The 115,343-nt window shown below is 48.6% G+C and carries 98 protein-coding genes (1 of these 98 cut by a window edge); 66 read left to right on the top strand and 32 right to left on the bottom strand.

Annotated elements, in window-relative coordinates:
* Positions 1-49 precede the first annotated feature (49 nt).
* The 3 genes from gltB (at position 50) to IMY23_RS00975 (ending at position 6,726) form a co-directional block, all read left to right on the top strand.
* Complete coding sequence (gene gltB, locus IMY23_RS00985) at positions 50-4,552, top strand: glutamate synthase large subunit (protein ID WP_192820260.1); 4,503 nt, start codon at positions 50-52, stop codon at positions 4,550-4,552.
* Entirely contained in the window at positions 4,552-6,006 is a 1,455-nt protein-coding gene (locus IMY23_RS00980) for a glutamate synthase subunit beta (protein WP_192820259.1), read from the top strand. The genes gltB and IMY23_RS00980 overlap by 1 nt, the downstream gene beginning before the upstream one ends.
* 522 nt (positions 6,007-6,528) lie before the next feature.
* On the top strand, positions 6,529-6,726 hold the full coding sequence (locus IMY23_RS00975; protein ID WP_192820258.1) for a hypothetical protein: 198 nt from the start codon (positions 6,529-6,531) through the stop codon (positions 6,724-6,726).
* An 85-nt stretch (positions 6,727-6,811) separates the two neighbouring features.
* Here IMY23_RS00975 and IMY23_RS00970 read toward each other — a convergent pair whose 3' ends face one another.
* Positions 6,812-8,092: a DUF6600 domain-containing protein gene (locus tag IMY23_RS00970; RefSeq protein WP_192820257.1), complete on the bottom strand. Its 1,281-nt coding sequence runs from the start codon at positions 8,090-8,092 to the stop codon at positions 6,812-6,814.
* A 933-nt stretch (positions 8,093-9,025) separates the two neighbouring features.
* Here IMY23_RS00970 and IMY23_RS00965 point away from each other — a divergent pair.
* The 6 genes from IMY23_RS00965 (at position 9,026) to IMY23_RS00940 (ending at position 18,165) form a co-directional block, all read left to right on the top strand.
* Complete coding sequence (locus IMY23_RS00965; RefSeq protein ID WP_192820256.1) at positions 9,026-9,493, top strand: MarR family transcriptional regulator; 468 nt, start codon at positions 9,026-9,028, stop codon at positions 9,491-9,493.
* Between the two features lie 73 nt (positions 9,494-9,566).
* Positions 9,567-10,922 carry a TolC family protein gene (locus IMY23_RS00960; RefSeq protein WP_370589771.1) on the top strand — a complete coding sequence of 452 codons (1,356 nt, stop codon included), beginning with the start codon at positions 9,567-9,569 and terminating at the stop codon, positions 10,920-10,922.
* A gap of 25 nt (positions 10,923-10,947) precedes the next feature.
* The gene (locus IMY23_RS00955; RefSeq protein WP_192820255.1) at positions 10,948-12,009 is read left to right on the top strand and encodes an efflux RND transporter periplasmic adaptor subunit; all 1,062 of its coding nucleotides are present in this window, start codon (positions 10,948-10,950) and stop codon (positions 12,007-12,009) included.
* Positions 12,010-12,042: 33 nt separating this feature from the next.
* Positions 12,043-15,228, top strand: a complete 3,186-nt coding sequence (locus IMY23_RS00950) for an efflux RND transporter permease subunit (RefSeq protein ID WP_192820254.1) — start codon at positions 12,043-12,045, stop codon at positions 15,226-15,228.
* 158 nt (positions 15,229-15,386) lie between these two features.
* Positions 15,387-15,641: an acyl carrier protein gene (locus IMY23_RS00945; RefSeq protein ID WP_192820253.1), complete on the top strand. Its 255-nt coding sequence runs from the start codon at positions 15,387-15,389 to the stop codon at positions 15,639-15,641.
* A gap of 208 nt (positions 15,642-15,849) precedes the next feature.
* Positions 15,850-18,165, top strand: coding sequence for a GH92 family glycosyl hydrolase (locus IMY23_RS00940; protein ID WP_192820252.1), 2,316 nt, complete (start codon positions 15,850-15,852; stop codon positions 18,163-18,165).
* 62 nt (positions 18,166-18,227) lie between these two features.
* Here IMY23_RS00940 and IMY23_RS00935 read toward each other — a convergent pair whose 3' ends face one another.
* The 6 genes from IMY23_RS00935 to IMY23_RS00910 form a co-directional block, all read right to left on the bottom strand.
* Positions 18,228-19,037, bottom strand: a complete 810-nt coding sequence (locus IMY23_RS00935; protein ID WP_225986365.1) for an endonuclease/exonuclease/phosphatase family protein — start codon at positions 19,035-19,037, stop codon at positions 18,228-18,230.
* 104 nt (positions 19,038-19,141) lie between these two features.
* Entirely contained in the window at positions 19,142-20,137 is a 996-nt protein-coding gene (gene mgrA / locus IMY23_RS00930; protein ID WP_192820251.1) for an L-glyceraldehyde 3-phosphate reductase, read from the bottom strand.
* Between the two features lie 38 nt (positions 20,138-20,175).
* Positions 20,176-20,706: a hypothetical protein gene (locus tag IMY23_RS00925; protein ID WP_192820250.1), complete on the bottom strand. Its 531-nt coding sequence runs from the start codon at positions 20,704-20,706 to the stop codon at positions 20,176-20,178.
* Positions 20,707-20,750: 44 nt separating this feature from the next.
* Positions 20,751-21,605: a dienelactone hydrolase family protein gene (locus IMY23_RS00920; protein WP_192820249.1), complete on the bottom strand. Its 855-nt coding sequence runs from the start codon at positions 21,603-21,605 to the stop codon at positions 20,751-20,753.
* Between the two features lie 132 nt (positions 21,606-21,737).
* A complete protein-coding gene (locus tag IMY23_RS00915; protein WP_192820248.1) occupies positions 21,738-24,032 on the bottom strand; it encodes a GH92 family glycosyl hydrolase in 2,295 nt (764 codons plus the stop codon).
* 600 nt (positions 24,033-24,632) lie between these two features.
* Positions 24,633-25,571: an NADP-dependent oxidoreductase gene (locus IMY23_RS00910; protein ID WP_225986364.1), complete on the bottom strand. Its 939-nt coding sequence runs from the start codon at positions 25,569-25,571 to the stop codon at positions 24,633-24,635.
* Positions 25,572-25,856: 285 nt separating this feature from the next.
* Between IMY23_RS00910 and IMY23_RS00905 the strand changes: the two genes are divergently transcribed.
* The 3 genes from IMY23_RS00905 to IMY23_RS00895 all read left to right on the top strand — a co-directional run bounded on the left by IMY23_RS00905 (position 25,857) and on the right by IMY23_RS00895 (position 29,230).
* Entirely contained in the window at positions 25,857-27,317 is a 1,461-nt protein-coding gene (locus IMY23_RS00905) for an aminoacyl-histidine dipeptidase (RefSeq protein ID WP_192820246.1), read from the top strand.
* Positions 27,318-27,778: 461 nt separating this feature from the next.
* Positions 27,779-28,855, top strand: coding sequence for a J domain-containing protein (locus IMY23_RS00900; protein ID WP_192820245.1), 1,077 nt, complete (start codon positions 27,779-27,781; stop codon positions 28,853-28,855).
* A 177-nt stretch (positions 28,856-29,032) separates the two neighbouring features.
* Positions 29,033-29,230, top strand: a complete 198-nt coding sequence (locus IMY23_RS00895) for a CsbD family protein (RefSeq protein WP_192820244.1) — start codon at positions 29,033-29,035, stop codon at positions 29,228-29,230.
* A gap of 215 nt (positions 29,231-29,445) precedes the next feature.
* On the opposite strand, the gene IMY23_RS00890 is transcribed toward IMY23_RS00895, so the two are convergent.
* Both IMY23_RS00890 and arsC read right to left on the bottom strand, forming a co-directional pair.
* Positions 29,446-29,766, bottom strand: coding sequence for a hypothetical protein (locus IMY23_RS00890; protein WP_192820243.1), 321 nt, complete (start codon positions 29,764-29,766; stop codon positions 29,446-29,448).
* A 305-nt stretch (positions 29,767-30,071) separates the two neighbouring features.
* Positions 30,072-30,413, bottom strand: a complete 342-nt coding sequence (gene arsC / locus IMY23_RS00885) for an arsenate reductase (glutaredoxin) (RefSeq protein WP_192820242.1) — start codon at positions 30,411-30,413, stop codon at positions 30,072-30,074.
* A gap of 44 nt (positions 30,414-30,457) precedes the next feature.
* Here arsC and IMY23_RS00880 point away from each other — a divergent pair, with 44 nt between their 5' ends.
* The 6 genes from IMY23_RS00880 to IMY23_RS00855 all read left to right on the top strand — a co-directional run bounded on the left by IMY23_RS00880 (position 30,458) and on the right by IMY23_RS00855 (position 34,051).
* Positions 30,458-30,865: a hypothetical protein gene (locus tag IMY23_RS00880; RefSeq protein ID WP_192820241.1), complete on the top strand. Its 408-nt coding sequence runs from the start codon at positions 30,458-30,460 to the stop codon at positions 30,863-30,865.
* Positions 30,866-31,308: 443 nt separating this feature from the next.
* Positions 31,309-31,743, top strand: a complete 435-nt coding sequence (locus IMY23_RS00875; RefSeq protein WP_192820240.1) for a hypothetical protein — start codon at positions 31,309-31,311, stop codon at positions 31,741-31,743.
* A gap of 459 nt (positions 31,744-32,202) precedes the next feature.
* Positions 32,203-32,706: an RNA polymerase sigma factor gene (locus IMY23_RS00870; RefSeq protein WP_225986363.1), complete on the top strand. Its 504-nt coding sequence runs from the start codon at positions 32,203-32,205 to the stop codon at positions 32,704-32,706.
* Positions 32,700-33,284: a hypothetical protein gene (locus IMY23_RS00865; protein WP_192820238.1), complete on the top strand. Its 585-nt coding sequence runs from the start codon at positions 32,700-32,702 to the stop codon at positions 33,282-33,284. Before IMY23_RS00870 ends, IMY23_RS00865 begins: the two co-directional genes overlap by 7 nt.
* Positions 33,285-33,398: 114 nt before the next feature.
* The gene (locus IMY23_RS00860) at positions 33,399-33,650 is read left to right on the top strand and encodes a hypothetical protein (protein WP_192820237.1); all 252 of its coding nucleotides are present in this window, start codon (positions 33,399-33,401) and stop codon (positions 33,648-33,650) included.
* Between the two features lie 158 nt (positions 33,651-33,808).
* On the top strand, positions 33,809-34,051 hold the full coding sequence (locus tag IMY23_RS00855) for a hypothetical protein (protein WP_192820236.1): 243 nt from the start codon (positions 33,809-33,811) through the stop codon (positions 34,049-34,051).
* A 953-nt stretch (positions 34,052-35,004) separates the two neighbouring features.
* Here the strand turns inward: IMY23_RS00855 and IMY23_RS00850 are convergent.
* From IMY23_RS00850 to IMY23_RS00815, 8 genes are all read right to left on the bottom strand, one after another.
* Positions 35,005-36,090, bottom strand: coding sequence for an acyl-CoA desaturase (locus tag IMY23_RS00850; protein ID WP_192820235.1), 1,086 nt, complete (start codon positions 36,088-36,090; stop codon positions 35,005-35,007).
* A gap of 397 nt (positions 36,091-36,487) precedes the next feature.
* Positions 36,488-36,994, bottom strand: coding sequence for a DinB family protein (locus tag IMY23_RS00845; protein WP_192820234.1), 507 nt, complete (start codon positions 36,992-36,994; stop codon positions 36,488-36,490).
* Positions 36,995-37,204: 210 nt separating this feature from the next.
* Positions 37,205-37,624, bottom strand: a complete 420-nt coding sequence (locus IMY23_RS00840; RefSeq protein WP_192820233.1) for a hypothetical protein — start codon at positions 37,622-37,624, stop codon at positions 37,205-37,207.
* 321 nt (positions 37,625-37,945) lie between these two features.
* Entirely contained in the window at positions 37,946-42,925 is a 4,980-nt protein-coding gene (locus IMY23_RS00835; protein WP_192820232.1) for a DNA repair ATPase, read from the bottom strand.
* Between the two features lie 473 nt (positions 42,926-43,398).
* The gene (locus IMY23_RS00830; protein ID WP_192820231.1) at positions 43,399-43,866 is read right to left on the bottom strand and encodes a hypothetical protein; all 468 of its coding nucleotides are present in this window, start codon (positions 43,864-43,866) and stop codon (positions 43,399-43,401) included.
* A 158-nt stretch (positions 43,867-44,024) separates the two neighbouring features.
* A complete protein-coding gene (locus tag IMY23_RS00825; protein ID WP_192820230.1) occupies positions 44,025-44,711 on the bottom strand; it encodes a hypothetical protein in 687 nt (228 codons plus the stop codon).
* Between the two features lie 206 nt (positions 44,712-44,917).
* Complete coding sequence (locus tag IMY23_RS00820; RefSeq protein WP_192820229.1) at positions 44,918-47,089, bottom strand: flotillin family protein; 2,172 nt, start codon at positions 47,087-47,089, stop codon at positions 44,918-44,920.
* Positions 47,090-47,098: 9 nt separating this feature from the next.
* Complete coding sequence (locus IMY23_RS00815) at positions 47,099-47,725, bottom strand: OB-fold-containig protein (RefSeq protein WP_192820228.1); 627 nt, start codon at positions 47,723-47,725, stop codon at positions 47,099-47,101.
* A 335-nt stretch (positions 47,726-48,060) separates the two neighbouring features.
* Here IMY23_RS00815 and IMY23_RS00810 point away from each other — a divergent pair, with 335 nt between their 5' ends.
* Together IMY23_RS00810 and IMY23_RS00805 are read left to right on the top strand one after the other, a co-directional pair.
* Positions 48,061-48,543, top strand: coding sequence for a phospholipase D-like domain-containing protein (locus IMY23_RS00810; RefSeq protein ID WP_192820227.1), 483 nt, complete (start codon positions 48,061-48,063; stop codon positions 48,541-48,543).
* A 207-nt stretch (positions 48,544-48,750) separates the two neighbouring features.
* On the top strand, positions 48,751-49,686 hold the full coding sequence (locus IMY23_RS00805; protein ID WP_192820226.1) for an isoaspartyl peptidase/L-asparaginase family protein: 936 nt from the start codon (positions 48,751-48,753) through the stop codon (positions 49,684-49,686).
* Between the two features lie 658 nt (positions 49,687-50,344).
* Here the strand turns inward: IMY23_RS00805 and IMY23_RS00800 are convergent.
* Both IMY23_RS00800 and IMY23_RS00795 read right to left on the bottom strand, forming a co-directional pair.
* Positions 50,345-50,638, bottom strand: a complete 294-nt coding sequence (locus tag IMY23_RS00800; RefSeq protein WP_192820225.1) for a hypothetical protein — start codon at positions 50,636-50,638, stop codon at positions 50,345-50,347.
* Positions 50,639-50,762: 124 nt separating this feature from the next.
* Entirely contained in the window at positions 50,763-51,800 is a 1,038-nt protein-coding gene (locus IMY23_RS00795) for a chemotaxis protein CheB (protein ID WP_192820224.1), read from the bottom strand.
* A 297-nt stretch (positions 51,801-52,097) separates the two neighbouring features.
* Here IMY23_RS00795 and IMY23_RS00790 point away from each other — a divergent pair, with 297 nt between their 5' ends.
* Positions 52,098-55,091 (top strand): CheR family methyltransferase, encoded by a 2,994-nt coding sequence (locus tag IMY23_RS00790; RefSeq protein WP_192820223.1) that lies wholly within the window; start codon positions 52,098-52,100, stop codon positions 55,089-55,091.
* Positions 55,092-55,312: 221 nt separating this feature from the next.
* Positions 55,313-58,402, top strand: a complete 3,090-nt coding sequence (locus IMY23_RS00785; protein ID WP_192820222.1) for a PAS domain S-box protein — start codon at positions 55,313-55,315, stop codon at positions 58,400-58,402.
* Between the two features lie 465 nt (positions 58,403-58,867).
* Here IMY23_RS00785 and IMY23_RS00780 read toward each other — a convergent pair whose 3' ends face one another.
* Complete coding sequence (locus tag IMY23_RS00780; protein WP_192820221.1) at positions 58,868-59,203, bottom strand: STAS domain-containing protein; 336 nt, start codon at positions 59,201-59,203, stop codon at positions 58,868-58,870.
* Positions 59,204-59,863: 660 nt separating this feature from the next.
* On the opposite strand from IMY23_RS00780, the gene IMY23_RS00775 reads away from it, so the two are divergent.
* Positions 59,864-60,511 (top strand): response regulator transcription factor, encoded by a 648-nt coding sequence (locus IMY23_RS00775; protein WP_192820220.1) that lies wholly within the window; start codon positions 59,864-59,866, stop codon positions 60,509-60,511.
* Between the two features lie 235 nt (positions 60,512-60,746).
* Here IMY23_RS00775 and IMY23_RS00770 read toward each other — a convergent pair whose 3' ends face one another.
* Positions 60,747-60,938, bottom strand: coding sequence for a hypothetical protein (locus IMY23_RS00770; protein ID WP_192820219.1), 192 nt, complete (start codon positions 60,936-60,938; stop codon positions 60,747-60,749).
* Between the two features lie 404 nt (positions 60,939-61,342).
* Between IMY23_RS00770 and IMY23_RS00765 the strand changes: the two genes are divergently transcribed.
* Positions 61,343-62,335: a cation diffusion facilitator family transporter gene (locus IMY23_RS00765; protein ID WP_192820218.1), complete on the top strand. Its 993-nt coding sequence runs from the start codon at positions 61,343-61,345 to the stop codon at positions 62,333-62,335.
* Between the two features lie 184 nt (positions 62,336-62,519).
* Here IMY23_RS00765 and IMY23_RS20250 read toward each other — a convergent pair whose 3' ends face one another.
* Together IMY23_RS20250 and IMY23_RS00755 are read right to left on the bottom strand one after the other, a co-directional pair.
* Entirely contained in the window at positions 62,520-63,647 is a 1,128-nt protein-coding gene (locus IMY23_RS20250) for an endonuclease/exonuclease/phosphatase family protein (RefSeq protein ID WP_192820217.1), read from the bottom strand.
* A 564-nt stretch (positions 63,648-64,211) separates the two neighbouring features.
* On the bottom strand, positions 64,212-65,315 hold the full coding sequence (locus tag IMY23_RS00755) for a PA0069 family radical SAM protein (RefSeq protein ID WP_192820216.1): 1,104 nt from the start codon (positions 65,313-65,315) through the stop codon (positions 64,212-64,214).
* 287 nt (positions 65,316-65,602) lie between these two features.
* Here IMY23_RS00755 and IMY23_RS00750 point away from each other — a divergent pair, with 287 nt between their 5' ends.
* Complete coding sequence (locus IMY23_RS00750) at positions 65,603-66,031, top strand: hypothetical protein (protein ID WP_192820215.1); 429 nt, start codon at positions 65,603-65,605, stop codon at positions 66,029-66,031.
* Positions 66,032-66,353: 322 nt separating this feature from the next.
* Here the strand turns inward: IMY23_RS00750 and IMY23_RS00745 are convergent, their stop codons facing one another.
* The 6 genes from IMY23_RS00745 to IMY23_RS00720 all read right to left on the bottom strand — a co-directional run bounded on the left by IMY23_RS00745 (position 66,354) and on the right by IMY23_RS00720 (position 70,564).
* The gene (locus IMY23_RS00745; RefSeq protein WP_192820214.1) at positions 66,354-66,758 is read right to left on the bottom strand and encodes a cytochrome c; all 405 of its coding nucleotides are present in this window, start codon (positions 66,756-66,758) and stop codon (positions 66,354-66,356) included.
* A gap of 1 nt (position 66,759) precedes the next feature.
* Positions 66,760-67,410, bottom strand: coding sequence for an SCO family protein (locus IMY23_RS00740; RefSeq protein ID WP_192820213.1), 651 nt, complete (start codon positions 67,408-67,410; stop codon positions 66,760-66,762).
* The gene (locus IMY23_RS00735; RefSeq protein WP_192820212.1) at positions 67,407-67,829 is read right to left on the bottom strand and encodes a hypothetical protein; all 423 of its coding nucleotides are present in this window, start codon (positions 67,827-67,829) and stop codon (positions 67,407-67,409) included. Before IMY23_RS00735 ends, IMY23_RS00740 begins: the two co-directional genes overlap by 4 nt.
* Before the next feature lie 546 nt (positions 67,830-68,375).
* Complete coding sequence (locus IMY23_RS00730; RefSeq protein ID WP_192820211.1) at positions 68,376-69,362, bottom strand: hypothetical protein; 987 nt, start codon at positions 69,360-69,362, stop codon at positions 68,376-68,378.
* 107 nt (positions 69,363-69,469) lie between these two features.
* Positions 69,470-69,736 carry a hypothetical protein gene (locus tag IMY23_RS00725; protein ID WP_192820210.1) on the bottom strand — a complete coding sequence of 89 codons (267 nt, stop codon included), beginning with the start codon at positions 69,734-69,736 and terminating at the stop codon, positions 69,470-69,472.
* 195 nt (positions 69,737-69,931) lie between these two features.
* Positions 69,932-70,564, bottom strand: coding sequence for a hypothetical protein (locus IMY23_RS00720; protein ID WP_192820209.1), 633 nt, complete (start codon positions 70,562-70,564; stop codon positions 69,932-69,934).
* A 1,363-nt stretch (positions 70,565-71,927) separates the two neighbouring features.
* Here IMY23_RS00720 and IMY23_RS00715 point away from each other — a divergent pair.
* The 8 genes from IMY23_RS00715 to IMY23_RS00680 all read left to right on the top strand — a co-directional run bounded on the left by IMY23_RS00715 (position 71,928) and on the right by IMY23_RS00680 (position 84,811).
* Complete coding sequence (locus tag IMY23_RS00715) at positions 71,928-78,248, top strand: gliding motility-associated C-terminal domain-containing protein (RefSeq protein WP_192820208.1); 6,321 nt, start codon at positions 71,928-71,930, stop codon at positions 78,246-78,248.
* Between the two features lie 6 nt (positions 78,249-78,254).
* On the top strand, positions 78,255-79,274 hold the full coding sequence (locus IMY23_RS00710; RefSeq protein ID WP_192820207.1) for a type IX secretion system membrane protein PorP/SprF: 1,020 nt from the start codon (positions 78,255-78,257) through the stop codon (positions 79,272-79,274).
* 704 nt (positions 79,275-79,978) lie between these two features.
* Entirely contained in the window at positions 79,979-80,371 is a 393-nt protein-coding gene (locus IMY23_RS00705) for a hypothetical protein (protein WP_192820206.1), read from the top strand.
* 258 nt (positions 80,372-80,629) lie between these two features.
* Positions 80,630-81,016, top strand: a complete 387-nt coding sequence (locus IMY23_RS00700) for a hypothetical protein (RefSeq protein ID WP_192820205.1) — start codon at positions 80,630-80,632, stop codon at positions 81,014-81,016.
* A gap of 104 nt (positions 81,017-81,120) precedes the next feature.
* Positions 81,121-82,416, top strand: coding sequence for an NAD(P)/FAD-dependent oxidoreductase (locus IMY23_RS00695; protein WP_192820204.1), 1,296 nt, complete (start codon positions 81,121-81,123; stop codon positions 82,414-82,416).
* Between the two features lie 21 nt (positions 82,417-82,437).
* Positions 82,438-82,668 (top strand): hypothetical protein, encoded by a 231-nt coding sequence (locus tag IMY23_RS00690; protein ID WP_192820203.1) that lies wholly within the window; start codon positions 82,438-82,440, stop codon positions 82,666-82,668.
* 117 nt (positions 82,669-82,785) lie between these two features.
* Complete coding sequence (locus tag IMY23_RS00685; protein WP_225986362.1) at positions 82,786-84,126, top strand: 4Fe-4S dicluster domain-containing protein; 1,341 nt, start codon at positions 82,786-82,788, stop codon at positions 84,124-84,126.
* Between the two features lie 121 nt (positions 84,127-84,247).
* Positions 84,248-84,811, top strand: a complete 564-nt coding sequence (locus IMY23_RS00680; protein ID WP_192820202.1) for a metal-dependent phosphohydrolase — start codon at positions 84,248-84,250, stop codon at positions 84,809-84,811.
* 734 nt (positions 84,812-85,545) lie between these two features.
* Here the strand turns inward: IMY23_RS00680 and IMY23_RS00675 are convergent.
* Positions 85,546-85,836 carry a YciI family protein gene (locus IMY23_RS00675; protein ID WP_192820201.1) on the bottom strand — a complete coding sequence of 97 codons (291 nt, stop codon included), beginning with the start codon at positions 85,834-85,836 and terminating at the stop codon, positions 85,546-85,548.
* Positions 85,837-86,122: 286 nt separating this feature from the next.
* Between IMY23_RS00675 and IMY23_RS00670 the strand changes: the two genes are divergently transcribed.
* The 7 genes from IMY23_RS00670 (at position 86,123) to IMY23_RS00640 (ending at position 95,114) form a co-directional block, all read left to right on the top strand.
* Positions 86,123-87,979, top strand: a complete 1,857-nt coding sequence (locus tag IMY23_RS00670) for a PQQ-binding-like beta-propeller repeat protein (RefSeq protein ID WP_192820200.1) — start codon at positions 86,123-86,125, stop codon at positions 87,977-87,979.
* A gap of 380 nt (positions 87,980-88,359) precedes the next feature.
* A complete protein-coding gene (locus tag IMY23_RS00665; RefSeq protein ID WP_192820199.1) occupies positions 88,360-90,807 on the top strand; it encodes a TonB-dependent receptor domain-containing protein in 2,448 nt (815 codons plus the stop codon).
* A 108-nt stretch (positions 90,808-90,915) separates the two neighbouring features.
* Positions 90,916-91,212, top strand: coding sequence for a DUF1456 family protein (locus tag IMY23_RS00660; protein WP_192820198.1), 297 nt, complete (start codon positions 90,916-90,918; stop codon positions 91,210-91,212).
* A gap of 455 nt (positions 91,213-91,667) precedes the next feature.
* Complete coding sequence (locus IMY23_RS00655) at positions 91,668-92,411, top strand: murein L,D-transpeptidase family protein (RefSeq protein ID WP_192820197.1); 744 nt, start codon at positions 91,668-91,670, stop codon at positions 92,409-92,411.
* Between the two features lie 22 nt (positions 92,412-92,433).
* Positions 92,434-92,940: a hypothetical protein gene (locus IMY23_RS00650; RefSeq protein WP_192820196.1), complete on the top strand. Its 507-nt coding sequence runs from the start codon at positions 92,434-92,436 to the stop codon at positions 92,938-92,940.
* A gap of 130 nt (positions 92,941-93,070) precedes the next feature.
* Positions 93,071-93,463, top strand: coding sequence for a glyoxalase/bleomycin resistance/extradiol dioxygenase family protein (locus tag IMY23_RS00645; RefSeq protein WP_192820195.1), 393 nt, complete (start codon positions 93,071-93,073; stop codon positions 93,461-93,463).
* A 100-nt stretch (positions 93,464-93,563) separates the two neighbouring features.
* Positions 93,564-95,114, top strand: a complete 1,551-nt coding sequence (locus IMY23_RS00640) for a hypothetical protein (RefSeq protein WP_192820194.1) — start codon at positions 93,564-93,566, stop codon at positions 95,112-95,114.
* Between the two features lie 363 nt (positions 95,115-95,477).
* Here IMY23_RS00640 and IMY23_RS00635 read toward each other — a convergent pair whose 3' ends face one another.
* Together IMY23_RS00635 and IMY23_RS00630 are read right to left on the bottom strand one after the other, a co-directional pair.
* A complete protein-coding gene (locus IMY23_RS00635; RefSeq protein WP_192820193.1) occupies positions 95,478-95,651 on the bottom strand; it encodes a hypothetical protein in 174 nt (57 codons plus the stop codon).
* Positions 95,652-96,070: 419 nt separating this feature from the next.
* Positions 96,071-96,277, bottom strand: coding sequence for a hypothetical protein (locus tag IMY23_RS00630; protein ID WP_192820192.1), 207 nt, complete (start codon positions 96,275-96,277; stop codon positions 96,071-96,073).
* Between the two features lie 709 nt (positions 96,278-96,986).
* Here IMY23_RS00630 and IMY23_RS00625 point away from each other — a divergent pair.
* The 26 genes from IMY23_RS00625 to IMY23_RS00500 form a co-directional block, all read left to right on the top strand.
* A complete protein-coding gene (locus IMY23_RS00625) occupies positions 96,987-98,711 on the top strand; it encodes a hypothetical protein (protein ID WP_192820191.1) in 1,725 nt (574 codons plus the stop codon).
* A 27-nt stretch (positions 98,712-98,738) separates the two neighbouring features.
* A complete protein-coding gene (locus tag IMY23_RS00620) occupies positions 98,739-98,981 on the top strand; it encodes a hypothetical protein (protein ID WP_192820190.1) in 243 nt (80 codons plus the stop codon).
* A gap of 1 nt (position 98,982) precedes the next feature.
* Positions 98,983-99,339, top strand: coding sequence for a hypothetical protein (locus tag IMY23_RS00615; protein WP_192820189.1), 357 nt, complete (start codon positions 98,983-98,985; stop codon positions 99,337-99,339).
* 223 nt (positions 99,340-99,562) lie between these two features.
* Complete coding sequence (locus IMY23_RS00610) at positions 99,563-99,748, top strand: hypothetical protein (RefSeq protein ID WP_192820188.1); 186 nt, start codon at positions 99,563-99,565, stop codon at positions 99,746-99,748.
* 3 nt (positions 99,749-99,751) lie between these two features.
* A complete protein-coding gene (locus IMY23_RS00605; protein ID WP_192820187.1) occupies positions 99,752-100,000 on the top strand; it encodes a hypothetical protein in 249 nt (82 codons plus the stop codon).
* A gap of 156 nt (positions 100,001-100,156) precedes the next feature.
* Positions 100,157-100,570: a hypothetical protein gene (locus tag IMY23_RS00600; protein WP_192820186.1), complete on the top strand. Its 414-nt coding sequence runs from the start codon at positions 100,157-100,159 to the stop codon at positions 100,568-100,570.
* On the top strand, positions 100,570-100,854 hold the full coding sequence (locus IMY23_RS20245; RefSeq protein ID WP_192820185.1) for an HNH endonuclease: 285 nt from the start codon (positions 100,570-100,572) through the stop codon (positions 100,852-100,854). Before IMY23_RS00600 ends, IMY23_RS20245 begins: the two co-directional genes overlap by 1 nt.
* Before the next feature lie 86 nt (positions 100,855-100,940).
* Positions 100,941-101,459, top strand: coding sequence for an NUMOD4 domain-containing protein (locus tag IMY23_RS00590; RefSeq protein ID WP_192820184.1), 519 nt, complete (start codon positions 100,941-100,943; stop codon positions 101,457-101,459).
* A gap of 136 nt (positions 101,460-101,595) precedes the next feature.
* A complete protein-coding gene (locus IMY23_RS00585; RefSeq protein WP_192820183.1) occupies positions 101,596-101,964 on the top strand; it encodes a P27 family phage terminase small subunit in 369 nt (122 codons plus the stop codon).
* An 18-nt stretch (positions 101,965-101,982) separates the two neighbouring features.
* On the top strand, positions 101,983-102,849 hold the full coding sequence (locus IMY23_RS20240; RefSeq protein WP_192820182.1) for a terminase large subunit domain-containing protein: 867 nt from the start codon (positions 101,983-101,985) through the stop codon (positions 102,847-102,849).
* Positions 102,850-103,665, top strand: a complete 816-nt coding sequence (locus IMY23_RS20235) for a terminase TerL endonuclease subunit (RefSeq protein ID WP_192823637.1) — start codon at positions 102,850-102,852, stop codon at positions 103,663-103,665.
* Positions 103,666-103,714: 49 nt separating this feature from the next.
* Complete coding sequence (locus IMY23_RS00570; protein ID WP_192820181.1) at positions 103,715-104,929, top strand: phage portal protein; 1,215 nt, start codon at positions 103,715-103,717, stop codon at positions 104,927-104,929.
* The gene (locus tag IMY23_RS00565; protein WP_192820180.1) at positions 104,904-105,533 is read left to right on the top strand and encodes an HK97 family phage prohead protease; all 630 of its coding nucleotides are present in this window, start codon (positions 104,904-104,906) and stop codon (positions 105,531-105,533) included. The genes IMY23_RS00570 and IMY23_RS00565 overlap by 26 nt, the downstream gene beginning before the upstream one ends.
* A gap of 37 nt (positions 105,534-105,570) precedes the next feature.
* Positions 105,571-106,680, top strand: coding sequence for a phage major capsid protein (locus IMY23_RS00560; RefSeq protein ID WP_192820179.1), 1,110 nt, complete (start codon positions 105,571-105,573; stop codon positions 106,678-106,680).
* A 103-nt stretch (positions 106,681-106,783) separates the two neighbouring features.
* Positions 106,784-107,314 carry a head-tail connector protein gene (locus tag IMY23_RS00555; RefSeq protein ID WP_192820178.1) on the top strand — a complete coding sequence of 177 codons (531 nt, stop codon included), beginning with the start codon at positions 106,784-106,786 and terminating at the stop codon, positions 107,312-107,314.
* A gap of 3 nt (positions 107,315-107,317) precedes the next feature.
* Positions 107,318-107,632, top strand: coding sequence for a head-tail adaptor protein (locus IMY23_RS00550; RefSeq protein WP_192820177.1), 315 nt, complete (start codon positions 107,318-107,320; stop codon positions 107,630-107,632).
* Entirely contained in the window at positions 107,625-108,080 is a 456-nt protein-coding gene (locus IMY23_RS00545; protein WP_192820176.1) for an HK97-gp10 family putative phage morphogenesis protein, read from the top strand. The genes IMY23_RS00550 and IMY23_RS00545 overlap by 8 nt, the downstream gene beginning before the upstream one ends.
* Positions 108,077-108,964, top strand: coding sequence for a hypothetical protein (locus IMY23_RS00540; protein ID WP_192820175.1), 888 nt, complete (start codon positions 108,077-108,079; stop codon positions 108,962-108,964). Before IMY23_RS00545 ends, IMY23_RS00540 begins: the two co-directional genes overlap by 4 nt.
* Positions 108,965-108,968: 4 nt before the next feature.
* Positions 108,969-110,384 carry a LamG-like jellyroll fold domain-containing protein gene (locus IMY23_RS00535; protein ID WP_192820174.1) on the top strand — a complete coding sequence of 472 codons (1,416 nt, stop codon included), beginning with the start codon at positions 108,969-108,971 and terminating at the stop codon, positions 110,382-110,384.
* A gap of 67 nt (positions 110,385-110,451) precedes the next feature.
* Positions 110,452-110,970 carry an NUMOD4 domain-containing protein gene (locus IMY23_RS00530; protein WP_192820173.1) on the top strand — a complete coding sequence of 173 codons (519 nt, stop codon included), beginning with the start codon at positions 110,452-110,454 and terminating at the stop codon, positions 110,968-110,970.
* A gap of 12 nt (positions 110,971-110,982) precedes the next feature.
* Positions 110,983-111,294 (top strand): hypothetical protein, encoded by a 312-nt coding sequence (locus tag IMY23_RS00525; RefSeq protein WP_192820172.1) that lies wholly within the window; start codon positions 110,983-110,985, stop codon positions 111,292-111,294.
* A gap of 45 nt (positions 111,295-111,339) precedes the next feature.
* The gene (locus IMY23_RS00520) at positions 111,340-111,771 is read left to right on the top strand and encodes a phage tail tube protein (protein WP_192820171.1); all 432 of its coding nucleotides are present in this window, start codon (positions 111,340-111,342) and stop codon (positions 111,769-111,771) included.
* Between the two features lie 71 nt (positions 111,772-111,842).
* The gene (locus IMY23_RS00515; RefSeq protein ID WP_192820170.1) at positions 111,843-112,160 is read left to right on the top strand and encodes a hypothetical protein; all 318 of its coding nucleotides are present in this window, start codon (positions 111,843-111,845) and stop codon (positions 112,158-112,160) included.
* 44 nt (positions 112,161-112,204) lie between these two features.
* Entirely contained in the window at positions 112,205-112,558 is a 354-nt protein-coding gene (locus tag IMY23_RS00510) for a hypothetical protein (RefSeq protein ID WP_192820169.1), read from the top strand.
* 52 nt (positions 112,559-112,610) lie between these two features.
* Positions 112,611-114,512 carry a hypothetical protein gene (locus IMY23_RS00505; protein WP_192820168.1) on the top strand — a complete coding sequence of 634 codons (1,902 nt, stop codon included), beginning with the start codon at positions 112,611-112,613 and terminating at the stop codon, positions 114,510-114,512.
* 40 nt (positions 114,513-114,552) lie between these two features.
* Positions 114,553-115,343: the 5' end (the start) of a methyl-accepting chemotaxis protein gene (locus tag IMY23_RS00500; protein ID WP_192820167.1), read on the top strand. Its footprint extends 2,947 nt past the window's final position; only the first 791 of its 3,738 coding nucleotides appear in the window; it begins with the start codon at positions 114,553-114,555; the stop codon falls past the right edge of the window.

Below are 115,343 nucleotides of genomic sequence, written 5' to 3'. Positions count from 1 at the left end.
TATCTTTTAATTACTCTTTCACTCATCCTTTAAAGGGAGAATAGAGTCAATGAAAAGGGTACCCAAAAAGAATCAAGGGCTGTACACGCCTGAGTTAGAGCACGACTCCTGCGGCGTTGGCTGCGTGGTCAATCTTGACGGACAGAAAAACCACGCCACCGTAAAAGACGCCCTCACCATGCTCAAAAACATGGAGCACCGCGGCGCTACCGGCAGCGACCCCGAGACCGGCGACGGCGCCGGCATCTTAGTGCAGTTGCCCCATGAATTTTTCAGAAAAGAATTAGCGGAATTCGCCATCACGCTCCCTCCTTTGGGTTCTTACGGCGTGGGCATGGTCTTTTTTCCGCAGGTTTATGAAGTCCGGGAGAAAGCCCGCAAAGTATTAAATGCCTGCCTCCGCAACCTGGGCCTGAGTTTGATTGGCTACCGCCTGGTACCGGTGAACGGCCAGGTGCCCGGCCACGGTGCTAAAGCCGTGGAGCCTTACATTGAGCAGGTATTTGTGCAGCCCATTGACCCGTCCATCAAAGGCGATGACCTGGAACGCAAGCTGTTTGTGCTCCGCAACCTCATCAGCAACGAAACCAAGAAAAACGTACGCGGCGAGAACGGCTTGTTCTACATCGCCAGTTTCTCCAGCCGCACCATCATCTACAAAGGCCAGCTCAAGACAGATCAGCTGGAGAAATATTACCATGACCTGCGCCACCCCGAGTTTAAATCGGCGATAGCCGTGGTGCACTCGCGTTTCTCCACCAATACCTTCCCTAACTGGCGCCTGGCCCAGCCGTTCCGGTTCATTGCCCACAACGGTGAGATTAACACCATTAGGGGGAACGTGAACAAAATGAAGTCAAAGGAAGCACTCATGTCCTCTCCGCTGTTCACCGCCGAGGAGATGAAGTGGCTCATCCCTATCACCAACCCAGAGGATTCTGACTCGGCTAACCTGGATGCCCTGGTGGAGCTCTTGACGCTTTCTGGCCGCCCCCTGCCCCACGTGATGATGATGCTGGTGCCCGAGGCCTGGCAGGACAATCCCCACATGGACACCTACCGCAAGGCCTTCTACAAATTCCACGCGTCTCTCATGGAGCCATGGGATGGTCCTGCCGCCCTTTTCTTCACCGATGGCACCCAGATTGGCGCCACTTTGGACCGCAACGGCCTGCGCCCCGTGCGCTACTGCGTGACCAAACAAGGACGCCTGATCATGGCTTCAGAGGCCGGTGCGCTGAGCGTGGACCCCAAAGACGTGATCAAACGTGGCCGCCTGCAGCCCGGTAAAATGCTCCTGGCCGATATTTCCCAGAACCGCATTTTTGAGGACGAGGAAATCAAGGAACTGGTCTGCAATGACAAACCGTACTATGACTGGATCCAGAAAAACCGGATAAAGCTCCGCCTTCGGCCAGAACCGAAAGTATTGCTCCAACCCTGCTCACCGGAAGACCTGCGCCAGCGCCAGAAAGCGTTCGGCTATACCCGCGAGGACCTAAAAATGCTGGTGGAGCCCATGACCGCCACCGGCTATGAGCCCGTGGGCAGCATGGGCTCAGACACGCCCTTGGCCGTTTTATCAAGACAGAGCCAGCATGTGGCCAATTACTTCAAACAATTCTTCGCGCAGGTAAGCAATCCGCCCATTGACTCCATCCGGGAACGGTTGGTGATGTCGCTTTTCACCCGCGTGGGCGAATCGCAGAATATCCTGGCGGAAACCGAAGCCCACACGCGGCAAATCCATATTTCACAGCCGGTCCTGGACCCGGTGGAATTCCAGAAGTTGGTGTTCCTTAAGGAAGAAGGCTTTGAGCATGAACTGATTGACGCCACTTTTTCCATTAGGGAAACCGGCAACCTGCAACTGGAGATTGACCGCATCTGCGCCGAGGCGGAAAGAGCGGTACGAGCGGGCAAGAAAATCCTGATCATCTCTAACCGTAAGATTGAAGTCCAGCGGGCCGCCATTCCGTCTTTGTTGGCCGTAGGCGCCGTGCACCATCATCTAATTGAGAAACGCCTACGCACTAAAGCCGGTCTGGTGGTTGAGGCCGGCGATGCCTGGGAAACTCACCATTTCGCTACTATTATTGGTTACGGAGCCAGCGCGGTGTATCCGTTCCTGATCTATGACACCATCAAGAGCCTGCATGATCAGCACAAACTAGACAATGCGCAGCCTTATACCGCGTACTTTGACAATTTCATCAAAGCGGTAGACAACGGTTTGCTCAAAATTCTGTCCAAAATGGGCATCAGCACGCTGCAGTCATACCAAAGCTCCCAGATCTTCGAGATTTTGGGCCTGGGCCAAGAAGTGATTGAGAAATGTTTCAAAGGCACCGTTAATCGGCTGGAAGGCCTAAACTTTGAAGACCTGGAACGTGAAACCCTCACCAAACACCAAAGTGCGTACCCAGACCTGGAGAACTTGCTGGAGTCCGGCGGTTTCTACCAATGGCGGCGTGACGGCGAAGAACATATGCTCTCGCCCAAGGTGATCCATTTGCTTCAAAAATCCACGAGGCTCAATGATTTTCTCCTATATAAAGAGTATTCCAAGGCCATCCGGGAGCACCACCAATCCACCATCACGCTCCGCAATTTGTTTGAGTTCCGGAAACGGCAGTCGGTGCCCTTGGATGAAGTAGAACCGGTATCGGCTATTCTAAAGCGTTTCGCTACGGGAGCCATGTCGTTTGGTTCTATCTCTTATGAAGCGCACAGCACCCTGGCCGTGGCCATGAACCGCATTGGCGGCAAGAGCAACAGCGGCGAGGGCGGCGAAGACGAAGCCCGCTACATCAAACGCCCCAACGGAGATTCTGAGCGCTCACGGGTGAAACAAGTGGCCTCCGGCCGATTTGGCGTGACCAGTCACTATTTGGCCAACGCCGATGAAATCCAGATCAAGATTGCGCAGGGTGCCAAACCCGGCGAGGGCGGACAGTTGCCCGGCCACAAGGTTGACCACTGGATTGCCCGCGTGCGCTGCTCCACGCCCGGTGTGGGCTTGATTTCGCCTCCGCCCCACCATGACATCTACTCCATTGAGGATCTTAAACAATTGATCTTTGACGTAAAGAATGCCAACCCCAAAGCACGCATCAACGTGAAATTGGTGGCCGAGGCGGGCGTAGGTACCATCGCCTCCGGTGTGGCCAAAGCCAAAGCTGATGCCATCATGATTTCCGGCGCCGATGGAGGTACGGGCGCAAGTCCGCTGAGTTCTATCCGGCACACCGGTCTGCCCTGGGAAATTGGCTTAGCCGAGGCGCACCAGACGCTTATCAAAAACAACCTCCGCAGCCGCGTAACTTTGCAAACCGATGGTAAAATACTGACAGGGTATGACCTGGCGGTAGCCACGCTTTTAGGAGCCGAGGAATACGGTGTAGCCACGGCCGCCCTGATTGTGGAAGGCTGCGTGATGATGCGTAAGTGCCATTTAAATACCTGCCCGGTCGGCATCGCTACGCAAAACCCGGAATTACGCGCCCTTTTCACCGGAGACCCGGACCACGTAGTGAACTTGTTCACGTTCCTAGCCATGGAACTGCGGCAGATCATGGCCTCACTAGGTTTCCGGACCATCAACGAGATGGTGGGCCAATCGCAGATTCTAAAGATCAGAACCGACCTGAACCACTGGAAATTGAAAAACCTGGACCTCTCTCCCATCCTGCACCAGGAATACGTGCCGCGCAACGTGGGCACCTACAAGCAGATTGAACAGGACCACGAGATAGCCAAAGTGCTGGACAAAAAACTGATCCGAGACCTGAAGAAAGGCAACACCGATGTGGAATACCGAATCATCAACGTGGACCGGTCGGTGGGAACCATGCTGTCCTATGAGATCTCCAGGACCTTCGGGAAGCACGGTCTACCGGAAGATTCATTTAAGACCACGTTCTATGGGTCGGCGGGGCAAAGCTTTGGGGCGTTTTTGGCCCCGGGCCTTTCTTTCCGGTTGCGCGGCGAGGCCAATGACTACCTGGGCAAAGGCCTTTCCGGGGGCAAACTGATTATCCAGCCTTTTCAGAAAACGCAGTACCTCGCGCATGAGCACATCATCATCGGCAACGTAGCCTTATATGGAGCCACGTCCGGCAAAGTGTATATCAACGGTTTGGCTGGTGAGCGGTTCTGCGTGCGGAACTCCGGGGCCGAGGCCGTAGTAGAAGGTATTGGCGACCACGGCTGCGAGTACATGACCGGCGGCAAAGTGCTGGTGCTGGGCGAAATCGGGAAAAATTTTGCAGCCGGTATGAGCGGCGGCATGGCCTACCTCTACGCCCCAGACCCAGCCCACGTGGACCAGTGCAACCTGGACATGGTAGGCCTGGAAACTCCTGACGCCGGGGATTTTGTCTGGATTGAGCAGAAACTGCAGGAACACGTGGCTTACACGGGCAGCGTGCTGGCACAGGAGTTCTTGGCCAATTGGGACACGCACCGCGCCCATTTTGTAAAAGTAATGCCGCATGACCTGAAAAAGGCCTTGCAAGAAATAGAATTGGAAACAGAAAAAGCATTGGTGTAATGGGAAAAGCAGACGGATTCCTGAAATTTAACCGTGAACTGCCGGGCACCCGCGACCCCAAAGCCCGGGTGAACGACTCTAACGAGATCTACCTTCCCTTTCCAGAAGAGAAAACCAAGATCCAGGCCACGCGCTGCATGGACTGCGGCATTCCCTTTTGCCACAACGGCTGCCCGCTGGGCAACCTGATCCCGGATTTCAACGATGCCGTGTCTGAAGGCGATTGGGAACGGGCCATAAGAGTCTTGTACAGCACCAACAACTTTCCGGAGTTTACGGGCCGTATTTGCCCGGCTCCCTGTGAGAGCAGCTGCGTCTTGTCCATCAACAAACCGGCCGTGGCCATTGAGCACATTGAAAAGGCCATCGCGGAGAAATCCTTTGAGTTGGGCTTGGTGAAACCGAATCCACCGCTACAGCGCACCGGCAAAAAAGTGGCCATTGTAGGTTCCGGTCCGGCTGGTTTGGCGGCGGCCGCTCAGTTGAACCAGGCGGGCCACAAAGTGACAGTGTATGAGAAAGACGAGAAAGCCGGTGGCCTGCTACGCTACGGCATTCCGGATTTCAAGCTGGAGAAATGGACCATTGACCGCCGGCTGGCTATTCTGGAAGAGGAGGGCATCAAATTCAAGTATAACCAGCGTATTGGTGAGGAAACCACCCTCAAGAAACTGTACCGGAAGTATGATGCCGTGCTGCTGGCCATCGGGTCTACCAAGCCGCGGGCCATCGCCATCCCGGGCAACCATTTAAAAGGCATTCACTTCGCGATGGATTACCTGGGTTTGCACAACCGGCGGGTGGACGGCGCTCAGATTGCCCCTGAAAACGACATCAACGCCTTCGGGAAACACGTTCTGGTGATTGGCGGCGGCGATACGGGCTCAGACTGTGTGGGCACGGCCAACCGGCATTTTGCCAAGTCCATCACGCAGTTGCAATACCGCTACATGCCCAGCACCCAACGCCACCCCAACAATCCCTGGCCCGAGGAACCGGTTACGTTTTCAACGTCCTCCTCGCATGAGGAAGGCTGTGAGCGGAGCTATGGCTGGCTCAACAAAGAATTTATTGCCGATGAAAACGGGCACGTAAAGGGCTTGCGCGTAGTTGAATTAGAATGGAAAAACCAGTCTGAATACACGGAGAAACCCAACAGCGAACGTATTTTGCCTTGTGATCTGGCTTTAATTGCCATAGGCTACGAACGCCCGGAGCACGATGCTTTCTCAGCCAACTTCAAATTTGAGTACGACCGCCGCGGCAACTTTAAACTCCAGGACTGGCAAACCAACGTGCCTGGCATTTTCTCCGCCGGAGATGCCTGCCGCGGGCAATCCCTGGTAGTGTGGGCTATCTCAGACGGCCGCGAAGCCGCCCGGGCCATTGACGTATATTTAATGGGCACCTCAGATTTACCCAGTAAGGAGTTGTCTAAGTACCAGTTGCTGTAGAACAAGCCCCCCTTTATTTTATCAAACCGACACCCTCATTTATAGAAAATCCCTGTTCCTCATAATAAAGGGCAGGGATTTTTTTGTGGAATTATAATTAAGAGTCTGCCTGTTTTCGGGCTCATTTAAGGAAATGAGCCCGAAAACAGAAATTAGTTTTTATAAATTCAGTCAACAGGACGGTAAAATTTTAAGAACATTTAGGCATCAAACAGGATTTAATCCTTTAATGAAAACCAATTCATGTTACGATTAGCCTTTTTTAAGTCTTTTTTTAAGAATAAACTCCATCAAAACGCGTTTAATCTAGGCTAACACTCTTAAACAGGCTTAAAAGCGCATGTTACGTTTTAACCTGTTCTTTCCTCTTTTATCATTCAAGGTCCAGATACATTTGTACATACCTATTGACAACTGACAAAAGAAACCGGCCCCCTATCATCTCCCCCAGTGATACTGGTTTCTTTTGTCAATAGGTATTCTTTGTTCAATGTTCGTTTTTAAGAAGTAGGAAATCAACCAATGCCGTATCTGTTAAAACTTCTATATTACCGCAAAGCACAGCACAAAAGCCTGACGGTCAAGAATGTTTGGCGGTCTTTTTTGGCCCTGGTGCTGCCTGCTGACCAAGAAGATTATTCAGCGGCCGAGGTATGGGCGTTCTACCTGCTGGTGCTGCTGGCGGTGGCTTTACTGCTGGTAGTGGTCTTCTTTCTGTAATCACATAGCATCCCCCATTATTTTAGGCACAGAAAAAGCCGCACTCTCTGGAGTGCGGCTTTTTCATTTTCACTGAATTTCAAGGTTAGTTTCTGGTTCTTCTTCCACCGCCAGTGGAGCTGGCCGGGGCTTCTGAGCGCGGGGCCGGGGTAGACCGGGGCGCCGGAGCTACTTCTGACCTTGACCGAGACACAGGTGCTGCCTGGCTAGGCGCTTCCCGGGTTCCTCTGGGCGAATAACTTCCCTCTGGTCTGGGCGCCGGTTCTGTACTTCTGGCGGGCCGGGTGCTGTTCACGTCTGAAGTACGGGTACGGGGTTGCGGAGTATTCTGCTCTGTTGGTTGCGCAGTGCCGGGGGCAGGGTACATTCTTCTGCCAGATTCACGCTCCCTTACCGGGGCAGGGCTGGTTTCCTGGTCACGGGTGGCCGGTACAGATTCTGTTCTGGTGCGGGTGCGGGTTCCCGTTGGCGCGGCGGTGGCCTCAGAGGTTCTAGTGGTAGTTATGTCACTGCCCGCTCCTGAACGGTCTAGGGTGGTGCGGTCTCTGCGGCCGCTGGTGTTGCCGGTATCTGTTAATGTTGAGCGAACAGCGTTCCGGTCACGGGCTTCTACCTGGGCGGGGGCTTCGCGCTCCCGGCGGCTGGTTTCTACCTCTGGCCGGTAAATGCGCACCGAATTGTCTGCCACTGAGGTTCTGCCCGGGCGAGAGTCGTTAGAAACGCGGTGCACGGTTACCTTGCGGTTGGTGGCGCGCTCAATGTCCTGGGTTCTGGGCCCATACACGTATTTGCGGTTGTCGCGCTCATAGTAGTTGTTGATGATGGTGGTGTTGTGGTAGATATTGACCACGCGGGTTCTGGGCACGCAATAAGAGTAGATGCGCGGCCTTGAAATATACATGACCGGTACAAACACCCAGCGGTTGACAGGCACTATGTAGGTCACGCGTGGGCCCATGGGCGCCCAGCCGTAATACCCGTTGCTGTGGCGCCAGTCTACCCAGGCGGGTCCCCACTCATTGCCCGGAATCCAGAGCCAGCCGTCATAGTCGTCATAAACCCAGCGGCCATAATGGAACGGGGCCCAGCCCCAGTCATAGTCTGAGACCCAGGTGTTGCCGTATTCGGTCATGACCCAGTGGCCCCGGGAGGCGTACGGCTGAAAATCGCGCTCCACGCGGGGCGACCACACGTAGCCGTATTCGGCGTCCTGGATCCAGCGGCCGTGCGGGCTCAGCTGATCATAGAACACCTGGAAGGAAACCCGGTCGCCGGGCCGGGCCTGGGCTTGCTGAGAAGTCAGGCCGCTGAACGCTAGAAAGGCCACCAGCCCCAGCGCCCACAGGTTGTGCAGAAGTGTTTTCATGGGTATCTGTTCGTTAAAAGTACGGGATGCGCGAACAGCCGGGCAAGCGCCTTGGCCTGGTTTTTCGCTTGCTTCTAAAAAAGCAAACACCTTGCCTAAAATTACGCTTCCTCTATATAATTCAATAACGCCCTGATTTTCTTTGAATAATAACAACCAACGAGATACCATCCCTGTTTTCGGGCTCATTTTCAGAAATGAGCCCGAAAACAGGGGAACACCCTTTTACCTCACAGAGACGAAGGAAAACAATAGCCAGCAATTTGGGTTCTCCTGCTGTGCTCCACTGATTTTGCCATAGGCCAGCCCCTAAAAGTCCTTCAACAAGTACGGGCGAGGAAACCTGCTTGTGGTATAGTTCTTGCAGTAAAGCATTTAATTGTCTGAAGAGGTTTCTTTCTGAATTTAATTTAGCGATCTTACGCTAAGTTCCCGCAAAATGCGTTAGAACAGAAACTCCAGGGCAATGGCCTTCTCCCGTAGGAGATAGTCCGTTTTTTGTTTGACCCTTTACTTTTACCTGAGACCACCATGTTCCGTTCCGTACATATGTCACTTGCAGAGTTGTTGACAGAATTAGTTTCTAAATTGATGGGCCGTAAACTGCAGCCCGTGCCGGTACCCGTCCGGAACGACTGCTAATATTTCTGTGGTTGTATGTTCCTGCCTGCCAGGAGGACCATCATCTGTGAACAAGAGAGCCATTTCCTGCGGGAGGTGGCTCTTTTCTGTTTTGGGGCTCATTTCTGGAAATGAGCCCTAAAACAGAAAAAAACAGGAAAACTTAAGAAACATAAATTGGTTTTTACCCTACCTTCGCGGCCGGAAAAAGGAACTGAAAAAAAAGATATAAAATTTAGTTCTCAAAATTAAGAACTAAAGAAACTAACTCTTACCTTTGCAGCGTTCTTATTCCAAACCAACTCAAGAACCGTGGCTATTTTAACCTCAGAACAAAAACAGCTTATTGAGAAAATGGGCATTTACCATGAGCAGCAGGGCTTTCCGCCGGTGACTGGCCGGGTAATGGGGCTGTTGTACATCTCAGACCAACCACAGCTCAGCTTTGAGGAAATCATTGAGGCCCTCAACATCAGCAAGAGCGCAGCCAGCAATGCCCTCAACCTGCTGCTGCAAATGCGCCTGATTGAGTACACCACCTTCTCCGGTGACCGCAAACGGTATTTCAGCGCGCTGCTGGAGAACTGGCACCAGGAAGTGGTGAGCAAGATGAATTCCATTCTACGGTTCAGCAAGCTCATGCGCCAGGCCAATGAACTGCGCGGCGACGCCAACCTCGAGATGAACAAGCGAGTGCTGGAGCGCATTGAGTTCATGGAGTTCCTGTCACAGGAAGTGCCCGCGCTGCTGGAGAAGTGGCTCAAAGACCGGAAAGCCTAATTTTTTTACCCGTTTGGTTCTATTATTTCAGAACTAAACAATTAGATACAAACCAAATAATAATTCTAAAACCGTGATAAAGAAGCAATTACTACTGAGTTTCCTGCTGACGCTAGCCCTGAACCTCAGTTTTGCACAGACCCAACCGCAGGGCAAGGTATTGACGCTGCAAGAGGCGCTCACTTTTGCCAGTACCAACAATATTGCCGTGCAGCAAGCCCAGTTAGATGAGCAGGGCGCCGAGTACCGCATCAGTGAGACCAAGGGTTCCGGCCTTCCGCAGATCAATGGTACCGGCCAGTTGAGCGTGTACCCGTCTATTCCGGTGCAGCTTTTGCCTGGTGAGATCATTGGCCAGCCTGGCACCTACGTTCCGGTGAAATTCGGGCAGAAATACAACGCTACCGGCGGCCTGGAACTGTCTCAGTTGATTTTCAGCAAGAGCTATTTTGTAGGCCTGGAAGCGGCCGCCACTACCCGTGACTTGTACCGCCTGCGCACCCAGATGAGCAAAGAAGACGTGCTGTATAACGTGGGCTCAGCGTATTTGCAGGCTTTGCAGACCAAGGAGCAGTTCAACACCATTGAGGCCAACTACAACCGCCTGGTACAGCTGGAGAAAATCCTGACCCTGCAGTATGAGAATGACTTCGCGAAAAAGGTGGACGTAAGCCGCATCACGGTCAACAAAACCAACCTGGAGAACCAGCGCGAAGCTTTGTCGGCGGCCTATGAGCAGCAGAAAAACGCGCTCAAGTTCTTCATGGGCATGCCCATGGACCAGCAGTTTGACCTGGCCGCAGACGCCTCGTTGACTACCACCGTGCTGCCGCTCACCGCCAATGCCCAGGAAGTGCTGGCCAACCGTACTGACTACCAGGCCTTGCAAACCCAGAAGAAACTGTATGGCCTCAACGTGGAAAACATCAAAGGCCGGGCCTTCCCTTCCTTGGCAGGTTTCGGACAGTACACCTACAACGCGCAGCGCCAGGAGTTCAACTTCTTTGACACCAGCCGCCCGTGGTTTAACACGTTTGTGTTAGGTGTTAAACTGAACATTCCCATTTTTGACGGCTTCCAGCGCAGAAATCAGGTGAAACAAGCCGAACTGGAAGTCAGAAAGACCGACCTGAGCATGCAAAACCTGGCACTGAGTACGCAAATGGGCCTTGACAACGCCTTAAAGCAAATCAACTCCAGCCAACTGACAATTCAGAACCAGGAGCGCAACGTGAACCTGGCCCAGGAGGTCTATGACACCACCAACCGGTTATATAAAGAAGGCCTTTCGCCGCTGACAGATTTATTGGAAGCCGAAGCCAGCCTGCGGGTAGCCCAGACAGATTTGAACAATGAACGCTTGAAATTTAAAATCGCGCAGCTGAATTATATCAGGGCCCGCGGCGAAATCAACAACCTAATCCAATAACACTTACCCAGGACACTCTAAAAAAATGAAAAAACTTCTTTATATCCTGATTGCCGTTCTGATCATAGGCGCGGTCGCCTATACCTTGAACAACAATAAAAAGGAAATGACCGAGGCTGCCGCCGTTGCTGAAATCAAGAGCGAAGCCATTCCGGTGACCTTAACCGAGGTTTCCTCTGCCAAGCTGGACAAGTCGTTCACGGCGCAGGGAAATTTCAAGCCCGTGCAGAGTTTGACCCTGGTGTCTGAGATTTCTGGCCAGATTCAGAAAGTGTACAAACGCAAAGGCGACAAAGTGCGCGCCGGTGAACTGCTTTTACAAGTGGAAGATAACACCAGCGCCGCCAACCTGGCCACCGCCAACGCCAACTACCAGAAAGCCCAGAAAGACCTGGAGCGCATGCAGAACCTGATTGCCGGTGACGCCGTGACCAAACGCCAGGTAGAGGAAGCCCAGATCAACGTGAACGCCACACGCGCCCAGTTGGTAGCCGCCCGCCAGAACCAAGGCAACACCCGCGTGACCGCGCCCATCAACGGCGAGATTAACGAGATGTACATTGAGGTAGGATCATACCTGAACGCCAACGCCGGCACCAGAATGTATGACATCGTGAATGTAGACCGCCTCAAGCTGAACGTGAAAGCCTCTGAGTCTGAAGTGCTCTTGATTAGCCGTGGCCAGAAAGTGAAAGTGACCGCCAACGCCGGTGGTGCCCAGGAATACGAAGGCACCGTGACCGCCATTGGTGCGGCCGCAGACGCCAGCCTGAAGTTTGACGTGGAGATTGAAGTGAAAAACACGGCCAACAACAACCTACGCGCCGGCATGTACGGCACTGCTTTCTTCTCGGTAAATGCCCAGCGTGACGCCCTTTTATTACCGCGTGAAGCTATTGTAGGCAGTATTCAAGACCCAAGTGTGTGGGTTGCGAAAGACAACAAAGCCAGTTTGCGCAAAGTGAAAGTAGGTGTTGTAACCCAAGACCAGGTAGAGATCCTGGACGGCATTCAGCCGGGTGAGCAAGTGGTACGCAGTGGCCAGATTAACCTGCGCGAAGGCATCCAAGTGACGCCGCTTAAGTAATTACCTTTTCTTTTTACAGAAGAAGTTTAGAAAATGAACATAACCAAAATATCTATACAGCGGTCAACCCTGGTAGTGGTGGTCTTTACAGTCCTCACGCTCCTGGGCGTTGTCTCCTACAACTCCCTCAACTACGAGTTGTTGCCCAAGTTCAGCCCGCCGGTATTGACCATTACCACGCTGTACCCTGGCGCTTCGCCGAATGAGGTGGAGAACTCGGTGACCAAAGAGATTGAAGACGCATTGTCTGCCCTGGAGAACGTGAAGGAGATGAAAGGAACCTCTTTAGAAAGTTTTTCCATCATCACCATCCAATTAAACCAAGGCACCAACGTGGACTTGAGCTTGCAGGACGCCCAGCGGAAGATCAACGCCATTCTGGCCCGTTTGCCTGAAGACGCTGATCCGCCCACGCTGAACAAGTTTGACTTTGATGACTTGCCTATCATTAAGATGGGGGCCACGGCCAACCTGCCGGCTACCGAATTCTTCGACCTGATTGACAAGAAAATCAAGCCAGAGCTTTCCCGCGTACAAGGCATGGCCCAGATCAAAGTGTTGGGTGGTTCTGAGCGCGAGATAAAAGTGAACATAAAAGCAGATAGACTGGAAGCCTACGGCATCTCCATCCTGCAGGTGCAGCAGCGCATCAAGAACTCCAACCTGGATTTCCCTACCGGTAGAATCAAGAACGAGAACGGCCAAACCCAGCTGCGTTTAGCGGGTAAATACCAGAACCTGGACCAACTGCGCAACCTGGTCATTAAATCTGACCAAAGCGGAACCGTGCGCTTGTCTGACCTGGCCGAGGTGCAAGACACCCAGAAAGACGTGGACGTATTGAGCCGTATTAACTCCAAAGCATCGGTGGGGATTACCATCCAGAAGCAGTCAGATGCCAACGCCGTAGAGGTGAGTGCGCAGACCAAGGCTGCTTTGGCCAACCTGGAGAAAATCTACGAAAAAGAAGGCCTGAAATTCAACATCGCCTCTGACAGTTCTGACTTTACCCTGGAAGCCGCTGACTCCGTGATCCATGACTTGGTGATTGCCGTGATCCTGGTGGCCGTAGTGATGCTCTTGTTCCTGCACTCGCTGCGGAACGCCGTGATTGTAATGGTGTCTATTCCGGCGTCATTGGTGGCTACGTTTATTGTCATGTTCTTACTGGGCTATTCCCTGAACCTGATGTCGCTTTTGGCACTCTCGCTGGTGGTGGGAATTCTGGTGGATGACGCCATTGTGGTGATTGAGAATATTTACCGGCACATGGAAATGGGCAAAACCCCGGCGCAGGCCGCCTATGACGGTATCAAAGAAATCATGGCCACCGTAACCTCCATTACTTTAGTAATTGTGGTAGTGTTTGTGCCGATTGCCTTGTCTACTGGTCTGGTATCAGACATTTTGCGGCAGTTTGCCGTGGTAGTGGCCGTAGCGACCATGATCTCCCTTTTCGTGGCCTTTACCTTGATTCCGTTGCTGGCCAGCCGCTTCTCTAAGCTGGAGCACGTGTCTGACAAAAACATGTTTGGCCGCTTCATCCTGTGGTTTGAGCGCAAACTGGACAACATCATTGACGGCTTCACGGCTACCCTGAAATGGGCGTTCAACCACAAGTTCATCACGCTGGGCGTAACGTTCCTGCTGTTGGTGGCCTCGTTCATGCTGGTGCCGTTCGGGTTTATTGGTAGTGAGTTTATTCCGGCGGGTGACCGCGGTGAGGTAAGCTTGCAGCTGGAATTGCCCAAGAACTCCACCGTGGAGCAGACCAACTTCGCCACCAAGCAAGTAGAGGAATACCTGCGCACCATACCAGAAGTAACCCGTGTGTTTACCACCGTAGGTACCACGGCATCGTCACAGGCAGGTCAGACTTCGGCTTACCAATCTGAACTTTCTGTGGCTCTGGTTGACGTGAAAGAGCGTCTGTTCAGTACGCAGGAATTCAGCCGCCAGGTGAAAGCCGATATTGAAAGCAAGCTGCCTAACGTGGAAGTGACGCCGGTGCCGGTAGGCTTGGTAGGAAACGCCCAGGCACCTATCCAGATCGTACTGTCTGGTTCTAACCTTGACACCCTGATTGCCTTCTCCAAACGCGTAACCAACGTGGTAGAAGGCGTGCAAGGAACCGTTGACGTGGAAGTGTCTGTGGAAGGCGGTAACCCTGAGATTGAGGTGGTGGTGGACCGCGACAAGATGGCCAGCGTAGGCATGACCCTGGAAAGCGTGGGTGCCGGTATGCAAATGGCGTTCTCCGGAAACACAGATGCTACTTTCCGCTCCGGCACTGAGGATTATGACATCAACATTCGTCTGGATGAGTTTGACCGCCGCAACGTAACCGACATTGCCAACCTTTCCTTCATCAACAACCAGGGCAGGGTGGTACGTTTGGGCCAGTTCGCAGATGTGAAACAGTCTACCGGACCTTCACAGCTGGAGCGTACCAACCGTGTGACGTCTTTGAACGTGAACTCGCAGGTAATCGGTCGTCCGTCTGGTTCTGTGGGTGCTGATATTCAGACTAAGATGGCCGAGGTGAAAGTTCCGAACGGCGTAACCGTTGACTACGCTGGTGACCTTAAAAACCAGAGCGAAGGCTTCGGTACGTTGGGGATTGCCTTACTGGCATCTATCATCTTCGTGTACCTGATCATGGTGGCGCTGTATGACTCTTATGTGTACCCGTTGGTGGTGTTGTTCTCTATTCCGTTGGCTATTATTGGGGCCTTGCTGGCCCTGGCTTTGGCCGCGCAGTCACTGAGCATCTTCTCCATTCTGGGGATTATCATGATGATTGGTCTGGTAGCCAAGAACGCCATTATGGTGGTCGATTTCACGAACCAGATGAAGAAGGAAGGCCATGACGTGAAGAGCGCCCTGATTGAAGCGGTGAGAATCCGTTTCCGCCCAATCTTGATGACCACGCTGGCGATGGTGATTGGTATGTTACCGATTGCCTTAGCCGGTGGTTCAGTAGCCGCGACCAAAAACGGTCTGGCCTGGGCCTTGATTGGCGGTCTGAGCTCGTCTATGTTCCTGACCCTGATTGTGGTACCCATTATCTACTATGGATTTGACCGTATTCTGGCCAAGTTTGGCTGGGACAAGCAAACCGAGATTGTTTTGATTGATAAAACCGCCGAAGAACTGGAGCGCGAAACCGCTGAGTTAGAGGCTAAAAAAGAACAGCATGGCCACGCAGCCATTGCCTAAGTACATACCACCTAAGAATGAATGATGATAAAAGGCGGGCGCATTTTGCGCCCGTTTTTATGCTTTCCTTTTCTGGAGCCAACGGGTAGAAATACCTGGCTTTCAGCTGTTATATAATTTTACCCCAACCATATTCTTAACTTTTACTACCCTTTAATATGATTACCGCAGAAAGATCTTCCATTGCCCGGAAGGTCATCACCATCATCAGCAACCTTAAGAAAATACGTCCCGCACGCTTAAAACCCAACGCCAACCTAAGCCAGGATTTCGGGTTTGACACCTTTGATTTGGTCAGCGTGATTTGGGAACTGGAGAAGCGTTTCAAGATTGAGATTCCAGACGAAGTACCTCTGAATACCGTGGGCGACGTGGTGGCTTACGTCTCCAGCCAATTGCAGGGCCGCAGGTAAGAGAATGTCACTCGCTCGCCTCTGGCGCGTGTGGGCTACCAAGAAAAAAGGCAGGCGTTACGTCTGCCTTTTTCCGTTTTCGGGCTCATTTCCAGAAATGAAGCCAAAAACGGAAACCTTCGGCAAAAACAATTCTGGCCACATGACAATGATGCCTGGCAAAACTTCTATTTTGGGGTTCATTTCCAAAACAGAGCCCGAAAACGCAATGAACCTTCTCGCCCGCCTTTGCCTTCTTTTCTGCTGCACTTGTTTGTTTCTGCCTCCACTCCATGCGCAGCAGAAAACCAAACCCACCATAGAATTGGCAGACTTGGTGAACCCGCTGATGGGCACAGACTCCAAGCCCGAACTCTCCAACGGCAACACCTACCCTACCATTGCCGTGCCCTGGGGCATGAACTTCTGGACGCCGCAGACCGGCACCATGGGCAACGGCTGGGCGTACACCTACGCCGCCGACAAAATCAGAGGATTCAAACAAACCCACCAACCCAGCCCCTGGATGAATGACTACGGTCAGTTTGTGATCATGCCCGTGACCAAAAAAATGAAGTTTGACCAGGACGGCCGCGCCAGCTGGTTTTCGCACAAATCAGAAATTGTCAAGCCCTATTATTACAGCGTGTACCTGGCAGACCATGACGTGACGGCTGAAATAACACCCACCGAGCGCGCCGCCCAGTTCCGGTTCACCTACCCGCAGGCCGATAGTTCATTTATAGTGATTGACGCGCTGGACCGAGGTTCTTACATCAAAGTGCTTCCCAAGGAAAACAAAATCATAGGCTACACCACCCGCGCCGCCCGCAGCAACCCCAAGAACTTCAAAAACTACTTTGTGATCTATGTTGACAAGCCCATTGCCATGGCACGCACGTTCAGAGGCAAAGCTTTGGCCGGGAAAGATTCTTTGGAATTGACCTCTAATCACTCCGGTGCCATCATCGGGTTCAAGACCAGTAAAGGAGAGAAAGTGAATCTGCGGGTAGCCTCCTCGTTCATCAGTTTTGAGCAGGCCGAACTGAACTTGAGCCGCGAATTGGCCAAGGATAATTTTGACGCAACTAAAGAGAAAGCCCGCAAAATCTGGAACCAGACTTTGAACCGAATTCAGTTGGAGGGCGGCTCTGACGAACAGCAACGCACCTTTTATTCCTGCCTGTACCGCACGCTGTTCTTCCCGCATAAGATGTACGAGCTGGACGCTGCCGGTAAAGTGGTGCATTACAGTCCGTACACTGGTGAGACCTTGCCGGGCTACCGCTTCGCTGGGACCGGTTTTTGGGACACGTTTAGGGCGCTGTACCCGTTCCTGAATTTAATGTTCCCCGGCATCAACAGAGAAATGCAGGAAGGCCTGATCAATGATTTCAAGGAAGGCGGCTGGCTACCCGAGTGGTCCAGTCCCGGTTACGCCGATATCATGGTGGGCAACAATTCGGCCTCAGTGGTGGCTGATGCTTACATCAAAGGCTTGCGCGGGTATGACATTGAAAAACTGTATGAAGCCTTGGTGCACAGTGCCAACAATGAAGGTCCTATTTCAGCCATTGGCCGGAAGGGCGCAGAGTATTACAAGAAATTGGGCTACGTGCCGTATGACGTGAAAATCAACGAGAACGCCGCCCGAACTTTGGAATATGCCTATGACGATTTCACTATTTACCAATTGGCCAAAGCCTTAAAAAAACCACAAGCCGAGATTGACCTGTACGCCCAACGCAGCCAGAATTACCGCAAACTCTTTGACCCGGCCACCGGCCTCATGCGCGGAAAAAACCAGGACGGCACCTTTCAATCGCCGTTTAACCCGTTCAAATGGGGCGATGCGTTCACCGAGGGCAACAGCTGGCATTACTCCTGGAGCGTGTTTCATGACGTGCAGGGCTTGGTGGATTTGATGGGCGGGAAAGAAAACTTCGTCAAGAAGCTGGACTCCGTTTTCACGCTCCCGCCGGTGTATGACGAAAGTTATTATGGTTCTGTAATCCATGAAATACGCGAGATGCAGATTGCCAACATGGGCCAGTACGCCCACGGCAACCAACCCATTCAGCACATGATTTACCTTTATAACTACGCCGGTGCGCCCTGGAAAACGCAGTATTGGGTACGAGAAACCATGAACCGCATGTACAAACCCACCCCAGACGGCTACTGCGGCGACGAGGACAATGGCCAAACCAGCGCCTGGTACGTGTTCAGCGCCATGGGTTTCTACCCCGTCTGCCCCGGCACCACGCAATATGTATTGGGCGCGCCGCTCTTCCCCAAAATGACGTTAACCCTGGAAAACGGTAAAAAATTAGTCATTGAAGCTCCTAAAAACAATGACGCAAACCGCTACGTGCAAGAACTGAAGTTGAATGGCAAGACACATGACAAGAATTGGGTAGATCATTTTGACTTATTGAAAGGCGGTACCCTGAATTTTGACATGACGGACAAACCGAATACCAAGCGCGGCACAGAACAAAGCACATTTCCGTATTCCTATTCTTCGCCGTTGCAGCAGAAATAAAAATTCCCGTTTTCGGGCTCATTTTCAGAAATGAGCCCGAAAACGGGAATTTTGGATTACGCTTACTTCAGCCCCAACTCTGCCACAATAGGCAAATGGTCAGACGCGTAGGTTTCCTGTATGACCAGATGGCTTTTGACAGTAAATCTGGCCGCTGGCGTGTACGCGATGAAGTCAATGGCCTTGGTAGAGTTGATGACCGGGAACGTGGGCGCGCAGTCCTGGCAGGTTCTGGTGAACAGCGCGTCTAACCGCTGAATGGATTCTGAGCCCGGCGTGGCGTTGAAATCGCCGGCAATCAGGAACGGTTCTTTCAAGGTGGCCTGAACTTTGGCAATGGCGTCTAATTGCGCTAATCGGTTGGCGGGGTTGCCTTTCTCGTCCAGGTGCGTACTGCCTATCCAGATTTTCTGCCCGTTGGGCAACTGCACTGCCGCTAAGGCCAGCGCCCGCAGTTCGGCATTGGTTCCCTCCAGAATCGGCAAGGCTACCACTTGCGCGTCTAGCAGCGGGAATTTTGACAGAATGGCCACGCCATAATCGCCACCGTCATAGTCCAGCGCCTTCCCGAAGAAGTAATACATGCCCAGTTTTTCCGCTATGATTTTGGCCTGGTCCACGCCGCCGGAGCGCTTGGTATGCACGTCCACTTCCTGCAAAGCCACCAAATCTGGGTTCTGTTGCCGAATAACCGCTATGGTGGCGTCTAAATCTATGAATTTCGGTTTGGAGGGTGGATTGCCATGCCTGATGTTGTAAGACATAACCCGTAAAGTCGTCTCTTTCTGGTTGTTGGCACCAGTTGTTGTTTTGCAGGCGCTTACACCCAGCACCACAAAAAAGCACGAAACAAGAAAAGTGAGACGGTTCATCTAGTTCGGGGAGTTAAAAATTTGGCATGTAAAGGCCGGGACAAAAAGCTTTTCCGTTTTCGGCCTCATTTCCTGAATTGAGCCCGAAAACGGAAAATAAGGTTTTACTTCTGCGCCAGCACCTGTTCAATCTGCGTTAATTCATCTGGGCTGAAGGTGGTGTTCTGCATGCACTTGAGCGAATCTGCCAACTGAGCCGGCGAGCTGGCCCCAATCAGTACCGAGGTCACGCGCGGGTCTTTCAGCAGCCAGGCCAAGGCCATCTGCGCCAACGACTGCTCTCGGTTTTGCGCCAGGTCATTCAACTGCCGGATCTGCTGCAGACGGCCTTCGGTGAGGTCTTCTTCTTTCAAAAATCCGTGCGGTTTGGCCACGCGGGAGTTTTCCGGAATTCCTTTCAAATACTTGTTGGTCAATAAACCTTGCGCCAGCGGCGAAAACGGAATGCAGCCCACGCCCTTCTCCTCCAGCAAATCTAGCAGGCTTTCCTCTACCCACCGCACAAACATGGAGTATTTGGGCTGATGAATCAGGCACGGCGTACCCAATTCCTTGAGAAGTTGAATGGCGCGGCGGGCCTCGGGCGTTTCATAATTGGAGATGCCCACGTACAGCGCTTTTCCCTGCCGAACGAGTAAATCCAGGGCGCCCATGGTTTCTTCCAGCGGCGTGTCGGGGTCTGGCCGGTGGTGGTAAAAAATGTCTACGTAATCCAGACCCATGCGCTGTAGGCTGGCGTCCAGGCTGGCGACCAGGTATTTCTTGGAGCCCCAGTCATTGTAAGGCCCTTCCCACATCTTGTAGCCGGCCTTGGTAGAAATGATCACCTCATCGCGATAGTTTCCAAAATCCTCCTTCAGAATTTTTCCGAAGTTTTCCTCGGCGGAGCCAGGTGGCGGACCGTAATTGTTGGCCAGGTCAAAATGGGTCACGCCCGCGTCAAAGGCTTCACGCAGAATCTGGCGGGAATTCTCCAGCACATCTACGTGCCCGAAGTTGTGCCACAAGCCCAGCGAAAGTGCCGGTAATTTAAGACCGCTGTTGCCGCACCGGCGGTAGTCCATGGTGCTGTAACGGGCGGGGGAAGGAGTATAAGGCATGTGTATAGTTCTTGTTTTGAAACTAAAAGTCTGAAGGATTAAAGTTTTATCCAAACCGCTTCATCTTCCTTTAACTCTTTTAAAAAATCAGAATCAAGTTTGGAGACAGGCAAAGATACTTCAGATAAGACGTTTACCTTTTCATTTGTGATCATCCCCGAAAACTGGTGATACATAATTCCGATTTCAGGCAGGGAAGTTTTTAAGCGCGAATCGTTCAAAAAGCTCAGCCACGTTTTAGTTTCTTCCGCATCACTTATGGTTTCTTGAGCTATTCTATCTTCGTACACCTTCTGCTTCTGCGTTATCAGCAACGCAATTCTGTTTTCCGAGAAACGCTTTCGTTCCAATTTACTCCGTTCCTTGTCCCAGTTAAGAACTTCCGGGTTTGCCTTATGCTTTTTTCCTAAAACAGAATCACAGTCGCAGTCTTTGGTCCTTGTCAGATGGAATTTTGCTTCAACTGAAATGTTAGATGCAGTTAAAGTGTATTCAACAAAGTTGAGCCCGTGATCTGCTGCTATCAACTTTACCTGGACAGCGTTGAAAGGCGACTTTGTCACTAACATATTAAACTGACACATGCAATTCTATAAATATCAGGAACAATTTCTTACTTCAGCTTTCTGTTAAACAACTCCAACGTGCGGTCCCAGGCCAATTTGGCGGCTGCTTCATGGTAGCGCGTGGGCGAAGAGGTGTTGTTGAACGCGTGGTTGGCCCCTTCATAGACAAACAATTGGTGCTTAGTACCCGCCGCTTTCAAAGCCGTTTCAAAAGCCGGGATTCCAGCGTTCACACGTTCGTCAAGACCACCGTAGTGCGCCATGAATTCGGCTTTGATTTTGGGCACGTCTGCTGCCTCTGGTTGCCGACCGTAATACGCCACGGCGGCATCTAGGGACGGCGAATGGATGGCCATTTGCGCGGCCAAAGCCCCGCCCCAACAAAAACCTACCACGCCGGTTTTGCCGTTGCCGTTTTTGTGCTTCTCCAGGTACTCCAGGCCTTTCACGAAGTTGGTGATGTTCTGTTTGGCATCTAGTTTCGCGAACAAACCGCGGGCTTCATCTTCATTGGCGGGCGTACCCCCAAACACCGACAACGCATCTGGCGCGATGGCCAGAAATCCTGCCTGGGCCACGCGCATGGCCACGTCTTTGATGTGCGGGTTGAGTCCTCGGTTTTCATGGATGACCATGACAGTGCCCAACTTCTTTCCTTCAGGTTTAACCTGGAACGCTTTCATGGTCACGCCTTCGGCACCGGGGTAGGTGATGTCCTCGGCTTTCAGGTCTTTGTCGGGGACCACGGTGGCGGCGTTGGCGTAATTGTTTTCCAGCAGCGGCAGAACTGTCATGGCCAGCGCCAGGCTACCCGTGAGTTTGGCTAAGCGATTGATGAACTCTTTGCGCGAAAGCGGCGCATGGGTGTATTCGTCATAGAGATTGATAATGCGCTGATCCATGGTAGGTTGTAGTTAGTTGGTAGTGAATAGTTGCTTGCGGTATTTCTGTTTTCGGCCTCATTTCCAGAATTGAACCCGAAAACGCCTTACAAAATCTCCCCTCTCCGTTGGGGAGGGGCTGGGGGTGGGGCCTTACTTCTTCGGTTTGCCAGTCATGTAAAATACCAGCTTTCCGCCTTTGGCAATGTCTGCATGATTCAGGAAGGGTTGCGCCAGCACCTTGCCGTTGAGCTCCACCTTCTTCACAAACACATTTTTGGCGCTTTGGTTTTTGGCTTCAATGGTAAAGGTCTTTCCGTTCTCCAGATTTATGGTGGCTTCCAGCACAGCAGGACTGCCCAGCGCATATTGTTCCGCACCGGGGGCCACAGGATAAAAGCCTAAAGAACTGAACAAATACCACGCGCTCATCTGGCCGCAGTCATCGTTGCCGCCCAGGCCGTCTGGCGTGGCCTGGTACTGTTTTTTGAGAATCATGCGCACGCGTTCCTGGGTTTTCCAGGGCTGGTTTGTCCAGTTGTAGAGGTAGGCGGCGTGGTGCGCGGGCTCATTGCCGTGCACGTAGTTTCCAATGATGCCCTCGCGGGTGATGTCTTCGGTATCGGCGAAGAATTCGTCTGGCAAATGCATGGTAAACAGGGAATCCAGGTGGGGTACGAAGCGCTTGTTCCCGCCCATGGCCTGAATCATGGCGGCGGGGTCATGCGGCACGTAGAGGCTGTAGTTCCAGGCGTTGCCTTCAATGAACCCTTGGTTGTGCGTGCTCAACACATCGAACTCTTTCTTGAAGGTGCCGTCGCTCAGTTTGGGCCGCATGAACCCGATGCTTTTGTCATAAACATTTTTCCAGTTCTGGGCGCGGCGGCTAAATTCCTGGTAAATATCCTGTCGGTCCAGTTTCTGGGCGATTTGGGCGATGCACCAATCGTCATAGGCATACTCCAAAGTTTTGGAGACGGAGGAACTGTTCTTGTCTTCGGGCACGTAGCCCAGTTGCATATAGTACTGCAGGCCGTCATAATACCCTTGTCGCGCGGTGGTCACGCAGGCGTCAAGCGCGCGATTAGCATCACCGGTGTACGTCCCTTTTAAGATGGCATCGGCAATTACACTCACGCTGTGGTAGCCAATCATGCACCAGTTTTCGTTGGCGTGGTGCGACCACACAGGCAGCATGTTGTGCACGCTTTGGTCATAGTGCGCCAGCATACTTTCAACCATGTCACTGTTGCGTTTGGGCTGCACAACATTAAACCACGGGTGCAGCGCGCGGTAGGTGTCCCAGAGTGAAAAGGTGGTGTAGTTGGTGAAGCCGTTGGCCTGGTGGTTGTTCTGGTCCAGGCCGCGGTATTGGCCGGTCACGTCTTGGTAGGTGGTGGGGCCGAGGAACGTGTGGTAGAGCGCGGTGTAGAAATTAATGTAGTCGTCTTTGGTGGTGAGCGCGGCGCGTACTTTGCCTAGTTCTTTATTCCAGAGGGCCTGGCTTTCGTTTTTCACGCGGTCAAAATCCCAATGCGGCACCTCGGCGCGCAGGTTGGCCAGCGCGCCCTGCGTACTCACTGGTGACAGCGCAAACTTGATTTTTATCTTCTCCCCTTCCTCGGTTTTAAAATCGAAATACGCCCTGATTTGCTTGCCCGCCATCTCCGGGAAATTCTTGCTTTGGTCAAACTTTCGCCAGAATCCTTTGTACACCTGCGCCTTGCTGTAGTCTTTGTTGCCGTAGCTGATGAAGGGTTTGGAAAAGGCCATCGCGAAATATACGGTTCGGGTGCGGGCCCAGCCATTGGTTTGGCGGTAACCGGTAATCAGGGTGTCGTTCTCAATTCTGATGAACGTCCAGACGTTCTTGTCTTCGTAGTTGTAGATGCCATGCATCAAATCCAGGATCACGTGCGCTTCGTCAGACTTTGGGAACGTGTACTGGTGCATGCCCACGCGGTTGGTGGCGGTGAGTTCGGCGGTGATGTTGTGGTCGTCCAGTTTTACGCGGTAATAGGCGGGCTCCGCGCGCTCGTTGTCATGGGAGAATTTAGACCGATAACCTGTCTCGGGATTGTTCTCAGTGCCAGGATTTAGTTGCAGTTTGCCGGTAGTGGGCATTAACAGAAAATCGCCTAAATCTGAATGGCCCGTGCCGCTGAAATGCGTATGGCTGAAGCCCACAATGGTAGGGTCACTGTACTGGTAGCCCGCGCAGTATTTGTACACGTCTTTGTTGTATTTGCCGTTCACCTCGTAGGGAATGGTGTCCGTGTCCGGGGATAGCTGCACCATGCCGAACGGTACCGTAGCGCCGGGGTACGTGTGGCCCATTTTGTGCGTGCCAATCAAGGGGTTCACCCAGCGTACCAAGTCAAACAGCGGCTTTTGCGCGAAGGCAGAAAGTTGGCAGAACAAAAAAGCAAGAAGCAGAAGTTTTCTCATGGCGCTTGGCTAAGAAGAAGGTTAGCAAGCTGAAAGATAAGCAACCGTCCTAGAAAACCGATACTGCGCAAACAAAGATTGACTCCCGTTCCGTTTTCGGGCTCATTTCTGAAAATGAGGCCAAAAACGGACACAGAGCACCAGCCTTTTATGACGCTTATTCGCCTTTAAATTTATCCCGATTTGAAAATAATCTGAAAGGGCTATTGCTTCTAGACAGGTGTTGTTTTTATGATTGGGTTTGGCTGATTAATAAACTTTGGCTTTTGGATAGGTTCTGACTTTTGGATAAGCTTTGGCTGTTAATATTGTTTCCGAATGTCGATATTGTTTCGGATGTCTGTATTGATTTGGCTACCGAATCACATTTGATATTTGAATTGGTCCTGCCATATTTTTACCATTTGAACTAGGACTCCCATATCAATAGGCCCAGGCTGTAGCCAGGGTAACGCAAAGAGTCAAAATCGGCTTTAGCCAAAAAACTAGTTTGGCTAAAGCCGATAAATGTTATTTCCATTTTACCCTGGCTAAAGCCAGGGCCTATTGATGCTAAAATCTACTTTTGTTGATTTCAGGATGAATTCCACAAAAATACACCTAAGGCACCACTACAATTTTGCCCTTGGTGTGGTGGCTGGCAATTTGGTCCAGGGCTTTGGCGGCGTGGTCAAGGGAGTAGGTTTCGCTTACGTGCACGGTGAGTTTTCCGGCTTCGGCCAATTCCCGAAGTTCCTCTAATTGTCGCGCGTTGGGTTCCACAAACACGTAATGGAAGTTGATATTTTGGGGCAAGCCCTGGCCTTGGTGCAGAATGGACACCAGCGTACCGCCCGTCTTGAGCGCTTTCAGGCTTTGTTGCAGGGTGTCGCCGCTGGCGGCGTCAAAAATCAAATCCACGCCGTCTGGGAACAGGTTTTTCACGGCCTCGCCCACGTCCTGGCCGTTGTAATCAACTACATGGTCGGCGCCTAGTTTCAGCATAAACGCGTGGTTTTTCTGGCTGGCCACGCCAATAACCGTAGCGCCTTTCTCCTTGGCCAACTGTATGCCCAGCGTCCCAATTCCGCCGGAAGCGCCCAAGATCAACACGTTTTGCCCGGCCTGCAATTGGCCTTTGTCAAACATACTCTGGTACGCCGTGAGGCCCACCAACGGAATGCCCGCCGCTTCCGCAAAACTCAGGTTCTTGGGTTTTTGGGCCAGGTAACTTTCGGGTAAGACAATGTACTCAGCAAACGTTCCGCCCTGCACGGTGGGCCTGCGGGCATAGGCATACACCTCATCGCCCACGTTAAAGCGGCGCGCGCTGAAGCCGCGGTCTTCCACCACCCCGGCCACGTCCCAGCCCGGTATGGCCGGAAACTCCACGGGCAACATGCCTTCCAAATAACCCGCCATCACCACAGCGTCCACGGGGTTTACGCCGGCGGCTTTCACGCGCACCAACACTTCGCCTTCCTTTACCTCTGGAAGGGGTAATTGGCCAACTTTGATGTTCTCTGTTCCGCCGAAGACATCATAATACGCGGCTTTCATTTTTTTATCCATGAGTTCTGTCAGTTTAAAGTTCTGCTGTAGTCTTTTACTTTTTACTAGCTCAGTAGTTTTCCCAGAATGGTTTAATGACGTATTTTCAGGCGAAAACAATTTCCGTTTTTGGCCTCTAAACTGGAAATGAAGCCGAAACCAGACGCCTCAAAACAGGTTTTTGCCCGAACGGAGTCGAATGTGTTTAGTACCTTTACCGTGCAAGTATCCCCTGCTGCCCTTGTTTTTCATCTACTTGAAGCTGCGGGCAGTACATCTTTAAACCAGAAAACCATGAACACAGACATAGCCAACCTGGAACCCCAACCGCTTTGGAAACACTTCGCTGAACTGAATTCGGTGCCCCGCCCCTCCAAAAAAGAAGAACGCGTGATCAAGTTCATGCAGGACTTCGGGAACAGCCAGGGTTTTGAGACCATCACAGACGAAGTGGGCAATGTGATCATCCGGAAACCCGCCAGCCCGGGCATGGAAGACCGCCAGACCGTAATCCTGCAAAGCCACCTGGACATGGTACACCAGAAAAACGCCGATACGGATTTCGATTTTGAAAGCCAGGGCATTGAGATGTACATTGACGGCGATTGGGTAAAGGCCAAAAGCACCACCCTGGGCGCCGACAACGGCATTGGCGTGGCCACCATGATGGCGCTGCTTACCCGCAAAGACATTGCGCACCCGCCGCTGGAACTGCTTTTCACCATTGACGAGGAAACCGGCATGACCGGCGCCCAGGGCCTGAAAGGCGGCCTGCTCAAAGGCTCTATTTTATTGAACCTAGACACCGAAGATGACCGTGAACTCACCATTGGCTGCGCCGGCGGCGTTGATGTGACCGCCACGGGTTCTTACAATGAAGAGAACATTCCGTTTGACTTTGTGGGCTACAAGCTGAACCTCACCGGCCTCACCGGCGGGCATAGCGGCATGGACATTCACCTGGGCCGCGGCAACGCCAACAAATTGATGAACCGCCTGCTTTACCAGGCCACCGACAAGTTCAACGCCCGCGTGTACAGCATTGACGGCGGCAGCCTGCGCAACGCCATCCCCCGTGAGTCGTTTGCCGAAGTGGCCGTGCCCGAGGCCAAAGCTGAACTGTTTGAGGCCTTCCTGGAGAAACAGACCGACATTCTACAAGCCGAGTATTCCCTCACCGACCCTAACCTGCAACTGCAGGCCGAGCCTATTGATTTGCCGTCATCGGGGATTTCCTATGATTTCCAGAACCAATTGCTGCGCGCGCTCTACGCCTGCCCCAACGGCATTTACCGCATGAGTCCGGCCATTGCGGGCTTGGTGCAGACCTCTAACAACCTGGCGCGCGTGCTGGTGAAAGACGGCACCTATTCCATTCAATGCCTCACCCGCAGTTCCGTGGATTCTGAGAAGCTGGACTTGGCGCAAGCCATACAGAGCACCTTTGAACTGGCCGGTGCCAGCGTGACCCAGAAAGGCGCCTACCCCGGCTGGACCCCAGACCCAACCTCCACCATTGTGGCCACCATGACCAATCTGTACAAAGAACTGTTCCAGGAAGAACCCCACGTAAACGCCTGCCACGCCGGTTTGGAATGTGGTATTTTGGGTACCAACTACCCAGAATTGGAGATGATTTCCTTCGGCCCTACAATCACCGGCGCGCATTCCCCAGATGAGAAAGTGCAGATCAGTTCCGTTCAGAAATACTGGAAGTTCTTGCTGGAGACCTTGCAGCGCGTGCCTGTTCGTTAATGGTTGATGGTCCTTTAAGGTAAGGTGCTGTTTTTGGCTTCATTTCCGGAAATGAAGCCAAAAACGGAACTGCAAAATTTCTTGTATTCTGGGAGTTGCTTAAGGAGATTCTTTGGCAGAGACACTCGTAGGAGCTGCGCACGCTACGAGGTCTTCTGAGCAAGCGTTTTTCGGGACCTCCACCGTAGAGACAAGGCAGTGCGTTGTCTCTACAACCAGCAACAGAATTCCAGTTTCGCCTTCATTTCCAGTCCAGAGCCCGAAAACGCCATTTACAAAAAGGCTCCCCTCCTGTTTAGGAGGGGCTGGGGGTGGTCAACTTTTCCAGCCTTTCCATCGAGCGCCTCGTGGCCGTGAGTGCTCGGAGCTAAACTATGGAAAAGGCCGTCTTGTAAAACTCAGGCATAAAGAACCTTTGCAACAAAAGCAGACCAAGCATCCCAATACTTATTACTCGCCCCATGGCTACTTCAGAAAACGCCTCGCAACTACCCACCTTCAACCCCAGCGGCAAAGCCCATTTGTCTGCCTTGCAGGAGCAGTTCAACACGTACGTGACGGCGGTAGATGAACTCAAGTCGCGGTTGGCCGAGCGGCAGCAACAGACCCAGGAAATTCAGACGAGGTTGCAGAAAGAAGTACAGCCGCTGGTTCGGGAAATGGTGGAGCGGCGCGTGGCCTTGGTGCAGTACTTAGACCAATTCTATAGCCAGACGGACTTGCCAAAGTTAGAGCAGGAAAAGCTGGCCGGGTTTATCAAAAACCAGGCATCGTTCTTAGTGCAGCACCATGACGCGCAGGAAATGGAGGAAATTCTACGGCGGTATTCTGAGCCAGTCCCCAATTCTGCTGCAAGACCAGATAAAAATAGCGCCAAAGAAGAAACCCAGCACCTACTCAAGCATGTGCTGGGGCTAGACGTGCAACTGCAGGATTTGCAGGACCTGGAGGCGTTTCAGGCGCGGCTGGACCAGCAGATGCAGGAAGAGCAGGAAAAACGCGAGGCGCAACGCACCCACCGCCAGAAAGAGAAAGCGCAGCAGAGCAAGGAAGTAAAACTCAAGAAAGAACTGGAGAGCATCAGCAAGGCCAGCCGCCGGTTGTACACCACCCTGGCCAAACTCCTGCACCCCGACACCGAACGCGACGAAACCGCCCGCCACTGGAAAGAGGAAGCCATGAAAAAGGTGACCGTGGCCTACCACCAAGATGATTTCTTTGAACTGCTCAGGCTCCAGATGGAATTCATGCATGAACAGGAACAGGTGCTGGCCAAGGTGCCTGAAGACCAACTGGCGTATTACGTGCGCCTCTTGCAGGAGCAACTCCAGGAACTGGAAGAAGAGCAGGGTGAATTCCACTTGGGCACGGCGGGACAGCTGTTGCAGGACTTCGGGGGTACGGCTAAGCAGCGGGAGGCCAAGTTCAGGGCCGCCAAACGCGGGCTCAAAGAAGAGATTCAGCAACTGGAGTTCGCATTGGCAGACTTCCAGGATCCGGCCGCAGTGCGGGCGTTTATCAAAGGATTATCTCTTTAGAAAAATAAAGGCCTGTTCCAGAAAATTTCTTCCAGCACCAACTATCTGTTTTCAAGCGCATTATGAAAACAGAGCCCAAAAACGCAAAAAAAGGGTATAAATACCATGGCTGGTTGTTCAACCCGTGTAGAGGCGTTCGCGTATATCAAAACATCTCTATATCTAACCATTTATATCATGGAAACACACGAAGGAGAATATAGAGCTCGCGGGAACTGGAACGAACTCAAGGGCAAAATGAAGATGGCGTACGGCGATCTCACCGATGATGATCTTGCGTATGACGAGGGTCAGGAAGACAAGTGGTTGGGTAAGCTGCAGCAGAAGCTGGGCAAGACCGAGCACGAAATCAAGAGCTGGCTCAAGTCTCTCTAAGTTTTGCACCCAGTCTATCTCCTGCCGCCTGGCCTGTTCGGTAGGGCCCGGGGAACCAGACGACCGAGTTCTACACCAGCCGCTTGGCAAGTACGTTACACAAAAAGAAACCCGCACCAGAAGTGCGGGTTTCTTTTTGTGCAAAAGGGTGTAGGCTGTCTGGTTTTTGTTGTATGTCTGGGCCTGGCACACTTGGCGCAAGCCTGGTAAAATTCTTATTTGGTGAAAACGGCCATGGAGGCACCCGCACCAGAGGCCAGGTATTGTTTGAACATCTCTTGTTGGGCGGGGCTCAACTCCACAATAATGGCGGCGGAGAACTTCTCGTTTATCTCCTGCACGCTGGTGCGGCCGGCTTTCTCTTCTTCCTGGCGGGCGTTTACCAGGCTTTTCACGCGTAGGTACTGACTTTCATTCAACTGCAACACCACAGACAATTCACGGGCCACAGAAACCGGCGAACTGGTGTTGGTGCCGGCAAAAGAAGTACCTACTACAGAAAGAAAAAGGAAAAAGGCGAAGATGGAAGTTTTCATGTGGGTTTAAATTGTTTGGCAGTGTTTGATGTTTCAAAAGTAGGGCATGGCTACCGCCCATTTTTTACTTTTAGACCAAACGTATCAAGCACTAGTTAAACCCACTTAAAACGAAAGTCGAACTAAAACACCCCACTAAAAAATCGGTTGAATGGCATTATTTGCTCGGTAAACCCATTTTAACCACATCTCAAACTCCACCAGTGACCAACTTTCCCTGGAAAAAATCAGTAAATGCTTTATTGGTATCAAAAGGGAACAACCAAGAATTCATCAACGAATTTCTTAACCAAGTTCTGCCCCAATTACAGAATAGTCAGCACGTTCTGCGGCGGCCGACCAATGACGGCTTTGTCGCCGTGTACTACAATGGGGCGTTCTATGAGCACTGGGTTCTGGGTTAACACCTGTAGCCATTCGTCTGCGGTGAGGTGCTGGGTGGCGTAGACTTCTTTGTAGAGGGCCTCCCCTTTCCTAATAATGTCTTCGGGGCCCAATTGCAGCTTGGCCAGCAGGTCGCGCAGCTCAGCTACGGTGGGCGGCGAGGTCAGGTAATTGATAACATTAACGGGCTGCGTGCTGTTTTCTAACAAAGCCAGCGTTTCACGGCTTTTGCTGCAGCGGTTGTTGTGGTAAATGGTGATCATATTTTCCTATTTTTACGTTCTGACCTAGTTTTTGCTTTACCTGTATGTTGCTCTACAAAGATAGCCTGGTTGAATTACAATATGAGGTAGCCACCGATGTACTTTCCATGGAATGGCCAGATGTAACGGGCTTCTCCAAGTCAGAAATCAGTCACTACCTGCAAAAAGTGATTGACACGCTCAAGCATTATGACGTGCGCCGGTATTTGATTGACAGCCGCCATAACAAGGTTGAAGTAACCGAGACTGAGCAGAAGAACATTGCCTACCAGTTCAGCACAGAGCTGCTCAAGACCCGCGTCAATAAGATGGCCCGCGTGGTGGGCCAAAACACAGAAAAAGAACGTCGCGTAGAGAACATGCGGCAACAACTGGTGGCAGAACTTCCCTTTGAAATGGAGTACCAGGAATTTACTGACATGGCTACCGCCCTAAGCTGGCTGAAAGCCTAATTTTTTATCGTTCTGCCGTAGATTTTTCTTTCTCTGGAAATCCTTCGGTCAGTATACTACAACACGCGCCAAGTTTTCCAGCTTTACAAAAAGTGTTTTCCCGTTTTAGGCCTCATTTCTGAAAATGAGCCCTAAAACACGTGCTCTGTCGTGCCCTCCCTTCTGTAATTCCGCTTCTGGAAATCACTCCGGCAGAAATTCCCTTCTCCTATACTTGTCCATCTTTCTTTGGCCACCCACGCCGTTATGTTAACTACAGAAAATTTTGTTTTTTCCCGCGATAAATATAGCGACACATGCATACTTTTTTACTTGTTTTGAGTATAACAAAAAACACAGACGCAGACATAACAATACCTGGCCTACCTCACGCTTTGGCCGCCTGACATACCCATTTTTTTAAATTATTTAATATTTCATGTACTACAAAACTACCCATCGCCATGAACCGCCACGCCACCACCCTGTTAAAAAGCAATTGCTATGAAATAGTGCTTTTCCCCCAATGGCTAATCTTGCAAATGAACTGGTTGGGGAACCCGTCATCGGTGCAGTACCGGGAGGGCTCGCAGCGTTTCATTGGATTCCTGGAAAAATACCACTGCAAAAAATTACTCTCAGACAGCACTAAACGCGGCACGCCCCTGCCCCAGGACATGCTCTGGATCACGCATTACCTGGTGCCCAATCTTTGCCAGGAAGGCGTGGAGCAACTGGCCCTGGTAGTACCCAACAACCCTAACCACGCCCGCGAACTGGAACTCTGCCTCATGACCGGCGCCGTCTGTTACCAACTCCAATTCTTCCATTCCACCGCTGAGGCCTTTGACTGGCTTAAATCTGACCAAAACCATTTATCTGGCGCCGCCGTGGCGTGAATTATTAAAGTCAACCCCCACGCAACAGAGAGGGCATTTTCTGTCCTATCCGTTTTTTGGCTCAATTCCGGAAATGGGGCTTAAAACGTTCCCGCGCGCCAGAGGCCTGTGCCTTCCGGAAGCTTCTGCCGTAGTAAAAGGTAATTCTGACCCATAAGCCATTTCCGCAGAAACCCTCCAGATGAGACGTATTTTGTGACCCTGATGGTGGTGGGCAGGATAGATGTTTTTACCAGACGGGCATACAAAGATCTTTAGTGGAGAATCTACACTATTGCCAGCAGAGAAAAAAGCCATATCTGTTTGCCTGCGTCATCAAGCCCCAAAATGCAATCCAGAAAAAAGCCACTCTTTGTTGGGGAGGGGTTGGGGTGGGGCTAATTTTTTTTCGCGTCACCTGTCATATTTACGCGGCGGCCTCTACTAACAACGTGAACCCGGCCACCACCGCCCATGCCCATGCCTTTAGAAACGCTTTTCCTGGACCTGCTGGAGACAGACAAGCACCGCATCTTCCGGATTTGCCGAAGCTTCGCGCCAGACCCCGAGGCCGCCCAAGACCTGTTCCAGGAAACCGTGCTCCAACTTTGGAAGTCGTTGCCTACGTTCAGGGGCGAGGCCCACATACGCACCTGGGTGTACCGCGTCACGCTCAACGTCTGCCTGCAGGGTCGCCACCAGTACAAACGCCAGCAGCGCCAGACCGTGCACCTGGACAGCATCCAGTTCGGGAATGTGCCCGAGGTAACGCCAGACCCAGACCAGGAAGCGCGGCTGCAGGCCCTGCACACCTGCATCCAGAAACTGAACGAAACCGACCGCTCCCTGGTGCTGCTCTACCTGGAAGACTTGCCTTACAAAGAAATTGCCACCGTCACCGGCCTCTCAGAAAACCACGTGGCCGTCAAGATGAAGCGCATCAGAGAAAAACTGTTCACCTGTTTACAACCCGCCCTATGCTAGACCAAGAACTGAAAGATTTGTGGCAAAGCCCCCAGGCGTCAACCTCCATCACCCTCCAAAAAGACCGACTCATGCAAGAAGTAACCATCCACGCCGAATTCATTGACGAAAAAATAAGAAAACGTGACCGCCTAGAAATCTGGGCGGCCGCCGCGCTCATTCCCATCTCTTTGGGTTTGGCGTATTGGTTTCCGCAGCCCTTGGTCAAACTGAGTTGGGTGCTCACCGTGTTCTGCTGCCTGCTGCTTATTTACCAACTCAAGAAAGGCGCGCGCCACCGAGTCAAAGATTTCTCCGTGCCCCTGGGCGACTACTTGCACCAGTACCGCTTATATTTACAAGAACAGATTAAGATGCTGCAACGGGTAGTGTTCTGGTACATTTTGCCCTTCAGTTTCTGCCAGTTGCTTTATTTTTACGGCTTGGGCCGGGAAGGCTGGCACATGGGCATAAACCTGATTGTGTTGGGAGTGATCAACTACGTGATTTACCGTAAAAACCAGACGGCCGTGCATGACGATTTAATGCCCCAGTTGGAGAAAGTAGAACAGACCCTGGCCCTGCTGGAGAAAGAATAAATCCTGGCAACAACTAAAATCAAGCCCGAAACCGGTATTTTTGCAGGGCGTTAGACCCCAACGCCGGAAACTTAATGCCAGGGTTCTGTCGTTGGAAAAGTACAGCCCTTGCCTATGCTAGAATACTCCCTGTTTGACAAGAAAGCTCCCAAAGACCAGGCCCAGGCGTTGGCCCAACGCGGCATACAACTGGCGCAGCGCCAACACAAAACCTGGCAAGTGACGCTATACTCTTTAGACAATTATTACGTGGAAACCTGGGCCCGCCACGGCCTTGAAATCATGACCACCTTCCGGAAACCAGAGGCTGCGCTGGAAATCATGGAACCTTATTTAACCGGCCTCACCGCTCCCTCTCTCCCCTAACAAGCTGCCTTCTTCTTCAGGCACATTGCTATTTCAACCCCGTTTTCGGGCTCATTTCCAGAAATGAGCCCGAAAACGGGGTTTTGTTTTCTCGGCCATTCCCCATCTTTTTTCCGCATCGTCCGTTACAGGTTTACTTTCCATCAATATTTCCCCACATGACCCAACGCGAAGTCACCGACCAAGACAACCTCACCTGGACCTGTGTGCAAGCCTACGCCGGACTGGAAGGCAAAGCCGCCGAAAAAGCCACTGAACTTGCCACTTCTGAAACGGGCACCGTCACCGTTGTCTGCACCCCCAGCGGCCAGGCCCAAACCGTGCGCCTGCAATTGCCAGAGACGTGGCTGGAAAGTGTTTCTGATGAAGCATTGGTAAAGGAAATTGCCGCAGCCCGGTAAAGGACTATTTTGACTGAAATTGTAGCCTTGCCGCTCAGTTTAGCCTGTTGTTTTGTTTAGGCTATTACTCTGTTTAACCTGCCTTTGTAGGTATTCAAAACCGAGTTAAAAACTTCCTGCTGTAAATCTTTCAACCATCAGCCCACCAAAGTCATCCTGAGCCTGTCGAAGGATCTAACGAAGATTCATACTTTGCTTATTCATTGCTGCTGTTGTGCAAGCAATTTGCCTTACTTCTTTTGCCGTCTTCGCCGTTGTTGGTCTTATCACCAACAACCTGAACTGCGTTTCCAGCTGCTTTTGTGCACGCAATTTGCCTTCCTTCCAAATAACCGCTGCATCCTAAGTTCTACAAGGCGGCCCTTTCCATAGCTGGGCTCCGAGCGCTCACGGCCGCGAGGCACCGCCTTCCCCTCTCGCACTGCCCGTCTTGGCCATAGCTGTTCTCTTCTTTTAGCCCTGGCCATACAAGGCCAACCCGCGAGGCGCTCGATGGAAAGGCTGGAAAAGGTGCTAGTTGTTAGGCAGTCTGCGTTTTGGGCATCAGCAGTGTCGCCAATTCAAAAGACTTCACAGGTTTCTAAAACCTGTGTGGTCTGCGACAATTGCGTTTCCGGGCTCTGAATTGGAAATGGAGCCTAAACTGGGAAATGCGTGTACTGGTTGTAGAGACCAGGCACTGCCTTGTCTCTACGGTGGAGGAACCGACGAACGCTTGCTCAAAGACCTCGTAGTGTGCGAAGCTCCTACGAGAGTCTCTGCCAATGACCTACGTATTTCAGAAAAACTCCCCTCTCCATTGGGGAGGGGCCGGGGGTGGGGCTTTTCTGTCCTAGGAGGGGTTGGGGGTGGTCACCGGTTTCACCCTCATTTCCAAAACAGAGCCCGAAAACGCAGAAACCCCGCCCCAAAGACTGGAACGGGATTTCAACATACCTATGGAACGTGTTTCTTTACCGCTGCACCAGAACCGGCTGTAGGGCTAACTGGCGTAAATGCGCAATATGCGACATGATGGCGGTTCTGGTCTTCGGGTATTCATTGTAGACCACCCCAAACTCCGCGCAGGCTTCTTTGATAATCTTGCTGATGGCCGGGTAATGCACGTGGGAAATTCTTGGAAACAAATGGTGCTCAATCTGGAAGTTCAGACCGCCGGTCAGCCAGCTTACAATCTTGTTGTTGGTAGCGAAGTTGGCAGTGGTTTTCAACTGGTGCAGCGCCCATTCGTCTTCAATGCGGTTGGTAGCCACGGTAGGCATGGGGAAATGCGTATGCTCCACGGTGTGCGCCAGCTGGAACACAATGCTCAGCACCAGCCCGGTGAACATGCCGTACAGCAAGAAACCAGCTAACCAAGGCAGAAACCCGACGGTGTAAATAGGCACCACCACAAACAGCACAAAGTGCATCACCTTAAATCCCCAGAAGGAAAGGTGGTCAGTTTTGGTCATTTTCTTGATTGGAATATCGCCTACTTTCTGGGTGAAGTACTTAACGTAATCTGTAAAGAAAATCCAGTACAGGTACAGCATGGCGTACGCGCCCCAGAAATAATAATGCTGGTATTTGTGCATTTTAAGGTGTTCCTGGTTATCGCAGAGGCGCAGGAAGGGTTTGGCGTCCAGGTCGTCATCTACGCCGTCAATGTTGGTGTAGGTGTGGTGTATGAGGTTGTGCTTGGTGGTCCACATGTGGATGTTGGCGCCCAACATGTTCAGAGAAAGGCCGGCCAGTTCATTAACCCATTTCTTCTTGCTGAAGCTTCCGTGGCCGCCGTCATGCATCACGTTGAAACCGATGGCCGCTGTCACGCCGCCCAGCAAAAGGCATTCCACCAGGGCCAACCATACGTTGGGTGTGAAGAACACCAGGTGCACGTACAGCAAAACCAGGCTGGTCATGAGAATGGCTGCCTTGAGCCAGAGTTTGTAATTGCCCGTAGGCGACGCCCCAATTTCCTCAAAATAGGCATTGGTGCGGTTCTTAAGTTCTGAGTAAAACGAAGTGGTGGGTGCAATGAATTTGGGTGTTGCCATAAATCTTAATAGTTGCAAAAAAGCTATAGAGCTTTCTCAACGGAAACCGTCAATCAAATCCATAACATCTTGGAAAGGTAACGCTTTCTTAGTCAGTATTAATTCAGTTCTCCCTGAAATGAGCTCTTTTATTTCTATATACGGCCAAGACCACCTACTTGGTTCTAGGGCAATTCACTTCCGGTAAAAATGTTTTATTGCTGCCGAATGGCTGGCCCTCAAGGTCTTGGCCTCCCCTGGAAGGCTTGCTGATCCCTAGTGCTGGCTGCTTAGTTCCTCCCGAAGATGTTATGATGGGCTTGGAATTTACCGCAAAAAAGTCGGCACCGAAGCCGTTTTCGGGCTCATTTCTGAAAATGAGCCCGAAAACGGCTTCGGCTGTTCTGGAAAGGAAAGGCTATCCACTGAACCCTTCATCGGCGGAGGGCCCGTACATGCCTGGCACCGGCACGTCCAGCAAGCGCAGGTACACGCTCAATTGCCCGCGGTGATGGATGACGTGGTTCATGGCCATGGTTCTGATCACCGCCTGCTTGGGAAGCGACATAATCACGTGCTCGCCGTTGCGCATGGTCCAGGTTTTGCCAATTTCCACTATGTTGGTGTGGTCCAGTGCCTTGCTGGCTTTTTTGCAGTTGTCTTCAAAGAACTGCATGAGCTCCTGGTGGGTAGTGCCCGTGAAAGGCGTGTATTTCTGTTTGGTGAAGTCCAGTTCCTCGGCCTGCAGAACGCCGGCAATGAACATGGCGGGCAGTTCGGCCACGTGGGCGGCCAGTTCTTTCAGGGTCATGCTCTTGGCATGCGGCCTCCAGTCAAAGTGCTCCTGTGGCACGCGTTCCAGCATTTTCTTGGTGTTGGCGGCTTCCTGCTCAAACTGCCTGAGGAGTTTGTGGTTCAGTTCCATAGTCTGTAGTTTGTAGGTGGTGTGGTCCCGTAAGATATGTAATTTATACGGACCGATACAACAGGAAACAGGGAAGATTTTATAACCTCAAATGCAAGCTTCTTCCTTGCTACCTAACTTTTTACCAATTACGAAGCACGTTTGTCACTTTACGCCAGTTCTCTCAATCATTCAGGATTTCAGTTGTAAAAATAAAAATCCCGAGGCTTGTCACCTATTTATCTCCTTCTCTAAAAATACCTCATTTCCCTTCGAGAAAGCCTCAATTAAAAGTGCGGCCTGCTCTTTGGATTGGTCATGGACTTCAGTGGTGTAGTCCTCTTTCACTTTCTGCCGAAGACCGAAAAACTGGCTGACCGTTTTTGGCCTTTGGTAAAAAACATAGAAGAAAATTCGGCCATTCTCTTCCACGCCAGACACCATTAATTTCTGCTTGGTCTGCTTGTTCTCAAAATTAAGGGTAGGCGAAAAGTGAATATCCTCTTCTTTGGAGTTATTCATTTTCTGCAGCCAGTCTGCCCAAGGGTAATTCAGGAAATAAGAAACCAATTGCTCTCCTTCCATGGTCTCTAACGCAACAGCTTCTGCCTGAAAAGGGCTGGTGAACGTGCAGTGGAAAATGGGCATCATTATCTGAATTTCCTTTTTTAGTGAATGGCCCCACCGAAGCAGGCTGTACCTTTTCCACCTCTCAATTGCGCAACTTTGATATTCCGGCCATGTACGTAATGTTGGTAAGGATGTGCGTAGAGTTAGCGGCAGCGCTCTACGTACCTACCTAAAAGCCAATCTCCTGATTGGCAAAATTTTACAATGGATCTGTAGACTTGCCAATTGCTTTTGCTGAAGCCGAGCAATAATGAGTACACGCCAATCTGGAGATTGGCGGCCACAGAAATGCGTAGAGCGCTGTCGCTAACTCTACGCACAACATAGGCCACCGTGCCTTCGCTAGTTTTCTCCTATCACCAGCTTATTTTCCATCTTCCGTTGCTCCCCTAACACCTGCTTGATCCCAACCAAACCATCAGAGATGTTCTCCATCTGGGCCAGCACCTGCCCTACCTGGTTGCCGTCGCCGAAGCCTTTGAGTTTGTTGTTCCTGATGAAGGCCGTTTTGATGTCTTCCCAGCGCTGGATTTCTTCTGCGGTGGCTACGCCGATGAGTTGCTTGAATTTGAGCATGTTGGCCTCGGCACCGGTAGTGAGCGTCTGAGATTCTGACTGGTAATGCGACAAAATGAGCGTGTGCAACTCGGCCTCGTTCATAATCGGCATCACTTTCTCGGCCAGCTTGTTCATGTTGCGGTACGAGCCCTGCATTTTGAACGGCGGCTCGGTGCGGTACTCGTCGGCTTGCGCGGCAGACTTGATGTACTCCAGGTTTACCTTCAAAATGACGTCTCTGATGGTGAGGAGTTTTTTGAGCACGCCCACATATTCGCTGATTTCGGCGGCGGTGTGGTTGCCTTCCAGTTCAAGGCCTTCGTTGTTCCCGGTCTCGGCCAGTTTCACCAACGCGTACACGTCTTTCTGGCTTTTGGCGGCCAGCTTGGCCAGCACGGCGTTGGAAGTAAGCGAGTTCTCAATGTAGCTGAGTTTGAACACGTCCTCAGTGTCGCCTAGAATGTCGCCCAGGTTGTAAATGTCAGCGCGGTTGGCCAGCATGTCTGGGATCCGGAACTTGTCGCCGGTCTCGGTATAGGGGTTCCCGGCCATGACCACGCAGACTTTCTTGCCCCGGAAATCATAGGTGCGGCTGCGGCCTTTGTACACGCCCTCAATCTTGCGCTGGGCATCGCAGAGCGAAATGAATTTCTGCAGGAACTCCGGGTTGCAGTGCTGAATATCGTCCAGGTAAATCATCACGTTGTCGCCCATCTCAAAAGACAGGTTCAGTTTCTCCAGTTCTTCGCGGGCGGCGGCGTTGGGGGCCTCGGTGGGGTCCAGCGCCGTGACCTGGTGCCCAATGGCCGGACCGTTGATTTTCATAAAGATAATGCCCAAGCGGTTGGCGATGTACTCCATGAGCGTGGTCTTTCCGTAACCCGGCGGCGACAGCAAGAGCAACATACCCATTAAATCGGTGCGCTTGGTTTCGCCGGCGGTGCCCATCTGCTTGGCCAGGTTGGCACCTATGAGCGGCAAATACACCTGGTCAATCAACTGGTTCCGGACAAAAGAGGCCATCACCTTCGGTTTGAATTCCTGCAGGCGCAGTTCTTCCTCAAAGGCCACGGTGAGTTGGTGCTTGAGCGCATGGAAGGCTTTGTACTGCGGCACCACCCCGGATTCATACTGCGCCAACTTCTGCTGAAACTGATGGAACTGCAATTGGTACTGCTGCTCTTTCAGCAAGACATGGCTGCCTTGCAAACCCGTCAACGTTTCCAGCAGGTTAGCGGTGACCACTTGTGCCGGTTTCAAGTCTTGCAGCAATAACAGTGCAGCCGCCTCGGGCACATAGGCCGTTTCTGCCGTTGGGTTGGTTTGGGAAAGAAACGCCCGGAGCCAATGCTGCAGCAAGGCAAATTGTTCCAGCTTGTTGTGTTCCAGAGCCTGGGCCGAGGTCTCAAATTTTTCCCAGGCTTTTCTCTGGCTCAGAAAATCCCGGAAATCCTGTACCAAAGTCGCGGCCTGCGCGCTGGTAATGAATCCGTCACCGCGGGTGAGTTCAAAAAAGAGGTAATCACCAGCCGAGGTTGGATTGGCTTCCGGCAAGAAATTCGTCTGCTGCTGGAAACCCTGTAACTCCTGCTGCAATTCGGCTTTGAGGGCATCAAACTGGTGGGTTTCCGGGAACACCTGCAGAATGGCGCTCACGCCTTTGAGTTGGTGGTGGAACAGCTGTTTTTGCTCCTGTTTGAGAAACAGAGCCCAAAAACAGCGGGCCAACGCGCGGTCTGCGGCCGGGTACCGGAGCAAATCTGCCGTTTTGAACAGGCGCACCAGAGAGGTCAAAATCACAGCTGCGTCATAGTCATGCACGCCTTTGAGGTAGCCTTCGTTGAACCTTGACGCCATGAACTGTTGCACGTAGGAAATGACATCGGGCGGCGACAGTTTATAGAGTTGCTCCAGGTTCAACAGCTGCAATTTCCCTTCCTGGCCTTCCTCTATCTGGGCAGTGCTGTTGGCGTTTTGCGCGGCTTGCAGAATCTGGAACGCTAAATACTCAGCGCGGTACACTTGGTTATTTTCTGAGATGAGCGCTTGCTCCCACACGGGCCGGTAACTCAGAAACCGTTCATCGGTTATTTTCTCAAAGAAGCTGGTGCCGGTGAGGTGATAGTACATGGCATCATCACGGTGCACAATGCTAAGTTCCAGCGGCTGCGTGTTCACTGTGAAATGGTGCGTCCCGAATTTGAGCACGTTTTGCCCCTCCACAAACAGTTCGCTCTTGTCTTTGAGCTGGCGCACGGCGTCTTCGCGCAGCGTTTTCAGGCGACTTTGGATGGAATCTGCTTTCACGGTGTCACCCATAGCCAGGAGTTCGGCCACGGTAGCGCGCACTTTCTCCAGCATCAAATCTGAGGCGAAGTACCCGTTGATATCAGCCACGGTCTCCAGCTTGCTGATGCGGCTTTGCACGGCTTTGAGAATGCGGTCGGCGGCCTGTTGCAGGGTGGTGGCGCGTTTGTTGCGGGCCTCCTGCAGGGCCACTTTCTTGCTCTCAAAGGCGCTGTAAATCTCCTCGCGTTTGTCGGCAATAATTTCCAGGAAGGCATCAAACTCAGAGAATTTCCCTTCCAGTTCCTCTAGCTGTACCATGAGCTTGGTGAGGAACTCATCGCATTTCTGGGGCGTGTCGCAGACATCCAGAAAGTTGATAACGCTCTGGCTGATGAGTTTGATCTGGGCGTTGAATTCGGCCTGGCCTTCGGCGCTCAGCAGGTCCTGCCGTTTGCGTTTAAGGGTGGCCTTGGTTTTATTGAACGACCCGTAAATGGTGGAAATGGCGTCAACGATGCGGGTGGTTTGGGTGGCGTCTTCAATCTTGAGGTTGCTGACAATCTCAATGAGCATCTCCAATTCAGTGCTCACGCCCGCAATCTCCTTCTCGGTGGCATCAGCATCCACCACTTTGGCGATCTGGTCTATGCCCTCCGTAATTTCCGCCACGCGCTGTTCATAGGGCACCAGGGCATCGGGCTTTAGCAGGAAATCTACCGTTTGGTTGGCTATTTCCTGCCAGAAGTTTTGCAACTGAGTTTCATAGTTCTCAATGCGGGGCACATCTGCGTAGCGCAGTTCTTTTAAAGAAATCACTTCGCCGCGGACCTTTCGCAAATCTGCCAGGGCCTTCACAAAATCATTGATGTGCCCGTTGCTTTGGAGTTTTAGTTGAGCTAACAACGCATCGGCGGAGCCGAGTACCTGGTCAACTTGCACCTGCGTGCTTTTTCTAATGCTGATGACTTTCTCAAACTCTTCTACCGCCGCGGTGGCCGTCTGCCTGATGGCGCCCAGCGGCTGCGCCAGTTCAAAGGTTTCTCCCTTGGTTAGCCAATGGTAGGAATCCAGGACATCTGTGGTGCTTTTGATGAGGTCCAGGTAAAGGTTGTCATAGGAATCTTCCTTGTTAACAAGGGTCAGAATCTCGGTGCATTCGGCCATGGCCCGCACAATTTCCTTGTTGCCAATCTTGTACAGGAAACTCTCTTTGGTGACCGGAATGGTGAAGTTGCTGCCGATGTACGGCGTTTGCCAGATTTGCAGCGCGTGGTGTTTCTTGGGTTCCTCGTCGGCCCGGAAATAACAGAGCTCACCGTTTTCATAGATGGCGTATCCGTGGCAGATGATGGGGCTCTCAATTTTCTGGGTGATGAGGTTGTAGCTCAGCAGCAGATACACGCCGCTCTGCTTGTTGTAAAAGACGTACAGGAAATCTTCGCCGTTGGGCGAGGTGATGCGCTTCTCAAACAGCATTTCCTGCAGGCCGTTGTCAAAACTCTTGAACTCGCCGGTCTGCAGGTAATAGCCGTACGCGTAGATAATACCCTGATCCTCCGGCAGAAACACGCAACAATCTTGTATGGCATCTATGCGGCGCGCTTCTTTGAGTTTGGCGTTGTAGACCACGTATCGGTAAGCGTTCTCGCGGTACGGCCTGATTTTGAGCAAGATAAGATTCCCGATGACAGCATAATACAGTTCTGAGTCATCCAGGGTCTGGTCTTTGTCTTCTACCGGTTCTGAATAAATTCCCTGGCCAGTCTCGGTGTTATCTTCTACTTTAATAGTGAGGTCGCCGCCAATGGTTTCCACAAACACCTTGTCTTCAATAGAAATGTGTGGGTGCTTGCCTTTGCGGTGCGCCTCGCGGGTAACCCGGGTCCAGGCGAAATCATGCTGGTTCGGAAACGTGTACTCGTGGTCAGAGCGGTTGTCCAGGTACGTGAGCGTGCCGGCCTGCAGGGCCCACTTGAACGTTTTGATGTCATTGACGCCCTTGCCAATCCGGAACACCATGAACAGGTGCACGCCCTGCACGGCAAACTTCACAAACTGGGTGTTCTTGTAGTATTTGTAGAGTTTCTGGAATTCGTCTGAAAAGGTGGCGTTCTGGATGAGGTCCAGCGGCTGGTGGTGGAACTGGTGGCCTTCATAGCGGTACACGCTGAACACATCGCTGAGCTCCACCTCGGTTTTCAGGCCCAGGTGCACGTTGTACCCGAAGAGCAGCAGATCGCCCACGGGCACCATGTCATAGGGCACGCAGTTGTGCTCGGTGGTCACGCGCTCGGTGGCCAGCAGCTTGGTCTCAATCGCCCCGAAAACTTCTTTGCGTTCCTGGTTTAGTTGGTCCAGCAGCCCACGCAGCTCATTTCCGCTTTTAGATAGGCGGTTGCGCAGGATTTCATAGGTGCCGCCTTCCAGTTGAACAGAAGAAGTAGACGCGTCAGGAGTGGTGGTGGATGCAGACATGGTGGTTGAATTGGACCTCACCCCCAACCCCTCTCCCACAGAGAGGGGGCTTTTTTTTATTGCTGCGGGTGAAGCGGTACTGTTGTAAAATTTCCGTTTTCGGGCTCGTTTTCAGAAATGAGCCCGAAAACAGGTTTTTTGTTTGATTTAAATTTGGCCTAGATGAAACAGCCAGATCAGGGGGAGTTTAGGTTTGGTGCTTTTTCTTTTCCTCTAAATACTTCAGTGATTTTTTAACTACGCCTACAATTTCACTGTCTAAATATTTTAACCATGCCGGATTAGTCTCGTTTCGATTCAGCATCCAGTATGCTATTAGGAATCCGTAAATCTTATAATGTAAATAGCCACTAGTACCCCCAACTTTCCAACCAGTGTGGCTATTTCCTGACCACGTTTCCATTTTGGATATTGAATTATTGGCTAAGAAGATGATAAACCCGAAAAGGCTGGCAGCTAAATCGGTAAGGGGTTCATCGTTTTGCTCCAGCTTTTCTTCTCCCTAACAGCTTAATGTGGGCAAGTTCATGGGCCACAGTCGCAGTTAATTTTACTGGGTTCTTCAACAATGACTTTTCAAGGCCTATCTGGTATAAGCCGTCAACCACTTTGGAGTATTCTCCATTTACCAGCTCCGTTCCCTCTTCATAGTTGGCATAGACACCTTCATCTGTGAAATCTAGGGGTTGGAATTCCTCAAAAAAATAGACTTCTATGGTACTGGCATCAATACCCATTTTCTCGGCAACAAGGCCAATGGCATTCAGGCCATCCTCTTCCGTTCCCTTAAATTCAAAATCAAAGAATTGCGCAGTGGGTAAAAAGATTTCTGTTTCAGTTAGCTTCTTCCCGAATGCCTGCTCAAACCAGTGGTAGGAAGAAATTATCCAGTCCTCGTCTTCTTCGGTGATGGGGGATTTCGCTTTTCTATTCCAAAACATACAATTCTAGTTACGGGCATAAATGAGAATACCGTTCACTTGGTTCGCATTCCTGATACTCCCCCTTTGAAGGGGGAGTCTCGGGAATGCGAAGGCTTGGAGTAACAGGATTACTTTCGACAAGGTCAGGTAAGGAAAGTGCTCGAGAACTCTACTCCCTACACCGCTGATTTTTTCTGTAGCTCAGCCAACTGTTGCTTAAGTTCCTCTACTTTGTTGGCTTCAGATTGCATCTCGCGCTTGAGTTTTACTTCGCGCTCGCGGGCGGCCTGCTTGTGTTCTTTGAGTTCCTGGTCAATGGTGTCGTAGGCCTGAATTTTCTCCTGGGTCACGGCGTTGCTGCCCTTGTACATGAACGCGAACACGGCCGCCAGCACGCCCAGCCCCAGAATAATGGCCAAACTCAAATACACGTACACCTGCTTGTTCATGTCCAGGCCCAGCACGCTGAGGCTGTCAATGTTGTGCTGGGTCTGCTGAATCTGCTGTTCTTTGCGGGCGTTGTCTTGTTGCAGGGCTTGCACCTGGGCTTTCTGGTCTTCCAGTTCCTGCTGGGTTTTGGCCAGAGCAACTGCGGTTTCTTTGCCTGCGTTCCTGATGCTCTGCTCCCGCGCCCTGAGGGTGTCTTGCACGTTCCGGAAAAAAGCGTCTAAGCTGGCTTGCTTGACCACTTTGTGCTCCTGGTTGTATTTCATTTCAGTGGAGGACCTGAATTTGAGCGAACTGAACTGCTGTTGCAAGGTGTAAGAAGCCCGGTCTTTGGCAGTGGGTGCCGGCTGGGTTTGTGCCAGAACCGGTGCCGCAGCCGCCGCACATAAAAGCAGAGAAAGAGTGAAAGCTTTCATACGAGATGAATTGGGGTCGATTTAAAAAAATGTAAAAGGGTTTTTGTTGGTGTTGTTCTTGCCAGTGAGCGGTAAATCTCTTTCCTGTTTTGGTCCGAAATTAAAGGTTGGGCCTTTTCCGTTTTCGGGCTCATTTCTGAAAATGAGACCGAAAACAGGAAACCCAATAGCCCCTCTCCAATTGGGGAGGGGTTGGGGTGGGGCCCTTAGTTCAAGGTATAGACCGGTTTGTCGCCCAAGCCCAGGGCCGTGGCGGTGGAAGTCAATTCTTTCAGGGTGTTGGCGGTGGCGTCATCCAGGGTTTTCTGCTGCATCATTTTCAGAAGCAGGGCAGAGACGCTCAGGTTGCGCACGTCCTCAGAATCCATCCCGAACTGGGTGATGAACCGCTGCAGATTGGCCTTGAAATCAATGTGCCCGTTGCTGTCTTTCTGGAAGAAGGCCTCTTTCACGGTGCCCAGCACTTCGCTGTTGCTCACCAGCCTATCAACCTGCTTGCCTTTGGTGATGGAGCCCACAATCTGCTCGAAGAACATGCTTTCACCGCCCACAATGTCAATCTTGGCGGCTTTGAGGGCCTCAGACAATACCGTGGCCTGCGCGGCGGCAATCTCCCGCTGAATGTCAATCTGCGCCAGTTCAATGGACTTGTCTTTCTCCAGACGCAGCTTGAATTCTTCGTGCTCTTTGCCCACGCCGTCCAGTTTTTTCATGGCGTCTGCTTTCTCTTCAATGCCTTTGGCCTCCACGGTGAATTTCTCGCCGCTTACTTTGGCTTCGGCTAAGCCGCGTTTCTCTTCGGCGGCAGCCATGTTGGCCACAATAGAAGCATCAGCTAAGCCTTTCTCCTGGGTTACTTTGGCGGCAACCATCCCTAATTTCTCGTCGGCTTCGGCCTGGGCCTCTGCCTGTACGCGGGTGGCTTTGGCGGTGGCCACGGCCTGGCGCTCGGTCACGTTGGCTTCGGCTTCGCCTTCTTTCTGGCGGGCGGCGGCTTTGGCTTCCATAACCTGAGCTTCAGATAAACCTTTGGCGGCGGCTTGGGTGGCTTCGGCTTCGGCCATCATTTTAATGGCGGCGGCGCGGTTCACGCTGGAGGTTTTCTCGGCTTCGGCGTCAATCAACAATTGCTCGGCACGGAACTCAGATGCCTTGCGCGCAGCTTCGGCCCCTTTTATTTCTTTCACCAAGGCTTCCTCGGCTTGCATAGTGGCGGTGGTGATGGCCACAGATTTCAGACGCTCGGCCTCGGCGAAGGCTTTGGTATCTTTGATTTTCTCTTCTTCCTCCACCACGGCTTTCTCTACCGTAATGCGCTCGCGTATAATACCTTGAATATTCTTGCGCTCTTCTTCAATGGCTTTCTCTTTCTCAATCTGGGCCAGGGCTACAATACGCTGCATCTCGTTTTCCTCCAGCATTTTGGCTTGCTCCACGCGCACGGTTTCCACGGCATCGGTGCGTTGCTTGCTGCGCTCGGCTACTAAGATTTGGCGGTCACGGTTCTGTTCAGAGATTTGTACTTCTTCATCTGTGGCAATGCGGGCGCGCTCAGAAATCATGCGCTGCTCCTGGGTTACTTTCTCAATCTCAGCCGACTCTCTGGCTTTGATGCTGGCAATTTCACGGCGTTGTTTTTCCTGGTTTTCAGCGAGTTGCTTCTCTAGTTCCAAAATTGTTTCCTGGGCCTCTACGTTCTGCTTCTTGATGGTTTTCTCGCGCTCGCGCTCAATCAAATTCGACTGTACTTTTTGGCGGGCGGTGAGGTCGATGATCTTTTTGATACCCTCGGCATCCAGGATGTTGTTCTCATTAAGGCTGCTGAGCGGTGTTTGTTCCAGGTAATCAATGGCGCAGTCGTCCAGCACGTAGCCGTTCAGGTCGGTGCCAATGGTTTGGAGAATCTGACGCTTGAAGTCTTCTCGGCTTTGGTAGAGTTCCACGAAGTCAAAGTGCTTGCCCACGGTTTTCAAGGCTTCCGAGAACTTGGCGTCAAAGAGGCTTTCCAAAGCGCCTGGGTCTGAGGCGCGCTTACAGCCAATGCTCTGAGCCACCTGCACCACGTCTTCCTGGGTTTTGTTCACGCGCAGAAAGAAATTCACTTTAATGTCGGCGCGCAGGTTGTCTTTGCAGATCAAGCCTTCAGCCCCGGTGCGGGCAATCACAATGGTTTTGAGGGTGATATCCATGACTTCCAGCTTGTGGATGATGGGCACCACAAAAATGCCGGAGAAAGAGACTTTGGTGTCGCCCATGCCGGTGCGCACCATGGCCTCGCCTTGAATGGCCTTCTTGTACATCTTTATGATGACGATGAAGAGCCCAAACACCACCACTGCTAAGATGAGGGTAGACGCAAGCGTAAGAGATTGAAACATAAAAAAGGGTTAAAGGGAGTGATAGGGTTCTATTAAATACAAGTTGGTTTCTGGTAAATAGTCAATGACCACGGCGGTCTGGCCTTTCTGCACCACGGCGTCTTGCGAGGTGCGCACGTTCAGCAGCACCGGCGAACCTTTGGTTTTCACTGATGCCTGCCCAATCTGGGTGTTGTTGGCGGGCAGCAGAATAGTGCAGGTCTGACCAATGAGTTGCTGGGTAGATTCGCCCTCTTTCTCCATGGCGGCAAACAGTTTCACGAAGGGCCAGGTCAAAAATTTGGACACGAATAAACTCACCAGCGCCAGCGGAATGATCAGCAGATAACCCAGCAGGTTGGAGGCCGAGCCCAAGGTGTGGTTCAACCCCACACTCAAGACCCAATATGGCAGCGCGAAAAACGTGAGAAAGAACATGAGCGGCACTTTGCCCAGGTTCAGGAAGGCCAGCGCGGCGTTGAGCCAAGCCACATCGGCGGCGGCGTCTATGTCTACCTCAGCTTCCAGGTTCAGGTCAAAGGACTGCAGGTCCAGCACGCCCAACAGCACCGAGCCCCAGTAGAGCAGCACAAAAATGAGCAGGCCCGAAGCCAAAAGGTTGGCCCCGGCAAATGAGGCTTGTAAAAGTTCTTCCATACGCTGCGCTATTTCCATCTCAATATACAAAAGACTGTGCAATTTTCTGGCAGAAAATCTTGCCTCGGCTTAAATTTCGTCTGGCAACGGTTGGTTTGAGCGAGTGTAGTGATGGAAGAAAACAAGCGAAAAGTGGTGCCAGCGGAACGCCTTGTCCACTGTAAAAACCTGAATTTCAATGGATTTTACTGAACCGATTCCCGTTTTGGGGCTCAATTCTGGAAATGAGCCCCAAAACGGAAAGTGAGCCAACCCAGCCGTTAAACAAGGACGCGCGGTTTCTTAATTTGGCAGATTCTTTGGTTCTTTACCGCCTGTATCCTTTTCAAATCTCTATGGGCTTTCTCTCTTCCTTCGGCGGGCAGCCGGCGAAAATCAAAAACGGCGTGTATTTCAGCCCCGGCGATGAATGCCTGCAGGCCATACTGCAGTTCATTCGGTCGGCGCAGAACTCGTTGCAGGTCTGCGTGTTCACCATCTCAGATGACCGTATCACGCAGGCGCTGATTGACGCTTTTCGCCAGGGCCTGGAGATCAAGCTACTCACCGACAATGAGAAACTGTTTGACAAAGGCGCAGACATACGCGAGCTGGCCAAAGAAGGCCTGGAGATACGCGTAGACAACACGCCCAACCACATGCACCACAAGTTTGCGGTGGCAGACCACAGCCACGTGCTCACCGGCTCCTACAACTGGACCCGAAGCGCCGCGCTCTACAACCATGAAAACGTGCTGGTCACCAATGACAAGTTCATAGCCGCCGCCTACAGCCGCCACTTTGAAGAACTGTGGGCCGAAATGGTGCCCTTCCGGTAGGTTTTAATCTATCTGGGTTTTCCTTTTCGGTTTTGGTTTGAAGACTCAGGCTGAAGGAAGTACAGCGAGGTTTGAGTCTACGGAAGCTGCCGCGGGCAAGAATCCGTAGAAACTCCGGCCTTGTTCCGTATTTATTGCAGGAACTGTGGGGTTTCTGACGCGTACAACCAACGCTTCACCTTCCAAAGAAAACCACACCACTGCACCATGAAGAAACAATGGGGAATTGCCATCCACGGCGGGGCCGAAAACAAAAGCCGTAACGAACTGAGTGACTCCAAACAAGCCGCTTATGAGCAAGGCCTGGAAAACGCCTTGATGGCGGGCTGGCACATTCTCAACGACGGCGGCAGCGCCGTAGACGCCGTAGAGGCGGCCGTACGCAGCATGGAAAACAACCCGCTCTTCAACGCCGGGCGCGGCGGCAGCCTTTCCAAAGACGGCAGTAATGAGTTTGACGCCTGCATCATGGACGGCAAAACCATGAAAGCCGGGGCCACCGCCGGAGTCATGCGCGTCAAACACCCCATCACGCTGGCCAAAACCATCTTGCAAAAATCTGAGCACGTGCTGCTCACCGGCGACGGCGCCGAACTTTTTGCCCGGGAGAATGGGCTGGAGATGAAACCAGACGAGTATTTCAAGACCGAGCAGAAGGAAAAAGAACTTCAGGAAGCCCAGAAAGAGGAAAGCACCTACGGCAAAGACACCGTGGGCGCCGTGGCCCTTGACCAGAAAGGCAACCTGGCTGCCGCCACTTCCACCGGCGGGCTGGTAAACCAGTACAAAGGCCGCGTAGGCGACACGCCCATCATTGGCTCCGGCACCTACGCCAACAATGAGGTCTGCGCCGTGTCCTGCACCGGTGACGGCGAAGGCATCATGCGCGCCAATACTGCCCATGAAGTGTACGCCCTTATGAAATACAAAGGGTTGGATTTGAAAGAAGCCAGCCAGGAAGCCCTCACCCTCTACAAAGACCGCATTGAAGGCGACCGCAACTTTATTGCCATGGACAAGAACGGCAACGTGGAGTTCACCTTTGAGACCAGCCTTATGTTCAGGGCCTGCAAAACCCAGGATGAGCCCACTTACCTGGGTATCTGGCCAGAAGACACGGCAGACTGGGAGAAAGAAGACTAAGCTATTTGTAAAAACAGCCAGAAGAATAGTCTCCATGAAAGCATAGCTTCTTTCATAGGGGCCAATCCGTTTTAGGGCCCGTTTCTGAAATTGAGCCCGAAAACGGAAATGCGCCCTCCCTAAAAAAAAGTGAAATCAGAATGACAATATACTCTATCCGATCAAACAGCCTCTCCTAACTGCGGATTCTCCCCTTGGGGATTGCTCAAACGAGAGTTTGAGGCAGCGATCGTAGCTCAGTAGAGGGGTGTTTACACTTGCTGATTCACGCGTTGTTGATCATGTAGGGACAGGTCGCGACCTGTCCTCACGCATTGCTGATCACGCATTTCCTGGTGGATGACTACTTCATTGTTCATGGCGAGCAAGTTGCTTCGGCCACCGTTCCGGACAGGTCGCGACCTGTCCCTACAATTGCAATGTATGCACTCTCCTGTTTAAACACCCCTCTGCTGAGCTACGCTCAAGGGGAGAATCTGCGCTTAGTTAGCGTACTTCTTTCTGTTAATAGGCTAGCTATCAACCAACTATTGTTAATGTAATTTCAGAGGTTACGGTAACCTACCAAAGTGACCGTTAAAAAAAGGCACAAAAAAACCGGGCGTTTCAGGAGAATGGTATTTTCCTGAAATGCCCGGTTTCTAGGGTATGAATCTGGTTAGGCTCGCTTTCTGTTGCCAGAAGCCAGCGTGTACAGGTACAAAGACAGGCTGGGTTTGAAAATTTCAGCTATACCCATTTTGGTGATATAATAATAAACCGCCCCGTGCACGCCTCTGCCGCTGGTGAGGTAGCCGTGGTTTTCCAGAATTCGGCAGCAGGCCATTACGTCCTCCAAAGGAATTCCGGCAGTCTGGCTCACCACTTCCGGTGACACCGGCAAATGAACTGGTGAGGCATCGCCCTTTACCAATCCGTAGATTTCTTTAAGTATTTTATCTTCCACTCTCATACCTATCCGCTAGTACTTTAAGCTACATAATTACGGCAAGTACTAGAGACTGGTTGTATTTATACGGTATAGATTTTCCTGTTTTCGGGCTCATTCCCAGAAACGGAGCCAAAAACAGGAAGCCTTAACTGGCTTCTCTGTTTTCTTCCCTTTTGTTTTTGGCGTTAGCGTTGGCCAGGAGCACGTGCCTGATGCGCGCAATGTGTTCTTTGAGTTCATCGGCGCGCTCCTGCTGAGACTCTGACCAATGGTTGTGGCCCTTGCGGCGGTCCTGTTCGGCCATGGTGGCTAGCATGGTGCGGCGTTCCTCCAGCATGCGCAAGGCAATCCAGAGGGTTTCTTCAATAGACTGCACGTTGGCGTCCAGGAAAGCATCTTGCGTGAAGGAGTGGCCCACGTGGCACCGGAAATGGTGGGTGTGGCCTTGGTTTAGTTCCCACATGGCCCCGCCGCAGCTGGGGCAGGAATACGGCGCGCGCGGGCCCATCATCTCGGTGTCTTCAATTTCGCCGGTGTCCAGCATCAAGCGCTCGGCAATGGAGGCTTCATAAGTCACGTCTTCCGGAATTTCGGCGGTGGCCGAAGCGGGAACAAACACCAGTTCCTGCAGCAGTTTCCCCATCTCGTTCACGGGTATGGCGTAATCCACTTCCATCATGTCCAGCACGCTCTGGGGCATGTCGGGGTACTCGGCCTCACGGGGGTGTTGCACAATGGTGATGCCGCCGCTGCGCTTAATCATCTCCATGCCCACGGTGCCGTCTTGCAGCATGCCGGTGAGCACAATGCCAATCACACGGGCCCCGTACGCCGCCGCCGCCGACCGGAACAGCGGGTCAACCGCCGGCCGGAACATGTTCTCCCGGGGGCCTTTGGTCACCAGCATGCGGCCTTTCTGTAGCAGCAGGTGGTAATCTTGAGGCACAAAATACACGTTTCCGTACTCAATGGTCTGCTCGTGTTGGGCCACCTGGCATTTCAGTTTGGCGGTTTTGTTTAGGCGTTCTACCAAAATGTGGGAGTTGGAATTGCGGGCCAGGTGCTGCACAATGAAAAGGGCGGCGGGCAAATCAGCGGGCAACTGGTCCAGCAGCTCACAGAGCACCGCCATGCCGCCAGCCGACGTGCCAATCACGATGATATCATGGTGGGGTAGTTTCATAGTTTGGGTAGAATTGTACAGATACTACGCACACCCTAGCAAAAAAGCTAAATTCTGCCGCGCTTTACTGGTAAGCCGCAATTCTCTCTGAATTTATACGCAGCTATGACCGTATTACTCCCATATCTTTTACCCTGAAAACAGCCAGCGCAGAGAACCTGCCGTAATTGTAGTATCTTGTACTTTGAAGAAAAAGGAAAGCTTGCCTGCCCCAGCGGGCGACTTCTTTCCTGTCCCGCTGATTTGCTGCCTTTCCCCCGTTGCACAGCCCGGCCCTTCTTATTATGAAACCATGACATGGAGAATCCAGAATCAACAGAGCACCCTACACCCGCCCCTTCTGACCGACTACCGGAACCGGTAAAACCAAACCGTAAAACCAATCAGGTAAAGCTGCCCGTGGTGCCTGCCCCGCCAGAATTCCAGATTGTGGGCCTGGGCGGTTCAGCGGGTTCGCTGGAGGGCTTTGAGCTGTTTTTCCAGTACCTGCCCAGCGGCACCGGCATGGCCTTTGTGGTGGTGCCGCACCTGGACCCCAGCCAGAAAGGCATGATGGCCGAAATCATCAGGCGCTACACCTCCTTGCCCGTAGTTGAGATTACCAATGACCTGGAAGTGCAGCCCGAGCAGGTGTACGTGGTGCCTTCCAACAAGGAGACCCGGCTGGAAAGAGGCAAATTCAAGCTGGAGGAGCCGCACCAGCCCAACGGCCAGCGCATGCCCATTGACTTCTTCTTCCAGAGCCTGGCAGAAAATCGTCGGGAGCAAGCCATTGCCGTGGTGCTCTCGGGCATGGGTGCCGACGGTACGCTGGGCGTGAAGATGATTATGGAGAATTTTGGGATGGTGATGGTGCAAGACCCCAACACCGCCCGCTTTGACGCCATGCCCCGCAACGCCATTAAGACTGAGTTTGTGGATTATGTGCTGCCCGTGGAGGAGATGCCCCAGAAACTGATGGACTACGCCAACATGCCGCCCATCAAAGGCAAGAACATGATTGAGGCGCACAAGTCTACGCAAATGCTGAACAAGATTTTTCAGCTGATTAAGAACAAGACCGGGCACGACTTCTCCCAATACAAACGCAACACCATTTTCCGGCGCATAGAACGGCGCATGAACAGCCACCAGATGGTGCAGTTCTCTGAATACGTGCAGTACCTGCAAGACCATTCTTTTGAGGTGGAGCACTTGTTCAAGGAACTCCTGATTGGCGTAACCAAATTCTTCAGAGACCCAGAGGCGTTCGCGCTGCTGCAGGAAACCTACCTGCCCACGCTGCTCAAAAACAAGCAAGACGGTGACTATGTGCGCGTGTGGGTGGCGGGTTGCTCAACCGGCGAAGAGGCCTATTCCATCGCCATCTTGCTGCAGGAATGCATGGAGGCCTTGAACCTGCACGTGAAAATACAGGTGTTCGCGACAGACATTGACCCGGAAGCCATAGACAAAGCCCGGGCCGCCTGCTACCTGGAGAACATTACCGCAGATGTTTCCCCGGAAAGGCTCAGGAGGTATTTTACCAAGCTAGACACCCACTACCACGTAAAGAAAGAGCTGCGCGAAATGGTGGTGTTTGCCGTGCATAACCTCAACCGCGACGCGCCTTTCACCAAGCTGGACTTGCTCACCTGCCGCAACCTGCTGATTTACCTTTCCGCAGACCTGCAGAAAAAGCTGTTTCCGGTGTTCCATTACTCGCTCAACCCTAGCGGTCTTTTGTTTTTGGGTTCGTCTGAGACTATTTCGGGGTACCCAGACATGTTCACCACCTTAGACTCCAAATGGAAAATCTCCCGCCGCAATGACAGCGCTATTCCGTTGGCGCGGCTGGTGGAGTTTCCGTTTACCTTTACCTCTTTTGAAACCGTGAAACCGCATCCAGAACCGCAGACATCCGTGAAACGTGAACCTAATCTAGGAGGCATGGTGCAGCGCGTACTGCTCACGCATTTTGCGCCGCCTACCGTTATCATCAACCCTAAAGGCGATATTTTTTACATACACGGGCGCACCGGCAAGTTTCTGGAGCCCGCCCAGGGCCAGGCCAACCTCAATATCTTTGACATGGCCCGCGAAGGCCTCACCTTTGAGCTGAACAACCTGGTGAGCCGCGCCGCCGTGCTCAACGAGGAAGTGACCGCCCAGAACATAAAGGTAAAAACCGAGAACGGCCTGGTGCATGCCAAAATAACCGTGACCCCGCTCCGGGAGCCAGACCAGTTAAAAGGCATGCTGATGGTGGCCTTAGATGACACCCCGCCGCCCAAAACCACCAAAAAAGGCAAAGACAAACCAGAGGAAAACTTCCTCAAAGACGCCCGGCTGGCCGAACTGGAGAAAGAACTGCTCTACACCAAACAGCGGCTGCAGAACACCATTGAAGAAATGAATTCATCGCTGGAAGAACTTAAATCTACCAATGAGGAACTGCAGAGCGCTAATGAGGAATTGCAGAGCACCAATGAGGAGTCTATGACCAACAAAGAGGAAATGCAGAGCCTTAATGAAGAGTTGATGACCATTAACCTGCAATTCCAGACCAAGACCGAGGAGCTCACCAATTCCAACAATGACATGAAGAACCTGTTGGACAGCACCGAGATTGCCACCATCTTCCTGGACAACAACCTGAACATCAGAAATTTCACGCCGCAGGTCACCCAGATTTTCAATCTGATTCGGGCAGACGTTGGGCGCTCCATCACGCACATTGCCTCTAACCTCAAATACCAGCACATTGCCGAAGATGTGCGCGAAGTGCTGGACCGCCTGCGCAGCAAAGAAGTGCACCTGCAAACCGTAGATGAACAGCAATGGTACTCCATGCGCGTGCTGCCCTACCGCACCGCAGATAATTTTATTGACGGGGCCGTGGTCACGTTCACCAACATCACCACGTTCAAAAACCTGGAAGCCAGCGTGGCCGCCACCAGCCTGTACGCCGCCAACATCATAGACATTATTCAGCAGCCGCTGGTGGTGTTAGACGGGCAGTTGCGGGTGGAGTGCGCCAGCAACGCCTTCGCGGAAACGTTCCAGTTGATACCGGAGCAACTTAAAGGCCAATGGCTCTACCACCTGGGCAACGGGCAATGGGACATACCAGCCTTGCGCCAACTGATGAACAAGGTCTTGCATGAAAACCAGGAGATTCAAAATGAAGTAGTAGAACATGAGTTTCCGGTGCTGGGCTACCGCAGAATGGTCTTGAATACCCGCCGCGTGGAGCAAACCGAAAGCAAACCCTTCAAGATTTTATTGGCCCTGGAAGTATTTGAAAAGTAAGGCCTTTTTAGGCGCATATTTTGCCAGGCAGCGGTGCCGCGTTTTCCTGAAAAGCTGATTCTGGCTAACTGCTTCTTACATGAATTTCCGTTTTTGGCTCCGTTTCCAGAAATGAGCCCGAAAACGGAAACGAGCAGAGGGGAAATTTAGCGTAACAGCGTCTTGGTCAACAGGTTCATAAAAGGCAAAACAGTTTCTTTAGCATTGAAAGGTAAATTGGCATGAGCGAAGAAAGAAAAGCAGCAATTGGCCTGGCCCATGATTTCTCCCTGCTGCGCCAGCAGGCAGAAAAACTGCAGAAGCCGGTGAGCGAGGTAGATGTGCAGAACATGGCGCCCCATGAGGTGCGCCGCCTTATACAGGAGCTGCAGATTCATCAGGTGGAGCTGGAGATGCAGAACCACCAACTGCAACTGGCCACGCAAGACCTGGAAGCCGCCACCGCCAAATACAAAGACCTCTACCACCAATCGCCGTTTGGGTACGTGACCCTAGATGAACACGGCCTGATTGAGGAAGCCAATGCCAAAGGTGTAGAATTGCTGGCCGCCGATGAAAAGCAACTGCTTTCGCGCCGATTCAGCCAGTTCATTCATTCAGACAGCCTTGACGCGTACTACGGGTTCTTCAAAAAGATGCTGCTCTCCAACGGCCCGCAAACGGTAGACCTGCGCATCTTGGCAACTTCAGGCTATGCGTACTACGTGCATTTAGAGGGAATCTTGCTGCGCCATGACAACCACCCAAACCAGGTACGCATTGCGTTTGTAGACATCTCTGAACAGAAAGAGGCGCACCTGGCCCTTTCGTACAAAGAAGCTACTTTATCGGCTGTCATCAACAGTTCCCTCAATGCCATACAGGTGTTCAAGGCGGTGCGCAACCAAGACGGCACGCTGCTTGATTTTGAGTGGGTGCTGCTCAACAAAACCGCCGAGCTTTTCCTGGATTACACCCTAGACCAGTTGCGCAGCCATAAGTTGATGGAACTGTACCCCGCCCTGCTGCCCGACGGCCATTTTTACACGGCGATTCAGGTAGTGGAAAACGGACAGCCCGCCACCTTCACCACCCGTTTCAGCAAGAACGGCAAAGACCACTGGCTTAACTGCGTGGCCGTGAAATTAGACGATGGCTTTGTGCTCACCTTTGAAGACGTGACCCAGCAGCGCATTGCCAATGAGAAACTGCAGGAAAGCCAACTGCTCCTCTCCAAAATGGCCGAGGCCATGCCTGATTTTATTTACGTGGAAGACCTGGTGCATGGCCGCAACCTGTACACCAACCGCAATTTTCTGGCTTTTCTGGGCTACACAGACGCAGACGTGAAAGGCCACCCCCGTGATTTACTGGACTCTCTGTATCACCCCGAAGATGCCCATCTGCTGTTTGAGCGCCGCCAGCGGTTTGCTGAGGTCCAAGACGGTAAATTTCTGGAGTCACTGGTGCGCATCAAAGACAAGGAAGGCACCTGGCGTAACATTTTTTTCCGGGAGACGGTGTTCAAGCGCGGCGCTTCCGGCGTGCCTATTCAATTGGTGGGCACTGCCCAAGATATCACCCAGAAACTCAAAGCCGAGGAAGACCTGCGGCAGAAAGACAATACTATTTCCGCCATTCTCCAGAATCTGCCGGTCATTATCTGGCGCATAGACAAGGAAGGGCGCATTACGCAGGCGGTGGGTTCTGGTTTGCAGAACATTGGCTACCAAGACCATGAACTGGAAGGCCGCTTAATCACCGAGGTGAACCCTAGCATTGTCCCCAACATTGAGACCGTGCTCAAAGGCAACACAGAGGTGTTTGTGGCCCAGGCAGAGGTAAACGGCGAAACCATCTACAAACAGAATTACTTTTTGCATGACCACGCCACCGGCGGCGGCATTGGTTTCTGCCTGGACATTACCGAGCAGAAGAAAGCAGAAGCCGAGGTGCAGTTCCAGACCATGGTTCTTAACCAACTGTTGCAAAACCTGCCCCTGGTGTTGGCCCTTATTGACAAACAAGGAAACTACCAGGATATTAGGGGAAATGGATTACGCAGCGTTGGTATTGCGGACAATGAACTGGTAGGCAAAAGCATTTATAAGGTTTTCCCGTTTCTACGGGACAACATTCAAGACGTGCTCTCGGGGCAAATCAGAAGTTTTACCGCCGCTTTTGACTACCAAGGCAAGCAGGTTTATTTTCAGAACTACGGGTTTCTGGATGTGCAGAACAATTTGGGCATCGCCTTCGGAATTGATATCACAGATTTGCAGGAAGCCCAGGAAAAACTGACCCTGGAGAAGGAATTCTCAGAAAATCTGCTGGAAACCCATTTGCACGGCATCGTCGCCCTGGACAATAACTTGACCGTGACCGCCTGGAACAAAGCCATGGAGCAGTTCACTTCCCAAGAGAGAGCCGGCATGCTGGGCCGCTCCCTTGAGCAAGTTTTGGCAGGTCAGGCCCACGGCCGCCTACTTCAGAAACTTAAGCGCGTTCTGATGGGAAAGCCCCTCACTCTCACCAGCTTCCCGTTCTTGCCAGATGAAAGGTCCTTTGAGATTAGCCTAACACCTTTATTCACCGCTGAGAAAGAAGTTTCTGGCATTCTGGGCATCATACGTGACACCACTAGCCAGAAATTGAAGCAAACCGCCGAAACGAAACATAAATTACAGCAGCAAAAAGCCATTATGGATGCGGTGCTCACCACCCAGAACGAGGAGCGCAAACGCATTGCCGAAGCCCTGCACAACAGCCTGGCCCAGTTGCTCTACGCCGCCAAACTCAACCTGGAGGAAATCAAGGACAAAATACCAGAAAAGGAAGACTTGAAAGACCCCTTTGAAAAGGTTTACAGCTTTCTGGAAGGCGCCATCAAAGAAACCCGAACGCTGGCCCATGAGTTGATTCCCAGGGTTTTGGAGGACTTCGGGCTGCGATCTGCGCTCAAAGACCTGGCCACCCGCTTGTCAACCGGCTCCTTTACGGTGCAGTGCGTGATCACAGGCTTTGACACCCCCACCGACTATGAAATTGAGACGCACCTGTTCCGGTTTGTGCAGGAACTCCTCAACAACGTGATGAAACACGCCGAAGCCACGGAGGCCTTGGTGCAGGTAGTGGACACCGGCACTGCCGTGCGGGTGCGGGTGGCCGACAACGGCAAGGGCATGCCGCCTTCCATGCTGGAGCGCGCCTCCACTTCCAAAGGCATTGGCCTGACCACCATCAGATACAGGGTGAAGCTTTTACAAGGCACCATGCAGGTACACTCAGCCGCTGGCGAAGGCACTACCGTGACCATAGAATTCCCGCATTAAATCAGGCGTGTACTTGTGTGCAGTAAGGCCAGCTCCGTTATGCGTGGGCTCTTAGCAGAACTGCCTTGGCTAAAAAAGCATAGGGTATGACGATGCAAGGTAAAACCCATAAAGAGTTTTGCTGGATCACCTATAAGCCGCTCCAGAAACGTCAGCCAAGAAGTAAAAAGATAAGAATTCCCGTTTTCGGGCTCATTTCTGAAAATGAGCCCGAAAACGGAAATCGGGCAGTGATTTACCTTCGACTCAAATTAAACTTTGCCAGAAATCCAGCAACAAGTGGATAATTCAAAAGACCTGAACAGAAGAGAAATTGCCTTCGCCGGTATTTTATCAGCAGGCGCCAAGGCCAGAGCAAAATAGTTTGTGCCTAACCCTGGTTTATGCCAGCAGGCTGAAGAAAGAAATCAATACAGGAAGCGGGATTGGTAAGAAAAAAAGAGAGGAGTAATGTTATCGCATAGGCTAGCGTAATTGCATGAGGGCGTCTTCTTTAGACGGCACAATGGTCATGAGGTGGTGAAGCCCCAGCAGTTCAAACACGTTCTTGATTTGGCTGCTCATGCCGTACAGCACCAGGCTGATGCTGCGGGCCTCCAAGGTACCCAGGTGGGAAATAAGCACGCCCAGACCCGCCGAAGAAATGTAACGCAACTCCTGGCAGTCTACCCATAAGTGCTCCACAGACTTGGTCATGGCAATCTCAATTTGTTTGTCTACCTCCAGGCAGGTAGAAGCGTCCAATTCCCCCCGTAACCGCAGGATGTAAGCCGTTGGTTCTTCTTCAATGATAATCTCCATAGACATTTTTTTTTGAAATTATAAAATTTATTAGATACAAACAAAAACCTGACAATTTATTATTTGACCCGTTATAAGTGGGTTGAACTGCGGGGTTAGCACTTTTTATAGCCTTCGTGCTAAAGGGTGAGCGCATGCGCAACAATTTTCAATGCCACTTAGCTTCTTCCTCATAACCCCAAGGAAACCAGCCACTTTCATTAAAGAGCCCACACGTCTGAATCTCACATGAACCATACTTTCTCCTGAGACGTGCCCCCCCGCCAGAAGAAGCCGTAATTTGCACAGACCCAGTATGGGTGGACATCATAATCCCCGCCCCCCCACCTGCTGCCTACCGGTTCTGTGCAAATTGCCCGCCTAAAAGCCGCCTTGACCGTATAGAAAAATTATAAAACCAACAGAAAAGACCTCCAACCCCGTAACTGTCTCTACTTAACAAAGATACACGGTGAAACTGGCATTAAGTATGTCATTAATACCCAATTAGCGTACTCGTATTAATACTGAATTCCAATTATTCTGTAACCTAATTGGAAATTGGTGAGTCAAACATATTAAATTCGTATAAGTAATGTATTGGTTTGTGGGCACCACGTTCACCCAAGGTCCATTATAAATTCACCCAGACAAGGGAATGGCTTATTTTTTCAGAAAGGTATGGTAAAGGTAGTATTGGTGGATGACCACACCATCATTAGAGACGGGTTAAAATCACTGTTAAAATCGGAAAGGTCTATTCAGATCATTGGTGAGGCCGCCAACGGCCAGGAACTGTTGGAACTCTTGAAAACCACCGCGCCAGACGTGGTGATGCTGGACTTGAACATGCCCGTGATGGATGGGTTTGAAACGCTCAAGCACCTCCAGGAAAAACACCCAGACGTGAAGGCTCTGGTGCTCACCATGTTAGACCAGGAAAGCTATGTACACAAAGTACGTGCCTCTGGCGCCACCGGCTTTGTGCTCAAAACGGCCGGCCGAGATGAACTGGTGCACGCCATTAAAACGGTGGCCAGCAACAACAGCTTTATCTGCTCTGAAGTAGCGCTTAAATTACTCAACCGCTCCCCCGTGGATGGCGCCACTCCTGAGGGGTTCCAGAAACCGTCGCCGGAGTTGTCAAGAAGGGAGATGGAAGTGCTGCGCCTTATAGCCGAAGGTTACACCAACGCAGAAATTGCGGACAAACTTTTCGCCAGTAAGCGTACCATTGAGAGTCATCGGCAGCACCTCATTGAGAAGACCAAGGCCCGCAACACCGCCACGCTTATCAAGTTCGCCATACAGCAGGGACTTATAGACTAAGCCGAAGAAGTAAAAAACGAAGTCCCGTTTTCGGGCTCATTTCCAGAAATGAGCCCGAAAACGGGACTTTATGCGTTAAGTTGATTTCAGGGCTATGCTTCCCTGGGCCTATTTTGACGTAAGAATCAAGAGAACCTTCCTAAGAAAGATTGTGCCTAGCCCCAGTTCAAACAGAAGCTACTTCTACCAGATCATCTACAAAAATGACTTGGTTAGGCATTTGCGCTATCTGAGCTTACTTTTTGAGACGCGGCAAGACAAACACATTGCTTCCTTTCAGGGGGCTCACCATGTAGGTTTGCCGCAGCGCCTGCAGTTTGGCGAAGCATTGGTTAACGGCTGCATTGTCTACCGGTATTTCATGGCTGTTTTTCAGCAATGTCTCAATGGGCATTCCGGCAACTTTCTTTTTGACCACGGTATTCATAAAAATGGGTACTGGTAAAGGAGTATAGCGTTACGTGATGCAAAATTAATGTAGAAACAGCTAAAGTAGAAATTATGACACAATAACCTACTACCGGGCCGGTGAATATTTCAAAGATGTTGTTGCATCTAAAAGTAAATACTATCTTTACCTAAACCAACTGAATTGCCATGCAACCTATACTGGGCTTCCTGTTTTTCTTTTTGGGCCTGCTGGCGTCTTTGGTAGCCTGGCTGATTGGGCTTATCTTCTAAAGAACCCATTCTCTCCCACGTTCCAAAACGCTTTTTACGGGTATTTTTGGCCTGTTCTCAGCATTCTTTCGCCTTTACGCCTGCCTGGGTTTGAGGCCTATTTCTGTGTGTTGCCTCTGTTAGCAGGAAATTTTCCGCATTCGCCTGTTTATGCCCTCCACCCCGGCTTCTGACCGTATTAGATTAATGGCCTTAATGCTAGTGGTGGCACTGCTGCTGCTGGGGGTTAAGTTCACGGCCTACTTCCTTACCAATTCCAACGCCATTCTCACCGATGCGCTGGAGTCCATCATCAATTTTATAACGGGTGGCTTTGCGCTGTACAGCGTGTACCTGGCGGCCAAACCTAAAGACCAGGACCACCCCTACGGCCATGGCAAAATAGAATTTCTCTCTTCTGGCCTTGAGGGCACCCTCATCACCCTGGCAGGTATTGGCATTATCATCAAGTCTATCTACACGCTGGTGTACCCAGAGCCCATCATGCAGATGGACATTGGTATTTACCTCACGGCGGCGGCCGGGCTGGTCAATTACGTAGCGGGGCGCTACCTGGTGCGCAGAGGCACGCAGTCTTCGTCGCTCACCATTATTGCCAATGGCAAGCACCTGCTTTCAGATGCCTATTCCAGCGCGGGTCTGGTACTGGGGCTGGGCTGCATCTATTTCACCGGTTTGCTGTGGCTGGATTCCGTGGTGGCCATTATTTTCGGGTCATTCATCACATACACAGGATATGGCCTGGTCAGGAACTCCATCTCCGGGGTAATGGACGAGGCCGACCACCAGTTGATTGTCCGCATCATTACGGTGCTCAACTTTCGCCGCCGGCCCAACTGGATTGACCTGCACAACATGCGCGTGATCAAATATGGCAGTCAGCTGCACATTGACTGCCACCTCACCTTGCCCTGGTACTTTAACCTGCAGGAATCACACAAAGAGGTAGACGCGCTGCAGGAGGAGATCACGCAGGAAATGGGCGATGTGGTGGAACTCTTCGTGCACCTGGACCCTTGCCTGCCCCCGGCCAGTTGCCGCCTCTGCACCAAAGCAGATTGCCGGGTGCGGGAGCATGACTTCGTGGGCCGCGTGGAATGGACGCTGAACAACGTGATTGAAAACGAAAAGCACGTGCTGTAATAGCTCTGTCCAACACTTAACCATGTCTAAAAGGCAGGTTAATTCGGTTATTCTCCCTACTAATTCACTGGAATTCCCATCCTATTAAAACCGCCAAATCTGCTTGGAAAAGAAAACCTGTTTTCGGGCTCATTTCCGGAAATGAGCCCAAAAACAGAAACATTATTACGTTAAATAGCCGGTGCTATTTTCGCGGCTTTTTCATCCACAAATCGGTGACAATTGGGTAATGGTCTGAGAGGTTCTGCCTGATAGTTCTGTACCCCGAGCCCACCAACCTTCGGTCATGCAGAATGTAATCTATTCTTAACACAGAAAACAAACCGTTGAAGGTGTTGCCCAATCCCCAGCCACTCTGCAGAAAGGCGTCTTGCAGGCCTTTGCTAATAGTATTATACGTGAACGAGGCCGGCGGGTCATTGAAGTCGCCGCAGACAATGACCGGATACGGCGATTTCTTGATGTGCTCTGCCACCACCTGCACTTGTTGCGCGCGCTTCACAGCCCCAACTTGCAGGCGTTTCAAGATGTTGCGCGAGGCCATGATTTTCTCATCATTGGTGGGCTTGGCGTTGGGGTTACCCAGGAACTCATAGTCTTCGCGCTTGAACCGGTTAGACTGAAAATGCACGTTGTACACCCGCACTGTATCTTGTCCTATTCTAAGGTCTGTAAAAATACAGATGTTGTTGGTGATCTCATTGAACAGAATATTGCCGCGCCCCACAATGGGGTATTTGCTGAACGTGGCAATGCCCCAATGGTCGGTGCCGCGCAGGGTTTCTGTGTAGGCCACGTGTTGGTTCTTGGCGGGCTGCAGCTGCACCAGGGTGTCCAGGTTGTTGCGTCCTTTCTTGGCCGAGGTATAGAACTCCTGGAAGCAGACAATGTCCGGCGCTTCGTCTTGCACCATCTTGAAAATCTTCTCACGGGTGAGGGGGTTGCCGGTCCAGTTGTAGAGGTCAAAGAGGCGGGCGTTGAAACTGAGCACGCGGGTTTTCTGCGCCTGGGCGGGCACCTCGGGCTGGGCCAGGTTGAACTGAATCTGGGTGCGCAAATTATCAAACCCCACCAAAACGGCAAACAACGAAATGAACAGTGCGCGGCTTTTGATTAGGAGCCAGTACAACACAAAGAGCACGTTTACCAGCAGCAGCACGGGGTAGGTCAAGGCCACCAAACTGGCCGACCAGAAAACAGCCGGGTTCACGTAAGACGAAAAATGCGACACCACCAGCAACACAGCCGCCCCTATGTTCAAGGCCACAATGAGTTTAAACAAGAAACTGCGCTTGATATTCTTACCTGCCACTATGCGTTGCTAAAGTCAATTCCCTTTGCATAAAGATACAAACCGCCAGATTGTTTCACTAAGCCTCCTGAAAAAAAGCTGGCCGGCAAAGGATACTGCCATGCCTTCAAAACCTCCCAGAATTCACTTCGTATACTTAGTTCATCCCTGTCTTTAAAAGAACGCCCTTACTTCCCTTTTTCGTACTTAAAGCAAATTTATCGGTAAGATGCTTTAGTCATTTGGTTACTAATTTCTTAAATAACGGTACCAATAACTGCGAATGAACCCGTGGAACATTTTTCAAAGGCCTTGGCACTGTTTTTCAGATAGATCAAATTCCTGAGGAAAGGAAAGAACCTTACCAAACCGCCTACCCGAGAATCCATCGCTCCTGCTTTATTCTTGGCTGACAGTTTTTGAAGGGGCATTCAGGCTTACAGCCCTACTGCCATTCTGACACTAGACAAGTATCAATATTTCACATCCTGTTTCTTATCAGAGGTTTCTGTTCCGCCAGTTAAAGCGCAGCTTTATAAGTTTATATGGCGGTTTGCCCGATAAAACTAGAAAAGTCTGTGTTCCTTAAAACATAGAAAGCTGTATGCCCTTTCTGGGGGTGAAAGCCGTGAAATCATACGGGGGCATAATGCGGTCCTTGAAATGTTTTCTGAGCGAAATCTTAAAGAGCGATTTGATGGTCTCGGCCCATTGCCCCTCCCCTACCATGCGCCGCCCGAACTGGCTATCGTTTAAATTTCCGCCGTGGCAGGCCTTGATCTGGTCTAGAACTTTTGTGGCGCGGTCTGGGAAGGCTTTGTAAATCCAGTCTTCAAAGGTTTCGCCCACCGCCCCGTTCAACCGCACAATGGTGTACGCCGCCGACAAAGCCCCCGCCTGCGCCGAGGCCTCCAGAATGGCGGGCACCTCATGGTCGTTGAGGCCGGGAATAATGGGCGCCACCATCACGTTCACCGGTAACCCGGCCTGGGTCAACGCCTCTACCACGGCCAGCCGTTTGGCGCCGGTAGCGGTGCGGGGCTCCAGCTTTTGCCGAAGCTCCTCTTGCAAGGTGGTAATGGAGATGTTCACATGGAGCAACTGGTGGGCATGCAGTTCCTGTAACAAATCCAGGTCCCGGAGAATAAGCGCGTTTTTGGTGATGACGCTCACCGGGTGGCGGTATTGCAGCAGGACTTCCAGCAGGCCTCTGGTGATTTTCTTCTTGGCCTCTATGGGTTGGTAGCAGTCGGTGTTGCCCGCCAACATGATGGGCCTGACCACCCAATTGGGGTTCTCCAACTGGGCCCGCAGCAGGGCGGGCGCGTTCTCCTTGATGATGATTTTCTGCTCGAAATCAAGGCCCGCCCCGTACCCCCAATAGGCATGGGTGTTGCGGGCGTAGCAATAAACGCAGCCGTGTTCACAGCCTTGGTACGGATTCATGGAATAGGACAAACCCAAGTCAGGGGACTTTACCTCATTCACTATCTTTTTAGGGTGCTCCTGAAAGAATTGTGTGACGCCCGGCTTCTCCCACGGCTCGTCCAACCCTTCTATATGGTCGCTCACATAGGCTTGCTTGAGAAAGGGGTTAACCGGATTGTATTGCGCCCCTCGTCCCTTAATGAAGCCCTCAGATTGAATGGGCACCACCTCCTGCTTGTCTTGCTTGCGCCTGTTTTCCATAGCTAAATATATTAGCTAAAATTTCATTTCGCAACATAAAACTAATTTATTTAGCACATGCGCTTTTTATGTTAAAGGCAAAGATTGGTGCGCAAAAGTTTAATTGGTGAATCTTTTACTCAGGTATTCTTTCTGGTTTTATAGCTATTTGCCTGATGTTATTTATCTGAGAAACCACCGAATTAATACGTATTTTTCATACAAAACTGAGTTTTAACAGCTTTGATTTGGCTTAATATTTTAGAGACTCGTAGGATAAATTGTTTGTTTGTTTAACGCTAAATAAAATGAAAACTATGAAATTCAACGGATTAAACTGGGTGGCTGCAGGCGCCTTGGCAGCAGTATTAGTGCTACCTTCTTGCGGCGGAAACAAGGAAGACCAAGCTAACGGCACCACCACCGATAACACCTCAATAGACGCCAACAGCATGGACACCGGCACCAGCACCACCACTGACATGGAAGGCACTACTACCGGCACCACAGATGCAACCACCACCGGGACAACAGGAACAACCACTGGAACAACTGGCACAACCACTGGTACTACGGGAACAACCGGCACAACCACTGGTACTACCGGTACAACGGGTACTACAGGTACAACTGGAACTACCACGGGTACAACGGGAACTACAACCGGAACCACCACCGGCACTACGACTGGTACCACCGTAACCACGGGAACTACTACCGGCACAACCGGCCGGTAAGATTAGGTTAGGTTTGTTCATGAAAATGCCTGCGAAGAGACATTGGCACCAGCCGTTATCTTCGCAGGCATTTTCATGAACGGGCGTTTGGCTTGGCCTCAAAATGACCTTAGTTTAAAACCCCCAAAAGCCTGGCGCATCAACTGCCAATTGTCAAGCAGAATAGTACTCCTCAATACATAAATCGAAAAGCCGGTAGTTTTGCGTTTTTGGCTTTGTTTCTGAAAATGAGCCCGAAAACGGAAGCACAGCCCAGCCTTTCAAATGCTAAGGAGTAAAATTCAGGTAAGAAAATGTAAGGCCAAGGAAATGGATAAGCCCACTACGGGCAAAGCTTGACTTGCTCCCTTATTTCGCCCAGGGAGACGCGCGTGGCCGGTGATTTGAATTCTTTGTGCAGGTAATTGATGACGTTGGCAATGTCTGCCTCTGAGAGTTGCGTGTTGCCGGGCATGGCCTGGTTATAGGGTTTCCCGTTGACCTCAATGGGGCCTTGCATTCCGTTTTTGATGATGCAGGCCAGCTGGGCCCGGTTTTTCTGGGTGTAGTCTGAGTTCAGGAGCGGCGGAATGACCCCGCGCAGGCCTTCGCCGTTTTCCAAGTGGCAACTGGCGCAGTGGCGGGTGTAGAGGAGCTTGCCTTCATCGGTGCGCTCCGTGAAGCAGCCGTTCAGGCCAAGGCCTATGCCTGCCAGCAGAAACAGGTATCTTTTCCGAAGCCCCCGCATGTTATTGCCCTTTCTTTTCGGCCAGCAACTTGTCCATGTCTTTCAGGAGTTTGTCCACAGATGCAGCGTCTGTACCGTCATAATGGCCGCGCAGGTGGCGGTTTTCATCTACCAGCAGAAACGCGCCGCTGTGCTCAAAGCCGCCGGGCACGGTCTTATCTTCCATGGCGCTGGTGAGGTAATGCTTCTGGGCCAGATTCAGGATGGTGTCTTTGTCGCCGGTCAGGAAATGCCAGGTGCTGCTTTTCACGTTCAGGCGCTGGGCGTAGTCGCGGAGCACGGCCACGGTGTCATGCGTGGGGTCTATGGAATGTGACAGCAGGGCCACGCGCGGGTTGTCTTTGTATTTCTCATACACGCGCAGCATCTGGCTTTTCATCTTGGGGCAGATAGACGGGCACGACGTGAAAAAGAAATCAGCCACGTAAATCTTGCCTTCCACGGTTTTGGGTGTGACCAGGGCGCTGTCCTGGTTCAGGAACGCGAAATCAGGGATGGAATGGTACAGCGTGTCTACCTGTTCCTGGCCGTTCACCAGTTTCACTTGCGGCTCGCGCGGCCCCAGAATGGGAAGCGCCTTTTCGTTTTCGCCCTGCGTACAACCCGCCAAAACTGCCAGCCCGAAGGCCAATCCTAAGAATGTATGTCTCATTTCTGTGGTGTGCTTAACTGGTTTTGGAGCGATTTGGCGCGCGTCAGGCTGTTTTCCATGCGGCGCCAGACCTGCTCCATTTTTGCTTTTTCCTGCTCCAGGTACTTGGTTTTTCCCTCGGCCTCCTGCCGGTCTGGCTTGTAGGCGCGCATCCATTTCCACATGGCCTCATCGGCGGCCGCCAAAGAATCTATGGCCGGGGCTACTTGCTGCGTAATTTCCGGATTTGCCTTTCCCAGGGAATCCTGTAGCTGGGCAAGCATTTCCTTCCGAAGCGAAATTTCCCCCATGCGGGCCATGGCCGAGTCATGCAACGTGATCACTTCAGCCTCTAACTTCTCCTGCTGTTGCGCCGGCGAAGGCTCACAGCCCACCAAACCCAAGGCTAGCATAAAATAAATACTTCTCCGAATGTTCATACTAGGTGTGTGCCGCTACTTGCTGAGGCAAAGGTAAACCCGCCAACAGAGAACGCATAGCCTTTTGTGAGATTATATCATCATGACGAGTTTAGGACCACAGGGGTGATTTTAAAGAAGGTAGCAGCCGCCGTCCTTTCCGTTTTCGGGCTCATTTCTGGAAACGAAGCCAAAAACGGGTTGATCTAAAGTTTTGAGACGACGCCTTAATGGTTGATGGGAAGTCCATGTGCTTGTTGGTAATTACACCAACAAGGGCGGTAGTTTTTAGCTTATAGTTTCCAGATTTAGGAAGGCCTGGTTTTCAGAAATAACACCAATATGCGCGAACAAGGTGAAAGCTTAGAGACACAATTTTCTGTTTTCGGCTTCATTTCTGAAAACGAGGCCGAAAACGGAAAACCAAAATTCCACTCTCACGCTTAAAAACCGCTAGGTATGGGCCACCGCGTAAATTCAAAATCACTTCTTTTAGCTGATTTCCTTTGCCTAAAAACAAAAAAGGCCACCCATGAAAGGTGGCCTTTTCAAAATCTATCTCAAATATTACCAACTGAAATCTTCCCTAGACGGTGGTTGCGAGCCTTGGCCGCGCACGTGCCCAGACATGGGGTCAAAGCGGCGGTGCTGGCCTTCTTCTGACCTGAAATCGCGGTCATTACCCCAGCTGAGGGAACCGGCCATGTTGCCGGAGTTTTCGCGGCGGCCTTCGCCTTCCTGTCTATAACCTTGGTTCCGGCTAGAGTTGTCGTCTTGCTGTTGGCCGTAGGCGTGGTACACTCCCTGGTCATGGCCCACCTGCAAATGGTTGCCCTGGCCTAAGTTCTGGCTGTACTGGCCTTGGTTGTAGTGGGATTGCGCGGTGTCATAGATTTCATACTGGCTGTCATCATTTCTACGCGAAGTATGGCGGGTGCCAATGTCCCGAACGCCGCCGTTGGAGCCGGCGCGGTCAGATGGTTCCCAGCCGCGGGTGTTGTCGGCGCCCTGGGTGCCATAGCGGCCAGAGCCGTCATACTGCTCGCGCTCACCTTCAGCAAAGCTGTTGTGGTCACGGTAGGCGCCGTACACCTGGCGGTTCACTTGTTCTCTGTGGTGGTCATGCCCATGGCCGCTGGCCCACTTGCCGCCCTGGTCATCTGGCCTATGCGACCCGTTTCTGGCAGAGCCCCAGCCTTGCGCCCCGCCGTAGCTGCCCATGTTGCCATAGTTTCGGGCGGCAGCCCGAAGGCCGTTATTGCTTTCCCCCGGAAAAACGTTGGGGTTGTCAAAGCGATCGCCCTGGCGGTTGGGGTCACGGCCAAAGTCTGGTTGCCGGTTGCTGGAACCGCTCTGCCGGTCCTGGTCAGAGCCGTAGTAGTCGCGGCTGCGGTAGTCATACCGGCTGTCATTGTCGTTGAAATTGTTGCGCTGGTTGAGGCGGTCATATTCCCCGTCGCGGCGGTCTGTGTCTTGGCGGTAGGCGCCGCGGTATTGATCTTCGTCCTGGTTTCGGCGGTGGCCGAAACCTTGGTTTTGGTGGTTTCTGTTCATGAGGCTAAGGTTTAAAGTTAAACTCCAACAGTTCTTGTAAACGAAAGCGGGGAAATTCTGTTTTCGGCCTCATTTCTGGAAACGAGCCCGAAAACGCCGCTGGCCCGCTACTTGGTGCGCAGGTTGTTGGCGTTGCTGCCATCCAGTTCCCAGGTGTCTTTCTCCTCGGCGGCGGCCACGTTGCCCGCGGCTTTGGTTCCTTCGGGGGCGGTGTCAAGGTAGTCAGTTTCCTGGGCTTCGGTGCCGCTGCCGCCGCGGTCTGGCTTGGCTATCTCCTCGGCCTCAGACTGATTGCCACTGGTGGGGCTGGGGTTTTGGTCGGGCAGTTTTTGGCTCTCGTCTGAATTGGTGATTTTGTCTTTCTCAATGGGCATAAAGCGGTTGCATAAACGCGCGGCCTGGTTGCCGCACACCTCCTTGTACGAAGCCCCGGCATTTTGTTTATTACCAAATCATGAAGAAACCCCGTTTTGGGGCTCATTTCCGGAAATGAGCCCCAAAACGGGGTTTCTATTTTATGCGCTTACAAGTATAGCCTTCCCCAAAGGAAAAAGGAAAACGCGGGCGGCTTAGTTTTCGCTGAAGGGCTCCAGTTTGATTTTCTCAATCATGAGGTATTTCTTGAAGTCATGCAGCATGCGGGCCATCTCCTTGTCTTTTTCTTCCATGCCGGCTTTCTCGGCATCGGCGGCTTCTATGGCCGTTCTGAGCTGTTCCAGGCTCTGGCTCATGTGGTCGCGGGCGCCCTGGGCACGGGTTTTCAGTTCGTCCTCCATTTCGGCGGAGCCAATGTTGTTGTCCAGTTCCTGCAGGCAGACTTCCAGAAAGGGAATCATGTCCCAGGGGTTGTTGGGGCGGTTCCAGGTGAACTCAATGTTGCAGCGGCGGCATTTGTAGCGGTTGAGTTTCCAGTTGGCCTCATTGGTGACCACGCCCACTTTCTTGAGCAGGTCCATTTTGTTGCAGGTGGGGCACTGGGCGTGGTCCTCAATAATGCCTTTGAGGGTTTCATGCTTCTCCAGCACCTGCTGCCGGAAATCAGCGTGGTTGTAGATTTTCTCGGTGAGGCGTTCGCAGGCGGCGTTCAGGTCCTGGTGTTCCTGGGTCAGGCTTCCCTCCTCGGCTAGCCGCTCGCCGCGCTTCTTAAAGAATTGGATGAGTTTGATGACTTCGCGTTCGTTCTCCGTTAAATGCTGCTTCATAGGTGCGTGGGGTGTCTATAATGGGCAAAGATACGCAAAAGCTGCCATGGAATTGCTGGTATCTGCAAGTTCTGCCCAGGCCTTAAAGCGGTTCCGTTTTCGGCCTTATTTCCAGAAACAAGCCCGAAAACCGAAGTCTTCTACCTCCATCCAAAGTATAGACGCATTCGCTTCATTTACAGAAAGTTACGAAATAAATTCAGGGATAGGCAGTAGCCGAAGGGCAAAAGAAAAGCCTCTCCCGCTTGGTAGCGGAAGAGGCTCTCTGAGAACTGGAGCAGGCGGAACAAATGTCAACGTTTTCTGTAGCATATCCCCCAATAGGCACCAGATCTTTTTGACGCCCCCATTTGCATGGGAGTGACCGCCGCTCCATTATATTTTTCAGCAGACTGTTTCTGCTTTTTTTACTTGTGACAAAGGTACTTGTTTCTGCCAGCAGGGTTTCAGAAATTCGGTGAAAGGGTTATTTCTCCGGTTGAATCTAAGCCCGTACAAGGTAAACTATTTCTTCTGAACAAAACAAGTGTTTTGGGTAAGAAAAAAGTGGGGCAGCCCAAACATTCGCTCAAAACCCTGAAGCATATCCCCCAATATTTTTCAGTTAATTCTCGCTCGCCGGTTTGCACCGGCGTGCTAGCTGCCCACACTTTCAATTTTTTTCAGCAGACGGTTTCTGCTGTGATTCTGATGTAAAATTAGCACGGCGCTTTTTGATTTTTAAACCTATTCGGCAAGTGCTGTATTTTGCCCGTTAAACCGCTGATTTTCTTAGCTGAATCCTGTATTTGGAATGGTTTAAACGGCGGCGGCAAATCCTGTATTCGTCTAAAAATAAAATACTTTTTAACTAAAGATGGAAGGCCCGCCACAAGGCAAATAGAACAATATTTAAGCAAATATAGACGAAAGTAATATACACTTACCTATATCTAATTCTGTATTAAAATATTTATATTGCACAGCAAAAATATAAATCCGAATATTAACGAGTGGTTTGAACTTAAGTTTCAGATATAGTTGTTACCGCCATGAATTTAGCCAATGTAACATCACTTTTCTAACCAGGTCAGGTTTTGCAAGTTGGTTGAATGCTTCTGAATCTTAACAGGTTAGTCCTATTTAAATCTTGTATATGAAACAAAATTATACTCTTTTAGCTTTAGTAGGTTCCTTCACCAAAAAGCCGTTCCCCCTGGCCTTTCTGCTTCCAATTCACCTGATTTCATTCTTGTTTTTATCCAGACGCCCGGCTTTGGCGGTCTGCGCATAACTTCTTCCTTTCCGGTACGCATCCCCCCTTCAGGCTACCGTTTCTATAGTTATATTTTTCGCCCAACATTGAATATTTCTTAATGTCGCTATGTCGCATTTGAAAAGAACTTACCTTATATTACTGTTACTGTTTATTTGTAGCAGCGCCTCTTTTGCCCAGAATTGTGTTGACGCGCCAGATGCCAGACTGGAAGACGCCGATGGAGCTAACTTCATCAATTGCTCTTCTTCAGTGGGCAACAAAGACTATGTTTTAACGGTCAATAATATTTCTTCCACGCAGGCCACCAACCAGTCTTATGTGATTGATTGGGGAGACAACTCTTCCAATACGTATCCGGCTTCTTTCACCACTGCCAGCCACACGTACAAGACGCAGGGGAAATTCACCCTCAAGCTGACGGTTAAAAGTGCATCTGGCTGTTTGGAGACCACATCTTACACCGTTTTCAGCGGTAGTAACCCAGGAATTGGCCTGGCCAGCCCAGGAAACACCTCTGACTGCGCCCCCGCCGTATTTACCTTCAAAATAACCAACACAGAAAACAATTCGCCCACTACTACTTACAAGATCTGGTTTGATGACGGAACGCCCCCGCGCTACTTTACCCAAGCCACCCTGCGCGACACCATCTCCCATGTTTTCGCTATTTCTTCCAAAGGAACCACCAACGGTTTCTCTATGTATGCAGAGGCGTCTAATGAGTGTTTAACCACGCCTGCCAGAATCAGCGGTATCATTGTCTCTACCAAACCAGTTGCGGGCTTTAGCTTTGGCCCTGGCTCCCCACTTTGCGTAAACCAGAAGGTAGATTTTAAGGACACTTCCACCGGCGGCTTTAACGGCAACAACCCTAACAACAGCGGCTCTTACAGACGTAACTGGTCTATCACGCCCAGCACCGGTTGGAGTTATTCCACCGGGAATGCCACCTCTGAGCAGCCGTCCATCATTTTCCACCAGGCCGGCGTGTACGTCATGAAACTGGCGGTGACTCCTTTGGGAAGCAACCCATCCTGCCAAGGAGATGAAATCACCAAAACCATATTGGTGCAGGAACCCACCCAAGCCGCTTTCAACCTATTGCCAGATAAAACCGATGGCTGTGCCCCCAACCTGGTACGGACCGAGAACCTGACCCCGGGCACCTTTGTAAATTACAACTGGACCATTTCACCCGCCGAAGGCGTGACCTTTGCCTCTGGCACCGCCACCTCGGCCAATCCAGAGTTCCTGTTCTCTGCTTCTGGTAAATACACGGTTACCCTGACCGCCACCAACGCCTGCGGAGTCACCACTGCCAACCGTGAGATTGTGATCCGGGACAAACCGGTAGTTTCGCTACCCGCTGCTGCTTCTTACTGTGGCCCTCAGACCATTTCCTTCTCAGCGGCCAACGCAGCCCATGCCCCGGTCTTTGATGCGCAGGGCGGCACCATTATCCGTTACCTGTGGACCTTACCCGCAGGGGCAGACGCCCGGTTTGAGAACCCAGCCATGGCCGACCAAGCCAACCCCACCATTCTGTTCACCCAGCCTGGGGTGTACGAAGTAAAAGCCCAGGTTTGGAATGAATGCGGCGCTTCCAGCACGGCTACCCAAACCATCACCATCAATGCCTTACCATTGGCCCCTACGGTGGCCAGCGCGCTTATCTGCCAAGGTACCACGGCTACCTTAGAAGCCCAAGGCAATGGCTCTACCTACCGGTGGTTTGCCAGCCCTACTGCCACTACTGCTTTGTTTACTGGCCAAACGTTTACCACTCCAGCGCTTTCAGCTACCACTACGTATTATGTAGAAGCGGTTTCAGCCAATGACTGCGTAAGCTCGGCCCGTACCGCAGTGACGGTAACTGTTCAACCGCTTCCGGCTGCCCCAATTGCTGCAGATGTAACAGCCTGCGCGAATACCACCGTGACTTTAAGGGCCACTGTCACCAGCGGTGTGGCAACCTGGTTTGCTGAGCCTACCGGCGGGACCGCCTTGGGCACCGGTGAAACGTTTATAACGCCTGGCTTAACCACCACTACTACGTATTATGTAGCGGCTATCACTCCGGAAGGTTGTGCTTCTCCTTCCCGCACGGCAGTAAAAGTAACGGTACAACCCGCCATTGCCGGCAACACTATTGGTCAAGCCCACACCTTGTGTATGGGAGGCACCGCTACTGCCCTTACCGGCACGCCTTTGACCGGGGGCACCGGCAGCTTCTCTTATCTTTGGGAAAGTAGCTTGGACGGAACCACATTTGCCAACGCAGCCGGCTCACGCACCTCCGCCAATTACAGCCCGGGTAAAATCACCCAAACAACCTGGTACCGCCGCCGCGTGACTTCCGGCACATGCGTGAGTTTCTCCAATGTGGTGAAAGTATCTGTAGTTCCGCCGGTTGCCAACAACACCATCCTTACCCCAGACCTTGTCATCTGCTCCGGAACCGCACCAATGCGCCTGCAAGGTGAAGTACCTTCCGGCGGAAACGGTGGCACTCCTACCTACCTGTGGGAAATGAGCACTACCAGCGCTACTTCGGGCTTTACAACGGCCACTGGCACCAGCACCGGTGTTTCTTATCAGCCTGCTACTTTAACCAAAACCACCTGGTACCGCAGAAAAGTAACCATTGATGGCTGTATGGATGTTTCACAGGCAATAGCAGTCTCCGTGAACCCACTGTCTTTGCCACCCACGGCTGCCAGTGCGACCATTTGCAGCGGCACTACCGCTACGTTAACCGCCACCGCGCCAGGTGGTCCTTATGAATGGTACACCGCGGCCACCGGCGGCACGCTGTTGCACACCGGCGACGCCTTTACAACTCCGGCGCTCACCACCACTACTTCTTATTATGTACAGAGCACGGCTACGGGCGGCTGTACTGTAGCCCGGACGCAAGTAAAAGTCACGGTGCAGGCTCCTATTGCCACCAACACTATTTCACAAACCCAGGAAATCTGCGAAGGCGCCACGCCAACCGCCCTTACCGGTACCAAACCAGTAGGCGGAAACGGCGTGCCGGTCTACCTCTGGGAAATAAGCACCGATGGCCAAACGTATTCTACCGCTCCGGGCATAAGCAATGGTCAGCACTATGCGCCAGCTGCCCTTACGGCTACCACGTGGTTCCGTCGTAAAGTGACAATGGGCGCGTGTACAGCTTATTCCAACGAAATCAAGATTGGAGTGACGCCTAGCATTGCGCCTATTACAATGCCTGCTGACCTTTCTGTATGTGCGGGATCGCCGGTTCCGGCCCTGTCTTTTGGCGATGCTTCCGGCGGCACCGGTACCTTCACTTATAAATGGGAGAAAAGCACCACCAGCGCTACCACCGGTTTCACTGATGCCACAGGTTCGTTCAGAAATGCCACCTATGCCCCAGGCGTGATTTCTACCACCACCTGGTACAGACGCATCACCTATTCCGGCAGCTGCCAACTGACCAGCGGGGCCATGAAAGTGACGGTCTTGCCGTTGCCAACTGTGCCAACTGCTGCCGTAGCTAACACCACCATTTGCCAAGGCACTTCTACTGTAGTAACGGCCACACCGGCTAACTCAGACTACCAAGTGCAGTGGTTTGACGCCGCCACCGGCGGTACGCTCTTGCATGAAGGCAATGCCTATACAACTCCGGCACTTACCACTAATACCGCTTACTATGCTCAGACCGTAGCTTTGAGCGGTTGCCCGTCCGCTACCAGAGTGGCCGTGAAAGTAACTGTGAACCCGGTGATCACTAATAATACCGTACCGACAGGGCACACCATCTGTGCAGGCGCAACTTCCCCGCAATTGGTTGGCAGCGTGCCTTCCGGCGGAACCGGTACTTTTGTGTACGCCTGGGAAATGAGCACCACCAGCGCATCAACGGGTTTTGGGCCTATCACCGGTATCATCAGCACGCAGGTTAATTTCAACCCGGGTACGCTCACCCAGACTACCTGGTACCGTAGAAAAGTAACGTCCGGAGCCTGCTCAGACTATTCTGAGGCTGTGAAAGTAGAAGTGCAGCCAGCCATAGAGCAGAACACCATCTCCGCTGAACAAAGCATTTGCGCAGGCGAAACCCCAGCCACTTTGGTGGGAACCTTACCAGTGGGCGGAACCGGTGACTTTACCTATATCTGGGAAATGAGCACCAACAGCGCCACGTCTGGATTCACGGTTATCCCTAACGCCGACGGCAAGGATTTCGCGCCGGCTGCCCTGACCAAAGACACCTGGTTCCGAAGAAAAGTAACGTCTGGTGCTTGCGCCAATGTGATCAGCAATGTGGTGAAAGTGTCGGTGGCGCAGTTGCCGGCCAACCCTGTGGTACAGGCCGCCACGGTTTGCCATGCAGAAAGAGTGACATTGGTAGTGAAGAGCCCGGTGACCGGAGTGACGTACCAATGGTTTGAGGCTGCCACCGGCGGTTCTGCCCTGGCCGCAGGCACGTCTTTCACCACAGGCAACCTCACCCAAAGCGTTATCTATTATGCGCAGGCCTTGGCAGGAAGTGGTTGCACCAGCGCCCGCATTGCCGTGGCGGTAACTGTGCAGGAGCCTCTGGGCAACAACTCGCTTTCCCAAAACCAACAAGTGTGCGCCGGCACGGCCGCTGTTCTTCTCACCGGCTCTACCCCAACGGGTGGAAGCAGCACCTACACCTACCAATGGGAAAGCAGCCAGGACGGCGTGAATTTCATCATTGCGTCAGGTTCCAGCCAGGGCATCAACTACAACCCTGGCACGCTGTACCAAACCATGTGGTACCGCCGCGTGGTGAAATCCGGGGGTTGTGTGCCGTTGGTAAGTGCGCCAGTGAAGGTATTGGTGAATCCACCTATGTCTAACAACTTCATCACCGCCGACCAGGTGATTTATGGCAACACGCGCCCGGCTCCTTTCTCGGGCACTACCCCTTCTGGCGGCGATGGCGCTTATGTCTATGAATGGCAGTCAAGCACAGATGGCCGCACGTTTACTTCAATTGACACCAACGGCGCTACCAGAACCTACACCTCCAGCCCGTTAACCCAGACTACCTGGTTCAGAAGAATGGTCTTGTCTGGTGGTTGTCAGAACATCAGCAATGTGGTGAAAGTGACGGTGAGCGAACTTGTTTCGCAGAACACCATTACCGCTGATCAGAACATTTGCGCGGGTGCAGCCCCGGAGACGTTGTTAGGTTCTTCACCGCTTGGCGGAGATGGCACCTTCAATTATGGCTGGGAAATTAGTACCACCAGCGCCACGGCCGGTTTCACCACTGCCCCCGGCACCGCAGATGACATGCACTACACGCCTGGCGTGTTAAACCAGACCACGTGGTTTAGAAGAAAAGTAAGTTCGGGCTCCAGCACCTTGGTTTCTAACATTGTGAAGGTAACCGTAGTGAAGGCACTTGCCCAGAACACGGTTTCCGGGGAACAGACGGTCTGCGTGGGCTCTGCGCCGGCCAGGTTGATCGGTTCCTTACCAACGGGTGGTACTGGCACATTTACTTACGTGTGGGAAATGAGTACTACTAATGAAACGGCAGGTTTCATTACGGCCACAGGCACCAACACAGAACAACATTACACGCCGGGTGCGTTGGTGCGAACCACCTGGTTCCGGAGAAAAGTACTTTCAGGAGGTTGCAATGTTTCTGAAAGCAATACCATTCAAGTGACAGCCACGCCGCTACCAGTAGCTCCTTCGGCTATGAACCAGGTTATCTGTGCCGGCAATTCTGCCACCGTGGTAGCCAGCGGCACCACCGCCGGAGCCGTGGTTGAATGGTATGACCAGGCCACAGGCGGCAGGTTGTTACATTCCGGAACTTCTTACACTACACCGGCACTGACCGCCTCCACCATGGTGTACATGCAGGCAGTAGCCCAGAACTGTGCCAGTGAACGCGTGGCGGTGCAGTTAACCGTACCAGGCGCCACCGCCAATGCCGGCGCAGACGCCACCATTGAAACGGGGCAGTCAGTGGAGTTGCGGGCCTCAGGCGGGGTAACTTACCAGTGGTCGCCTACCACCGGCTTGAGCAGCGACAAAATTGCCAACCCAGTGGCCACGCCTACCAAAACCATTACCTATAAAGTGACAGTGACCACCGCCGATGGCTGTACTTCTACCGATGAAGTGGTGGTGAACGTGTTGGATCCAATCAAGGTCCACAATGGCTTCACCCCGAACGGTGATACCTTCAATGACACCTGGGAGATTCCTGAACTGAAAGACTACCCGAGCTGCACCGTGGAGGTGTACAACCGTTGGGGCAACAAGGTGTTTGAGTCTAAAGGCTATACACAGCCTTGGGATGGCCGCACCAACGGACAAGCCCTGCCCGCTGCTACCTATTATTACATCATTAAGCTAGACGGGAAAGAGCGCATTCTGTCAGGCAACGTTACTATTATTAAGTAAGCACCCATGAAAAAGCTTGCATTATTCGCCGCCTTGCTGTTGGGCATGTTCCAGGCCACGGCTCAGCAGAAACCGCAGTACAGCCAGTATCTGTTCAACAATTACCTGCTCAACCCGGCCTTGTCTGGCATTGAGAGCTACACAGATGTGCGCATGGGCACCCGCCGCCAGTGGGTAGGCATTGACGGAGCCCCGGTCACATATTACCTGAGTGCGCACACGTCGCTGGGTACCAGTGACCGGAACGCGCCTACCGGGCAGCAGACAGGCAAAGGCTTCATTCCGAAGATGCCGGTGGCTAACTCCCGCAAAAACAAATACCACAAGTCGCGGCCACACCACGGGTTTGGGGCCATGGCACAGGTAGACAGAACCGGGCCGTTGAGCAACAGCAGCCTGACTGCTACCTACGCCTACCACCACCCTTTGACCAGACGCATTAACATGTCAGTGGGTATAGCCAGTGGTTTGGTGCAGTCCAAGTTGGACGGCAACGCCATCCGGATGGGCCGTGAAAACGACCCCGCCATGCAGCACGGCCAACTGACCAAAACCAAGTTTGACCTGGGCCTGGGGACCTGGATCTATTCAGACAATTTCTATGTGGGTTTTTCTGCGGCCCAATTGCTCACCGACAAAATCAAAAAAGACGAAGGCCTGGATGCTGCCCAGCATGAGTTGCAGCCCCACTTCTTCGGGACGGCCGGGTACCGCCTGCGTATAAGATATGACCTGAGCCTGGAGCCGTCGGTGATGGTGAAGTTGGCCAACCCAAGCCCCGCGGCCGTGGATTTCAACCTGAAAACCACCTATGCCAACCGCATCTGGGCTGGGGTTTCTTACCGGCACCAGGACGCCGTAGCCGTGATGACCGGTATGAACGTGAACCACATCCTGGACATCGGCTATTCTTATGACCTGACCACCTCAGAATTGAGCAACGCCAGCGCCGGAAGCCATGAACTTATTGTAGGCATCAAGCTTCATAACAAAGGCCGGCTTCTCTGCCCGCAGTGGCTCTGGTAGTTTAACTTTTACATTTTACAGAACCCCCTTCCGTTTTCGGGCTCATTTTCAGAAATGAGCCCGAAAACGGAAGGGGGTTCTGCTTTCAGCCTACTCTCCTTTCCAAAGACTACAGCCTAAGGAATCACCTTATCTTTATTTCTTTTCCCGAGGTGAACCCAATTGTCTCTGTGTAATTATCTGCTTGAAAGTACCCTTTCTCTGAAGCCCCAATATCCATTGCTCAATTTCCCAAATTGGACGCTTGAACACTCCCTTTTGGAGGCGCACTCCTGAAAAGGCAAGCTGGGCTCAAGTAAGTTATCTGTAGTGAATCAGGTTTAAGGCTCACCGTAATAAGACTCCCCTCTCCAATTTTCGCGAAGCATCTAGTGCTGAGTTCTCGCAAATGTCAATCAATAGGTCTTCCTACTGACTTGCTGCTCAACTTATACTATATATTCAATATTCTATATTCCTGAAATAAATTTCACCCAAACACTTTTATAACATTTATCAAAGAATAAATCAAGACCAGAATTATAACTTTACCAACAAGTTAATTATATAATAATCATAAAGACGCCTAAAACCAATATTCTACAAAACTCAATTTGAATCAAGGCGTTAAAGACCATATAAGAAATTTAAACATTACCAAGATTACAAAACCAAGCCAACCCCTACCAAGCATCCATATTGTTCAACAACTTATTCTTACCACTATGAAAAACTTTACTCTAACTGTTTTCTTTTTAGTTGCTTTGACTGTTAGCGCAGTTGCCCAGAATGCCCCTTCCAACCCAGCTTTGGACAAAGCCAGCAGCACCATTACCCGCCTGATGGTAGAATCTATGGGCTTAAATGAAAACGAATACATCAAACTCAAGAACCTAAACCAGGAACGGTTGGCCAAGACCACCGAGGCTGACAAAATGTACGCCGATGATGCGGAGATGCGTGACGTTCGTCTGAGAGAAATTGAAGATGATTTTGAAACCAAACTGTTCAAAATGTTGAATGGCCGTCAGGTAGAAGCTTACTCGTCGTTCAAGTCAAAACCAGAGGCTAACTTTCTTTCTTTAGCCAAAGAAGCTTCGGCTTCACCTAAAAAATAAGCGTATCCCCCATACGCCAAAACAGGAAAAGGGCACTCTAACGGGTGCCCTTTTCCTGTTTTGGCGCCATCTATCCTTCTCATGTTCAGTCAATATGTGTTACAAATCCTCAACTTGGTATAACTACGGAATCTTGCTGAAAACCCATTTTAGACTAACCTAGCCTTGGCTGGAATCGTAAAGAACGTACCTTGATTTTCTAGAGGTTTCTCCCTTATGCAGGGCTTCAGAGAAAAGGTTGACAAGTACAGGAAGACAATGGGCAACTCCACACTTTTAGCGATTTTCTTTTCTGTTTTTCTAGGCGCGGCCTCCGCTAACGCGCAAGCAATTTCCCCGGCCCACCGGCTAGCCGACCGCCTTTCGCAGGAAATGGGCGCTAGCCTCAGCCTTCATGAAGATGCGTTTATCAAAGTAAGGCAGTTCAACCGCGACCGTCTGGCCAAACTTCAGGCTCTCAATGGGCAGGCGGGCAAACTCAGCGCCCGGGAAATGGATTTGCGGCTTGACCAGATTGAGCAGGAATACAATGAACGCATGTTTCACCTGCTCAACGCCAGGCAGTACATGAGCTACAAACGCTTTAGGGAAAACCGCCTAGAATTTACCCGTCCGTCCCAGGCGCTTGCCTCTGCCCGGCGGTAAAGGCACAAAATACTTTCCGTTTTCGGGCTCATTTTCAGAAATGAGCCCGAAAACGGAAACGGTCGCCGTACCGCAGATGCGCCACTTTCTGTTACCTTTGCCCTATGGGGCACACGGTAATCATTGGCAACGGCATAACCGGCATCACGGCCGCCATCACGCTTAGAAAGCTGCGCCCCCAGGAACGCATCACCATCATCTCCGGAGAAACACCTTACCCCATTGCCCGCACCGCGTTCATGTATGTGTACATGGGCCAATTGCGGTCGCAGCACTTGCAGACGCATGAACCGTGGTTCTGGAAAGAAAACCAGTTGGACCTATTATTTGCGAGGGTACAAAAACTGCATCCAGCGGAGAAAACCATGGCCTTGGAGAACGGCGAAACGCTGGCCTATGACCAATTGCTGCTGGCCACCGGTTCTGTGTACAGAACGCTGCCTTGCCCCGGAATTGATGCTTCTGGCGTGCACGGCTTATACAGTTTTCAGGATTTAACACAGATTGAAGAAGCCACCAAAGGCATAAAATCAGCCGTGCTGGTGGGCGGCGGCCTTATTGGCGTGGAACTGGCGGAAATGCTCCGGTGCAGAGGCATTTCGGTGACCATGTTCATCCGGGAAAAACATTACTGGGGCAGCAACTTGCCGCCGGAGGAAGCCAACCTGATCACGGCCCATCTCCAACACCAAGGTGTACAACTGCTTTTCCAAACCCAGATTGCCGAGGTGCTTTCTGATGCAGCCGGAAAAGTCAAAGCCGTTAAAACCACCGCCGGGCAAGAGATTCCTTGTGAATTTGTGGGTTTGGCCATTGGCGCGCAGCCTTCCATAGAACTAGCCAAGGAGGCAGGGCTTGAAACCCAGATGGGCATTCTGGTGAACGAATTTCTGGAGACCAGCCAGCCTGGCATCTACGCCGCTGGTGATTGTGCTCAATTCAAGAACCCGAAGACCGGCCACCCAGCCGTGGAGCAACTCTGGTACACAGGCAGAATGCAAGGCGAAACCGTGGCACACACCCTCAGCGGGCATAAAACCGCTTATGAACGCGGCGTGTGGTTTAATTCTGCTAAATTTTTTGAGGTGGAATACCAGAGTTACGGCCAGGTTCCCGCTGTTATTCCGCCAGACACCGAATCTTTGCTATGGCAAGAGCCTAAAAGCAACAGAAGCATCAGAATTTATTTCGAGAAGGAGACCGAAGCGGTAACCGGATTCAACCTGCTGAATGTGCGGTTCCGGCAGGAAGTCTGTGAACGCTGGATCAAGGAAAAATCTACGTTGGAAACGGTTCTTGCCCAACTGAAACAAGCCGCCTTTGACGCCGAATTCCACCGCTTGCCTCTCTCTGCCCTTTTTACCGTATACAACCAATACCGTCGCCAACCAGCGCAGTAACCTAAACCAACGCTTTCGCCTATGGAATGGTCCAAAATCATCAACCCCAAACAGATGAACTCGTTTCAGTTCGTCGCGCTCACCGGCATTCTTATGTCTGGGCTGGCCCATGTTTTTCTGAACCTGTGGGGCAAGGAAGTGGACTCGTTCAATTACCTGTACCTGTGCTGGGGCTTGCTGTTTGTCTTCGGGACGTATAAAAACCTGACCAACAACCCCGAGGACGACCATCACCATCATCACCACCATTAAGAGAAACGCGCCTGGCAGAACCATGAACCAAAACCTTCCGGCACGTTTCAAGTTCTGCTGTTAAACTGGCGTTCAGCCGAAAGTAAAGCACTACGTTTACCCTTTGTTCCCACTCCCTTGAAAGACCATTCCTTTGCCCTAGGCCACTCAGAAAACGCCGCCCTTTCTATGGCCGAGCGTTTCTCCCTGTTTCTTGTGGTGGCGGGCGTGGTATTGGGACTGATGCCTTTGGGGGCGCCGTGGCTGGGAAGTTGGCCGCTGGTGGCCGGAATTTCAATGGTGACGGCGGGCGGGCTCTGGTATTTTTACCTACGGTTCTGGCAGAAGCCGCACCTGGCCAACGTGGGCGTCTGGTCACAAGGCCAAACCTCAAAAGGCTGGAGCGCCTGGGTGGTGGCGCTGCTGTTGACCGGGTTTTACGTGTTGCTGTACTGGTTCCCCTGGGTGCTAGATGGCCTGATTAGAACCACCGACGGCCTCAGCTTCTGGCTCCGAAATAAACCTGCTGACAATTGGTTTCTATACGGCACATTCTACACGTTTGCGGTGCTCTTGATGGGCGTGCGGGCGCTTTTAAAATATCGGCACAGCCGTTACCAACTCATTAGAACGTGCTCAGTGATGTTTTTCCAGTTGGTGTTCGCCTACCTGCTGCCGCATCTTATGGTGATGTTCCAGCAACCCGAGTTCTACTTCAGTTATTTCTGGCCCCTCAAATACGAATATCTTTGGCCCGATTCTGTGGCTAGTTTGGCGCAGCAGCCGGGCGGCGTGGGCGTATTCTTGATTTTCTGGAGCGTGACCTTGTCGTTTCTGGCTACGCCGGTCTTGACTTATTTCTACGGAAAGCGCTGGTACTGCAGCTGGGTCTGCGGCTGCGGCGGCCTGGCTGAAACCGCCGGTGATCCCTACCGTCACCTCGCAGACCGTTCCCGGAAAGCCTGGCGCTGGGAAGTGCGCTTGGTGTATTCCATTCTGGCGGCCATTATTTTAATCACCATTCTGCTCTGGGCCAACAGTTTTCTCAAAGGTGCCATTCTGGGTCATTTATCGGGGTCTTTTGCGCAGTGGTACGGGTTTTTCATTGGGTCTATTTTTGCCGGCGTCATTGGCGTGGGCTTTTATCCCTTGCTGGGTTCCAGAGTTTGGTGTCGGTTTGGGTGCCCCATGGCGGCGTATTTGGGGTTGCTGCAGAAGCACTTCTCACGGTTCAGAATTACCACTAACGGCGGCCAGTGCATTTCCTGCGGAAACTGCTCCACCTTCTGCGAGATGGGGATTGACGTGCGCCACTACGCCCAGAAAGGCGAACCCATCATAAGGGCGGCCTGCGTGGGCTGCGGCATGTGCGCCACCGTCTGCCCGCGGGGCGTCTTGAAACTGGAGAACGGCCCCACCCAAGGAAGATACGACGCTAGCCAACTAATTCACCCAGACAACCTGCGTATTCTGTCTTAACACAGTTTCCGTTTTCGGGCCCGTTTCTAGAAATGAAGCCGAAAACGGCAGAAAATATTTGCGTGCTTCTTGCCGTCTTTCGTGCGCCGCCTTATCTTGGGAAGACATTATCAAACCTGCCATGACCAGAGACGAAGCCGTTCAAATCCTGCACCACTACACCAAAGGCGACAGCCTCCTTCGCCACGCCCGCACCGTGGAACTGGTCATGCGCGCCTACGCCCAAAAGCTCAACCAAGACCTGGAACTCTGGGGCAACACCGGCCTGCTCCATGACGCTGACTACGAAGCCCACCCAGACCGCCACCCGCACTTGATTGTAGACCTGCTCCGCGACAAAGGCGAAGAAGAAATGGCCCACGCCATCTCTGCGCACTACAGCCACTGGGGCGTTTCACATGATTCTATGTTAGACAAAGCCTTGCTGGGCTGTGACGAAATCACTGGTTTCGTAGTCGCCTGCGCCCAGGTGCGGCCGCAACGCCTGGAAGGCCTGGAAGCGAAATCGGTGCTCAAGAAACTGAAACAGGCCAGCTTTGCCGCATCTGTGGACCGCAACGAAGTAAAACTAGGCGTGGAACTGCTGGCTGTAGACCTTGCGGAACATATTGACTTTATCATTCAAGCCCTTCAACCGCATGCCGAAGAATTGCAGCTGCAGTCTGTGGAGGCAAAAACAGAATAGCAAAACGCAGCGACAAATTAGTGCCTTGTGTTTATAGAAATTCAATTGCTAGTTTTAGCTGCATTTTCAATTTATAGGCCCAAAACGATATTTGGCAAAGACACTCGTAGGAGCTTCGCACGCTACGAGGACTTTTGAGCAGGCGGTAATCGGAACCTCAACTGTAGAGACAAGGCAGTGCCTTGTCTCTACATAAGTTACTGCCGCAAGTTTAGGCGCAGCCGTAACTTGTGGCTATACATGTTGTGAGTTTATCAACTCACGTCAGTTGGTAAACTGACCAAGTTGGTTACCACAAGTTACGCTGCCGCTAAACTTGCGGTAGTAAAAGAAAATTGCGTTTCCGCCTCCATTTCTAAAATAGAGCCTAGAAACGTAATAGACCTCACAGGTTTTGGAAACCTGTGAGGTCTTACCTGGCAGACTGCAGTCATGGCCAAGACCGGCAGTGCGAGGGGGAAGGCGGGACCTCGCGGCCGTGAGCGCTCGGAGCCCAGTTATGGAAAAGACTGTCTTGTAGAACTTAGGATGAAACTGTTATTTGGAAGGAAAGCAAACTGCGTACACAAAAGCAGCTAGAAACGCAGTTCAGGTTGTTGGTGATAACACCAACAATGGCGAAAAATGCATGCCCAAGTCAAGTATCAGAAAGAATCTTCGTTAGATCCCTCGGTAGCTACGCTCGTTCCTTTCGGCTCCCGCCTCAGGAATACTCTGGATGACTCACCACTTCTTTACACCTGCGCTACTTTAAATTGCGTCACCGTTACGCTTTCCCAAACTTTCTCCAGAATATAAGGTTCCTGGTCCATCCATTGCTGAAGGGCTTCGTCAGAGGCAAACTGCATGACCAGCGTGGAGCCTATCATATTGCCTTCGTCGTTGAGCATGGCGCCGCCCAGAATGAAATTGCCGGAGTCTTTGTACTTTTTAATCGCCTCAAAGTGGAAGGGTCGAACCGCCATGCGGTGGTCCAAGGCGCCCGGGGTGGTGTAATCGAGGCCGGTAATTAAATATTGCTTCATGGTTCTGATTTCAGATTTAAAACTTTGGACAAGATAAGGGCAAAGCAAGAACTGCCCAAGCTAGCCAGGTTTAATTCTGCTGTGAATCATACGTTCATTCTACGGTACCATTTCCTTTTTTGGCTTCGTTTTCAGAATTGAGCCCGAAAACGGAAAGTAAATCCTGAGAACGATGCTTACTTTTTAAAAATTTATATTAATTATGCTTCTGCATAAGCCGAGGTTCATTCCTTCGCTTCGGTTACTGCTAAATTCTGGTAAAGCACGCATTTCATCACCCCCGCTTATGAAAAAATCCTTCTCGTTTCTATTTGTTCTATTGTTCCTGTTGAGCACCCGCGGGCTTCAGGCGCAGGTGCAGGCGCCGTTTCAGTTCGCGTTTGTGTCAGACACGCACATCGGTTCGCCCAACGGCGGGGCCGAGGAAGATTTGCGCCGCACCGTGGCCGACATCAACAGCCTGCCCAATATTTCCTTCGTGATACTAACTGGCGATATCACCGAGATGGGCACAGACCAGGAACTCAAGCTGGCTAAAGAGATTCTGAGTGCGCTGAAAGTGCCCTACTACATTCTGCCGGGAAACCATGACACGGGCTGGTCAGAATCTGGAGGGGTGAGTTTCATCAGGGAATTTGGCTATGACAAGTTTGCGTTTGAGCACCAGGGCGTCAAGTTCATTGGATGTTCCAGCGGACCGTACGTGCGCATGTCAGACGGGCACATTCCCAGAGATGCCGTGGTTTGGCTGGACAGTGTGCTGGCGGCCACGCCAAAATCGCAACCCATCGTCTTCGCCAACCATTACCCCCTGGACAACGGCCTGGACAATTGGTACGAGGCCATTGACCGGTTGAAAAAACAGAACACCCAGTTCACCATCTGCGGCCATTTACACACCAACAAAAAAGACAACGTTGAAGGAATAGAAGCCACCGTGGGACGTTCCAATTTGCGCGCCAAAGCTGAATTTGGCGGGTACAATCTGGTGCAGATGCGGCAAGATTCGGCGCTGTTTGCAGAGCGCACGCCGGGCTTAGAAACCAAACCAGTTTGGCGCAGAATCGCGCTGGGGGCCAAGACCTATGCAGCGGGCAATCCGTTTCCGAGGCCATCGTATGACATCAACAAAACCTACCCCAGCGTTAAAAAAGCCTGGAGCTACCATTCTGATGCCAACGTGATCTCCACGCCGGTGGTGCACAAAGGCCTGGTGATTTTTGGGAACAGCGTGGGCAAAATTGAAGCGCTTCGTGAAAAAGACGGGAAAGTGGCTTGGACCTATAAAACGGGCGGCGGTATTTTCTCTTCGCCAGCCATGCACAAAGACCTGGTGATTCTGGGTTCCGGAGACGGAAATATCTACGCGCTCCATTCCAAAACCGGCAAACTGGCCTGGAAAACCACAGCTGGGGCCTCGGTCTTAGGCTCGCCGCTGGTGGACAAAGGCGTGGCGTACATTGGTGCCTCAGACGGAAAATTCAGGGCGCTGGATGCGGCCACGGGCAAAGAAATCTGGGCATTCTCAGAGTTGGAAGGTGCGGTGGTGAGCACGCCGCTGCTGTATGAAGGCAAAGTCATCTTCGGGGCCTGGGATAGGCATTTATACGCGTTGAACCAGAAAGACGGCAGCTTGGCCTGGAAATGGAACAATGGCTCGCCCAACCGCATGTTCTCGCCGGCCATGGTTATTCCGGTGGCCCATGACGGCGTTGTCTACATTGTGGCCCCAGACCGGTTCATCACCGCCCTTGACAGCAACACCGGCCAAACACTCTGGCGCAGCAAAGAAGCCACCGTGCGTGAATCTTTAGGAATGTCTGCCGACAAAAAATGGCTCTACGGCAAAACCATGCAAGACGAAATAGTGGCCTACCCCACCAGCAATTCTGAGGCAAAAGTAGCCTGGCGCCTGAAAGCCGGCTTTGGGTACGAGCACGTGCCCTCCATGCTACTGGAACGCGACGGTGCCGTTTTCTTCGGGACCAAGAGCGGTGTGGTCTACAGCATTAATCCAGAGACGCAGCAAGTAAACTGGGCGCACAAAATTGACAATTCCATGATTAATACCGTGAACGTGCTAGGCAAGAAAAAACTGGTAGCCGCCAGCATGGACGGCAAAGTGGAATTGCTGGAGTATTAATGTTTTGGTTTTCCGTTTTTAGCCTCGTTTTTGGAAATGAGCCCCAAAACGGAAAACCAAAATCCCCTCTCCCTCTGGGAGAGGGTTAGGGTGAGGGTGTAATATTAAGCAAATATCTATCTCTTACCGTCATAGACAAGGCGGTGCCTGGTCTCTACAAATCAAACCTCCCGCAAGTTACCCTGGCGCTAAACTTGCGGGGGATAATGGAGCATTCCATCTAAACATTTTCCGTTTTTGGCTCCGTTTTCAGAAATGGGGTCGAAAACGGAATTTTGCGTTCAAAGCCCTATCTTTCTGAAACAATTGACCGTCATGTGATTAAACCTTTGCTGCCAGATTCACTCTAACCCATTCAGACTTTCCTCCCCCAGCGCCGCATGACGTTTTCTTTCCGCTTCGCCCTTTTCTTCCTTCTTTTCCTTATTGCTGGCTGGCAAACCAAAGCGGCCATTAGCGTGAAAAACGTGGCGTTTCAGACTAGCGCGGGCGTGCCCGTGACGGGGCAAGTGATGGAGGCCACCACCAAAATACCGGTCGGGTTTGCCACCGTGGCGTTGTTGGATGCGGCAGGGAAACCAGTGTATGGCACGGCAGCAGATGCAAATGGGCAATTCACGTTTCCGAAAGTTGCGGCGGGCGCGTATCAAGTATCCATCAGTTTTATTGGCTTTGCCACCAAACTGCAACCCGTGACGGTGAGCGCGGCGGGCGCGTTGGCACTGGGCCAGATCTTCCTGGAAACCGACAGCAAGAAACTGGAGGAAGTGGTGATTACCGGTGAGAAAAACCTGATTCAGGAAACCGATGACGGACTGGTCTACAACGCTGAAAACGACATCACCAACCTGGGCGGCACCGCTACGGATGTGCTCAAGAAAGTGCCCATGCTCTCAGTGGACATTGACGGCAATGTGGAAATGCGCGGCAGCAACAAAATAAAAATCCTGATTAACGGAAAGCCGTCCACCATGCTTTCAGACAATCTGGCCGAGGCGCTGGAACAAATTCCGGCAGATTTAATTCAGAGCGTGGAAGTAATCACCAGCCCCAGTGCCAAGTATGAAGCCGAAGGCAGCGCGGGCGTGGTCAACATCATCACTAAGAAAAGCACCTTAGAAGGGTTTACCGGCTCTCTGAACGCCACGGCGGGCAACAGAAGCAACAACCTGAACAGTAATTTCAACTGGCGGCGCAGAGGTTTGGGCCTTAGGGCCAGCGCGGGCGGAAACCTAAATGATAGGTTCGGGAACAGTGAAAGTGACCAGATTTACTTTGAATCACGCCAGATTTCGCAGCGCAGTAATTATGAAAACGACGGGACTTCGCGCTACGGGCAATTGTCAGCGGACTATGAAGTGAACGAAAAGAATACGCTGGGCGGAAGCCTGCGCCTAAACGGCAGCAACTCGCAGAACGCGCGCTCGCTGCAATCCATTGAGACAAACCCCGAAGGCGCCATCACCCGCCAACTGCACCGCGACATCAACACAGACGGCCACAGCAACAACCTGGAAGGCAACCTGTTCTACCGAAGAACCTTCGCGCGTAAAAACCAGGAATTTGAGTTCCTCACCACCTTCAACACCAACACCAACGACAGCGATTATGACTTGCTGGAGGAAAACGGACTGGGCCTTATCACCAACCGGCAGGAAAACCTGAACCACAGCGGCACGCGGGAGATGACATTTAAAGCCGATTACACGCACCCGTTTGAGAAATACGGTCAGGTGGAAGTGGGCGCGCGGTCGGTGCTGCGGAGTTCAGAGACAGATTATCGGTTTTCTTCTGCTCCTGGCTTAGAGGCGCCGCTGGTGCAGGACCCACGGCGGTCTAACCAGTTTGTGTATGACCAGAATGTGCACGCTGCCTATTTTTCGTACACGCTCAGAGTTGATAAAAAGTACATTCTACGGGTGGGCGGGCGCTATGAATACACCACGGTGCACGGCAATTTCAAGACCACCAACACGGTGCTGGACAAGCCTTTCAGCAATTTCATGCCCAACATCATGTTTCGGCGCACGTTCAAAAACGACCACCAGTTGCGCCTGAGCTACAGCACCAGAATCCAGCGTCCGCCCATTGGGCAATTGAACCCGTACATCAATGACAGCAACCCGTTCAGTATCCGGTACGGTAACCCAGATCTGGAAGCCGAACTCACGCACAACACTGAAATCAATTACAGCTGGCTAGTCAAGAGCCTTACCTTCAACGCGTCTGCGTACTGGCGGCAGACCAACAATGACATCGGTTCTTACCAATTTGTGGTGATTGCCGAAGACACCGTGCAGCACAACACGTTCCGGAACATAGGTAAAAACGCCACCTACGGCTCCAACTTGTCTATGACGCTGCGGTTCAAGCAGAAAGGCCAGTGGGGCGTGAACGGCAACGTGTATTACTCAGACCTGAACCCCGGCGAGGGCCGCCCGCGCCGAAGCGGTTTCATGTACAACCTCAACACCAACGTGTCTTACCGCTTCACCAAGGAACTGAGCGTGCAGGCGGCGGCTTCGTACAATTCCGCGCGCATCAGTTTGCAGAGCCGAAGCACAGGCAACCAAAGCTACAGCCTGGGCGTGCGCAAGGAATTCTGGAACCGGAAAGCGGGCATCAGCCTGAACATGGAGAATTTTCTGCAACAAGCCATTGAGGTACGCACCACCGTGCAGAACCCGCTCTGGACCAGCAGCAGCCTCAACAGCAACTACAACCGCGTGGTTCGGCTCACGTTCAACTACCGGTTCGGGAAGATGGAGCTCAAAGGCCAGAAGGAACTTGAGAAACTCACCGGTCCGGAGCGCCCTCGCAACCGCTAGCAGGTTCGGCCTTTGCCAGCGCGTTTGAATTTGCTTTCAGCCGAAGGCCATGCCTGAAATCTGCCGCCGCCTGCGTATCTTTAACGCAGACTTAACCAACCGCCGCCCATGACCAACAATGACATCATGAAGAAACTGCGCGTGGCCCTGCAGCTCCGCGACGACGATATAGTGAACATCCTGAAACTGGTGGACTTCAACGTGACTAAAAGCGAGCTGGGCGCCATCTTCCGGCAAGAAGACCACGCCAACTATAAACCCTGCGGCGACCAGCTTTTAAGAAACTTTTTGAACGGCCTGGTGATTCACCTGCGTGGCCCCCAGGCACCCCGCATCCCTAAACCTGAAGGTGAACCTAAGAAACCAAACAGCGCGCCGCCCCGGTCAGATAAGCCGAGGAGGTAGTGTTTAGTTGTTAGTGATTAGTTTTTGGTGATTGATGATTGCCTAAATTCAACTTCTCCCCTTTTGTCATCCTGAAAGGAACTTGTGGGCTAGCTAGGAAAGCCATAACCCTATCGTGATTCTCCCCTTGAGGGGAGCGCAGAGGGGTGTATAAATCTGGTATTAAATTATCTGATATTAGAGGATTTTAATGTTCACGCTCTTTGCAACGGCAGAACTAATCCCATTCTATAAAATAACGACTAGAAATATTGTTCTCCTGTGTAAACACCCCTCTGCACTCCCCTCAAGGGGAGAATCGCGTTTTGGCAAATTCTGCTACTTAGGACATGTCGTTTTCGGCTCCGTTTTCAGAAACGAGCCCGAAAACGGAAATCCCTGAAACACAATCTACCGCTTTCCCCAAGCGTTGAGTTTCCAAGTCTGATAAGCAAATCTATCTTCCCACTTCGCCCATGAAAAACCTGTTGCTGGTGTTGCTGCTGTTTCCGGTGCTGTTTGGGCAAGACACGTTTAAGCAGGAACAGTTGCGGTTTGAGCGCGTGCGGGCGGCGTATGCGCAGAAGCAGGCAACCGTGGCGAATTTGCTAAAGAAGAAGAACCTGACTGCCAAAAATCTGAACCTGTACCTGCGCGCCTTTAAGCAGGAACGCGTCTTGGAGGTCTGGGCGAAACAGAAAGCAGATTCGGCCTTTCAGTTGCTCACCACGTATCCGTTCTGCGGAAACTCGGGCACGCTGGGCCCCAAACGGCAGGAAGGCGACCGGCAAATCCCTGAAGGCTTTTACTACATTGACCGCTTCAACCCCAACAGCAATTTCCATCTTTCCTTGGGCATCAATTACCCCAACGCCGCCGACAGCCTGCGCAACGCAGGCCGGAAACTGGGCGGTGATATTTTCCTGCACGGCGACTGCGTGACCATTGGCTGCATCGCGCTCACAGATGACAAAATCAAGGAGGTGTACGTGCTGGCATTGGAAGCCTTTAACCAAGGACAGACCCAGATTCCGGTACATATTTTTCCGGTGCGGTTTTCCACGTCGGCTTATGGTCAGCTTAAAATGCAATACGCCAATTCACAAGCCCTTTTGCGTTTCTGGGAAAACCTGCAGCTTGGCTACCAGCACTTTGAACAGAAAAAGACTGTGCCTGAAGTGCTGGTAAACCGCCAGGGATTCTATACATTTAGCCGGTAAGAAAACGCCAATGGTCAATTAAATGGATATTTCAATTAAACCAGACCTTCCTTTCAGAAATGGATTTTTGAAAGTCCTTGGCCGGGCAATAGCTGGTACTCTGCCATTTTTTCTTGTATTTCAGGCCATACGTTTCTATAAAGGTTATGAAGGAACAGAACCACTTTTCATTGGCTTTGTCAGGTATGTTCGAGAAGACTTTTTGTTTTTATCTGGAATAACTCTTTTTGCAGTGCTTTTGGTTGTTTGGGATTCTTATAACAAGATAAAAAAGATAGAGGAAATAGAAACTGAGATTGAATCAGGCAATGTAACTATCACCTATAGAAATCTGCTCAGCCGAAAAACAAAAAGGGAGTCAATTAAAAAACGGCAATTGCGCTTTAACTTGAATAAGAAAAAGTGTAAGGCAGAAATATCCCATAAATTAACAGAACCCTTTCTGTTAAACTCTTCTACTGGATTCAGTTTGGGGAAGCTGCAAGAACTGGAAATGTTGATAGCAAAAGACGATAATAAAGCACCTTGAGCAATCTTTTCCTTATTAGTTGAAACAAGCATAAAGCTACAAACCATACATAAGGAAATTTACTTTTATTCAATAAAACATCACGGCTTAATAGAAACAGAATCTAAAAAAACCAAACATCTTACCGCCCATGGAAAACGCATTCGTGCCGCAAGGCTACCAGACCATAATGCCGTATCTGATTGTGCCCCACGCAGATCGTTTTTTGGATTTTCTCAGAGATGTGTTTGGGGCCGAAGAAAAACTCAGAGCCAACCGCGAAGACGGCCAGATCATGCACGCCGAAGTCTCCATTGGCGGCAGCACCTTGATGATAGCCGAGGCCAACGATGACTGGTCCGCACAGCCGGCCGGTCTGTACATTCACGTCTCAGATGCTGATGCCACCTATAAAAAAGCCCTCGCTGAAGGCGCCACCTCTGTGATGGAACCGCGTGACCAGGATTACGGAAGAAGCGGCGGCGTAAAAGACCCCTTCGGGAACACGTGGTGGATTACGAACGCAGCCAAAAACCCCGTTTAAATTGAATTAAAGCACTTTCTAAAAAAATGTTGTACACGATGTTGTACACTCTTCATATAATTTAGCGTACATTTGACATATCCAAAACGGTCAAAACGCTATGAAAAAACCCACCACCAAGGCAGTATTGAGATTGAATAAGGCAAAGGATAAAGGCTTTATCAATGTGCGCTACACCTATGACAGAGAATACTATCCCTTCCCTACTGGTTACAGTGTGAATGTCTGTGATTTTGATGCCAAGCGTGAGAGGGTAAATTTTAATGTTTCAGGCTCTTCTGAAATCAACGCCAAAATAAAAGAGTTAAAAATAACACTTGAACATCTGGCAAACCAATACATAGAGCAAGGAAAGGCACCTACTATTGGGTTGATGAAAGAAGCCTACCAAGAGACAAAAGATTTTGAAATACAGTATAGAGAAGAAAAAGAAAAACAGGAAGGGGGCGCAAGTATCTTTTTAGGTGGCATTGAAAAAAATGAGCAAAAAATATTAGACCTGCTTGCAGAGATTGAAACAGTCAAACAGGAAAACGAATTTCTGAAGCTAAGAACTGTTGAAACGCTGCCACTTGTTGACCTTAATTATCTATTAGAGAAAGCACCAGAAGCCACAACAGAAACCGCAGCCAAAAAACTCTTTTTAGATACCCTTAACGCCTATGTATTGGAAAAAACGGGTGTTGGTATCAAAGCCACTAAAGAAGAGCTTGCAGAGCACCCTAGGGCTAAAAAAGGCACAAACAAAGTTCTAAGGAGTTGGGGTAAAACTTTGGTTGAATTCATTGATTCAAAATTCGTCAAAAAAGCTGGTTTAGAAATAAGTTTCCAGAACCTCAGTTCACAGTTTTACGACACTTACGCCAAATTCTGCCAGTCCCCAATTGAAGATGGGGGAAAGGATTTTTATAATAACACCTTCGGCACCCATGTAAAACGGCTTAAATCTTGGTTGAATTGGGTTACAGATTCAGAGTTAGGAATACCAGTAGATACACGCTACAAAAAGAAATTTATAATTTTAGAAGAAGATATTGAGGTAATATCAATGCCGTTAGAAGAGATTGAACTTTTCTATAATTGGGAAGCACCAGCCCGCACTGAATGGGACTCTATACGCTACAGACAGTTCCAAGACTTCACACTTTTTAGCGTCCTGACTTCGCTACGAATATCCGATGTCAAAGCATCAAAAGGGCTACGCATAGTTGATGGTTATTTAAATGGCAAGGCACAAAAAACTGGTAATGCTTTTAGAATACCCCTCAATCTTGATTCAAGGATTGAAGAGTTGTTGGAAAAATATGACTATCGCATTGGTGAACTATTCTGTGAGGTAACATACAACAGGGAAATCAAGAAACTACTTCAAAGGTTTTTCGATGAACACCAGATGTACCAAAGACCCATTATCCAGACTAGGCACAAATACATCAACCAAAAACCCATAACCTCAGAACACAAAATGGCTGATTTATGGGCGAGTCACTCCAATCGCAGGTCACACGTGTCACATTTTAGCCAGTTTTATGATGATGGTCTGGTAATGAAGTGGATGGGCACCAAGAGTTTAAAAGAATATCTCAAATACAAGAAAGAAACTACTGAAGAGGTAAGGAACAAAGTTGAGCAAGGGAAGAAAAGTAATTAGTAACACCAAGAGAGCACCCCTAACAAGGTGCTCTTTTTTATTACCTTGAATTTTGCGTTTTAAGGCACCACCAAGCAATTATAATTATCTTCTGGTATCAATACTTGATTTAAAAAGAAAAAGCCACCATGATACATACATGGTAGCCCGTTCTTTAAACTCTCAATAGATATTTATTTTGTGATAGTGTACAAACCCAACTATCAGGTTTTTTCGACAATGTACAAACCCATTGACAGGTTATAACCAATTTTATGTTTTGTTATCGACAAATAAAAAACGATTTTAAAGCCCCTCTAAGCCTTTCCATTTATTAACCCTTACTAACTACCATCCACAATAGTTAATAGCGTGACGGTACCTTTAAAAGCTAATTTTACCCATCCAATCGCTCCAACTAATCCACCCTTTGTCTTTATATACTTCGTCAGGGTTTGAAGGTATATTATCAGGTTTCAATCCAGAATCACAGTATTCTTTCCATATTTTTTTAAGTTCAATTTCTTGCACTTCAAAATTTGTTTTAGTCTCTTCCATTGTCTTTACTTTTAAATAGTGGTAATAAATTATAATCTTTATTTTCTTCTTAATTATTTAGGGTTGCTACTAACTTAATTGCTAGGAATTTTCTTAAACACAATTTCCGCTTTTCACCCTCACTAATTTCCAGATATATTATTGATTTATTTTTAGTGCCCATGACATTCTTTTTAGTGCTAGATATAGCACAAAGGTAAAGGGTTGAATTACCTCTTGTCAATAGCGGAATTAAAGTTCATTGAACATTGATATGAACCAAAATAGCCGTTTTATAAATAGTGGGTTTGCATGGAGAATTGAGGGATTTTTGACTGATGAAATTAATTAATTCTAGGAAGGTTTGAAAAATGCAATTGTCAGGACATAAAAAAGGGGAACCCATGAAAGATTCCCCTTTTCCCTATTTCTAATTGATACTATCCTAGCGGGTGTTGTTTCGGTTTGCGCCCACGCTTCGCACCACCACCAGATGTTTTAGCTGTCATTGATTCTGGTATTGCGTCAAGAGCCTTATTCATTTGCGCAAAGATTCCTATCATGGTTTGCACGTCTTCAATGTTCTTGCATTCCTTGACAACTTCCATTTGCATCTTGTCTAACTTACTTTTCAACTGTTGTTTCATCTTCTTAATTAATTTAGGTGGTTAATAATGGTAAATATAGGAATTGGTTTAATACTACCTATTACCATTAGTTCTTTCTCTCTTCTCTCTCTTTACTATTCTAGGTTAAGTATTACTCATTATAAGGGTTCCTATTAACTAATAAGTATTAAAAAAAAAAGAAAGGTAAATGTTAACAAAATGCACAATTCATTGATACACTGATTGTTAACAAATTGCACAATTGATACACTTGATAACAATTTGCACCAAATCAATCACTGAACAGCACTTAACAAGTCTTTAAAATATTAAGACTCTGCATGTTAACAAAATGCACCACTAGAAATCCAAGTTAACAAAATGCACCTAGGGCAATACTTTTATTATTAACAAAATGCACCAACCTAGAATTAATTAATTCCTTGTTAACAAAATGCACCTAGCAGAAATTTAGAATATTTTTCTCCCCTCTTTTTATTTAAGAATCTCAAAACATAATATTGGTCAAAGCCAAAAGATTGATTTTGTCTTTTTTTATAGTCAAACTGATTTTTGCAAAACTTTTGACTATTTAATTAAAACAGGTAGCTGGTAGGGTTTCTCTTCAAATTCTCAACCCATTAAACTTTCCCTACCAGCCCTGTATAAAAATTAATTAAAAGTTTGTGCCGTGAGAAAGCATTGAAGAGCAAAGAATAATTGAAGAGAATAAAAGATTAAAATTATCATGGGAAGAAAAAGAAAATCATTCGACAAAGAAATCAATTGCATAATACCTCAAAACCTAAAAGGAGTATTAAAGGAATTAATTAATTCAGTATCTAAAAAGAATATCACAGATATACACTTAGGAACCTACCTAAAAATTATTGACATAATCACAACTAAGCAAGATGAAGACGCTAACGGTTTTGTCTCCCTCAATGCCCAAATAATGCAGAAAAATTTTGGTGGCAGGTATAGCACTGCAATCCATGACCTGCAAAGGCTGCAAATCATTGAGACTAGAAAGAATGGCAGGGGCACTGATAGATATTCAAACGATTTACATGAGTCAAAAGAATTTAGGTTAACTGATAGTTTCAGGAATGAAGAGTTGGTGTTAGTAAAGGCTCTTAAAAGGATATCAACCACCAAACCAAAAAAGGACATTGAAGACAGTAAGACAGCCTCAATGTTAGCAAATGTTGGGTTTCCTGAATACTCATTCCTTCTGGCAAACCTACACCTACTTAGTTTCGATTCTGAGGCTGTTGAGAGAGACATGAACCATTGGTTGAGTACTGGTGCCATTATCAAGAGTAGTGCATTCACAGCAATCAGACAAGAGAAGTACAGAAGACAGGTTGAAGACCTCAATGCAGATGAAATCAATTTCTCAATTAAACTAAGTGGCAAGATTTACACACCCCTAACCTACTCAGCTAGAGCAATCAGAAAACACCTAGTTGTAAGGGGCTACACTGGTGAGCTACTGCAATCAGATGTAAGCTCTACGCACGTCCTGTTGACCTTACCAGACATGAGGCAATATAAGGCCACACTTACCAACCCTGAATCAATCAAAGAACTTGAACAGGTAGAAAAGCTGGTTGCCACTGGTGCATTCTATGTCCATCTATCAAACCAAATAAGGGAAGAGGGTGTGACTATCAAAGATGAAAAGGAAAATTTTTTAAAACTGGTGTGCAACTTCCCAACCTACCAGTTAAACCCCTACAAAATAGCATTTGATAAGTTATACCCAGTGTTCTCAGAATTCCTAAAGGTTATTAGAAATGGCAAGCCATTTACTACGGTAATGAACCCAATAGAGGCAGAGTTATTCAATAATAGGATTGCGCATAGGGTGGTGACTGAACTAGGCACAAAGACATTCCTAGCAGGTATTTTTGATGCATTCATCTATAAAGCTGAAGACAGAGAAGCCATTGAGAAAATCATGAATGAAGAGGTATATAAGTACACAGGACTAAAAAACATGGTAAAAACTACCAGCCTCAATGAAGAGTCTGAGAAAAGTATTTCCTACCCTATAGAACCAGAAGTAGGAACACCAGAACCATTAATAAAGGTGAAAGATGTAGAAATAATAAAAGTGGTGGTACCTGATGAAAAACCAATTGAGGCACTATTTAAAATAGAAAAACATGAAACAATGAGTAACAATACACACCAATTCGGAAAATATAAGAGGCACAAAGACGGTCAGATATATGATTATGGTTATGATGAATGGAGCAAAGAAGAGGCAATAGAAAGAGCATTCATAAATTACCCTCAACTAAAAACAGATAATGAATTTTATAATAAGAATTTCAAAAACTTCATTGAGTATGACCGTTTTGCATGGAATTACTCACCAGAATTCAGAGACAGACTAAGAATGAGGTTGATTACCAGAATAGGCATAATGCAGGAATTAGAAGAGCAAAAAAATAAAGCAGCATAAACAACTAATATTAAAATTTATAACAATATGAGAAGAGAAGAAAGAATTAAACAACAGAAGAGAAAAGATATTGTAGTAATGAAAATGATATATAACCACAAATCATTTATTAACAGTATAAAAGAAAGCCTAGAGATGGCAGTACATCTTGAAGAGTACCTTAAAGCAGGAAACTATTTAAAAACTATAAAAATTTATGAAGCCAAATTAAAAATTTTGAAAACTTATAAAAAAGGGGATTTAAAGTTTGAACTAAAAGATTTATTCTAAAATGACAACTCAACAATTAGAACTATTTACAACTGAGAGACAGCCTAGACTTAAAAACCTATTGGTTCCAATAAATAACAAAGCCTCAATTACTGGTGACTATTTAAGATTGAGAAAAGAACAGCCCAAAGAAACTTCAACCAGAGTACTGGTATTTGATGTTTTCATGAGGTTTGGCACTACTTATGGCATTAACCCTTTAAAGACTCTGACAATAAGATATAATGAATCTGGCATCATTGAAAGTAAAATGACAGTCAAGAAGGCTAACAAAGAAGATAGGGCATTTGGCTACACTTATTCCCAAGAGAAGCTAGACTCAATGCATAAACTTTTGACTGAATCATTAATAAATTAAAATAACACTATTTATTAAAAAGAATAAAGACAACGTATTTAATTAAAAGACACCATGACTAACAACAAACCAAAACTAACTGATAAAGAGAAAGCCTTAATTAAGGTTCTATTGAGCCTTTAAAAAATAAAATCAATTATTTTCTTCTATTTCCATCTAAAACACCTTAAAACCCTATCACTTTTTATTTTTCACCTATTTAATAATAGAAAGACTTAAAACAATGGATATAAGAACAATTAGGGAAATCATTAAGACCTCACAACAATTCAAAACAGAAGTTAAACAGGACTTTAAAGAAATGAAAGGATTGATTAAAGAAGCTCAATCACACATCGACACAATTAAAATAAAATTAGCTGAAGCCGAAAGAATATTAGCAGAAGCAATAGAATTAAATAATAAATAAAATATGGGAGAAAAAAAAGGGATTTATATATTAAATGGTTTAAGTGGAACAATTAGCAGAATTACGAATTTATTAAGTATAACAATTAATATAACAGAAATTTTACAATTAGTTGCAGATACAACGTACTCAAATTCAGAAGCAGAAAAAATAGAAAATGAGATTGAAAAAATTCATTATTTATTTGAAGAAAGTGCAGAAACAATAATACAATCAAAAATTAATAAAATAGAATTAAATAATAATGATTAATAAACAAATGATAATTGGGCTAGTGATATTGCTAGCCCTACTCTACCTAATACTAGCATTCACCCTACACAGCATTGCAGTTATATTACTATTGATATTAATAGACAGATTGACAGATGTTAAAAATAACCAAAGAAAGAATTAGCATGAATACAATTGAGAGAAACCAACATAAACAAAAAAGAATTCAATAAGAACTTTACACATTACCTAACATTACCAGAAGATAAAAGAGAAAGATATTTTGGAAAGTTTATATATAACGACTTACTAACCATAATCAATAACGCTGTTAGCCGTTTCCAGTTTAATAATGAAGATGAATATATTAAAGATGACATTACATCTGAATTACTTTTCCACTTCCTGAATAAAAAAGAGCGAATAGATAAATTCAGTGGCAACATATACAACGCACTATTCACACTATTTAGAAATAGGATTCTTGATATGCTAAGAACCCAAAAGGTGCAAAACAAAAGGGATGCATTAGTAACAGCAGATATAATCAGGAAAAATATAGCAAACCAGAATTCAAATATTATAGATGAAGATGAAATATTGATTTAATGGATAATAGTAAATTTTACACCTCAACAGCATGGAGAAAATTACGTGCAAGAAAATTAGCTAATGACCCTCTATGCACACATTGCCAGAAGAAAGGAATAATAACCCTAGGTTCTGACATTGACCACGTTTTGAGTATAGCTAAAAGGCCAGATTTAAAACTTGATTACGATAACCTACAAACACTCTGTAAATCCTGTCATTCAATCAAAACATCTTCAGAGAACAAGAGGCCAACAGAAGTTAATAAGTTGAATGATTGGCTTAAAACACTGTTAAAATAGCAGGACAATAAATACAAGTATAAACCAAGGAATAATTAATTAAATCAATTATAAACCTTAAAAACAAAAAGATATGAATACGAATAATGAATCAAATAGAATTTTGGAAAAATATAAAAGGCTTCAATGGCGAATATCAAGTTAGCAACCTAGGAAGAGTTAAGAGTTTAAAATTCAATAAGGAAAAAGAATTAAGACAAACTGTTGATGGTACTGGATATTTAACAGTTACATTATATCAAGATAAAAAAGGAAAGACATTTAAGGTACACAATCTTGTTTTAAATAATTTTTCAGAACCTATTGAGGGTAAGAGTTTATGTGACCATTTATCAGGTGTCAAGACAGACAATAGATTAGAAAACCTCAGATGGGTTACAGTAAGAGAGAACCAGCAAAATAGAGTAAATAAAAAGAACGGCAACACAACATCTAAATATATTGGTGTTTGTATATGCAGCACCTACAATTATATCAAAGCGTCTATAATGGTTGATAAAAAATCAAAACATTTAGGGACATTTAAAACAGAGGTTGAGGCAGCTAGAGCCTACGACATGGCCTTAATTAATTTAGGATTAGCACCAGTTAACATTCCAAATTAAAAAATAATTTATTTTCGTTAATATATTCACAGGGGGGCGTTAGTAATTTCAAAAAACGCCTCCCTTCAAACCATGCACCCCTCTCGCTCTCACTAAATCGGCCACAAGGGGGGTACCCCCTATAAATAGCTAATAAATGAAAGACAACACCGAAAAAAAAGGCAAACTGATACGCAAACAGATAGAAATATATTTGACTGAAAAGGGGTATAATATTGATGCATTCAGCTATCTAATTGAAATGTTTGTAACTGAGTATAGAATCTATCTACAGGCGGTCACAGCTATCAGTGTTGAAGGTCTTACAGTGGCTGGAAATGGAGATGGTACATTTCGTGTTAAAAATCCCAATGTAACTACCAAGAATGAATCATTAAAGAACATCCAAAGCATTAGCAAACAGATGGGGTTATCAGTACATGACAGCTTAATATTTAAGTTACTGAATGAAGGAAATGAGAATGATGAAGATGGTTTTGATTACCTGAATTACAATAAGAATTGAAGCAATATTTAACCTTAATTGAAAGACGAACAAAGAAAATATATTGATGCCCAACTAGCTAAATTAGAACACTATGTAACAGGTGTTATTGATGGTACTATCCTGACTAACCAAGATATCAAACTTGCTGTTGAACGCTATAAAAGAGACAGGCTCAACCCTATCTATACATTCAGGTTAGACAAGCTAGACAAGTTCTTTTACTTTCTCTCATACATCAAAATCAATCAGGATAACCAGTACACCACCTTTCAACCAGAACCCTTTCAGGTCTTCTACCTTGCCAATATTTACGGCTTCTACTACACTGACACTGAAGATAGACGTTTCACCACGTCCTTTCTTTCAATCGCTAGGAAGGCAGGTAAGAGCACCTTGGCATGTATACAGGCTCTTTATCATTTGGCTGGTGACAATGCGCTAGATGCGCAGGTATACCTAATCAGTGATACTAGAGAACTAGCTAACAACTCTCTCAAGATTACAAAGGACTTAGTTAGCAATTCAGCAGCATTAAAGAAGAGAATCAGGAATCTATTCTATAGTCTAAGATACAAGACTAGCAAAACCAACTCTTTTATTAAATCTTCAACTGGTGACCCTGAAAAGCTTAACTCAATTAGGCCAAATTTCGCACTGTTAGACGAGACACATTTATTCAATGATAGCCAACTGCCAGACATGTTAAAGTCAGGTCAGATAGGCATTAAAAGCCCGTTAATGTCAATGACTTCAACCAGAGGTTTTTTACTTAATGGACATTTTCAGTTTGATTATGAGCAACACTTAAAAAAGGTGTTGAGGCAAGAGAAGGAAGACGAAAATATATTTATAATGATGTTTGGCCTAGATTCAATTGAAGAAATAAATGACCCTTCAACGTAGATAAAGGCAAACCCATCATTATCTAATCCAAAGATTATAAGGCTTAAAGAATTAACTGATTTATACGAGCAAAAGAGATATAGTAAATCAAGTTTAATCAACTTCATTACACTTAATCTCAACATGTTTTTCGCAAATCTTGATGAGGTATTTATTGAGGAAGAAATATTGGATAGAGTATGGGTTAATAGCCATGATGAAGATTCATTATTAGGTGAAGATTGCTATTTAGGGTTTGACCTTTCATCAACCAGAGACATTACTTCTGTTAGTTTGATGTTTCCACCAACTGACACTAACCCTAAATTCAGATTCAAGAATTTTAATATCAAGACAAACAACATTAAAAACAGGGTTAGAAAAAATGGGTTTGATTTGTCACCATTTATTGAGTCTGGTGAACTGGTTGAGGTAGATTCACCGACAATAGACTATGACTATATATTTGATTTAATTTCAGGTTTAGCAGAAAGATATAATATTCTCAAAGTTGGTTACGACATGTGGAGCGCAGCACTATTAACACCAAAATTAAAAAATGAAGGGTTAATGTGTGAGGCAGTTAGTCAGAGTGTAGGTGGTTTATCAGGTGCAACTAAGTATCTGGAAAAAATAATTTATGATGAAGATGTATTGATTGATAATGCACTCAATAAATGGATGTTTGGTAACATTCGCCTATACTTTGATTCAAACGGCAATGTCAAGCCAATGAAAAATAAAAAAGGATGTGATACTATTGACGGTGTAATGGCTATGCTTAATTGTCTATCTGTTTATTTGAAAGATATCAATGAAGATAAATTGGTTTTCTAATTCACCTTTCTTTCTATTACGTTAATTACTACAATTAACACTAATTAAATTGGGCATTTTACAAAATTTATTCACTAAAGCGACAAACAATATTACTGTTTTCCATCCTGAAATGTTGATGGGTGACTCTAATGCAAATTATTCTGGTGAATACATCTCTACGCTGGTGACTTGTCAAAAGGTTATAGCGCAGCAATTAGCTAAACTACCTTTAGAGGTATACTTAAAGGACACTGAGAAAGGCAAGGTTAAACACAAACAACACAAGCTATATAAACTCCTGCATTCAGCACCAAACGCCTACACAACGTCCTATAATTTCATTCAAATGATGTTAATGCAGATGCTAGATACTGGCAATGCATTTGCAAAGATTTTGAGGGATTCAAAAGGCAATGTTATTAGTTTAGAAATCATTCCTAACAGTGAGATTAAAGGATATAAGATTACAGGTAACAACCTCTATTACTACAGGTTGAAGGATGGTAATAAAAATGGTGAAACTCTACATAATGATGACGTGATACACCTCAGATTCATTTCATCAATTGGTGTCATGGGCATTAACCCCGTTGAGGTTATCTATCAGGAATTGAATAACATTTGGCATGGCAGAACAACGCTAAATTCAACCTATAAAAACAATTTGAATATTGATAAATACATCTCTTCAGACATTTTGAATTTCGGTACTAAAGGAGTTCAAGAAGCTGTTGACAATATCAAGAAAGAATATTCTGGTTCATTGAATACACGCAAGGTTCCAGTATTACCAGCAGGTTTTAAAGTCAATTCAATCACTGGTGGTTCAATCCAAGATGCCCAGATACTAGAATCAATGCACTTTAGCAAACGTGATATTTCGGCTCTCTACGGGGTGCCTCTACACTTCCTGAATGCAGATGGTGGTTCTTATGCATCCTTAGAACAAAACAACCTAGCGTTTAAAACTAACACCCTTGCCCCTATTTCAAGAATGATTAAACAGGAATTAGAGAATAAGTTGTTATCTGATATGGAAATTGATGCAGGTGTATCTATTGAATTTAATTTCAATGGCAACATGGAATCTGACATGGCTACAAGAGTCAATTATTTCAAATCAATGCAATCAATGGGCGCAATCACTGCAAATGAGATAGCAACATTAGAAGGCTTTGAAACTTTTGAGGGTGGTGACAAGCATTATCTACAGGCGCAATATATAGCGGTAGAAGACCAAAATACAACACAAGAAAATGAAGGAAAAGAGAATATTATTTAAGGCAACAGAAAGCGAAAATACCAGAGCATCAACAGATGAATCTGGTAATAAAATAATTGAGGGTTACGCTTCAGTGTTTAACCAGCGTTCTAAATTGCTATTTGAAAACGGCAAAATCTTTTATGAAGTAATTGAGCGTTCTGCATTTGATAGCGTTCTAGCTTCTTCTGATTTAGATGTAGTGTTGACATACCAGCATAACAGGAATGAACCTTTGGCACGTTTGAATAAAAGCAAAAACGTTAATTCACTTGAATTGTCAGTAGATGAATTCGGTTTGAAATTCAGAGCAACATTAAATAACTCAACTGTTAGTAATGACACTTATGAAAGGGTTAAATCTGGTGACTTGTTTGAATGTTCTTTTGTTTTTACGGTATCAAAAGACAATGAAAGATGGGTAACTGAGGGCGAAGATACAGTTAGGTATATCAGTGAGGTTTCAGGTTTATATGATGTTTCGGTTGTGGTTGATGGTGCTTATGCTAACACTGATTTAGAGGTAGCTGAAAGAAGTTATAATGAATTTACCAAAGTAGAAGAGCCTAAAATATTTGATACTTATTACGATGCATTTAAAATTGAAATATTAAAATTAAAATAAATAAAAATTACGTTTATATAAGAAACTAAAATACTAAATGAAAAGAATTACAGAACTAAAAAATCAAAGAAACTCTACAATTGAAAAAATGAAAGCTATTACTACCCTCGCAGAAACAGAAGGTAGAATGAAGACTGAATTGGAATTGAGAGACTGGAATACTGCTAAAGAATTAGTAGAAGCTTTGAAAGTTGAAATTGAAACTTTGGAAGCTGAACAAGAATTGAATAAAGAAGAAGTAAAAAAAGAGGTTGAGGCTGAAGTGAAAGAAGAAGGTAGAAGTTTTGACGCTCTTAAAGCTTTGAGAGATGTTCTTGAAGGTAGAAGCAATGTAAGTAAATTCAATATCCCTGAACTTAGAAGCTACACCAAGGCTAGCCATGCAGACCATTATGATAAGGTAACCAATTTTACTTCAGTTAGTGAGGGTGGAATCCTTGAAAAATTGGGCGTAACCATGTACCCTAACTCTAAGGCCAATATTGGTTTGGTATTCTCTAAATCGACAGGTGCGGCATTTTATGCCGAGGGTGCAGCAGTTGCAGATTCTGCTAAAGACTTGAAATATGCTACGCTATCTGCTAGACGTGTTCAAGGCTCCATGACATTTTCAAGAGAGTATCTTGCCCAGACAGCTACCAACGCTGAGTTCCTTATGCAAGTTGAAAACGCTATTGGTTGGGCTATCTCTGGTGAATTGGCTAACCAAGTTATCAATGATGCTACTTTGACTTTGGCAGGTAGAGCCTCAGGAGCTACCAAGACTACATTGACTTATGAAGATGCTATGTTGCTTCAAGGTTCAGTAGATATTGAAGATTTCACTAATGCTAGGTTTGTTGCTGGAAAGTCTCTTTACTACGGCATGAAGACACTTAAGAAAGATGCTGGTTCAGGATTGTTCCTAGCTGAAAACTCAATGGTTGACGGTGTGCCAGTGGTGAACGCAGGTTCTAAATTGAGTGCTAACAAATTAATCTTTGGTGACTTCAAACATGCACACGTTGCAACCTTCGGTGACGGTGTTGAAATCCTAGTTGACCCTTATTCTTTGGCCTCAACAGGACAGGTTAAAATTACTTACACTGTTATGGCAGATGCTAAAGTAAATCCTTACGCTTTCCGTTCAATTCAGAACGTCCTTTAGTATTAAGATAATTATTTTTATCTACTTAAAGTGCAGTCCCAAAAGGGCTGCATTTTTTGTTTTAAACCCTACTATACGTTTATGATTACAAAGGTATAATATATTGAAAACTATAGTTAAAAATATTGAGCATTTGCATATAACATTAAATGAGATTAAACAGCATTTAAGGATTAGCCCTAACTACACAGACGAAGACACGCAGTTAATTACACTGTTGAATGTAGCTACTTCTGAAGCTGAATCATTCATTGATAATAATATTGCATTCAAGGAATTGGAAAGTAAAATAAAGAACTTTGAATCTAGCGAAATTGAGATTGAGCAAGGTAATTTAAAAGAGGTGGTATCAATCATGGCAGATAATATAGCCATTACTGATTATGAATTAGATATCAATGAATTTAATTTCAACATTTCATTTAGTGGCAATATCACAGCTTCTGAGTTGGTAATTACCTATAAAGCTGGAACTAATGAGACATCAAAAGTACATGCTATCAATCAAGCTATTTTAATACGCATAGCGGATAGATACGAGGTAACAAGGAGTTCATACCACACCGCAGGATATAACACCAACACGGCCTTTGAATCGCTTCTAATGCCCTACCGCAAAATATTAATGTTCTAATCAATGTTAAGCCATAAACTAAAACACAAAATAGAGATTTGGGAAACTGTCAAGGTTAAAGATAGTATTGGTGCCACTACAACTACATCAAATTATATTGATAGTGTCTATTCAGATGCTGTCATTGAAGCTGGTACGGTTGCTACAAATGAAGACAGGGTGTTGTTCACCACCAAGGGTACATTCATAGTAAGGAATTACCCAACCATCACATATAACCATTACATCAAATTTAATTCAGATGTATTTAAAATAATCAGTATTCAGGATTTATTAGACGGTACTGGCAGGAAAATAACGGCCTTCAAAAATGATTAAAATGGATTTTACAGGTGCATCTGATATTGAAAAGATATTGGACAACCTACCCTTGAAGATGCAAGCCAAAATATTGAAGGCTATTAATGTTGAGGGTGCAAAGATTGTGCAAAAGGAGATAATCAGGAGCGCACCTTCTGGCAGTGAGATTCCAGAGTCAATTATACTGGTAGGTGACAAAGAGAACACAACGGGTGTGTATGTTACCCCAGATGGACGCACTGCATATTATGTTAGGTGGCTGGAATATGGCACTGTAAAGAGACAGACAGACAAGAAATTTAATAGGGGTGTCATGAACCCTCAACCATTTGTAAAATCTGCCATTGACAGGAGTACACCACAGGCACTTGAATATATAACAAAGAATTACGCTGAATTGGTGAATAAATATCTAACCAAGGAAGTCAAAACAATAAACCGTAAGAATAAAAAGAATGGACTGTGATTAATTTAATTGAAGAAATATATAATAAACTTTTAGCAATCACTGATAGCGTACATTTTTTGGAATTACCGTTGGGTATTGATGAAACTTCAACGCAAATAGTTTATGAGGTTAATGAAAGCGCATCATTCAATACATTGGATGTAAATAACTATGCCAATACTTTAGATTTAAAAGTCAAGATATTCAACCAAGATGCAGCAACATTAATAGGTTTGGCAGAACAGGTAAAAGGGGAATTACTCAACACCTTCTTTATCCACACCAAGGACATAGTTTATAAATCAAGTGTACCAATTTTCCAAGACCCAGACTTGAATACCAAGCAGCTTACACTGCTATTCACTGTCTACCATGATGCAGAGGTTAACACACCCTCTGTATGCCTACCTGTTACTATCCTGAATCCTGACGGCTCTACTACCTTCATTCCTTCAGGCGGCTCTTTTACGGTGCCTATACCACCACCAGCCGAACCTGTGACCATTACTAACCCTAATGATGGTTCTAGTGTAACGGTGCCTTCTGGTGGCTCCTACGTGGTTCCTGTTGTGCCTATCCCAGATGTTACCATAGTTAATCCTAATGATGGTTCTAGTGTAACGGCAGAAGCTGGCAGTACCTATACCCTACCTATGATTCAAGAAGAGATAGATTTGATATTCAACTATCCTTCCAACACAGAGCTTTCCATAGCAGCGACAGTTTCAAGCGCAGCTACTTACACATCAAATACACTAGTAAATGTGGGTGCTGTAGTGTATAAGAAGAATGGGGCAGTAACAGCCTTGCCATTTGCATTAATTGCTGGTGACGGGTTGACGGTTGAAATAACAAAGACGAATACGGCTAACACTGCATCTGTCACACTAAAGAATTACTAATTAAATGCAGTTAATAAGGAGAAAGAAGTTTAATTTTTATTCAGCAAAGACATTACAGAATTTAATCATCGTAAATAAATATGCACTTTTTGACGATGTTAATGATTATCTAAATATCACATCAGAAGATAGAGATAAACTATACTCATTAATCAATGACACTGTTACCATCGAGTTCAGGATGCGCAACGCTTACGGTACTGGTACTGACAGCGGGGCGGTAATGGGAATCAGAGGTAGTTCTTCTAATGAATTCTTGATTTGGTTAGGAAATTACACAAGCAACGTATCTAGTGAATGGTTGACAGTTAGTTGTTCTAACACAAGCAGTAGCAGCAACACGTCAGCCTTGATGTGTGCCAGACCATCGTATATCACACATACTACTTGGGTACACATTGCAATAGTAATGTCACCTAATTACTGGAAAATATATATTGATGGTGTTGAGGCTACCTATGCAAACCAGACTACTTTTAACGGCCTAAAACAAGGAACATTCAAGGATTTCGGGATTCTAGGTGCTACTGCTATTGGTCAGAGGTCAAACGACACAGGCTGGTATGGTGGTGGTTTAAGCGATTTTAGAATATGGAATACAGAAAGGACATTACCAGAGATTAATGCATTCAGAACTAAGTCTATAACAACCCCAACGACAGGTTTAATAATGAATTTATTGTTAAATGGTGATGGTAATGACAATTCTGGTAATTCAATCAATGCAACTCCCACTAATGGTGTAGCATTTCCATATAAAACCAAAACGGCAGCAAGTTTTGACGGTGTAAATGATTACATACCTATAGACAATGTAACATCTTTGTTAAATACGACAAACAGTCAAACTATTGAATTCTGGATTAGACCTAAAGCATCTAGTGTGCGTGTGATTGCAGGATTCAAAAACGCAAATAATATATACTTATTAATCACGTTTGCTGACTGGACTTCTGCAATCCAAGGTGAATCAATAAGCATTAGAAGTGATGATATAGTTGTAGGTGTCACTAGCACAACTGTTTCACAGATGGTGAATGTATGGAGCCACGCAGCGATAGTGTTAAAAAACAATGAATGGTTGTTTTATATAAATGGCGTATTGCAAACTACTGGAAACAGTAATAACGATTTAACAAGAGGGAATTTAAGTAGCAACGTGCCTAACTTAAATACAGGTGTGATAGGTACGAGATTGCCAAATTTTGCAAATCATTTCATAGGTGACATTCACGATTTCAGAATATGGAATACAGAAAGAACACAAGCGCAGATAGTCGATAATATGAATATTACAATTACAACACCACAGGAAAATCTTGTGGTTAATTATACATTAGATAATACATTTGATGATTTATCAGGCAACAACTTTCACACTGTTGGCATGAATGGTATATCATTCATAGAAAGAGATTAATAAATATAATTATGAAACAATACGGATTAAAATTCCAATATCTTCTGGTTTTATCGTATTAGATAATATGGAAGAATGGAAAGAAATCAATCAATACCCTAATTATGAAATATCTAATAGAGGTGAAGTAAGAAGTAAAAATTACAGTAGAACTGGTAAAACAAAAGTTTTAAAGCCAACAAGAAACAAATCAACGGGCTATTTATATATCTCGCTTAGTAGTGGTGGCAAATACAAAACATTTAATATCCACAGGTTATTAGCAATCACATTTTTAAATAACAAAAATAATTTGCCGTTTGTAAATCATAAAAATGGAATAAAGACTGATAACAGAATTGAAAACTTAGAATGGTGTACACCAAAGCAAAATATGGTTCACGCATGGGAAAATGGCTTGATAAATAGCGACCATTGCATTAAACCTATAGAAGTTTATTCCTATTTAACTAATAAATTAATTTCAGTAGAAATAAGCCAATCACATACAGCAAGAAAGTATAATTTAAATAAAGGAAATATCTATTCAGTTTTAAAAGGAAAAGCAAATCAAACTAAAGGATATTATTTTAAATACAATCAATAAAAAATTATGAAAATGTACGGATTAATCACAGAGGAATTCATAACACCAGAGATAGCATTGCTATTTCCAGTGGTATCTAATTTCAATTTCAACCACATTTTAGAATCAGTGGCTATAACAGATGCTTCTGGTCAGGAATCAGAGGTGCTAAAAAAATGGATAACCTTTAGATGGTTAGAATCAGACGAAAATGGATTCACACCAGAGCAAATCACTATAATCAATAACGCCAAAAGCCACTTCAACGCAAACCACACATTACAAATTGATTTCGATGTAATAGGCAATAATGAATGGGCTATAGGCTTTATTTCCGAGATTTAAGCATTCACAGGTATTACGTTTATTATAGAAATATAATATAACAATATGCCTTTAAATGAAATACAAAGCAAAGAATTAGCAATTGAATACAACGGTAAAATAATTGCAAGAGCAACATCATTTTCGTTAGAAATTAGCAGAGAAGAAATTGACGTGACTACCCTTGATTCTGGTGGATGGTCTAAAAAAATCGGTGGAATGAAAAACTGGTCGGCATCTACTGATGCACTGGTATTGAGAGGTACTGAAGCTGGTAAAACTGAATTCCATGAACTCTTTACCTCAATGGTAGGCTCTGACAATCCAGTGTCTTTAATTCTGTCTTCAGATGTAACTGGTGACAAGTGTTATAGAGGTAATGCCTTGATAACATCATTATCACAATCTGGGAGTTTAGGCGAAGTAATGACCTATTCAGTGTCTTTCTCTGGTTCAGATGAACTAATCCAAGAAACAGTACCAGCCCCGTTACCATAAACCCCAACAGGAACTACTGGTTATTCAGTAGTTCCTTTATTACCATTAGATAAAAACAATTAAATATAAATATGATAAAAATATTAGAACACAAATCAATTGACGAAAATGGGGAAGACTCTATTGTTAAAATCCCTATTACAGTTTCGTTTTCAGCTATTAAAAATTTTCAAAATAAAACAGGTAAATCAATTGCAGAGTTTTCCGATGACATGGAAGATGCATTTGCTCTATTCTACTATAGTTATGTTGCAGGTTGCAAGACTCTAAAGAATCAAGGGTTTAAAGTTCGTTATGAATTTGATGAATTTGACCCCGTATTTGACGAATTGGCAAAACAGTTTATTGATGTTGTACCTGATTTTTTCCCTGACCAAAAAAAAGACTAGTCAATCCTAGTGCATCAACAGAAGACATTGAAGATGTACTGGAAATGATTAATAAGGATGTCAATTACTTTATTGCTTACATTGTAAATTACACTGCATTGAATCTTAAAGATGTGTTGGTAATGACCCCTAAAGAGGCAGAACCTTTCATCTACATGCAGGATAAAATAATTTATGAAGAGTATAAAAGGAATGCGGATTTATTGAGGCTTCAGACATATTACATAGTAGCACCACACGTAAAGTTCAAGGAAGCGAATATCAAAAAACCATCAGATTTAATCAACTATCCTTGGGATAAGAAACTAGTTATCACAATCAAGCTAGAGGACTATACAGAAGACAAATTCATTGAATTAGAAAAGAGATATTTAAACAAACAAAGGAACCTGCTATAAATTGCAGGTTTTTTTATGCCCCACGTTTATTAGTACAATAGATTAATATAACATGGCAAATAATGGCGTTTTAGCTGACCTTTCATTAAGAATTAGTGCGAACACAGCAGAGTTAAAAACAGGATTAGACAAGGCGCAATCTGGAATCAACAAATTTGCAACCAAGGCAAAAGAAGATTCTAAAAGTGTAGGGCAAGGATTCAGTAATATCAAGGATAGCCTTGGTAATATGGCTAGTACCATTGGCAGCAAATTAAGCGAAATGACAGGCGGTTTAGGTGACATGGCTGGTTCATTTACTGGTATTATTTCTGGTGTCAAAAATGCAACGGCTGGCATGAATCTATTTAAAGTCGCAATGGCAAGTACTGGCGTTGGTCTGTTGGTGGTTGGTCTGGCAGCATTAGTAACCTATTTCACCCAAACTTCAGACGGTTCAAAGCTATTATCTCAAGGTATGGCAGGACTAAAAGCGGTGGTGAAAGTTGTGATTGATACACTTGCAGATTTTGGTAAAGTTCTGGTTAACGTCTTCTCAAATCCAACAGAGAGTTTAAAGAAATTCGGTAACTTAATTAAGGGTTTTATAATTGATAAATTCCAACAGTTGATTGGCGGTTTAAAAGGTATCGGTACTGCCTTCAAATTATTGTTTGAGGGTAAATTCCAACAAGCAGCAACGGTTGCAGGTCAATCATTAAAAGATATAGTGAATGCCACTAATCCTGTTGCGTGGGCAATGGATGGTTTAGGTGTTGCAGTTGATGCTGTTAAAAAGAAATACGGTGAAGCATCCAAAGAGGCTAAACAAGCAATTGAATTAGAGAGACAGGCACAGAAACTAGCACAGGATAAATTAAAATGGAATGTTGAAGAGGGCAAAATACTTGCCCAATTAAAGGCCAATAAACTCAAGATTGCAGAAGAGGATAAATACAGTGCAGCAGAGAGAATAAAATTTATCACTCAATCTGAAGCACTGGCAAAAAGAGTAGGTAATACAAACATTGCATTAGCCCAAAGGGAATTCGCAATCAAAAAAGCCTTGGATTCTTTGGGGAATAACATGCTTGAGGACTTACAGGCAACTAATGAATTAGAGAGGGCTATTTCAGATAAACAAGGTGAGGCTAAGGAGTTATTAGAAGAAATTGCAGGACAGAGGGTAACGGTAAAGGAGCAGTTAAAAGGCGAGGTAGCAGAGCATAAAACGCTGGTAGAATTACAGAAAGAATATAATAAAGCTGTTAAAGCTGGTTCAATTCAAAAGTTAGAAACTAAGACAGATGCAGGAATCAAGCTACCTGCATTAAAACCAATTGATTTAAGTGTTAAGCTAAAGGGCATTGACCCTAAAGAAGTTGAATCAGTATTTGAACCTATTGACAGTGCTACCAGAAGTCTATTAGACAGAATGAATAGTGCAGCATCTGAATTAAGCAGTGGCATTAGGGATAGCCTGAATTCTGCAATTGGTGGTTTTGCATCTGCCATTGGCGGTGCATTGGCTGGTGACACTTCAGCCTTTAAAGGTTTCTTGGATGGTATGCTAATGATGGTTATAGACTTTGCTTCCAACTTTGGTAAGCTCCTAATCTCAATAGGTACAGCCAAGGTAGCACTAGAGAGTTTAGCCATTAGCGGCATAGGTGCCATAGTGGCGGGTGGTGCTCTAGTGGCTCTAACTAGTATGGCTAGTGCTATGCTTGCCAAGGGTGCTATGCCAGCGTTTGCAAACGGTGGTATCTCTTCTGGTGGTTTGGCTATGGTTGGAGAGAGAGGCCCAGAACTAGTATCATTACCTAGTGGTGCCAATGTTACAAGAGCGAACAAGACAGAACAGTTATTGAGCAAATCAAATAATGTTCAGGTAACTGGCAGGATTGAAACTAGTGGGGAAAGTCTTATTCTCCTAATTGAAGAAACAAAAAGGAGAAACGGCAACAGGTTCTAATACATCAAAAATAATAGATATAGGTTAATTAAACATCAAATTGAGTTACAATATTAAATACAAAGTAGAATATAACACCAAGACTAATAAGAACATTAAAGTAAATATTCTGAAGAAGGATTATACTGGCGATGTTACCAATATTGAGTATATAAATTCCAGTATTTCGCTAAAATACAAACCTTCAGAAGATGCTGTTATAGGCTCTGAATTATCATTTAGTTTTATTGTCAAGGATAAAGCACCTTTTTTAGATTTAATCCAAAGTAATTACAAAGACTACAAGGCGCAATATTATATTGACGGTGTATTGTTTTGGTCAGGCTATTTAGTGATTGACAATATCACTACTTCATATTATGATTACCAATATACTATAAATCTTTCCTTTGCAGATGCATTAGCGGAATTAGACAGGTACAAAGTAACCAATAATGAGGGTGGCGAAATTTCAGGTCGCTATACTTTACTTTCATGGATTAAGAACTCAATTAAATACACTGATTTAGAGTTAGACTTTGCTATTATTAACAACACCAAAGAGGTTGATTTGATGGTAGGTGTGAATGACAATGCATTGGCCTTGGCTTCATTGAGTTCCAAGAGGTTCAAGGATGTAAAAGATGGTAAGATTGAGATAACAGACGCTAAAACTGTTATTAATGAAATACTGAAGGCGTTTAACTGCAAATTGTTTCAGGCGAATAATAAAATCTATATAGTAAATGAATTAGAGACTGATTCACCAGTGCATTACTATGCCTATTCTGACCTTACCCAACAGAGCGTGGGAGTTAACACCAATTCAATTGACTTATCTTCTTACTTTTT

Origin of the sequence: Rufibacter sp. LB8, assembly GCF_014876185.1 — a bacterium.
GTDB lineage: Bacteria > Bacteroidota > Bacteroidia > Cytophagales > Hymenobacteraceae > Nibribacter.
The sequence above is the reverse complement of the archived record's forward strand: the minus strand, read 5'-3'. Positions and strand labels throughout refer to the sequence as shown.

What these genes read in the sequence shown, in the direction of transcription:
- gltB (WP_192820260.1), top strand. Translation starts at nt 50, where the DNA reads ATGAAAAGGGTACCCAAAAAGAATCAAGGGCTGTACACGCCTGAGTTA.
- IMY23_RS00980 (WP_192820259.1), top strand. Translation starts at nt 4,552, where the DNA reads ATGGGAAAAGCAGACGGATTCCTGAAATTTAACCGTGAACTGCCGGGC.
- IMY23_RS00975 (WP_192820258.1), top strand. Translation starts at nt 6,529, where the DNA reads ATGCCGTATCTGTTAAAACTTCTATATTACCGCAAAGCACAGCACAAA.
- IMY23_RS00970 (WP_192820257.1), bottom strand. Translation starts at nt 8,092, where the DNA reads ATGAAAACACTTCTGCACAACCTGTGGGCGCTGGGGCTGGTGGCCTTT.
- IMY23_RS00955 (WP_192820255.1), top strand. Translation starts at nt 10,948, where the DNA reads ATGAAAAAACTTCTTTATATCCTGATTGCCGTTCTGATCATAGGCGCG.
- IMY23_RS00950 (WP_192820254.1), top strand. Translation starts at nt 12,043, where the DNA reads ATGAACATAACCAAAATATCTATACAGCGGTCAACCCTGGTAGTGGTG.
- IMY23_RS00945 (WP_192820253.1), top strand. Translation starts at nt 15,387, where the DNA reads ATGATTACCGCAGAAAGATCTTCCATTGCCCGGAAGGTCATCACCATC.
- IMY23_RS00940 (WP_192820252.1), top strand. Translation starts at nt 15,850, where the DNA reads ATGAACCTTCTCGCCCGCCTTTGCCTTCTTTTCTGCTGCACTTGTTTG.
- IMY23_RS00935 (WP_225986365.1), bottom strand. Translation starts at nt 19,037, where the DNA reads ATGAACCGTCTCACTTTTCTTGTTTCGTGCTTTTTTGTGGTGCTGGGT.
- mgrA (WP_192820251.1), bottom strand. Translation starts at nt 20,137, where the DNA reads ATGCCTTATACTCCTTCCCCCGCCCGTTACAGCACCATGGACTACCGC.
- IMY23_RS00925 (WP_192820250.1), bottom strand. Translation starts at nt 20,706, where the DNA reads ATGTTAGTGACAAAGTCGCCTTTCAACGCTGTCCAGGTAAAGTTGATA.
- IMY23_RS00920 (WP_192820249.1), bottom strand. Translation starts at nt 21,605, where the DNA reads ATGGATCAGCGCATTATCAATCTCTATGACGAATACACCCATGCGCCG.
- IMY23_RS00915 (WP_192820248.1), bottom strand. Translation starts at nt 24,032, where the DNA reads ATGAGAAAACTTCTGCTTCTTGCTTTTTTGTTCTGCCAACTTTCTGCC.
- IMY23_RS00910 (WP_225986364.1), bottom strand. Translation starts at nt 25,571, where the DNA reads ATGAAAGCCGCGTATTATGATGTCTTCGGCGGAACAGAGAACATCAAA.
- IMY23_RS00905 (WP_192820246.1), top strand. Translation starts at nt 25,857, where the DNA reads ATGAACACAGACATAGCCAACCTGGAACCCCAACCGCTTTGGAAACAC.
- IMY23_RS00900 (WP_192820245.1), top strand. Translation starts at nt 27,779, where the DNA reads ATGGCTACTTCAGAAAACGCCTCGCAACTACCCACCTTCAACCCCAGC.
- IMY23_RS00895 (WP_192820244.1), top strand. Translation starts at nt 29,033, where the DNA reads ATGGAAACACACGAAGGAGAATATAGAGCTCGCGGGAACTGGAACGAA.
- IMY23_RS00890 (WP_192820243.1), bottom strand. Translation starts at nt 29,766, where the DNA reads ATGAAAACTTCCATCTTCGCCTTTTTCCTTTTTCTTTCTGTAGTAGGT.
- arsC (WP_192820242.1), bottom strand. Translation starts at nt 30,413, where the DNA reads ATGATCACCATTTACCACAACAACCGCTGCAGCAAAAGCCGTGAAACG.
- IMY23_RS00880 (WP_192820241.1), top strand. Translation starts at nt 30,458, where the DNA reads ATGTTGCTCTACAAAGATAGCCTGGTTGAATTACAATATGAGGTAGCC.
- IMY23_RS00875 (WP_192820240.1), top strand. Translation starts at nt 31,309, where the DNA reads ATGAACCGCCACGCCACCACCCTGTTAAAAAGCAATTGCTATGAAATA.
- IMY23_RS00870 (WP_225986363.1), top strand. Translation starts at nt 32,203, where the DNA reads ATGCCTTTAGAAACGCTTTTCCTGGACCTGCTGGAGACAGACAAGCAC.
- IMY23_RS00865 (WP_192820238.1), top strand. Translation starts at nt 32,700, where the DNA reads ATGCTAGACCAAGAACTGAAAGATTTGTGGCAAAGCCCCCAGGCGTCA.
- IMY23_RS00860 (WP_192820237.1), top strand. Translation starts at nt 33,399, where the DNA reads ATGCTAGAATACTCCCTGTTTGACAAGAAAGCTCCCAAAGACCAGGCC.
- IMY23_RS00855 (WP_192820236.1), top strand. Translation starts at nt 33,809, where the DNA reads ATGACCCAACGCGAAGTCACCGACCAAGACAACCTCACCTGGACCTGT.
- IMY23_RS00850 (WP_192820235.1), bottom strand. Translation starts at nt 36,090, where the DNA reads ATGGCAACACCCAAATTCATTGCACCCACCACTTCGTTTTACTCAGAA.
- IMY23_RS00845 (WP_192820234.1), bottom strand. Translation starts at nt 36,994, where the DNA reads ATGGAACTGAACCACAAACTCCTCAGGCAGTTTGAGCAGGAAGCCGCC.
- IMY23_RS00840 (WP_192820233.1), bottom strand. Translation starts at nt 37,624, where the DNA reads ATGATGCCCATTTTCCACTGCACGTTCACCAGCCCTTTTCAGGCAGAA.
- IMY23_RS00835 (WP_192820232.1), bottom strand. Translation starts at nt 42,925, where the DNA reads ATGTCTGCATCCACCACCACTCCTGACGCGTCTACTTCTTCTGTTCAA.
- IMY23_RS00830 (WP_192820231.1), bottom strand. Translation starts at nt 43,866, where the DNA reads ATGTTTTGGAATAGAAAAGCGAAATCCCCCATCACCGAAGAAGACGAG.
- IMY23_RS00825 (WP_192820230.1), bottom strand. Translation starts at nt 44,711, where the DNA reads ATGAAAGCTTTCACTCTTTCTCTGCTTTTATGTGCGGCGGCTGCGGCA.
- IMY23_RS00820 (WP_192820229.1), bottom strand. Translation starts at nt 47,089, where the DNA reads ATGTTTCAATCTCTTACGCTTGCGTCTACCCTCATCTTAGCAGTGGTG.
- IMY23_RS00815 (WP_192820228.1), bottom strand. Translation starts at nt 47,725, where the DNA reads ATGGAAGAACTTTTACAAGCCTCATTTGCCGGGGCCAACCTTTTGGCT.
- IMY23_RS00810 (WP_192820227.1), top strand. Translation starts at nt 48,061, where the DNA reads ATGGGCTTTCTCTCTTCCTTCGGCGGGCAGCCGGCGAAAATCAAAAAC.
- IMY23_RS00805 (WP_192820226.1), top strand. Translation starts at nt 48,751, where the DNA reads ATGAAGAAACAATGGGGAATTGCCATCCACGGCGGGGCCGAAAACAAA.
- IMY23_RS00800 (WP_192820225.1), bottom strand. Translation starts at nt 50,638, where the DNA reads ATGAGAGTGGAAGATAAAATACTTAAAGAAATCTACGGATTGGTAAAG.
- IMY23_RS00795 (WP_192820224.1), bottom strand. Translation starts at nt 51,800, where the DNA reads ATGAAACTACCCCACCATGATATCATCGTGATTGGCACGTCGGCTGGC.
- IMY23_RS00790 (WP_192820223.1), top strand. Translation starts at nt 52,098, where the DNA reads ATGGAGAATCCAGAATCAACAGAGCACCCTACACCCGCCCCTTCTGAC.
- IMY23_RS00785 (WP_192820222.1), top strand. Translation starts at nt 55,313, where the DNA reads ATGAGCGAAGAAAGAAAAGCAGCAATTGGCCTGGCCCATGATTTCTCC.
- IMY23_RS00780 (WP_192820221.1), bottom strand. Translation starts at nt 59,203, where the DNA reads ATGGAGATTATCATTGAAGAAGAACCAACGGCTTACATCCTGCGGTTA.
- IMY23_RS00775 (WP_192820220.1), top strand. Translation starts at nt 59,864, where the DNA reads ATGGTAAAGGTAGTATTGGTGGATGACCACACCATCATTAGAGACGGG.
- IMY23_RS00770 (WP_192820219.1), bottom strand. Translation starts at nt 60,938, where the DNA reads ATGAATACCGTGGTCAAAAAGAAAGTTGCCGGAATGCCCATTGAGACA.
- IMY23_RS00765 (WP_192820218.1), top strand. Translation starts at nt 61,343, where the DNA reads ATGCCCTCCACCCCGGCTTCTGACCGTATTAGATTAATGGCCTTAATG.
- IMY23_RS00755 (WP_192820216.1), bottom strand. Translation starts at nt 65,315, where the DNA reads ATGGAAAACAGGCGCAAGCAAGACAAGCAGGAGGTGGTGCCCATTCAA.
- IMY23_RS00750 (WP_192820215.1), top strand. Translation starts at nt 65,603, where the DNA reads ATGAAAACTATGAAATTCAACGGATTAAACTGGGTGGCTGCAGGCGCC.
- IMY23_RS00745 (WP_192820214.1), bottom strand. Translation starts at nt 66,758, where the DNA reads ATGCGGGGGCTTCGGAAAAGATACCTGTTTCTGCTGGCAGGCATAGGC.
- IMY23_RS00740 (WP_192820213.1), bottom strand. Translation starts at nt 67,410, where the DNA reads ATGAGACATACATTCTTAGGATTGGCCTTCGGGCTGGCAGTTTTGGCG.
- IMY23_RS00735 (WP_192820212.1), bottom strand. Translation starts at nt 67,829, where the DNA reads ATGAACATTCGGAGAAGTATTTATTTTATGCTAGCCTTGGGTTTGGTG.
- IMY23_RS00730 (WP_192820211.1), bottom strand. Translation starts at nt 69,362, where the DNA reads ATGAACAGAAACCACCAAAACCAAGGTTTCGGCCACCGCCGAAACCAG.
- IMY23_RS00725 (WP_192820210.1), bottom strand. Translation starts at nt 69,736, where the DNA reads ATGCCCATTGAGAAAGACAAAATCACCAATTCAGACGAGAGCCAAAAA.
- IMY23_RS00720 (WP_192820209.1), bottom strand. Translation starts at nt 70,564, where the DNA reads ATGAAGCAGCATTTAACGGAGAACGAACGCGAAGTCATCAAACTCATC.
- IMY23_RS00715 (WP_192820208.1), top strand. Translation starts at nt 71,928, where the DNA reads ATGTCGCATTTGAAAAGAACTTACCTTATATTACTGTTACTGTTTATT.
- IMY23_RS00710 (WP_192820207.1), top strand. Translation starts at nt 78,255, where the DNA reads ATGAAAAAGCTTGCATTATTCGCCGCCTTGCTGTTGGGCATGTTCCAG.
- IMY23_RS00705 (WP_192820206.1), top strand. Translation starts at nt 79,979, where the DNA reads ATGAAAAACTTTACTCTAACTGTTTTCTTTTTAGTTGCTTTGACTGTT.
- IMY23_RS00700 (WP_192820205.1), top strand. Translation starts at nt 80,630, where the DNA reads ATGGGCAACTCCACACTTTTAGCGATTTTCTTTTCTGTTTTTCTAGGC.
- IMY23_RS00695 (WP_192820204.1), top strand. Translation starts at nt 81,121, where the DNA reads ATGGGGCACACGGTAATCATTGGCAACGGCATAACCGGCATCACGGCC.
- IMY23_RS00690 (WP_192820203.1), top strand. Translation starts at nt 82,438, where the DNA reads ATGGAATGGTCCAAAATCATCAACCCCAAACAGATGAACTCGTTTCAG.
- IMY23_RS00680 (WP_192820202.1), top strand. Translation starts at nt 84,248, where the DNA reads ATGACCAGAGACGAAGCCGTTCAAATCCTGCACCACTACACCAAAGGC.
- IMY23_RS00675 (WP_192820201.1), bottom strand. Translation starts at nt 85,836, where the DNA reads ATGAAGCAATATTTAATTACCGGCCTCGATTACACCACCCCGGGCGCC.
- IMY23_RS00670 (WP_192820200.1), top strand. Translation starts at nt 86,123, where the DNA reads ATGAAAAAATCCTTCTCGTTTCTATTTGTTCTATTGTTCCTGTTGAGC.
- IMY23_RS00665 (WP_192820199.1), top strand. Translation starts at nt 88,360, where the DNA reads ATGACGTTTTCTTTCCGCTTCGCCCTTTTCTTCCTTCTTTTCCTTATT.
- IMY23_RS00660 (WP_192820198.1), top strand. Translation starts at nt 90,916, where the DNA reads ATGACCAACAATGACATCATGAAGAAACTGCGCGTGGCCCTGCAGCTC.
- IMY23_RS00655 (WP_192820197.1), top strand. Translation starts at nt 91,668, where the DNA reads ATGAAAAACCTGTTGCTGGTGTTGCTGCTGTTTCCGGTGCTGTTTGGG.
- IMY23_RS00650 (WP_192820196.1), top strand. Translation starts at nt 92,434, where the DNA reads ATGGATATTTCAATTAAACCAGACCTTCCTTTCAGAAATGGATTTTTG.
- IMY23_RS00645 (WP_192820195.1), top strand. Translation starts at nt 93,071, where the DNA reads ATGGAAAACGCATTCGTGCCGCAAGGCTACCAGACCATAATGCCGTAT.
- IMY23_RS00640 (WP_192820194.1), top strand. Translation starts at nt 93,564, where the DNA reads ATGAAAAAACCCACCACCAAGGCAGTATTGAGATTGAATAAGGCAAAG.
- IMY23_RS00635 (WP_192820193.1), bottom strand. Translation starts at nt 95,651, where the DNA reads ATGGAAGAGACTAAAACAAATTTTGAAGTGCAAGAAATTGAACTTAAA.
- IMY23_RS00630 (WP_192820192.1), bottom strand. Translation starts at nt 96,277, where the DNA reads ATGAAACAACAGTTGAAAAGTAAGTTAGACAAGATGCAAATGGAAGTT.
- IMY23_RS00625 (WP_192820191.1), top strand. Translation starts at nt 96,987, where the DNA reads ATGGGAAGAAAAAGAAAATCATTCGACAAAGAAATCAATTGCATAATA.
- IMY23_RS00620 (WP_192820190.1), top strand. Translation starts at nt 98,739, where the DNA reads ATGAGAAGAGAAGAAAGAATTAAACAACAGAAGAGAAAAGATATTGTA.
- IMY23_RS00615 (WP_192820189.1), top strand. Translation starts at nt 98,983, where the DNA reads ATGACAACTCAACAATTAGAACTATTTACAACTGAGAGACAGCCTAGA.
- IMY23_RS00610 (WP_192820188.1), top strand. Translation starts at nt 99,563, where the DNA reads ATGGATATAAGAACAATTAGGGAAATCATTAAGACCTCACAACAATTC.
- IMY23_RS00605 (WP_192820187.1), top strand. Translation starts at nt 99,752, where the DNA reads ATGGGAGAAAAAAAAGGGATTTATATATTAAATGGTTTAAGTGGAACA.
- IMY23_RS20245 (WP_192820185.1), top strand. Translation starts at nt 100,570, where the DNA reads ATGGATAATAGTAAATTTTACACCTCAACAGCATGGAGAAAATTACGT.
- IMY23_RS00590 (WP_192820184.1), top strand. Translation starts at nt 100,941, where the DNA reads ATGAATCAAATAGAATTTTGGAAAAATATAAAAGGCTTCAATGGCGAA.
- IMY23_RS00585 (WP_192820183.1), top strand. Translation starts at nt 101,596, where the DNA reads ATGAAAGACAACACCGAAAAAAAAGGCAAACTGATACGCAAACAGATA.
- IMY23_RS00565 (WP_192820180.1), top strand. Translation starts at nt 104,904, where the DNA reads ATGAAGGAAAAGAGAATATTATTTAAGGCAACAGAAAGCGAAAATACC.
- IMY23_RS00560 (WP_192820179.1), top strand. Translation starts at nt 105,571, where the DNA reads ATGAAAAGAATTACAGAACTAAAAAATCAAAGAAACTCTACAATTGAA.
- IMY23_RS00550 (WP_192820177.1), top strand. Translation starts at nt 107,318, where the DNA reads ATGTTAAGCCATAAACTAAAACACAAAATAGAGATTTGGGAAACTGTC.
- IMY23_RS00545 (WP_192820176.1), top strand. Translation starts at nt 107,625, where the DNA reads ATGATTAAAATGGATTTTACAGGTGCATCTGATATTGAAAAGATATTG.
- IMY23_RS00535 (WP_192820174.1), top strand. Translation starts at nt 108,969, where the DNA reads ATGCAGTTAATAAGGAGAAAGAAGTTTAATTTTTATTCAGCAAAGACA.
- IMY23_RS00530 (WP_192820173.1), top strand. Translation starts at nt 110,452, where the DNA reads ATGGAAGAATGGAAAGAAATCAATCAATACCCTAATTATGAAATATCT.
- IMY23_RS00525 (WP_192820172.1), top strand. Translation starts at nt 110,983, where the DNA reads ATGTACGGATTAATCACAGAGGAATTCATAACACCAGAGATAGCATTG.
- IMY23_RS00520 (WP_192820171.1), top strand. Translation starts at nt 111,340, where the DNA reads ATGCCTTTAAATGAAATACAAAGCAAAGAATTAGCAATTGAATACAAC.
- IMY23_RS00515 (WP_192820170.1), top strand. Translation starts at nt 111,843, where the DNA reads ATGATAAAAATATTAGAACACAAATCAATTGACGAAAATGGGGAAGAC.
- IMY23_RS00510 (WP_192820169.1), top strand. Translation starts at nt 112,205, where the DNA reads ATGATTAATAAGGATGTCAATTACTTTATTGCTTACATTGTAAATTAC.
- IMY23_RS00505 (WP_192820168.1), top strand. Translation starts at nt 112,611, where the DNA reads ATGGCAAATAATGGCGTTTTAGCTGACCTTTCATTAAGAATTAGTGCG.